Origin of the sequence: Streptomyces griseus subsp. griseus (assembly GCF_000720255.1) — a bacterium.
GTDB lineage: Bacteria > Actinomycetota > Actinomycetes > Streptomycetales > Streptomycetaceae > Streptomyces > Streptomyces griseus_I.
The window spans coordinates 1-114090 of record NZ_JOJE01000008.1 but is presented as its reverse complement, the minus strand read 5'-3'; the positions used below and the strand labels follow the sequence as shown (position 1 = coordinate 114090).

The 114090-nt window shown below is 71.6% G+C and carries 102 protein-coding genes and 4 pseudogenes; 61 read left to right on the top strand and 45 right to left on the bottom strand.

Going from position 1 to position 114090, the window contains the following annotated elements:
• Positions 1-133 precede the first annotated feature (133 nt).
• From IG99_RS14445 to IG99_RS14410, 8 genes are all read left to right on the top strand, one after another.
• Positions 134-1969 (top strand): gamma-glutamyltransferase family protein, encoded by a 1836-nt coding sequence (locus IG99_RS14445; protein ID WP_037673797.1) that lies wholly within the window; start codon positions 134-136, stop codon positions 1967-1969.
• 96 nt (positions 1970-2065) lie between these two features.
• The gene (locus IG99_RS14440; RefSeq protein ID WP_037673921.1) at positions 2066-2911 is read left to right on the top strand and encodes an inositol monophosphatase family protein; all 846 of its coding nucleotides are present in this window, start codon (positions 2066-2068) and stop codon (positions 2909-2911) included.
• Between the two features lie 140 nt (positions 2912-3051).
• Positions 3052-4464: a phytoene desaturase family protein gene (locus IG99_RS14435; protein WP_037673795.1), complete on the top strand. Its 1413-nt coding sequence runs from the start codon at positions 3052-3054 to the stop codon at positions 4462-4464.
• Positions 4465-4530: 66 nt separating this feature from the next.
• The gene (locus tag IG99_RS14430; RefSeq protein ID WP_037673792.1) at positions 4531-5040 is read left to right on the top strand and encodes an O-acetyl-ADP-ribose deacetylase; all 510 of its coding nucleotides are present in this window, start codon (positions 4531-4533) and stop codon (positions 5038-5040) included.
• Positions 5041-5242: 202 nt separating this feature from the next.
• Positions 5243-9361 carry a molybdopterin-dependent oxidoreductase gene (locus tag IG99_RS14425; protein WP_037673789.1) on the top strand — a complete coding sequence of 1373 codons (4119 nt, stop codon included), beginning with the start codon at positions 5243-5245 and terminating at the stop codon, positions 9359-9361.
• Positions 9362-9481: 120 nt separating this feature from the next.
• Positions 9482-10894 carry a dihydrolipoyl dehydrogenase gene (gene lpdA / locus IG99_RS14420; RefSeq protein ID WP_037673786.1) on the top strand — a complete coding sequence of 471 codons (1413 nt, stop codon included), beginning with the start codon at positions 9482-9484 and terminating at the stop codon, positions 10892-10894.
• A gap of 113 nt (positions 10895-11007) precedes the next feature.
• Positions 11008-12561 (top strand): AlkA N-terminal domain-containing protein, encoded by a 1554-nt coding sequence (locus IG99_RS14415; RefSeq protein WP_037673784.1) that lies wholly within the window; start codon positions 11008-11010, stop codon positions 12559-12561.
• 28 nt (positions 12562-12589) lie between these two features.
• Positions 12590-13075, top strand: a complete 486-nt coding sequence (locus IG99_RS14410; protein ID WP_037673781.1) for a methylated-DNA--[protein]-cysteine S-methyltransferase — start codon at positions 12590-12592, stop codon at positions 13073-13075.
• 144 nt (positions 13076-13219) lie between these two features.
• On the opposite strand, the gene IG99_RS14405 is transcribed toward IG99_RS14410, so the two are convergent.
• Positions 13220-14899 (bottom strand): DEAD/DEAH box helicase, encoded by a 1680-nt coding sequence (locus IG99_RS14405; protein ID WP_037673919.1) that lies wholly within the window; start codon positions 14897-14899, stop codon positions 13220-13222.
• 88 nt (positions 14900-14987) lie between these two features.
• Positions 14988-15191 (bottom strand): cold-shock protein, encoded by a 204-nt coding sequence (locus tag IG99_RS14400; RefSeq protein ID WP_031161015.1) that lies wholly within the window; start codon positions 15189-15191, stop codon positions 14988-14990.
• Positions 15192-15603: 412 nt separating this feature from the next.
• On the opposite strand from IG99_RS14400, the gene IG99_RS14395 reads away from it, so the two are divergent.
• Complete coding sequence (locus tag IG99_RS14395) at positions 15604-17184, top strand: carbohydrate-binding protein (RefSeq protein WP_037673777.1); 1581 nt, start codon at positions 15604-15606, stop codon at positions 17182-17184.
• 45 nt (positions 17185-17229) lie between these two features.
• Here the strand turns inward: IG99_RS14395 and IG99_RS14390 are convergent.
• Both IG99_RS14390 and IG99_RS14385 read right to left on the bottom strand, forming a co-directional pair.
• A pseudogene (locus tag IG99_RS14390) lies at positions 17230-17577 on the bottom strand (DUF1330 domain-containing protein).
• Between the two features lie 111 nt (positions 17578-17688).
• Positions 17689-18606 (bottom strand): alpha/beta fold hydrolase, encoded by a 918-nt coding sequence (locus tag IG99_RS14385; RefSeq protein WP_037673774.1) that lies wholly within the window; start codon positions 18604-18606, stop codon positions 17689-17691.
• Positions 18607-18737: 131 nt separating this feature from the next.
• Between IG99_RS14385 and IG99_RS14380 the strand changes: the two genes are divergently transcribed.
• Positions 18738-19346, top strand: coding sequence for a TetR/AcrR family transcriptional regulator (locus tag IG99_RS14380; protein ID WP_037673771.1), 609 nt, complete (start codon positions 18738-18740; stop codon positions 19344-19346).
• 95 nt (positions 19347-19441) lie between these two features.
• On the opposite strand, the gene IG99_RS14375 is transcribed toward IG99_RS14380, so the two are convergent.
• Complete coding sequence (locus IG99_RS14375) at positions 19442-20176, bottom strand: SIR2 family NAD-dependent protein deacylase (protein WP_037673770.1); 735 nt, start codon at positions 20174-20176, stop codon at positions 19442-19444.
• Between the two features lie 325 nt (positions 20177-20501).
• Between IG99_RS14375 and IG99_RS14370 the strand changes: the two genes are divergently transcribed.
• A complete protein-coding gene (locus IG99_RS14370; protein WP_037673768.1) occupies positions 20502-20699 on the top strand; it encodes a type II toxin-antitoxin system VapB family antitoxin in 198 nt (65 codons plus the stop codon).
• Between the two features lie 51 nt (positions 20700-20750).
• On the opposite strand, the gene IG99_RS14365 is transcribed toward IG99_RS14370, so the two are convergent.
• Both IG99_RS14365 and IG99_RS14360 read right to left on the bottom strand, forming a co-directional pair.
• Entirely contained in the window at positions 20751-21242 is a 492-nt protein-coding gene (locus tag IG99_RS14365; protein WP_037673767.1) for an NUDIX domain-containing protein, read from the bottom strand.
• A 98-nt stretch (positions 21243-21340) separates the two neighbouring features.
• Entirely contained in the window at positions 21341-22414 is a 1074-nt protein-coding gene (locus IG99_RS14360; RefSeq protein ID WP_037673765.1) for an ADP-ribosylglycohydrolase family protein, read from the bottom strand.
• A gap of 162 nt (positions 22415-22576) precedes the next feature.
• Here IG99_RS14360 and IG99_RS14355 point away from each other — a divergent pair, with 162 nt between their 5' ends.
• Entirely contained in the window at positions 22577-23725 is a 1149-nt protein-coding gene (locus IG99_RS14355; RefSeq protein WP_199815518.1) for a glycerate kinase, read from the top strand.
• 100 nt (positions 23726-23825) lie between these two features.
• On the opposite strand, the gene IG99_RS44175 is transcribed toward IG99_RS14355, so the two are convergent.
• Entirely contained in the window at positions 23826-24230 is a 405-nt protein-coding gene (locus tag IG99_RS44175; RefSeq protein ID WP_051865383.1) for a hypothetical protein, read from the bottom strand.
• A 645-nt stretch (positions 24231-24875) separates the two neighbouring features.
• Between IG99_RS44175 and IG99_RS14345 the strand changes: the two genes are divergently transcribed.
• The 3 genes from IG99_RS14345 (at position 24876) to IG99_RS14335 (ending at position 29495) form a co-directional block, all read left to right on the top strand.
• Positions 24876-25586, top strand: a complete 711-nt coding sequence (locus tag IG99_RS14345) for an ABC transporter ATP-binding protein (protein WP_051865380.1) — start codon at positions 24876-24878, stop codon at positions 25584-25586.
• Positions 25587-26038: 452 nt separating this feature from the next.
• Positions 26039-27814, top strand: coding sequence for a hypothetical protein (locus IG99_RS14340; protein WP_158973181.1), 1776 nt, complete (start codon positions 26039-26041; stop codon positions 27812-27814).
• 238 nt (positions 27815-28052) lie between these two features.
• Positions 28053-29495 (top strand): glycosyltransferase family 39 protein, encoded by a 1443-nt coding sequence (locus tag IG99_RS14335; protein WP_234311847.1) that lies wholly within the window; start codon positions 28053-28055, stop codon positions 29493-29495.
• An 86-nt stretch (positions 29496-29581) separates the two neighbouring features.
• On the opposite strand, the gene pssA is transcribed toward IG99_RS14335, so the two are convergent.
• The 9 genes from pssA to IG99_RS14290 all read right to left on the bottom strand — a co-directional run bounded on the left by pssA (position 29582) and on the right by IG99_RS14290 (position 40533).
• Entirely contained in the window at positions 29582-30445 is an 864-nt protein-coding gene (pssA, locus tag IG99_RS14330) for a CDP-diacylglycerol--serine O-phosphatidyltransferase (protein ID WP_078947700.1), read from the bottom strand.
• On the bottom strand, positions 30432-31088 hold the full coding sequence (locus IG99_RS14325; RefSeq protein ID WP_037673760.1) for a phosphatidylserine decarboxylase: 657 nt from the start codon (positions 31086-31088) through the stop codon (positions 30432-30434). The genes pssA and IG99_RS14325 overlap by 14 nt, the downstream gene beginning before the upstream one ends.
• A gap of 170 nt (positions 31089-31258) precedes the next feature.
• A complete protein-coding gene (locus tag IG99_RS14320; RefSeq protein WP_037673759.1) occupies positions 31259-32464 on the bottom strand; it encodes an acyl-CoA dehydrogenase family protein in 1206 nt (401 codons plus the stop codon).
• Positions 32465-32466: 2 nt separating this feature from the next.
• Positions 32467-32991, bottom strand: a complete 525-nt coding sequence (locus IG99_RS14315; RefSeq protein ID WP_037673757.1) for a MaoC family dehydratase — start codon at positions 32989-32991, stop codon at positions 32467-32469.
• 5 nt (positions 32992-32996) lie between these two features.
• Positions 32997-33956 (bottom strand): HpcH/HpaI aldolase/citrate lyase family protein, encoded by a 960-nt coding sequence (locus tag IG99_RS14310; RefSeq protein WP_037673755.1) that lies wholly within the window; start codon positions 33954-33956, stop codon positions 32997-32999.
• A complete protein-coding gene (locus IG99_RS14305; protein ID WP_037673752.1) occupies positions 33953-35980 on the bottom strand; it encodes a protein meaA in 2028 nt (675 codons plus the stop codon). Before IG99_RS14305 ends, IG99_RS14310 begins: the two co-directional genes overlap by 4 nt.
• A 16-nt stretch (positions 35981-35996) precedes the next feature.
• Positions 35997-37340: a crotonyl-CoA carboxylase/reductase gene (ccrA, locus tag IG99_RS14300; protein WP_037673905.1), complete on the bottom strand. Its 1344-nt coding sequence runs from the start codon at positions 37338-37340 to the stop codon at positions 35997-35999.
• A 438-nt stretch (positions 37341-37778) separates the two neighbouring features.
• A complete protein-coding gene (locus IG99_RS14295; protein ID WP_037673902.1) occupies positions 37779-38591 on the bottom strand; it encodes a TetR family transcriptional regulator in 813 nt (270 codons plus the stop codon).
• 136 nt (positions 38592-38727) lie between these two features.
• Positions 38728-40533: a 3-hydroxyacyl-CoA dehydrogenase family protein gene (locus IG99_RS14290; RefSeq protein ID WP_037673749.1), complete on the bottom strand. Its 1806-nt coding sequence runs from the start codon at positions 40531-40533 to the stop codon at positions 38728-38730.
• Between the two features lie 406 nt (positions 40534-40939).
• Between IG99_RS14290 and IG99_RS14285 the strand changes: the two genes are divergently transcribed.
• Positions 40940-41515: an adenylosuccinate lyase gene (locus tag IG99_RS14285; protein WP_037673748.1), complete on the top strand. Its 576-nt coding sequence runs from the start codon at positions 40940-40942 to the stop codon at positions 41513-41515.
• A 39-nt stretch (positions 41516-41554) separates the two neighbouring features.
• Here IG99_RS14285 and IG99_RS14280 read toward each other — a convergent pair whose 3' ends face one another.
• The 4 genes from IG99_RS14280 to IG99_RS14265 all read right to left on the bottom strand — a co-directional run bounded on the left by IG99_RS14280 (position 41555) and on the right by IG99_RS14265 (position 45289).
• Positions 41555-42055 carry a GNAT family N-acetyltransferase gene (locus IG99_RS14280; protein WP_078947712.1) on the bottom strand — a complete coding sequence of 167 codons (501 nt, stop codon included), beginning with the start codon at positions 42053-42055 and terminating at the stop codon, positions 41555-41557.
• A gap of 20 nt (positions 42056-42075) precedes the next feature.
• Positions 42076-42474 (bottom strand): RidA family protein, encoded by a 399-nt coding sequence (locus IG99_RS14275; protein WP_037673742.1) that lies wholly within the window; start codon positions 42472-42474, stop codon positions 42076-42078.
• 58 nt (positions 42475-42532) lie between these two features.
• Positions 42533-44083, bottom strand: coding sequence for an alpha/beta hydrolase (locus IG99_RS14270; protein WP_037673739.1), 1551 nt, complete (start codon positions 44081-44083; stop codon positions 42533-42535).
• Between the two features lie 165 nt (positions 44084-44248).
• The gene (locus IG99_RS14265) at positions 44249-45289 is read right to left on the bottom strand and encodes an Rv2578c family radical SAM protein (RefSeq protein ID WP_037673737.1); all 1041 of its coding nucleotides are present in this window, start codon (positions 45287-45289) and stop codon (positions 44249-44251) included.
• A 179-nt stretch (positions 45290-45468) separates the two neighbouring features.
• Here IG99_RS14265 and IG99_RS14260 point away from each other — a divergent pair, with 179 nt between their 5' ends.
• The 4 genes from IG99_RS14260 (at position 45469) to IG99_RS14245 (ending at position 52069) form a co-directional block, all read left to right on the top strand.
• The gene (locus IG99_RS14260; RefSeq protein WP_037673734.1) at positions 45469-45912 is read left to right on the top strand and encodes an SRPBCC family protein; all 444 of its coding nucleotides are present in this window, start codon (positions 45469-45471) and stop codon (positions 45910-45912) included.
• 155 nt (positions 45913-46067) lie between these two features.
• Positions 46068-48560 (top strand): MFS transporter, encoded by a 2493-nt coding sequence (locus IG99_RS14255; RefSeq protein ID WP_037673733.1) that lies wholly within the window; start codon positions 46068-46070, stop codon positions 48558-48560.
• A 142-nt stretch (positions 48561-48702) separates the two neighbouring features.
• Positions 48703-51153: an ATP-binding SpoIIE family protein phosphatase gene (locus tag IG99_RS14250; RefSeq protein WP_037673731.1), complete on the top strand. Its 2451-nt coding sequence runs from the start codon at positions 48703-48705 to the stop codon at positions 51151-51153.
• A 190-nt stretch (positions 51154-51343) separates the two neighbouring features.
• Positions 51344-52069, top strand: coding sequence for a class I SAM-dependent methyltransferase (locus IG99_RS14245; protein WP_037673730.1), 726 nt, complete (start codon positions 51344-51346; stop codon positions 52067-52069).
• A 50-nt stretch (positions 52070-52119) separates the two neighbouring features.
• Here the strand turns inward: IG99_RS14245 and IG99_RS14240 are convergent, their stop codons facing one another.
• A complete protein-coding gene (locus tag IG99_RS14240; RefSeq protein ID WP_199815517.1) occupies positions 52120-52422 on the bottom strand; it encodes a hypothetical protein in 303 nt (100 codons plus the stop codon).
• A 310-nt stretch (positions 52423-52732) separates the two neighbouring features.
• Positions 52733-54049: an ATP-binding protein gene (locus IG99_RS47590; protein WP_107055921.1), complete on the bottom strand. Its 1317-nt coding sequence runs from the start codon at positions 54047-54049 to the stop codon at positions 52733-52735.
• Between the two features lie 876 nt (positions 54050-54925).
• Between IG99_RS47590 and IG99_RS14230 the strand changes: the two genes are divergently transcribed.
• From IG99_RS14230 to IG99_RS14210, 5 genes are read left to right on the top strand one after another with little or no spacing between them, the layout of a single operon-like run.
• On the top strand, positions 54926-55759 hold the full coding sequence (locus IG99_RS14230) for a M55 family metallopeptidase (RefSeq protein ID WP_037673727.1): 834 nt from the start codon (positions 54926-54928) through the stop codon (positions 55757-55759).
• On the top strand, positions 55752-57056 hold the full coding sequence (locus tag IG99_RS14225) for a M20/M25/M40 family metallo-hydrolase (protein ID WP_037673726.1): 1305 nt from the start codon (positions 55752-55754) through the stop codon (positions 57054-57056). The genes IG99_RS14230 and IG99_RS14225 overlap by 8 nt, the downstream gene beginning before the upstream one ends.
• A 16-nt stretch (positions 57057-57072) precedes the next feature.
• Positions 57073-59028, top strand: coding sequence for a S9 family peptidase (locus IG99_RS14220; protein ID WP_037673723.1), 1956 nt, complete (start codon positions 57073-57075; stop codon positions 59026-59028).
• 11 nt (positions 59029-59039) lie between these two features.
• Positions 59040-59963: a S66 peptidase family protein gene (locus IG99_RS14215; RefSeq protein WP_037673721.1), complete on the top strand. Its 924-nt coding sequence runs from the start codon at positions 59040-59042 to the stop codon at positions 59961-59963.
• 50 nt (positions 59964-60013) lie between these two features.
• Positions 60014-60577, top strand: a complete 564-nt coding sequence (locus tag IG99_RS14210) for a GNAT family N-acetyltransferase (RefSeq protein ID WP_037673719.1) — start codon at positions 60014-60016, stop codon at positions 60575-60577.
• Here the strand turns inward: IG99_RS14210 and IG99_RS14205 are convergent.
• On the bottom strand, positions 60555-60902 hold the full coding sequence (locus IG99_RS14205) for a DUF6204 family protein (RefSeq protein WP_037673717.1): 348 nt from the start codon (positions 60900-60902) through the stop codon (positions 60555-60557). The genes IG99_RS14210 and IG99_RS14205 overlap by 23 nt on opposite strands.
• Before the next feature lie 69 nt (positions 60903-60971).
• On the opposite strand from IG99_RS14205, the pseudogene IG99_RS52000 reads away from it, so the two are divergent.
• Positions 60972-61095 (top strand): annotated as a pseudogene (locus IG99_RS52000) (arginase family protein); the annotation flags it as partial.
• Between the two features lie 66 nt (positions 61096-61161).
• Here the strand turns inward: IG99_RS52000 and IG99_RS14200 are convergent.
• The 3 genes from IG99_RS14200 to IG99_RS14190 all read right to left on the bottom strand — a co-directional run bounded on the left by IG99_RS14200 (position 61162) and on the right by IG99_RS14190 (position 63312).
• On the bottom strand, positions 61162-62313 hold the full coding sequence (locus IG99_RS14200) for an RNA polymerase sigma factor (protein WP_037673715.1): 1152 nt from the start codon (positions 62311-62313) through the stop codon (positions 61162-61164).
• Entirely contained in the window at positions 62313-62726 is a 414-nt protein-coding gene (locus IG99_RS14195) for a YciI family protein (RefSeq protein WP_037673712.1), read from the bottom strand. The genes IG99_RS14200 and IG99_RS14195 overlap by 1 nt, the downstream gene beginning before the upstream one ends.
• 235 nt (positions 62727-62961) lie before the next feature.
• The gene (locus IG99_RS14190) at positions 62962-63312 is read right to left on the bottom strand and encodes a VOC family protein (RefSeq protein WP_037673709.1); all 351 of its coding nucleotides are present in this window, start codon (positions 63310-63312) and stop codon (positions 62962-62964) included.
• A gap of 110 nt (positions 63313-63422) precedes the next feature.
• On the opposite strand from IG99_RS14190, the gene IG99_RS14185 reads away from it, so the two are divergent.
• Both IG99_RS14185 and IG99_RS14180 read left to right on the top strand, forming a co-directional pair.
• A complete protein-coding gene (locus tag IG99_RS14185; RefSeq protein WP_037673707.1) occupies positions 63423-63914 on the top strand; it encodes a phage holin family protein in 492 nt (163 codons plus the stop codon).
• A 6-nt stretch (positions 63915-63920) separates the two neighbouring features.
• Positions 63921-64976, top strand: a complete 1056-nt coding sequence (locus tag IG99_RS14180; protein ID WP_037673705.1) for an SDR family oxidoreductase — start codon at positions 63921-63923, stop codon at positions 64974-64976.
• Positions 64977-65098: 122 nt separating this feature from the next.
• Here the strand turns inward: IG99_RS14180 and IG99_RS14175 are convergent, their stop codons facing one another.
• Entirely contained in the window at positions 65099-66064 is a 966-nt protein-coding gene (locus IG99_RS14175) for an LLM class F420-dependent oxidoreductase (protein WP_037673704.1), read from the bottom strand.
• Positions 66065-66230: 166 nt separating this feature from the next.
• Between IG99_RS14175 and IG99_RS14170 the strand changes: the two genes are divergently transcribed.
• The 13 genes from IG99_RS14170 to IG99_RS14110 all read left to right on the top strand — a co-directional run bounded on the left by IG99_RS14170 (position 66231) and on the right by IG99_RS14110 (position 76243).
• A complete protein-coding gene (locus IG99_RS14170; RefSeq protein WP_037673702.1) occupies positions 66231-67970 on the top strand; it encodes an NAD(P)/FAD-dependent oxidoreductase in 1740 nt (579 codons plus the stop codon).
• Positions 67967-69826 (top strand): transketolase, encoded by a 1860-nt coding sequence (locus IG99_RS14165; RefSeq protein ID WP_037673700.1) that lies wholly within the window; start codon positions 67967-67969, stop codon positions 69824-69826. The genes IG99_RS14170 and IG99_RS14165 overlap by 4 nt, the downstream gene beginning before the upstream one ends.
• Positions 69823-70746, top strand: coding sequence for a non-homologous end-joining DNA ligase (ligD, locus tag IG99_RS14160; protein ID WP_037673699.1), 924 nt, complete (start codon positions 69823-69825; stop codon positions 70744-70746). Before IG99_RS14165 ends, ligD begins: the two co-directional genes overlap by 4 nt.
• A 106-nt stretch (positions 70747-70852) precedes the next feature.
• The gene (locus IG99_RS14155; RefSeq protein ID WP_078947698.1) at positions 70853-71227 is read left to right on the top strand and encodes a gas vesicle protein GvpO; all 375 of its coding nucleotides are present in this window, start codon (positions 70853-70855) and stop codon (positions 71225-71227) included.
• 58 nt (positions 71228-71285) lie between these two features.
• Complete coding sequence (locus tag IG99_RS14150) at positions 71286-71723, top strand: gas vesicle structural protein GvpA (protein ID WP_037673698.1); 438 nt, start codon at positions 71286-71288, stop codon at positions 71721-71723.
• On the top strand, positions 71720-72490 hold the full coding sequence (locus IG99_RS14145) for a GvpL/GvpF family gas vesicle protein (RefSeq protein ID WP_037673697.1): 771 nt from the start codon (positions 71720-71722) through the stop codon (positions 72488-72490). The genes IG99_RS14150 and IG99_RS14145 overlap by 4 nt, the downstream gene beginning before the upstream one ends.
• 6 nt (positions 72491-72496) lie before the next feature.
• Positions 72497-72760 (top strand): gas vesicle protein GvpG, encoded by a 264-nt coding sequence (locus tag IG99_RS14140; protein ID WP_037673695.1) that lies wholly within the window; start codon positions 72497-72499, stop codon positions 72758-72760.
• Positions 72757-73461 carry a hypothetical protein gene (locus IG99_RS14135; RefSeq protein WP_037673692.1) on the top strand — a complete coding sequence of 235 codons (705 nt, stop codon included), beginning with the start codon at positions 72757-72759 and terminating at the stop codon, positions 73459-73461. Before IG99_RS14140 ends, IG99_RS14135 begins: the two co-directional genes overlap by 4 nt.
• A complete protein-coding gene (locus tag IG99_RS14130) occupies positions 73461-74588 on the top strand; it encodes an SRPBCC family protein (protein ID WP_037673689.1) in 1128 nt (375 codons plus the stop codon). The genes IG99_RS14135 and IG99_RS14130 overlap by 1 nt, the downstream gene beginning before the upstream one ends.
• A complete protein-coding gene (locus IG99_RS14125) occupies positions 74585-74995 on the top strand; it encodes a gas vesicle protein (RefSeq protein ID WP_037673686.1) in 411 nt (136 codons plus the stop codon). The genes IG99_RS14130 and IG99_RS14125 overlap by 4 nt, the downstream gene beginning before the upstream one ends.
• Positions 74992-75777 (top strand): GvpL/GvpF family gas vesicle protein, encoded by a 786-nt coding sequence (locus tag IG99_RS14120; protein WP_037673682.1) that lies wholly within the window; start codon positions 74992-74994, stop codon positions 75775-75777. The genes IG99_RS14125 and IG99_RS14120 overlap by 4 nt, the downstream gene beginning before the upstream one ends.
• Positions 75774-75962, top strand: coding sequence for a gas vesicle protein (locus tag IG99_RS14115; RefSeq protein WP_016431705.1), 189 nt, complete (start codon positions 75774-75776; stop codon positions 75960-75962). Before IG99_RS14120 ends, IG99_RS14115 begins: the two co-directional genes overlap by 4 nt.
• Positions 75959-76243, top strand: coding sequence for a gas vesicle protein K (locus tag IG99_RS14110; protein WP_037673679.1), 285 nt, complete (start codon positions 75959-75961; stop codon positions 76241-76243). The genes IG99_RS14115 and IG99_RS14110 overlap by 4 nt, the downstream gene beginning before the upstream one ends.
• A 23-nt stretch (positions 76244-76266) precedes the next feature.
• Here IG99_RS14110 and IG99_RS14105 read toward each other — a convergent pair whose 3' ends face one another.
• Positions 76267-77082, bottom strand: a complete 816-nt coding sequence (locus tag IG99_RS14105) for a class I SAM-dependent methyltransferase (RefSeq protein WP_037673677.1) — start codon at positions 77080-77082, stop codon at positions 76267-76269.
• A 119-nt stretch (positions 77083-77201) separates the two neighbouring features.
• Positions 77202-77472 (bottom strand): annotated as a pseudogene (locus IG99_RS45350) (hypothetical protein); the annotation flags it as partial.
• A gap of 188 nt (positions 77473-77660) precedes the next feature.
• On the opposite strand from IG99_RS45350, the gene IG99_RS14100 reads away from it, so the two are divergent.
• Both IG99_RS14100 and IG99_RS14095 read left to right on the top strand, forming a co-directional pair.
• A complete protein-coding gene (locus IG99_RS14100) occupies positions 77661-78317 on the top strand; it encodes a histidine phosphatase family protein (RefSeq protein ID WP_037673675.1) in 657 nt (218 codons plus the stop codon).
• A gap of 60 nt (positions 78318-78377) precedes the next feature.
• Positions 78378-79997 (top strand): ATP-binding cassette domain-containing protein, encoded by a 1620-nt coding sequence (locus tag IG99_RS14095; protein ID WP_037673893.1) that lies wholly within the window; start codon positions 78378-78380, stop codon positions 79995-79997.
• A gap of 40 nt (positions 79998-80037) precedes the next feature.
• Here the strand turns inward: IG99_RS14095 and IG99_RS14090 are convergent, their stop codons facing one another.
• Positions 80038-81141 (bottom strand): baeRF2 domain-containing protein, encoded by a 1104-nt coding sequence (locus IG99_RS14090; protein ID WP_037673673.1) that lies wholly within the window; start codon positions 81139-81141, stop codon positions 80038-80040.
• Positions 81142-81197: 56 nt separating this feature from the next.
• Here IG99_RS14090 and IG99_RS14085 point away from each other — a divergent pair, with 56 nt between their 5' ends.
• Positions 81198-81527 carry a DUF6158 family protein gene (locus IG99_RS14085; RefSeq protein ID WP_078947711.1) on the top strand — a complete coding sequence of 110 codons (330 nt, stop codon included), beginning with the start codon at positions 81198-81200 and terminating at the stop codon, positions 81525-81527.
• Between the two features lie 55 nt (positions 81528-81582).
• Here IG99_RS14085 and IG99_RS14080 read toward each other — a convergent pair whose 3' ends face one another.
• The 6 genes from IG99_RS14080 to IG99_RS14055 form a co-directional block, all read right to left on the bottom strand.
• Positions 81583-83691: a catalase gene (locus tag IG99_RS14080; RefSeq protein WP_037673671.1), complete on the bottom strand. Its 2109-nt coding sequence runs from the start codon at positions 83689-83691 to the stop codon at positions 81583-81585.
• Positions 83691-84233, bottom strand: coding sequence for a type 1 glutamine amidotransferase domain-containing protein (locus tag IG99_RS14075; RefSeq protein WP_037673887.1), 543 nt, complete (start codon positions 84231-84233; stop codon positions 83691-83693). Before IG99_RS14075 ends, IG99_RS14080 begins: the two co-directional genes overlap by 1 nt.
• Positions 84234-84238: 5 nt before the next feature.
• Positions 84239-84910, bottom strand: coding sequence for a hypothetical protein (locus IG99_RS14070; protein ID WP_037673669.1), 672 nt, complete (start codon positions 84908-84910; stop codon positions 84239-84241).
• A complete protein-coding gene (locus IG99_RS14065) occupies positions 84907-85314 on the bottom strand; it encodes a CBS domain-containing protein (protein ID WP_037673886.1) in 408 nt (135 codons plus the stop codon). The genes IG99_RS14070 and IG99_RS14065 overlap by 4 nt, the downstream gene beginning before the upstream one ends.
• 23 nt (positions 85315-85337) lie before the next feature.
• Positions 85338-85733 carry a DUF2795 domain-containing protein gene (locus IG99_RS14060; RefSeq protein ID WP_037673665.1) on the bottom strand — a complete coding sequence of 132 codons (396 nt, stop codon included), beginning with the start codon at positions 85731-85733 and terminating at the stop codon, positions 85338-85340.
• 328 nt (positions 85734-86061) lie between these two features.
• Positions 86062-87864 carry a thiamine pyrophosphate-requiring protein gene (locus IG99_RS14055; protein ID WP_037673662.1) on the bottom strand — a complete coding sequence of 601 codons (1803 nt, stop codon included), beginning with the start codon at positions 87862-87864 and terminating at the stop codon, positions 86062-86064.
• Positions 87865-88120: 256 nt separating this feature from the next.
• Between IG99_RS14055 and IG99_RS14050 the strand changes: the two genes are divergently transcribed.
• Positions 88121-88915: an RNA polymerase sigma factor SigF gene (locus IG99_RS14050; protein WP_037673660.1), complete on the top strand. Its 795-nt coding sequence runs from the start codon at positions 88121-88123 to the stop codon at positions 88913-88915.
• Between the two features lie 137 nt (positions 88916-89052).
• On the opposite strand, the gene IG99_RS14045 is transcribed toward IG99_RS14050, so the two are convergent.
• A complete protein-coding gene (locus IG99_RS14045) occupies positions 89053-90171 on the bottom strand; it encodes a GAF domain-containing protein (RefSeq protein WP_037673658.1) in 1119 nt (372 codons plus the stop codon).
• 88 nt (positions 90172-90259) lie between these two features.
• Here IG99_RS14045 and IG99_RS14040 point away from each other — a divergent pair, with 88 nt between their 5' ends.
• The 5 genes from IG99_RS14040 to IG99_RS14020 all read left to right on the top strand — a co-directional run bounded on the left by IG99_RS14040 (position 90260) and on the right by IG99_RS14020 (position 96118).
• Complete coding sequence (locus tag IG99_RS14040) at positions 90260-90985, top strand: ANTAR domain-containing response regulator (RefSeq protein ID WP_037673656.1); 726 nt, start codon at positions 90260-90262, stop codon at positions 90983-90985.
• Between the two features lie 673 nt (positions 90986-91658).
• Positions 91659-92483, top strand: a complete 825-nt coding sequence (locus tag IG99_RS14035; protein ID WP_037673653.1) for a hypothetical protein — start codon at positions 91659-91661, stop codon at positions 92481-92483.
• Positions 92484-92746: 263 nt separating this feature from the next.
• Positions 92747-93994 carry an aminotransferase class I/II-fold pyridoxal phosphate-dependent enzyme gene (locus IG99_RS14030; protein ID WP_037673650.1) on the top strand — a complete coding sequence of 416 codons (1248 nt, stop codon included), beginning with the start codon at positions 92747-92749 and terminating at the stop codon, positions 93992-93994.
• Positions 93991-95049 (top strand): MBL fold metallo-hydrolase, encoded by a 1059-nt coding sequence (locus IG99_RS14025; protein ID WP_037673648.1) that lies wholly within the window; start codon positions 93991-93993, stop codon positions 95047-95049. The genes IG99_RS14030 and IG99_RS14025 overlap by 4 nt, the downstream gene beginning before the upstream one ends.
• A 235-nt stretch (positions 95050-95284) precedes the next feature.
• Positions 95285-96118, top strand: a complete 834-nt coding sequence (locus IG99_RS14020; protein WP_037673647.1) for an alpha/beta fold hydrolase — start codon at positions 95285-95287, stop codon at positions 96116-96118.
• Positions 96119-96137: 19 nt separating this feature from the next.
• Here the strand turns inward: IG99_RS14020 and IG99_RS14015 are convergent, their stop codons facing one another.
• Both IG99_RS14015 and IG99_RS14010 read right to left on the bottom strand, forming a co-directional pair.
• Positions 96138-96767: a DedA family protein gene (locus tag IG99_RS14015; protein WP_037673645.1), complete on the bottom strand. Its 630-nt coding sequence runs from the start codon at positions 96765-96767 to the stop codon at positions 96138-96140.
• The gene (locus tag IG99_RS14010) at positions 96764-97537 is read right to left on the bottom strand and encodes an MBL fold metallo-hydrolase (protein ID WP_037673643.1); all 774 of its coding nucleotides are present in this window, start codon (positions 97535-97537) and stop codon (positions 96764-96766) included. The genes IG99_RS14015 and IG99_RS14010 overlap by 4 nt, the downstream gene beginning before the upstream one ends.
• Positions 97538-97620: 83 nt before the next feature.
• Here IG99_RS14010 and IG99_RS14005 point away from each other — a divergent pair, with 83 nt between their 5' ends.
• The 6 genes from IG99_RS14005 (at position 97621) to dnaK (ending at position 105221) form a co-directional block, all read left to right on the top strand.
• Entirely contained in the window at positions 97621-98022 is a 402-nt protein-coding gene (locus tag IG99_RS14005) for a hypothetical protein (RefSeq protein ID WP_037673640.1), read from the top strand.
• Between the two features lie 180 nt (positions 98023-98202).
• On the top strand, positions 98203-100356 hold the full coding sequence (locus tag IG99_RS14000) for a phage holin family protein (RefSeq protein WP_078947710.1): 2154 nt from the start codon (positions 98203-98205) through the stop codon (positions 100354-100356).
• A 208-nt stretch (positions 100357-100564) separates the two neighbouring features.
• Complete coding sequence (locus IG99_RS13995) at positions 100565-100990, top strand: OsmC family protein (protein ID WP_037673638.1); 426 nt, start codon at positions 100565-100567, stop codon at positions 100988-100990.
• Positions 100991-101119: 129 nt separating this feature from the next.
• Positions 101120-102508: a magnesium transporter CorA family protein gene (locus IG99_RS13990; protein ID WP_037673636.1), complete on the top strand. Its 1389-nt coding sequence runs from the start codon at positions 101120-101122 to the stop codon at positions 102506-102508.
• A gap of 3 nt (positions 102509-102511) precedes the next feature.
• Positions 102512-103270, top strand: coding sequence for a glycerophosphodiester phosphodiesterase family protein (locus IG99_RS13985; RefSeq protein ID WP_037673634.1), 759 nt, complete (start codon positions 102512-102514; stop codon positions 103268-103270).
• Positions 103271-103328: 58 nt separating this feature from the next.
• Entirely contained in the window at positions 103329-105221 is a 1893-nt protein-coding gene (dnaK, locus tag IG99_RS13980) for a molecular chaperone DnaK (RefSeq protein ID WP_037673633.1), read from the top strand.
• A 67-nt stretch (positions 105222-105288) separates the two neighbouring features.
• On the opposite strand, the gene IG99_RS13975 is transcribed toward dnaK, so the two are convergent.
• The 4 genes from IG99_RS13975 to IG99_RS13960 form a co-directional block, all read right to left on the bottom strand.
• Positions 105289-107499 (bottom strand): M48 family metalloprotease, encoded by a 2211-nt coding sequence (locus IG99_RS13975; protein ID WP_158973180.1) that lies wholly within the window; start codon positions 107497-107499, stop codon positions 105289-105291.
• A 37-nt stretch (positions 107500-107536) separates the two neighbouring features.
• Positions 107537-108148 (bottom strand): hypothetical protein, encoded by a 612-nt coding sequence (locus IG99_RS48720; RefSeq protein ID WP_037673630.1) that lies wholly within the window; start codon positions 108146-108148, stop codon positions 107537-107539.
• 132 nt (positions 108149-108280) lie between these two features.
• On the bottom strand, positions 108281-109102 hold the full coding sequence (locus tag IG99_RS13965) for an SAM-dependent methyltransferase (protein WP_037673629.1): 822 nt from the start codon (positions 109100-109102) through the stop codon (positions 108281-108283).
• Positions 109103-109119: 17 nt separating this feature from the next.
• Positions 109120-109983, bottom strand: coding sequence for a helix-turn-helix domain-containing protein (locus IG99_RS13960; protein ID WP_037673628.1), 864 nt, complete (start codon positions 109981-109983; stop codon positions 109120-109122).
• A 216-nt stretch (positions 109984-110199) separates the two neighbouring features.
• Between IG99_RS13960 and IG99_RS13955 the strand changes: the two genes are divergently transcribed.
• On the top strand, positions 110200-110892 hold the full coding sequence (locus tag IG99_RS13955; RefSeq protein ID WP_037673627.1) for a GAF and ANTAR domain-containing protein: 693 nt from the start codon (positions 110200-110202) through the stop codon (positions 110890-110892).
• Positions 110893-110923: 31 nt separating this feature from the next.
• Here IG99_RS13955 and IG99_RS13950 read toward each other — a convergent pair whose 3' ends face one another.
• Positions 110924-111766 carry a helix-turn-helix domain-containing protein gene (locus IG99_RS13950; protein WP_037673626.1) on the bottom strand — a complete coding sequence of 281 codons (843 nt, stop codon included), beginning with the start codon at positions 111764-111766 and terminating at the stop codon, positions 110924-110926.
• Between the two features lie 121 nt (positions 111767-111887).
• On the opposite strand from IG99_RS13950, the gene IG99_RS13945 reads away from it, so the two are divergent.
• The 4 genes and pseudogenes from IG99_RS13945 to IG99_RS13930 all read left to right on the top strand — a co-directional run.
• Positions 111888-112193, top strand: coding sequence for a 4a-hydroxytetrahydrobiopterin dehydratase (locus IG99_RS13945; protein ID WP_037673623.1), 306 nt, complete (start codon positions 111888-111890; stop codon positions 112191-112193).
• Between the two features lie 54 nt (positions 112194-112247).
• Positions 112248-112994: a class I SAM-dependent methyltransferase gene (locus IG99_RS13940; protein WP_037673621.1), complete on the top strand. Its 747-nt coding sequence runs from the start codon at positions 112248-112250 to the stop codon at positions 112992-112994.
• A gap of 69 nt (positions 112995-113063) precedes the next feature.
• Positions 113064-113351 (top strand): annotated as a pseudogene (locus IG99_RS45340) (transcriptional regulator); the annotation flags it as partial.
• Between the two features lie 178 nt (positions 113352-113529).
• Positions 113530-114090: rhamnogalacturonan endolyase family protein (locus tag IG99_RS13930; RefSeq protein WP_037673616.1), on the top strand; the 561-nt coding region annotated here is incomplete at its 3' end.

The following is a 114090-nucleotide window of genomic DNA, read 5'->3' as shown; positions in this document are numbered from 1 at the left end:
GGGCGATCGATAGCCTTCCGGGGAAGCGGACGGAGGGGAAACCTGGCCCACCCTCCTCCGATCCCTCAGACCGATCCTGAGCGCTCGCGCCCGTCGTCCGGGCCGACGCACGTACACAGCGAGGTGAGAGGCCCTGTTCACGACCCGACCCACCCTCCAGGGCACCTTCGGCATGGTGTCCTCCACCCACTGGCTGGCCTCGCAGTCCGCCATGGCCGTTCTGGAGGACGGTGGAAACGCCTACGACGCGGCCGTGGCAGGCGCCTTCGTGCTGCACGTCGTCGAGCCGCACCTGAACGGGCCCGCCGGCGAGGTGCCGATCCTGCTCGCCCCGGCGGGCGGCGAGGTACGGGTGCTGTGCGGGCAGGGCGTTGCGCCGGCCGGGGCGACCGTCGCCCACTACCGCGGGCTCGGCCTCGACCTCGTGCCCGGCACCGGTCCCCTCGCCGCGGCCGTCCCGGGCGCCTTCGACGCCTGGATGCTCCTGCTGCGCGACCACGGCACCAAGTCCCTCGCCGACGTCCTGAAGTTCGCCGTCGGGTACGCCGAACACGGGCACGCGCCCGTGGAGAACGTGGGCGCGACCGTCGAGACGGTCCGGGAACTGTTCGAGAAGGAGTGGACCTCCTCCGCCGAGGTCTACCTGCCCGGCGGGACGGCACCCCGCCCGGGTGAGCTGCTGCGCAACCCCGCCCTCGCCGCGACCTGGAAGCGGCTGCTCGCGGAGGTCGCCGGGGCGGGGGACCGGGAGGCGCAGATCGAGGCCGCGCGGGAGGTGTGGCGCACCGGCTTCGTCGCCGAGGCCTTGGTCCGGCAGGCGGGGCGGCCCACCATGGACACCAGCGGCGAGCACCACACCGGCACGCTCACCGCCGCCGACCTCGCCGGCTGGTCCGCGACCTACGAGGCGCCGGCGACGTACGACTGGAACGGCTGGACCGTCTGCAAGGCCGGCCCCTGGAGTCAGGGCCCTGTCCTCCTCCAGCAGCTGGCGCTGCTGCCGCCCGAGATGCCGCCGTACGGCTCCGCGGACTACGTCCATCTCCTCGTCGAGGGCTGCAAGCTCGCCATGGCCGACCGGGAGGCCTGGTACGGGGACGCGGCCGAGGTGCCGCTTGCGGAGCTGCTGTCGGCGGAGTACAACGCGGCGCGGCGCGGGCTCGTCGGCGACACCGCCTCCCACGAGCTGCGGCCCGGCAGCCCCGGCGGCCGCACACCGCGCCTGAGCGCGCACGCGCGCGTGGTCATCCCGTTCGAGCCCGGCTCCGCCGCGCTGGGAGTGGGGGAGCCGACCGTCGCCAAGCATCCGGCGTCACCGGTGCCGGGGGAACCGGAGGGGCCCCTCGTGCGGGGCGACGGAAGCACCCGGGGCGACACCTGCCACCTGGACGTCGTCGACCGCTGGGGCAACATGGTCGCCGCCACGCCCAGCGGCGGCTGGCTCCAGTCCAACCCGGTCGTGCCCGAGCTCGGCTTTCCGCTCGGTACGCGGCTGCAGATGACCTGGCTGGAGGAGGGGTTGCCGAACACGCTGACTCCCGGCCGCCGCCCCCGCACCACCCTCACGCCCTCCCTCGCCCTGCGCGACGGCGCGCCGGTCATGGCGTTCGGCACGCCCGGCGGGGACCAGCAGGATCAGTGGCAGCTGCACTTCTTCCTGGCCGTCGCCCTGCGCTCGTCCGTGCGCGGCGGCCTCGACCTCCAGGGCGCGATCGACGCCCCGAACTGGCACAACGACAGCTTCCCCGGCTCCTTCTACCCCCGGGGCATGCGGCCGGGCAGCGTCACCCTGGAGGCGCGCACGGACCCCGGCGTCACCGCGGAGCTCGGGCGCCGGGGCCACCACGTGACCGTCGGACCGCCCTGGTCCGAGGGCCGGCTCTGCGCGGTCGCCCGCGACCCGCGCACCGGCATCCTGTCGGCGGCCGCGAACCCCCGCGGCATGCAGGGCTACGCCGTCGGACGATGATCCGCATGTACCGCTGCCCCCGGTATTCATGCGGATTCCACCCGCAGTGCACCGGGCGGGTGGGGGTTGTCAGTGGGGCGTGCTCTCATGGGGGGCATGATCGAAGAGATGGAAACCATCGACGAGTTTCTCGCCCACCACTCGGCCGACGTGGAGGAGGCCGTCCGCAAGGCGGCCGCTGCCGAGATCATGCCGCGCTTCCGCACGCTCGCCGCGCACGAGGTGGACGAGAAGGACGGCCCGCACGACCTGGTCACGGACGCCGACCGTAAAGCGGAGCTGTATCTCACCGAGGCGCTCGGCGCCCTGCTGCCCGGCTCGGTCGTGGTCGGCGAGGAGGCGGTGCACGCCAACCCCGCCACCTACGAGGCGATACAGGGCGACGCGCCCGTCTGGATCGTCGACCCCGTCGACGGGACCCGGCAGTTCGTGCGAGGCGAGGACGGCTTCTGCATGCTCGTCGCGCTCGCCCGACGCGGAGTCCTGCTGGCCTCGTGGACGTACGCGCCCGCCCTCGACCAACTGGCCACGGCCGTACGGGGCGGTGGCGCCTTCCTCGACGGTGAGCGGCTGTTCGCCGGAGCGCCCACCCCCGGCCGGGACCTCACGGTGGCCACCTCCCACCCCGACTACACCACCGACGAGCAGAAGCACGCCCTCCTCGGCCTCTGGACGGACGGCGTCGCACCCCGCCCCTGCGGCTCCGCGGGCCTGGAGTACCTGGCCGTGGCCCGGGGCGAGTCGGACGCCACGGCCTTCTCCTGGGAGGCCGCCTGGGACCACGCGGCGGGCATCCTCCTCGTGGAGGAGGCGGGTGGCGCCCACCTCACCCTCACCGGCGAGCCGTTCCGCATCACCGGCGGCAACTCCCTGCCCTTCACGGCGGCCCGGGACGCGGCCACGGCACGGCGGGTGGTGGGGTTGCTGTCGGCCGGAGCCTGATCGGCGGACGGGCGCCGTCCGGAGGCAAGCGCACGGTGACCACCCGGCCGACCCACCCGCGCCGCGAAGGTTGTCAGTGCCCCGGCATATCCTGATCCCCAGTGGCCATCGGCTGACGAAGGGGTCCGAAGGTGCCGTCGATGCTCGATGCTGTCGTGGTGGGTGCGGGGCCGAACGGACTGACCGCCGCGGTGGAGCTGGCCCGCCGCGGCTTCTCCGTGGCCCTCTTCGAGGCGCGGGAGACCGTGGGCGGGGGCGCCCGAACCGAGGAGCTCACCCTGCCGGGCTTCCACCACGACCCCTGTTCCGCGGCCCACCCGCTCGGCATCAACTCACCCGCGTTCCGCACCCTGCCCCTGGAGCGCTACGGCCTCGAGTGGCTGCACGCCGAGCTGCCCATGGCCCACCCGTTCCCCGACGGCACCGCCGCCGTGCTGTCGCGTTCGGTCGGTGAGACGGCGGCCTCCTTCGGGCCCCGGGACGCGGGCGCGTACCGCAGGCTGGTCGAGCCGTTCCTGCCCAGGTGGGACACCCTGGTCCGGGACTTCATGTCCCTGCCGCTGACCGCCCTGCCCCGCGACCCGGTGACCCTGGCCCGCTTCGGACTCGTGGGCCTGCCCCCGTCGACCTGGCTGATGCGCCGCTTCCGTGACGAGCGGGCGAAGGCGCTGTTCTCCGGGCTCGTCGCCCATGTCATGGCCCCGCTCTCCGGCGTGGCCACCGGCGCCATCGGCCTCGTCTTCGCCCTCGCCGCTCACGCCCGCGGCTGGCCCGTGGCCCGCGGCGGCTCCCAGTCCATCTCCGACGCCCTCGCCGCCTACCTGAAGGATCTCGGCGGCACCATCCACACCGACTACGAGGTCAAACGCCTCGACGACCTGCCGCCCGCCCGCGCCTACGTCTTCGACACCTCGCCCACCGCCCTGGCCCGGATCGCCGGCTTCGGCCGCTTCTACGAGGGCTACCGCTACGGCGCGGGTGTCTTCAAGGTCGACTACGCCCTCGACGGACCCGTGCCGTGGACCGCCGAGGAGGCACGCACCGCGGGCACCGTGCAGATCGGCGCCGACAGCCAGGAGATCGGCACCGCCCTGCGCGCCGCGTCCGTCGAGGGCCGCGCACCCGACCGGCCGTTCATGATCACGGTCCAGCCCAGCATCGCCGACCCCAGCCGAGCCCCGGAGGGCAAGCAGGTCTTCTGGGCGTACGGCCACGTCCCCAACGGCTGGACCGGCGACCTCACCGACGCCATAGAACGCCAACTGGAGCGCTTCGCCCCGGGATTCCGCGACCGCGTGCTCGCCCGCGCCACCGCCGGGCCACCCCAACTCGCCGCCCGCAACGCCAACTACGTCGGCGGCGACATCGGCACCGGCGCGGTACGCGGACTCCAGGTCATGCTGCGCCCCAGGCTGTCGCTGTCCCCGTACACCACCCCGCACCCGGCCGTCTTCATCTGCTCCTCGGCCACCCCGCCGGGCCCGGGGGTACACGGCATGTCGGGCCACAACGCGGCGAAGGCCGTCTGGCGGAGGCTGCGGCAGAGGCAGTAGAGGCGGTGCCCCGTTCGTCGGCCGTCGCGACGTGCGCGGCTCCGGACCGGCTGGTAGAGAAGCCCCATGACCACCATCACCCTCGTCCGGGGCGACATCACCCGGCAGTCCGTCGACGCCATCGTCAACGCGGCGAACTCCTCGCTGCTCGGCGGCGGAGGCGTCGACGGCGCCATCCACCGGCGCGGCGGTCCCGCGATCCTCGACGCGTGCCGCAAGCTCCGCGCCTCCCGGTACGGCAAGGGCCTCCCCACCGGGCAGGCGGTCGCCACGACCGCCGGGGAACTGGACGCGCAGTGGGTGATCCACACCGTCGGCCCGGTCTGGTCCGCCTCCGACGACCGCTCCGCGCAACTCGCCTCCTGCTACCGGGAGTCGCTGCGGATCGCCGACGAACTCGGCGCCCGTACGGTCGCGTTCCCCGCGATCTCCACCGGTATCTACGGCTGGCCGATGGACGACGGCGCCCGCATCGCCGTGGAGACGGTACGGGCCGCGCGGACAGCGGTCGAAGAGGTCAGGTTCGTGCTCTTCGACCAGCGGGCGTACGACGCGTTCGCCCAGCGGGTGGAGTGACGCCCGCACAAGGCCTGCAGGTGACGTTCCTCACAGCCGCCCCCGGAAGCCCTGCTCACACCGCCCGTCCCGGCCCTGTGCGGCGCGCTTAACCGCCCATGATCAGCCGAGGAGACACCGGCGTAATGAGCTGTCCGTAGGGTCATCAACGGTCGAACCATGCCGAACAGAACCCTGCCGAGCACAGCGAAGGGGGGCGCCCGTGGCCGCGCCGGACTCGCGGAACGACCGTACCTCGACGGTGCGGACGGTCTGCTCGTACTGCGGTGTGGGCTGCGGCCTGGTCCTCGACATCGGCATGGGCCCGGACGGCCGCCGCAGCGTCCTGAAGGCGTCCGGGGACAAGGAGCACCCGGCGAACTTCGGCCGGCTGTGCACCAAGGGCGCCACCACCGCCGACATGCTCAGCGCCCCAGGCCGGCTGACCACCGCCCTGGTGCGCCCCGACCGGGGCGAGGAGCCGGAGCCCGCCCCGGCCGACGCGGCGATCACCGAAACCGCCCGCCGGCTGCGCGCCGTCGTCGACGAGTACGGTCCTGACGCGGTCGCCCTCTACGTCTCCGGCCAGATGAGCCTCGAGGCGCAGTACCTGGCGAACAAGCTGGCCAAGGGCTATCTGCGCACCAACCAGATCGAGTCGAACTCCCGTCTGTGCATGGCCAGCGCCGGCACCGGATACAAGCTGTCCCTCGGCGCGGACGGCCCGCCCGGCTCGTACGAGGACCTCGACCACGCGGACGTCTTCCTGGTCATCGGCTCGAACATGGCCGACTGCCACCCGATCCTCTTCCTGCGGATGATGGACCGTGTGAAGTCGGCGGGCGCCAAGCTGATCGTCGTCGACCCGCGCCGCACCGCCACCGCGGAGAAGGCCGACCTGTTCCTCCAGGTCAGGCCCGGCACCGACCTGGCTCTCCTCAACGGCCTCCTGCACCTGCTGCACGAGAACGGCCACACCGACCCCGACTTCATCGCCGCCCATACCGAGGGCTGGGAGGCGATGCCGCAGTTCCTCGCCGAGTACCCGCCTGCCACCGTCGCCGAGATCACCGGCATCCCGGAGGACGACCTGCGCGAGGCCGCCCGGCTGATCGGCGAGGCGGGGGAGTGGACCAGCTGCTGGACCATGGGCCTCAACCAGTCCACACACGGCACCTGGAACACCAACGCCCTGGTCAACCTCCACCTGGCGACCGGCGCGATCTGCCGTCCCGGCAGCGGGCCCTTCTCCCTCACCGGCCAGCCCAACGCCATGGGCGGCCGCGAGATGGGCTACATGGGCCCCGGCCTGCCCGGCCAGCGCTCCGTCCTGGTCGACGCCGAACGCGCCTTCGTCGAGGAGCTGTGGGAGCTGCCCCCCGACACCCTCCGCGCCGACGGCGTCGGCAAGGGCACCGTCGAGATGTTCCAGAAGATGGCCGACGGCGAGATCAAGGCCTGCTGGATCATCTGCACCAACCCCGTCGCCTCCGTCGCCAACCGCAGGACGGTCATCGAGGGCCTGGAGGCCGCCGAGTTCGTCGTCACCCAGGACGTCTTCGCCGACACCGAGACCAACGCCTACGCCGACGTCGTCCTGCCCGCCGCCCTGTGGACCGAGACCGAGGGCGTCCTCATCAACAGCGAGCGCAACCTCACCCTCGCCCGGCCCGCCGCCGACCCACCCGGCGAGGCCATGGCCGACTGGCGGATCATCGCCGCCGTCGCCCGCGGGATGGGCTTCGAGAAGGGCTTCTCCTACGACACTGCCGAAGAAGTCTTCGAGGAGATCAAGGGCGCCTGGAACCCCAAGACCGGCTACGACCTGCGCGGCGTGACCTACGACCGCCTGCGCGCCACGCCCGTCCAGTGGCCCGCCCCCACCGCCGACGGCCCCGACCGCAACCCCATCCGGTACGTGGGCGACGACGGCTCGCTCACCTTCCCCACCGCCTCGGGCCGTGCCGCCTTCCATGCCCGCCCGCACCTGCCGCCCGCCGAGATGCCGGACGACGACTACCCGTACGTCCTGAACACCGGCCGCCTCCAGCACCAGTGGCACACCCTGACCAAGACCGCCCGGGTGGCCAAGCTGAACAAGCTCAACCCCGGCCCCTTCGTCGAGCTGCACCCGCAGGACGCGGCCGGCCTCGGCATCACCGACGGCGACTCGGTCGAGGTCGCCTCCCGGCGCGGCCGGGCCGTCCTGCCCGCCGTCGTCACCGACCGCGTCCGGCCCGGCGCCTGCTTCGCGCCCTTCCACTGGAACGACCTCTTCGGCGAGTACCTCAGCGTCAACGCGGTGACCAGCGACGCCGTCGACCCGCTGTCCTTCCAGCCCGAGCTGAAGGTGTGCGCCGTGTCGCTGACCAAGGTGGCGACACCGGTGACCGTCTCGACACCGGGGGCCGTCGAGGGCCCTGCCCGCCCCGCTGCCACCTCCTTGCCCGCGCCCGTGGGGGTGGTGGAGCCCGCCGCCGTGCTGCCCTCCGCGGCCGCCGCCTTCGGTATCGAGCCCGCCCCGCCGCCGGTCCTGACCGTGACCGAGCGCCAGTACCTCGTCGGCTTCCTCGCCGGCATCCCGGCCGGCGCCCCCGGCGTACCGGTCCTGCCGCCCGACGCCCCCTTCAGCCCCGAACACGCCACATGGGTCAACGGCACCCTCGCCGGCATGTACTCCCGTGCCGCCACCACGCCGGCGGCCGCGCACACGCCCCGCCGCGAGGTCGTGATCCTCTGGGCCTCCCAGACCGGCAACGCCGAGGAGTTCGCGGCCGCCACCGCCGAACGCCTCACCTCGGGCGGTCACACCGCCTCCCTCGTCGCCATGGACCAGGCCGACCCCACCACCCTGCCCTCCGACGCCGACCTGCTCCTCATCACCAGCACCTTCGGCGACGGCGACGCCCCGGACAACGGCAGCGGCTTCTGGGACACCCTGGCCGCCCCCGACGCCCAGCGCCTGGAGGGCCGCCGCTACGCCGTCCTCGCCTTCGGGGACTCCTCGTACGACGACTTCTGCGGCCACGGCCGCCGCCTCGACCAGCGTCTCGACGAGCTCGGCGCCGTGCGCCTGGCGCCCCGTACCGACTGCGAACCGGACTACGAGACCAGCGCCCACGCCTGGCTCGACGAGGTGCTCTCCGCCCTCCGGGCCGAGGGTGTCCTGACGCCCGCGCCGCCGCTCCCGGCCGCCCCGGCGGCGCCTCCGCGGCCCAAGCGGCCCGCCCCCGTCACCGCCCGTCTGACCGGCAACCGGCTGCTCAGCCTGCCCGGCGCGGACAAGGAGGTCCGGCGCTTCACCTTCGACACCCGCGACAGCGAACAACCCCTCGTCTACGAGGCCGGTGACGCCCTCGGCGTACGGCCCCTCAACGCGGTCGGTCTCGTCACGGAGTGGCTGGCCGTGACCGGCCTGGACGCGGACGCGTCGGTGCGGGTCGACGGCGTCGGCGAGACCTCGCTCGGCGAGGCCCTGCTGCGCCACCTCGACATCACCCGCGTCAGCCCCGACCTGCTGCGCTTCGTCGCCGACCGCGCCCGCGACCCCCGCGAGCTGCGCAAGCTGCTGCGCCCCGACAACAAGGGCGAGCTGGCGAAGTGGTCCTGGGGCCGCCAGGCCGTCGACGTCGTCACCGAGTTCGGCGTACGGGCCGACGCGCAGGAGTGGGCCGACACCCTGGGCCGGCTGCAACCGCGCCTGTACTCCATATCCTCCAGCCCGCTCACCGACCCCCACCTGGTGTCCCTGACGGTCTCCGTCGTCCGCTACGAGAACCTGGCCGGCCGCCCCCGCCAGGGCGTCTGCTCCCCCTTCCTCGCCGATGCCGAGCCGGGCACCGAGGTCGCGGTCCACGTCCAGCGCTCCCCGCACTTCCGCCCGCCCGCCGACCCCACCACCCCGATGGTCATGGTCGGCCCCGGCACCGGCGTGGCCCCCTTCGTCGGTTTCCTCGACGAACGCCGTGCCCGCGGCCACCGGGCCCCCAACTGGCTCTTCTTCGGCGAACAACACCGCGCCAGCGACTTCTACTACGAGGACGACCTCGCCGCCCACCTCACCGAGGGCACCCTCGCCCGCCTGGACACCGCCTTCTCCCGCGACCAGCGCGCCAAGGTCTACGTCCAGGACCGGATGCGCGAACACGGCTCCCACCTGTGGTCCTGGCTCCAGGACGGCGCCCACTTCTACGTCTGCGGCGACGCCTCCCGCATGGCCAAGGACGTCGACCGCGCCCTGCGCGACATCGCCGTCGTCCACGGCGGCCTCACCGAGCAGGACGCGGCGGCGTACGTGAAGCAGCTCGCGACGGAGAAGCGGTACGTGCGGGACGTCTACTGATCCGCTCGGGGTGATCGCTATGGCGTTCGTAACACATGGTGATCCGCGTGGCGGGCGACGGGCCGGAGCGAAAGAATCACCGGTACGGACTCATCGCGGCCCCAGGAAGAGGAACTCCCCATGGTGGAGCAGGACGAGCACTTCGACGTCGTCGTACTCGGTGCCGGCCCCGGCGGCTACGTCGCCGCGATCCGGGCCGCCCAACTGGGCAAGCGGGTCGCCGTCGTCGAGGAGAAGTACTGGGGAGGCGTCTGTCTCAACGTGGGCTGCATCCCCACCAAGGCCCTCCTGCGCAACGCCGAACTCGCGCACATCGTCACCCGCGAGGCGAAGACCTTCGGCATCAAGGTCGACGGACAGGTCTCCTTCGACTACGGGGAGGCCTACCGGCGCAGCCGCAAGGTCGCCGACGGCCGGGTCAAGGGCGTCCACTACCTGATGAAGAAGAACAAGATCACCGAGCTCGACGGCCGCGGCACCTTCCTCGACCCGCACACCCTCCAGGTGACGGACTACGACGGCAACACCCGCGCCATCGGCTTCGACCACTGCGTCATCGCCACCGGCGCCACGCCGAAGCTGCTGCCCGGCACCCGCCGCACCTCCCGCGTGGTGACCTACGAGGAGCAGATCCTCGCCGAGGACCTCCCGCAGTCGATCGTCATCGCGGGCGCCGGAGCGATCGGGATCGAGTTCGCCTACGTCCTGCACAACTACGGCGTGAAGGTCACCGTCGTCGAGTTCCTGGACCGCGTCGCCCCGCTGGAGGACGCCGACGTCTCCGCCGAACTCGCCAAGCAGTACCGCCGCCTGGGCATCGACGTGCTCACCTCCACCCGGGTCGACTCGATCGACGAGTCGGGCCCCGAGGTCCGCGTCACGGTCACCGCCAAGGACGGATCCCAGCAGGTCCTGGAGGCCGACAAGGTTCTCCAGGCCATCGGCTTCGCCCCCAACGTCACCGGCTACGGCCTGGAGAACACGGGCGTACGCGTCACCGAGCGGGGCGCGATCGACGTCGACGGCCGCTGCCGCACCTCCGTCCCGCACATCTACGCCATCGGCGACGTCACCGCGAAGCTGATGCTGGCGCACGCGGCGGAGGCGATGGGCGTGGTCGCCGCGGAGACGATCGCGGACGCGGAGACCATGGAGCTGGACTACGCGATGATCCCGCGCGCCACCTACTGCCAGCCGCAGATCGCCAGCTTCGGCTACACCGAGGCCCAGGCCCGCGAGCTGGGCTACGACGTGAAGGTGGCGAAGTTCCCGTTCACCGCCAACGGCAAGGCGCACGGCCTCGGCGACGTGACCGGTTTCGTGAAGCTGATCAGCGACGCCAAGTACGGCGAACTCATCGGCGGCCACATGATCGGCCCGGAGGTCACCGAGCTGCTGCCCGAGCTGACCCTGGCCCAGAAGTGGGACCTCACCGTCCACGAGGTGGCCCGCAACGTGCACGGCCACCCGACCCTCGGCGAGGCGATCCAGGAGGCGGTCCACGGCCTGGCCGGTCACATGATCAACATGTGAGGACGGCGGACGCACACCGCCGGGCGGGCGGTGATCCGCGCAGGCCCAGGACAGCCGAGGTCGATGTCGGATTCCCGCCAGCCCGGGCGGCGCGGGTGCACGATGCTGGATCCATGCAGAACGGGACGCACACCGACAGGGAGCACTGTGTACGCGCGGTCCAGTCCAAGGACGCGCGCTTCGACGGCTGGTTCTACACCGCCGTCCTGACCACTCGGATCTACTGCCGGCCCAGCTGCCCGGCCGTCCCGCCCAAGCCGGAGAACATGACGTTCCACCCGAGCGCTGCGGCCTGCCAGCAGGCCGGCTTCCGGGCTTGCAAGCGCTGCCGGCCGGACACCAGTCCGGGCTCCCCCGAGTGGAACCAGCGGGCCGACCTCGTGGCCCGCGCCATGCGGCTGATCGCCGACGGCGTCGTGGACCGCGACGGTGTCCCCGGCCTCGCCGGCCGCCTCGGCTACAGCACCCGGCAGGTCGAGCGCCAGCTCCTCGCCGAACTGGGCGCGGGCCCGCTCGCTCTCGCTCGCGCCCAGCGTGCCCAGACGGCCCGCCTGCTCATCGAGACCACCTCGCTGCCCATGGCGGAGATCGCCTTCGCGGCCGGCTTCTCCTCGATCCGCACCTTCAACGACACCGTGCGTGAGGTCTTCGCCCTGTCCCCGAGCGAGTTGCGCGACCGGAGCGTGAAGCGGAACGGCAGGACCCGGGGCTTCCAGAGCTCCCCGACCCCCCAGAACACGGCCCCCCGGAACCCGACCCCCGACAAGTCCCACGTCACCCCCGGTGTACTGAGCCTTCGCCTCCCCTTCCGCGCCCCCCTGAACCCCGACAACCTCTTCGGCCACCTCGCGGCGACCGCCGTACCCGGGGTGGAGGAGTGGCGGGACGGCGCGTACCGGCGCACGTTGCGGCTGCCGTACGGCCACGGCATCGTCGCCCTGACCCCGAACCCCGACCACATCGCCTGTCGTCTCACCCTGAGCGACCTGCGGGACCTGACCGTCGCCATCAGCCGCTGCCGGCGCATGCTCGACCTCGACGCCGACCCGGTCGCGATCGACGACCAGCTGCGCATGGACCCGCTCCTCGCACCCCTGGTGGACAAGGCCCCCGGCCGCCGAGTGCCGCGTACGGTCGACGAGGCGGAGTTCGCCGTGCGTGCGGTACTCGGCCAGCAGGTCTCCACCGCCGCCGCACGCACCCACGCGGCACGCCTGGTCACCGCTCACGGCGACCCGGTCGACGACCCCGAGGGCGGACTCACCCACCTCTTCCCGACGCCCGAGGCGCTGGCCGCGGTGGACCCGGAGACCCTGGCGATGCCACGCACCCGCCGCACCACGTTCACCACCCTGGTCGGACTGCTCGCGGACGGCAGCCTCCGCCTGGGCCCGGACAGCAACTGGTCGCAGACCCGCGCCGAGCTCCTCGCGCTGCCCGGCTTCGGCCCCTGGACGGTCGACGTCATCGCGATGCGCGCCCTCGGCGACCCCGACGCCTTCCTCCCCACCGACCTCGGTATCCGCCGCGCCGCACAGGAACTGGGCCTGCCCTCCACCCCCGCGGCCCTCACCGCCCGCGCCGAGGCGTGGCGCCCCTGGCGGGCGTACGCCGTCCAGTACCTCTGGGCGACGGACAGCCACCCCATCAACTTCCTGCCCGTCTAAGGCCCGTAAAGGAAACTCAGGGACCACCATGAAGCAGCACACCGTCATCGACAGCCCGTACGGCCCCCTCACCCTCGTCGCGGACGACGGCGTCCTGTGCGGCCTCTACATGACCGAACAGCGCCACCGCCCGACGGAGGAGAGCTTCGGCGCCCGAGCCGACACCGCCCTCTTCGCGGAGGCGGAGGAACAACTCGAGGCGTACTTCGCGGGCGGGTTGAAGGAGTTCACCGTCGAACTGCGCCTGGCCGGAACCCCGTTCCAGCGCAGCGTCTGGGACCAACTGCGCAGGATCCCCTACGGCGAGACCCGCTCCTACGGCGAACTCGCCGACGCCCTGGGCAATCCCAAGGCCTCCCGCGCCGTCGGTCTCGCCAACGGCCGCAACCCCATCGGCATCATCGTCCCCTGCCACCGCGTCATCGGAGCGAGCGGCAGCCTCACCGGCTACGGCGGCGGACTGACCCGCAAGCAACGCCTGCTGGACTTCGAAAAGGGCACGGCCCTGTTCTAGCGTGGCCCGCCCGCCCGCCCGCGCCGCCGGCGGGCCGGACGGAGTGGACCGGGGCCCGCCGTCACCGTCCGGCGGCCCGCCGTCGGCCGGGGGCCGTGGCCGCTTCACCGTCCGGCGGCCCGCCGGAGCGGACCGGGACCCGCTTCAGCGCCCTGCGGACCGCCGGCCCGAGCCTCGGGCCGCCTTGCCGGAGGCGGTGCCGGTCGCTGCCCCGGACGCGGACCGGCGGTCGGAGCCGCGGCCGCCGGCTCCGGTGGCACCGCCCGTGGCGCCGCCGGATCCCGTCCGGCGGGCGGAGCCGCGGCCGTTGGTCGCAGACCCGCGGCCGCCGGTCGCGGAGGTGTTGCCCGCCGCCGTCGTGCCGGCCGAGGCGCGGCGGTCGGTGTTCCGGCCTCCCGTCCTGGTGGCAGCACCCGTCGTCGTCGCATTGGCCGCGCCGCCGTTGCGGCGTCGGCGGCCGGAGCGCCCGGCGGACTCGGTGGCGGACCCCCGCTTCGGGCGGGACGCCGTCGGCGCGGCCTGCTGGGGGACCTCGATGGTGACGGCCACGCCGGAGGGCTCGCGGGCGCCGGTGATGGTGGCCAGTTCCGTGTCGCTCGACGTGACACGGGCCGTCCGCGGGCGGATGCCCGCGTCCGACATGAGCCGGGTGACCTCCCGTTTCTGCTCGGGCAGGACCAGCGTGACCACGCTGCCGGAGCCGCCGGCGCGGGCCGTGCGGCCGCCCCGGTGGAGGTAGTCCTTGTGGTCGGTGGGGGGATCGACGTTCACGACGAGGTCGAGGTCGTCGATGTGTATGCCCCGGGCCGCCACGTTCGTCGCCACCAGCGCGGTGACCTGACCGTTCTTGAACTGTTCCAGGGTGCGGTTGCGCTGCGGCTGGGAGCGGCCGCCGTGCAGCGCCGCCGCGCGGACCCCGACGGCCAGGAGCCGCTTGGCGAGCCGGTCGGCGGACCTCTTGGTGTCGAGGAAGAGAATGACCCGGCCGTCCCGCGCCGCGATACGCGTGGTCACGGCCTTCTTGTCGGTCTCGTCCTGGATGTGGAACACATGGTGCTCCATCGTGGTCACCGCCCCCGCCGACGGATCCACGGAGTGCACCACGGGGTCGGTCAGGAACTGCTGCACCAGGCGGTCGATGTTGCGGTCCAGGGTGGCGGAGAAGAGCATGCGCTGCCCGTCGGGCCGCACGTGCCGGATCAGCTTGGTGATCTGCGGCAGGAAGCCCATGTCGGTCATCTGGTCGGCTTCGTCCAGCACCGTGATGCGTACGTCGTCGAGCACGCAGTCCCCGCGGTCCACGAGGTCGTTGAGCCTGCCGGGGGTCGCCACGAGCACCTCGGCGCCGCGCCGGATCACGGCGGCCTGCTTGGTGATGGACAGTCCGCCGACCACGGTGGTCAGCCGGAGGTTCACCGCCGTCGCGTAGGGGGTCAGCGCGTCCGTCACCTGCTGGGCCAGTTCACGGGTGGGCACCAGCACCAGGGCGAGGGGCGCCTTGGGCTCCGCACGCAGTCCGGCCGTACGGGCGAGGAGCGCCAGCCCGAACGCGAGGGTCTTTCCGGATCCGGTGCGTCCCCGTCCCAGCAGGTCACGGCCGGCCAGCGAGTTGGGCAGCGTGGCGGCCTGGATGGGGAAGGGAGTGGTGACGCCCTGCGCGGTGAGGGTCTTCAGCAGCCCCGCGGGCATCTCCAGATCGGCGAAGTCCTCGACGGCGGGAAGCGCGGGTGTCGTGCCTTCCGGCAGCCGGAACTCCCTCGTCGACGAAGCGGGCGGCGGGGGAGACGAGGCGCGCCGGTTCGCCTTCTGGGGCCTGCGGGACATGTAGGTGTCTGCCTTCCTGGGAACAGCACAAACCGGGGTCCGCACCATGACGGTGGGGACCCCGGTGAGCGGAATACGCGTCCGGTGATCAGGCGGGGACGATGTTCTCCGCCTGCGGGCCCTTCTGGCCCTGCGTGACGTCGAACGAGACCCGCTGGCCCTCCTGGAGCTCACGGAAGCCCTGGGTCGCGATGTTCGAGTAGTGGGCGAAGACGTCCGGACCGCCGCCGTCCTGCGCGATGAAGCCGAAACCCTTTTCAGCGTTGAACCACTTCACGGTTCCCTGTGCCATGACTTTCTCCTTCAGTAGGCAGAGGCCCCATCCGGAGATGCCGGAAAAAACGAAGAGCGCCTGAAGGAGCATTCCCGTCAGGCGCACATAGGTTCATGGGTACCACAACTGCAACTCAGAGACCTTAGCACAGCTCGGCGGCCCACTGCGTGGGGTTTCCGGCGTCCCGCGCGCAGGCGTCGCCTGACGAACCATCAGCATTCATGTGGATGAACGTCAATCACATACACACGTATTGACGCGTACACACCAAGCATCTACGGTCCGAGAAAGCGCTTTCCCCCTCCGGTTGCGGGGTCTGCTCGCCGGCTCCGTTCACACTGTCGAACCAGCCGATCGTCGCACCCGGAGCCGTCGCAGTGAAGGGCCCAGCACCGAATCCTGGTCAGACGAGTCACCCACTGGAGAAACGATGCAACGGAGATCCGTCGTCGCCTGTGTCAGCCTGCTCGCCGGCACACTCGTCGCGCTGTCCGGCACCACCGCGCAGGCCGCGCCCACCCGCTACGAGGCCGAGAGCTCCCCGGCGGTCTGCACCGGCACCATCGACTCCGACTGGTCCGGCTACTCGGGCAGCGGATTCTGCAACGGCGACAACGCGGTCAGCGGCTATGCGCAGTTCACCGTGAACGCCTCCGCCGCGGGCACCGCGACCGTGCAGGTCCGCTTCGCCAACGGCACCACCACCGCCCGGCCCGCCAACATCGTCGTCAACGGCTCCACCGTCACGACGGCGTCGTTCGACGGCACCGGAGCGTGGGGCACCTGGACGACCAAGACGCTGACGGTGCCGGTGAATTCGGGCAGCAACACCATCCGGCTCACCCCCACGACCTCCGCCGGTCTGCCCAACGTCGACCATCTGGACGTCGAGGTGAGCGGCACCACCACACCGCCGCCGTCGAGCTCCGCGCTGTACGTCGCACCGGGCGGCACGGACGGCGCGGCCGGCACCCAGTCGGCGCCCACCACGCTGACCTCGGCGATCAGCCGCATCACCCCCGGCGGCACGATCTACCTGCGCGGCGGGAGGTACGCCTACTCATCGACCGTCACCATCCCGCAGGGCAACGACGGCACGTCCGCCGCCCGCACCACGCTGGCCGCCTACCCGGGTGAGACGCCGGTGCTGAACTTCTCGGCGCAGAGCGAGAGTCCCGCCAACCGTGGCCTCCAGCTCAACGCCTCGTACTGGCACGTCAAGGGCCTGGTCGTCGAACGCGCCGGGGACAACGGGATCTACGTAGGCGGCAGCAACAACGTCATCGAGCGTACGGTGACCCGCTTCAACCGCGACACCGGCCTTCAGCTCGGCCGCATCGCCTCCAGCACCCCGAGCAGCCAGTGGCCGTCCAACAACCTGATCCTGAGTGCGGAGTCGCACGACAACGCCGACTCCGACGGTGAGGACGCCGACGGCTTCGCCGCGAAACTCACCACCGGCACCGGGAACGTGTTCCGCTACGCCGTCTCCCACAACAACATCGACGACGGCTGGGACTTGTACACCAAGACCGACACCGGTGCCATCGGCCCGGTGACCATCGAGTACTCGCTCTCCTACAACAACGGCACCCTCTCCGACGGCACCGTGAACTCCAACGGCGACCGCAACGGCTACAAGCTCGGCGGCGACGACATCGCGGTCAACCACGTCGTCCAGCACAGCATCGCCTACCGCAACGGCAAGCACGGGTTCACCTACAACAGCAACCCCGGCAAGATGGCCGTGGCGTCCAATGTGAGCGTCGACAACGCTCAGCGCAACTACTCCTGGGACGCGGGGACTTCGGTGTTCCGCGGCAACACCTCCTGCCGGTTCGCCGTCAGCGGCTCCAATGACAAGACCGTGGGTGACGCCGACAGCACCAACCAGTTCTGGACCGGCACGAACGGCTCCCGCTGCTCCTCGTACTCCGGCGCCATGACCTGGTCCTTCGCTTCCGACGGCCGCCTGGTGGTGTCCTTCGGGGGCAGTCCGGTGACGCCGTAGCGGTCGGGCACAGCACGCACCCTGCCCGCCGAGCAGGCCCCGGGCCTACTCGGCGGGCAGGGCTTCCCGAACGGCTCGTGCGGTGGTGGTCGGGTCGTAGTCCGCGGGGACACCGTCGACCAGGATGATGTCGCCCTTGATGTGACGTGAGCGCAGTGGGGCGATCTACTGGTAGGCGGGCGAATCCCACCAGGCCCGCGCCTCGACGATGCCGGGGAAGCCGATCAGGACCACCGCACCGGGCCAGTCGCCCTCCTTCACCTCGTGCCGGGCGCCGTGCACGAGGAAGCGGCCGCCGTACGGCTCGAACGTGGCGGTGATGCGTTCGATGTACTCGGCGATCTCCGGGTGGGGAGTGGCGTCCTGCAGGTGCGCGATGGCGTAGGCGGTCATGGCGTCCTTCCGGGCGGTCTAGGGCCGGGCTCCGAACGCTGTTGATCCTGGCAGGGCGGTGCGGCGGAGTCGATGACGTGACAGGTAAGGGACTCGGTTGGACGGTGGCGGTCAGTCCACGGAGGCCATGAAGCCCAGCATCCGGCGGTTGATCTCGTCCGCGTGGTCGATCTGGGGGCCGTGGCCGGTGCTCATGACGATCTCGGCCCGGGCGCCCGGTACCAGGCGCGGAACCCGCTCCAGCTGTCGGCGCGGGTGCACGAGGAGGCTTCGCTCGCCGAGTACCAGGTAGAGCGGGGTGTGGACGGTGGCCAGGTCGGCCTCGGACAGGGGGAGCGGCGCCGGGCGGCGTATGCGATAAGCGCGCCTGGCCCGATGGATCATCGTGCGCAACTGCGGCACGACGAGAACCGGCTGCTCCAGCCAGGCCGCCAGTCGTGGGCGCAGCGCCTTGGGGGCGAAGGACGCGAAGAGGCTGGCGAAGATCCACACGAAGAAGCGCAGACCCACCTTCTCCAGTCCGCCGGGGTCGAGCAGGGTGACCGAGGCGAGCCGGTCCGGCCTGCGGTGCGCCTGATTCAGGGCGAGCCATCCCCCGTAGGAGGTGCCGACCAGGTGGAACCGGTCGAGCCCGAGACCGGCGAGCGTCTCGTCCAGCCACTGTGCGGCGTGCTCGGGGTCGTGCAGTGGCTCGCGCTGCACGCTGCGCCCGGGATCGCCCGGCGTGTCGATCGCGTAGACCGGGCGGTCGGCGCTGAGCGCGGGGGTGTTGGGGTACCACATCGCCGAGCAGCTGCCGGCGCCGTGCACCAGCACGACCGGGGTGCGGGACTCGCCGGCCGGGTCGTCGGGGCCGTACCGGTAGACGTGCGTCGTGCCGAAGCGGCTCTCCACCTCCGCCTCCGCGACAGCCTGCGCTCCCAGGGCGTGGACGGCGTCGCACGCGGCGAAATAGCGCTCGCGCAGGGTGTCGTTCACATAGCGCCCGACGTCCGGACGGGCGTGATCGCGGGTCGTGGTCTCGGGCACGGGTGGCCACCTCCGGAGGTGATCGACTCTTTGTGATACGACCGTACCATCAAGTTGATACCGCTGTACCATAACGGCGCTGCCGCCCGGTGCGGGCAGCCGGGCGGAACCAGGAACGGGAGGCGGGACCCATGCCGAAGCGTGTGGACCACGGGGAACGGCGTACCGAGATCGCCGAGGCACTCCTCAGGGTCGCGGGACGACGCGGACTGCATGCCGTGGGGATGCGGGACGTGGCCGCCGAGGCGGGTGTGTCGCTGCGCCTCGTGCAGTACTACTTCGAGACCAAGGAGAAGCTGCTGCTTCACGGCCTCGAGCACCTGGCCGAGAGGTTCGGCGAGCGGGTCGCCGCCCGGGTCCGCGCCGCCGGGGACGCCCCCGGCCCCCGCGCGGTGATCGAGGCACTTCTGATGGCGTCACTGCCCAGCGACGAGGAGAGCCGCACCTTCCACCTCGTCTACACCTCGTACGCCGTACTGGCCGTGACCGACCCCGCCCTGGCCGCTCAGCCCTTCATCCGCAACCCCGACGCCGCCGAGGACACCCTGACGGAACTCCTCCGCCAGGCACGCGAAGCCGGCCTCACCCAGGCCGACCTGGAGCCACGCGTGGAAGCGATCAGTCTGCTCGCCATGTCAGCGGGCCTGGGCACCGGCGTCCTGGTCGGCCAGCGCGACACGAGGTCCGCCGCGGCGCTCCTGCGCCATCACGTCGACCGGATCTTCACGGGAGGGGAGTGAGGCGGACGGTGCGGACGGTGAGGTCGCTGTCCGCTCACCGATCCGGGAGAGGCACCCGACGTACCGCGCGCATCGCCCCGACTGGTCGTCCGGCTTCACTCGGGGCTGAGGCTCAGCTCTCGCAGCAACCGGGGGAGTGCTGTGCCGATCGGTTCGCGGACGACCTCGTCGGCGATCTCGTCGTACGGTGTCGGCTCGGCGTTGATGATGGTCAGGCGTGCGCCGTGGTCGGCGGCGATGCCGGCCAGGCCGGCGGCGGGCTGGACCTGGAGGGTGGTGCCGACGGCGAAGAAGAGCCGGCAGGCCTTGGTGATGGCGACGGCCTCGGCGAGGACCTGTGGGTCGAGGCGTTCGCCGAACATGACGGTGGCCGACTTGAGGATGCCTCCGCACTCCCGGCACGGCGGATCCTCCTCACCGGCCTCGACCCGCGCCAGCGCCTCCTCCATGGGGCCGCGCGCATGGCACGCCGTGCACACGACCTCCCGCGCGGTGCCGTGGAGTTCCAGCACCTTGCGGGCGGGCATCCCGGCGAGCTGATGCAGCCCGTCCACGTTCTGCGTGATCACCCGCACCGGCACCCCGGACCGCTCCAGCTCCGCCACGGCCCGGTGCGCGGCGTTCGGCTCCGCCTTCAGCGTGCGGTTCTTGCGCCGCATCTGCCAGGAACGGCGCCGGATCTCCGGGTCCCCCATGTAGTACTCGTACGTCACCAGTTTCTCGGCCTCCGGGTCCCGCCGCCACAGCCCGTTGGGCCCGCGGTAGTCGGGGATGCCGGAGTCGGTGGAGATACCGGCCCCACTGAGGATGGCTACGAGTGGCCTGTTCATGGGGCCGAGGGTAGGACGCCCGGCTGCTCGGGGCGAACGGATATCGGGGCGTCGCAGGTAGCCGAGAGCGGCGGCGAAGCGGGTCCTGATGATTTCGTGAAATACCAGGTATCGCGCACCTGCATACCCACTCATCGGCCGGTGAATTGAATTCATGCACCCTTTGGCGAGGCACAATCCGTTCGGGAGGGCGACCAACTCTCAGGAGTGTCGCCACGATCGACCCGGCAATGAGCGCGGCCAATCGCCTCCGCACATGTCACTTGCGATTTCACCTCGCCCGAACGGACATCCGCGTCGGCGGCTCGGTGCTAGCCTCCCGGCCATGGCCAAGGTGACCGTCTCCCTCGATGCCCAGCTCGTCGTGGAAGTCATGGTGTTGTCGGGGGTGGGCAACCCGCAGGACGCCGTCGAGCTCGTCGTGCGTGACTACATCGAGCGGGGGCACCGCACGGAGGCGCGCGCCGCCACGCGGGACGAGGCGTTGCGCGAGGTGGACATCAAGCCCCGCGAGGACGGGTAGCGCGGCCGACGACGTGCGGGGCGAGGGCGGTGACGGACAGCGTGAGCCGCGTCAGCCCACCCGGTGGCCGTTCTCCAGCTCCGCTGTTCCCGAGCCGTCCGCGAGCACCTCGAGCGCGGTCAGTACGCGGCGGCCCGTCGCGCCCGGGAGGAAGCCGGCGAGGTCCTCGCGCGGGACCAGGCGCCAGGAGAGCAGCTCCTCCTCCTGGAGGCGGATCGACTTGAAGTCGTCCTCGCCGAGGACTCCACCGTCGTACAGGTACGCGACCAAGGGCGGTCGGCCCGTGCCGTGCACCCAGTCGACCGCGAGGAGCCGGCCGAGCTCCCGGTCGAGGCCGATCTCCTCCTCGGTCTCCCGGCGCGCCCCCTGCCGCGGGGTCTCCCCGTCGTCGGACTCGACCGTTCCGCCCGGCAGCGCCCACCCCTCCCGGTAGTTGGGCTCGACGAGCAGCACCCGCCCCTCCGCGTCACGGAAGAGCGCGGCGGCCCCGGCGAGCACACGGGGGAGGGAGGCGATGTACGTGGCGAAGTCAGGAGTGGTCATTCAGGCAGGGTAACCAGGCGAACGGGCACGCCGTGACCTCGCCGGCCGCGCCGACAACAGTGTTCGATTTTGTAGGGCAGCCGCGCCGCGTCGCCGCCTCAGCTCTCCGTCAGCGCCAGCCGCAGCGTCCGTGCCGCCAGTTCGGTGATGTGTACGCCGTCGAAGCCGAAGACCGCGCTGCGCACGGTGTCCTCCAGGGGGTCCTTCCACTGGGCCGGGATGGCGTCCGCGCCGGTCAGTACGCCGGCGACGGAACCGGCCGTCGCGCCGTTGGAGTCGGTGTCCAGTCCGCCGCGGACGGTGAGCGCGAGCGTCCGCGTGAAGTCGCCGTCGCCGTAGAGGAGCCCCGCGGTGAGGACGGCGGCGTTGGGGACGGTGTGGATCCAGCCGAGCCCCGCGGTCTCCTCGGCGACCGTGGTGAGGGTCTCCTCCCAGGTCACCCGGGCGTCGTGGAGGGAGGCGACCCGGCGCACGGTCCGGGCGAGTCGGCTGCTCGCCGGGATCACCGTCAGCGCCTCGTCCACCGCCTGCCGGACCGAGGACGCCGTGAACGCCGCAGCGACCAGCGCCGCCGCCCACATCGCGCCGTACACGCCGTTGCCGGTGTGGGACAGCACCGCGTCCCGGCGGGCGAGCGAGGCGGCACGACGCGGCACGCCGGGGGAGGTCCAGCCGAAGATGTCGGCGCGGATCAGGGCACCGATCCACTCCTGGTACGGGTTGTCGTACGTCGCCGTCAGCGGCGGCTTCAGCCCGTTGGCGAGGTTGCGGTACGTGGCCCGCTCCGCGGTGAACGTCTGGAGGTACGGCAGCCGCAACAGCCACAGGTCGCCGACCTGCTCGGTGCTGAAGCCGAAGCCGTGCGTCTCCAGCAGGTCCAGGCCGAGGATTGCGTAGTCGATGTCGTCGTCGCGGCAGCTGCCGTGGATGCGGCCGCGCACGCACTGGCGCCACTCGGGCCGCAGCTCGAAGCCGTCGTCCTCGCCGATCGGCTCCGGCAGGTAGTCGTTGAGGGGCAGGGCGGCGGCCTGCCGCAGATAGCGGTCGATGAGGTCCCGCGTCCACAGGTCGCCCTGCTCGACCGGTTTGCCGAGCATGTTGCCCGCGATCCGGCCCAGCCAGCCCCCGAGGATGCGGTCGGCGAGTTCGGGCTCAGTCTCCACAGGGGTCATAGGTGAGGTGTACCCGATTCCGGGGCGGCCGCGCGGGTGCGGCGGGCGGGCTTTCCACAGTGCGGGCACGGCATGACGGCGGGGGCGTCCGCCGGTTAAGGTCGCAGCGGCGCGACTGGCCCTGACGTGCGACGGGCCCGGAGAGCAAGGGGATGGAACGTGATGGACGCAGCAGTGCACGGCACCCGGAGGGTGCTCGTTGCCGCGGACAAGTTCAAGGGGTCGCTGACGGCCGTACAGGTCGCCGAGCGGGTGACGGCGGGGCTGCGCCGGGTCGTGCCGGACGTCGAGGTCGAGGCGCTGCCCGTCGCGGACGGCGGCGACGGCACCGTGGCCGCGGCGGTCGCGGCCGGGTTCGAACGGCGGGTGATACGGGTCGCCGGCCCCCTCGGACACGAGGTCACGGCGGCCTACGCGCTGCGCGGCGACACGGCCGTCGTCGAGATGGCGGAGGCGAGCGGGCTGCAGCGGCTGCCCGCGGGCGTCTTCGCACCGCTGACGGCGTCGACGTACGGCTCGGGCGAGCTGCTGCGAGCCGCGCTGGACGCCGGGGCGCGGACGATCGTGTTCGGGGTCGGCGGCAGCGCCACCACGGACGGCGGCGCGGGCATGCTGTCCGCGCTGGGGGCGCGCTTCCTGGACGCGGACGGGGAGCCGGTGGCGCCGGGCGGCGGGGGCCTCGCGGAGCTGGCACGGGCCGACCTGTCCGGACTCGACCCACGGCTGTCCGCCGTGGAACTGATCCTCGCGAGCGACGTCGACAACCCACTGACCGGCCCGAAGGGCGCGCCCGCGGTGTACGGGCCGCAGAAGGGCGCCTTCCCGGACGACGTGGAGGCGCTGGACGCGGCACTCGCGCACTACGCGGAGGTCCTGGAGGCCGCCATCGGCCCGCGGGCGGCGGAGTACGCGGCCGCCCCGGGCGCGGGGGCCGCGGGCGGCATCGGGTACGGCGCCCTGCTGCTGGGCGCCCGTTTCCGCGCGGGCATCGAGGTCATGCTCGACGTACTCGGTTTCGCCCCTGCCCTGGAGCGGGCCGGTCTGGTGATCACCGGCGAGGGTTCACTGGACGAGCAGACGCTGCACGGCAAGGCCCCCGTCGGGGTCGCCGCGGCGGCGCGGGCGGCCGGCAAGGAGGTCGTCGCCGTGTGCGGACGCCTGGCCCTCCCCGAAGAGGCCCTGGTTTCCGCGGGCATCCGCCGCGCGTACGCCTTGTCGGCGCTCGAACCGGACCCGGCGAAGTCCATGGCCCAGGCGGGTCCTCTCCTGGAACGCGTGGCGGAGTCGATCGCGCGGGACTTCCTGACCTGACCGTCGGCGGGGGCACGGCCGCGGAGGCTGCCGCCGCACGGTGTGTTTCGTGCGGACGCCCTGTGCGGCAGACGCGGCATCTGCCGCACAGGGCATGGGGTCAGCGTCCGTCGCCGGGCCGGTCGTCCGGACCGCACTTGTCCGGGCTTCCGTCGAAGTGCACGCAGGCGGTGACCTTCACGACGTAGTTGCTGGTGGAGTTGTCGCTGTACGTGGTCTTCCCCACGCCCTGGTTGTTCAGGAGGCGGAGGCCCTTGGTGTTCTTGCGGTCGAACTCGGAGTAGACCCCGTTGCCGTCCTCCTGCTGGTCCTTGACGGCGACGTTCTTGTTGCCGTTCGACTGCAGGCTGTACGCGTAAGCGATGTGGATGTTCGGGTTCGTGTGGTGGTTCAGCTGGGACGTGACGTCTTCGCCGGCGTCGGCGTAGGCCGGCGATGCCCCCGCAATGGCGCCGAGCATGACAACGGCCATCGCGGCCTTCTTGGCGCTCTTCGATATCTGCATGGTTCTCCCCTTTGACGCAGCGACTCAACGGCTGCGATTGGCGGTCATCACGACGAAGACCCTCGGATATGACGCACCCATGGGAAGGGAAACGCCAGGCAGGTCACGCCTGGCGGCTTGCGTTGCAGAGCCCCCCATGGAAGCGAGAAGAAGGCCTTCCTCGCGACCGGTGCAAGATCATAGGCCAAAACCAGACGCAGGCAAGCACGATTCCGGCGGGGGCAATCCCTGCGCTCTCTCAATTGCGTTGTGGTATATGCGACGTCCCGCGTATCGACGTGTCGCAGCTCACAAGCGCGAGGGTCCATGTACGCACTGTTCCGATCGGCTCAACTCTGATTCGTGTTGCCAGGGCCATAGGAACCCCATCGAGATCGTTAGGGCCGATTTGTCTTTGTGACGCAACGTGAACGCGCCAAGGGCATGTTGGGCTCTTTCTTTTGCCTGGTGATCGCCTTGGCCTAATATCGGCACCGATCGCGAGGGGCTGACCTCTCTCGCGCAACGGGGGACTATTCACGGGGGCGCTGTTTCATGCTCGCCGGAAGAGCCCGCCATCCGCGGGACAGGGGGGTCGCCTCTGCCCTGCGGCGCCACCGCGACGTCGCACGGTGACGCGGCAACAGCTACCCGAGGGCACATCACGTGAGCAACTCCGACACCGGGCCCGCGCCCGACCACGTACTCCACATTCAGGATCTGGACTACTCGGTCCGGGACCGGACCCTGTTCAAGGGCCTGCAGCTGAGTGTCGGTGCCGGCGAGTCAGTGGCGATCACGGGTCCGAGCGGCTCGGGCAAGAGCACGCTGCTCTCGTCGATCCTCGGTCTGGTCAAGCCGCATGGCGGAAGCATCAGGGTGACCGGCGCGGACGTAACGAAACTGCGGGGTAAGCAAATCGCCAAGCTGCGCAGCGAAACAATCGGCACCGTCTTCCAGTTCGGGGAGCTGCTGCCCGAACTCAGCCCGCTGGACAACGTGGCGCTGGCCGCGCTGTTGTCGCGGTCCGACCGCGCCGGCGGGTACCGCCAGGCACAGGAACTGCTGGACGAACTACGCGTACCGCGGGCTGAGACCACGGAGGAACTCTCCGGGGGCGAGCACCAGCGCACAGCTGTGGCTCGTGCGCTGATCAACTCGCCCGAGCTGATTCTGGCCGATGAGCCCACTGGCTCCCTCGACCCCGACGCCACCGCTCGCATCGCGGAGCTGCTCTTCGATCTCCCTCGACGGCGCCGGTGCGGGCTGGTGCTGGTGACGCACGATGTCGAGGTCGCCGCACGAGCGGACCGGGTGCTGCGTCTTGAGGCCGGTTCGCTGGTTCCTGCCCGGGTGCGGGAGGCGGTGGAAGCGTGAGCGGGGCCGGACACGGCAACTTGTCACTTCGGCTGCTGCGCATAGGACGCGACGCGGGTCGACGCTCGGAGGCGGCCGGAACCAGGGCCGCGGCCCTGGCGCTTTCGGCCTTCGCTGTCGCACTGTGCCTGGGCCTGCTGGCGATGGTGCACGCCTCCTATGTCGGCAAGGAGCTGCGGCGTGACGCGAGGACTCCGGTTGCGCAGACAGAGCGATCACAGGCAACCGGGGCCACTTTGTGGCTGGTCGGTTCGGACGCGCTGAAGGGGCAGCGGATCTTCAGCGTCGTATTCATCGCGCCGCACACGTCGAACGCCCCACTTCCCCCAGGGGTGGATCGGTGGCCGGGGCCGGGTGAGGCCGTTCTCTCTCCCGGTCTGCTGAAAGCCGGCGCCGGGGAGGGAATCGCCGGCCGTTACGGAAGGCTCTCGGGCACGATCGGGCAGGAGGGGTTGGACGACCCCGGAGAGTGGCTCGCCTACGTCCGGCCCGCCAAGGACATGAAGGCACAGGCGCCGATCGAGACCGTGGTCGGTTTCGGGCCCGAGGCAGGCAGGCCGGCTGAAGGCCTGCAGCCCGGAACGGGGATCGACAACGACAAGCCCGAGTGGATGTTCCAGGGCCTCGTCATCGGCCTGCTGCTCGTGCCGAGTCTCGTGCTCCTGTTCACCGCACTCCATGCCGGGGCACACGGCCGTGACCGCAGAGGCGCCCTGGTCGATGCCCTGGGAGGGCTGAGGCGCGACCGCGCCCTGATCGCCGTGGGTGAGGCGATGCGACCGGTGACGTGGGGAGCCTTCGCGTCGATTCCGTTCTTCGCCCCGGCCGCGTTCGTCGACGTCCGGGTCCCGTTCGTCGGCTACGTGACGTCATCAGCCGATGTGCGTCAGCATGGCTGGCCGGTACTGCTGGCCCCCGTGGCCGCCCTGGTGACGGCACTGGCCCTTGCCGTCATCAGCGATCAGCTGGCCGGCCGGGTCAAGGGGACCCGACCCGCCAACGCGAGCAGGGCACGCCGACAGCGGTACCTCGCGGTTCTCTGCGCGCCGGCGATCCTGCTCGCCAGCCGCGGTCCGGAACTCGCCGGCGAGAGTTCGCAGTACCGGACGTGGATCAGCTGGACCGGCCTCGCCCTCGTCGTACTCACCCTGCCGGCCGGAGTGGCAGTCGTCGTGGCCAAGCTCGGGGGAGCTCTGGAGCGGACCGGGCGACAGCGGGGGTGGGCCGGTGCGCTGATCGCCGGCCGGCGCATCAGCCACTACCCGACGGTTACGGCCCGCCTGGTCACCGGTGTGACGGTCGCGCTGATCGTCTTCATGCAGGCCCTCGCCTGGCAGGCGATGTTCGGGACCTACAACGCCAAGATTGAGGAGATCCTCAGCACTGCCGACCGGAACGTGGCGGAGATCGGCCCCAGGGGAACGGTCTCCACCAAGGAGGCCGCCGCCTATCTCGAGCACATCCCCGGGGGCAATGTGCCTGTCGTCCTCGCGCCTCCCCCCACCGCCGGTGACGGCCCCATCACGATCAGCGGAGGATGTGCCGCTCTGGAGAGCCTTCGGCTGCCGTGTTCGCCCACACCGGCCCGCGTCGATGTCGCTCTCGATCGGCGCTTGCAGGAGCTGCTGCACTGGGACACGCAGGGCGGCACCTATCTGAAGGTGGTCCGAGCCGACCACGCCGAGCTGGCCAGGCAATCCGTGCCGAGCACCAACACCCTGGCGGTGGTGAGGGCTGATGGCGGCGTCCCTGCCGTCGCGGCTCTCAAGGAAGCCTCCTACCGGGCCTATCCCCGCGGGGCCCAGGTCCGTTTTCCCGGGGAGGAGTGGCTGGCGGACGGCATTCCGGACCGGGACCAGGGCCGGTGGATCCGGCTCTTCGGTGTGCTGGGGGTGGGAATCCTCGTGCTCGCGATCGGCCTGAGCGGCAAGGCCGAGTTCCTGCGCCAAGGCCGGGCACTGGCGCCGCTGACCGTGTTGACCGGCGGATACCGCGTCTTTCGCAGCAGCGCGGCCTGGGCGATCGTCGCGCCGCTCGCGCTCGCCGCACTGGCGGGGTGCGTCGTCGCCGCCTGGACCGCACGACCGGTCGCCCGGCCAGGAATGGCCTATTTCGTCCCCGGAGACCTCATGGCGACCGCCGTCGCCGTGGTGATCGCCGTGTCTGTCGTGATGGGGCTGTGGGCTGCTCGGATCGCCGGGCGACAGGCACGCGGCTGGCGAGCCTAGTCGCCACGTCCAGCTCGGCCTGAATGTCCGGTTTCACCCCCGGAGTGCCACCAACTGAGGCACTCCCGACGTGAGTGCCCGCAGGCGTCGGTGATCCAGCCGACCCTCACACCCGCCTGCCAGGGCGCTCTTCCCGCACGCCGCCATCGGCCCGCCTCGGGCGTCTCGTCGGACGCCCGGGGCCGACTTCGGCCGGCTCCGCCATGCCAAGGACCTGAACCACTCCATGAACTGCCACATGACCATCCTGCGCCGCCGCCCGCCCCTCTGGTTGATACCGCTGCTGTGGACCCTCGCCCTGGGCCTGTGGGGGCTGTCCCGGCAGCACAGCGTGTGGCGGGACGAAGCCGCGACCTGGCAGGTGGCCCGGCGGTCCGTCGCCGACATCTGGCACATGCTGGGGCAGGTCGACGCCGTGCACGGCCTCTACTACCTGCTGATGCACGGGCTCTTCGCATGCTTCGGGCCCAGCACCACGACACTGCGCCTGCCCTCCGTCCTGGCCACGGCGGTGGCGGCGGCGTGTGTGACGGTCATCGGCCACCGGCTGGCCGGTGGCCGGGCGGGTCTGGGAGGAGGGCTGGTCCTCGGGCTGCTTCCCGCTGTGCAGTTCTACCTCCAGGAGGGACGCCCGTACGCACTGGTCGCGGCAGGAGCCGGCATCTCCACACTGCTGCTGGTCACCGCGTTGCAAGGACGCGCTCGGAACGCGCACTGGGCGGCTTACGGCGGCACGGTCCTGCTGTGCGCGCTGCTCAACTGGCTGTCGTTGCTGATACTGCCCGCTCACGCGGCGACCCTGGTCTGGACGAGAACCGGGCGCGGGACATGGATCCGCTGGGTGGCGGCCGTCACGGCCGCCACGGCAGCCGCCCTGCCGATGATCCTTTTCACCCTGACCCAGTCCCGGCAAGTGTCCTGGATCCCGCCGCTGACCTGGCACATGCTGATCGGCCCGGCGATCGTGCTGGCCATCGGCGCTCTCGGGGCGCTGCTGGACCGGCCACGGGCGGGCCGGCTGTCGCTGGCAGCCGTCGCCCTGCCCCTGCTGGCCGTGCCGCAGATCGGCCTGATCGGCCTCTCCCTGGCCAAGCCACTCTTCCTGGACCGTTACGTCCTGTTCAGCATGCTGGGCCTGGCCCTGCTGATCGGTGCGGCGCTGGGTGCGGTGGGACGGATGATCAAGCCGCGGTTCCCCCGCGTGTCACGATGGCTGGTGCCGGCCATGGTCGCCGTGGCCGTGATCGCACTGTGGCCGCAATCGCTGGCCAAACGGTCCCCGGCCAGCCGCGTGGACGATGTCCTCGCGGTGGCGGCGGACGTGCGACAGCTCAAGAAGGAGGGCGACGCGGTCGTCTTCGTTCCGGCGGCCCGCCGCGACACCGCGCTGGTTTCCCCCGCCGCGTTCGCCGGTCTGCAGGACATCGCGCTGGTGGAGAGTCCTGTGGCGTCCGGGACGCTGAAGGGTGAGGAGGCGAGTCCGGAGCGCGTACGCAGCGCGATGCTGGCGCAGCGGCGGATCATGCTGATCACCGATGCGCCCGAGGTGGCCCGGCCGGTGTCGGCGGAAAGGGACAAGGAGAAGATCGCCGTCCTGAAGAAGTGCTTCACAGTGGTGGCGGACAAGCAGGTCCGCGGGCGCCGGGTGACGGTGTACGAGCGGCTCCGGACGGACCGGTAGGGCATCGAGGACGTCGCCGCGGGAAAACCCGAGGGGCCCGGACCGAATCGCGATTCGGTCCGGGCCCCTCGGGCAAACGAGCCGGGCTACGGGAGCTGCGCAGCCCGCGCCTCGCGGCTCTCGCGCCGGTTGCCACGGAAGGTGTTCACCCGGCGCGCCGTGGCGAAGAGCGGGATCGTCGCCCCCATCACGATCTGCAGCGCGCAACCCGTCTGCAGCAGCACTTGACCGCCCGGCGCGTCGAACGCCCATGCCGCCAGCATGCCCATGGCCGACACGATCCAGCCGAGCATCGCCACCGCGAGGACGCCCCGCGGCTTCGGGTACTCGACCCGGCTCACCATCAGCCACGCGGTACCGACGACCGCCAGCAGTGTCGCCTCGAACGGCAGCTCGAGCAGGACGATCGAGACGACCGTGAGTGCACCGAACGGCGAGGGCATGCCCTGGAACGTGCCGTCCTTCACGGTGACGCACGAGAAGCGGGCAAGCCGCAGCACCACCGCCAACAGCACGACGATCGCGCCCACCGCCGCGACCCGCTCGTGCGCGTCCCTCGCGACCATGCCGTACACGAGCACGAAGTACGCGGGCGCCAGACCGAAGCTGATCAGGTCGGAGAGATTGTCCAGCTCGGCGCCCATCGGCGACGACCGCAGCTTGCGGGCTACGAGGCCGTCGAACAGGTCGAAGACAGCCGCGCACAGCATGAGTATCACGGCCGTGGCCGCGCTGTTGCGGGCCATGCCCGAATTGTCGCCGCCCGAGAGGTGCGGGATCAGGATGCCGGTGGTGGTGAAGTACACCGCCATGAAGCCGCACGTCGCGTTACCGAGCGTGAGCGTGTCCGCTATCGACAGCCGGAGGGACAGCGGCAGTTCCTCCGCGTCGTCGTCCCCGTCCTCGGCGACCCAGTTCGTCGCCTGTGTGTCCGGATCAATCACGGTCAATGCGAGTCACCCCAGCCACGGTCTTCTGTCCGACCTCGACCGCGACCTCCACGCCCTCGGGCAGGTAGATGTCGACGCGCGAGCCGAAGCGGATCAGTCCGATACGGTCGCCCTGCTCGACCTTCGTGCCCTCCGGGATGTAGGGAACGATGCGGCGGGCCACGGCACCGGCGATCTGGATCATCTCGATGTCACCGAGCTCGGTGTCGAAGTGCCAGACGACGCGCTCGTTGTTCTCGCTCTCCTTGTTGAACGCGGGAACGAAGCCGCCGGGGATGTGCTCGACCGAGGTCACCGTGCCGGACAGCGGGGCGCGGTTGACGTGCACGTTGAGCGGGCTCATGAAGATCGCCACCCGGGTGCGTCCGTCCTTCCACGGCATGATGCTCTGCACCACTCCGTCGGCGGGGGAGATGACCCGGCCCGGCGCGATCTCGCGCTCGGGGTCGCGGAAGAACCACAGCATGCCCGCCGCCAGAGCGGTGGCGGGAACGGCGACGGCCTTGGCGACGCCCGAGCGGCGGGCGCGGACCAGGCTGACGGCTGCGGTGGCGACGGTCGGCAGAAGCCACGGCGATGCTCCGCGCGCGAGGCGTGCGCCTACCAGGCGGTCGCGGTGTGCAGAGGTTTGGCTGTGGGGCATGGATGACCTTCGTAGCGGATGATGCCGCGCTCTGACGGGGGACGGCGGCTTTAAGCGATCGTAGCGGTTCAGGGCCGCAACTGGGTAAGTCAGGAAGCCGAGTCGGCTGCGGAACGCCGCTGACGGGGTGTGATCTTCTTCTCGAAGAAAACACCCCGAACTCGGACAACCTACCCCTGGAACCGATACTCTTCGAGCAGCCTGCGTCCGATGATCATTTTCTGGATCTCGGCGGTACCTTCACCGATCAGCAGCATCGGAGCCTCGCGGTAGAGGCGCTCGATCTCGTACTCCTTGGAGAAGCCGTAGCCGCCGTGGATCCGGAAGGCATCCTCCACGACCTCCTTGCAGTACTCGGAGGCGAGGTACTTCGCCATCCCAGCCTCGAGGTCGTTTCGTTCTCCGGAGTCCTTTTTGCGTGCCGCGTTCACCATCATCGCATGCGCAGCCTCGACCTTGGTAGCCATCTCGGCGAGCTTGAACTGGATCGCCTGGTGCTGGGCGATCGGCTTGCCGAAAGTGTGACGCTGCTGGGCGTACTGGACACCCAGCTCGAACGCGCGCTGAGCGACACCGCAACCACGGGCGGCCACGTTCACGCGGCCGACTTCCACTCCGTCCATCATTTGGTAAAAACCGCGGCCGGTCACCCCTCCGAGCACGCGGTTCTCGGGAATCCGCAGGCCGTCCATGATCAGCTCGGTGGTGTCGACACCCTTGTATCCCATCTTGTCGATCTTGCCCGGGATGGTGAGACCGGGGCGGACCTCACCGAAGCCGGGCTCCTTCTCGACGAGGAAGGTCGTCATCGACTTGTGGGGTGCGCTGCCCTCGGGGTGTCCTTCGTCACTTCGGACCAGAACGGCCACGAGCGACGACGTTCCGCCGTTCGTCAGCCACATCTTCTGGCCGTTCAGGACGTACTCGTCGCCGTCCTTCACGGCCTTCGACGAGATGGCCGACACGTCCGAGCCCAGCGCCGGCTCCGACATCGAGAACGCGCCGCGGATGTCACCCGCCGCCATCCTCGGCAGGAAGTGCTCCTTCTGCTCCTGCGTGCCGTGCTGCTTGAGCATGTACGCCACGATGAAGTGCGTGTTGATGATGCCGGAGACGGACATCCAGCCGCGGGCGATCTCCTCCACGCACAGGGCGTACGTCAGGAGCGACTCGCCCAGCCCCCCGTACTCCTCGGGGATCATCAGGCCGAACAGGCCCAGCTCCTTGAGGCCGTCGACGATCGCTTGCGGGTACTCGTCGCGGTGCTCCAGCTCCGTCGCGACCGGGATGATCTCCTTGTCCACGAAGTCACGGACGGTGGAGAGGATCTCCTGCTGGATGTCCGTCAGACCTGCGGTCTGGGCGAGACGGGCCATGGCTACTTCTCCGTCTTTTCCGAAGGGGCGTTCAGCTCCGGGCGGCCGGGCTGCTCGCCGCCGCGCTCCTTGATGTACGTCTCGGTCGGCACCATCACCTTGCGGCGGAACACGCAGACGAGCGTGCCGTCCTGCTTGTAGCCCTTGGTCTCGACGTGCACGATCCCGCGGTCGTTCTTCGACTTCGACGGCCACTTGTCGAGCACGGTCGTCTCACCGTAGATCGTGTCGCCGTGGAAGGTCGGCGCCACGTGCTTGAGCGACTCGATCTCCAGGTTGGCGATCGCCTTGCCGGAGACGTCCGGCACGGACATGCCGAGCAGCAGGGAGTAGATGTAGTTCCCGACCACCACGTTCTTGCCGAAGTCCGTCGTGTTCTCGGCGTAGTTGGCGTCCATGTGGAGCGGGTGGTGGTTCATCGTGAGGAGACAGAACAGGTGGTCGTCGTACTCCGTGACCGTCTTGCCCGGCCAGTGCTTGTACGTCGCCCCGACCTCGAACTCCTCGTAGGTGCGTCCGAACTGCATCGCGCTCAGGCCTCCGGGATCTCGAACTTGGACGTGCGCCGCATGCCGGCGGCGCGGCCCTTGCCGGAGACGACCAGCGCCATCTTGCGGCTGGCCTCGTCGATCATCTCGTCGCCGAGCATCGCGGAGCCCTTCTTGCCGCCCGCCTCGGACGTGTAGTAGTCGTACGCGTCCAGGATCAGCTCGGCGTGGTCGTAGTCCTCCTGCGAGGGCGAGAAGATCTCGTTGGACGCCTCGACCTGGCCCGGGTGCAGCACCCACTTGCCGTCGAAGCCGAGCGCGGCGGCGCGCTGTGCGACCTCGCGGTAGCCGTCGACGTTGCGGATCTGCAGGTAGGGGCCGTCGATCGCCTGGAGGTTGTTGGCGCGCGCGGCCATCAGGATCTTCATCAGGATGTAGTGGTAGGCGTCCGCCGGGTAGCCGGGCGGCTGCTCGCCCACGACCAGCGTCTTCATGTTGATCGACGCCATGAAGTCGGCCGGGCCGAAGATGATCGTCTCGACGCGGGGGGAGGCCTGCGCGATCTCGTTGACGTTGTTCAGGCCCCGCGCGTTCTCGATCTGCGCCTCGATGCCGATCCGGCCCACCTCGAAGCCCATCGTCTTCTCGATCTGGGTCAGCAGCAGGTCCAGCGCCACGACCTGCTGGGCGTCCTGGACCTTCGGCAGCATGATGCAGTCGAGGTTCGGGCCGGCACCCTCGACCACGGTGACGACATCGCGGTACGTCCACTCGGTCGTCCAGTCGTTGACGCGCACGACCCGTGTCTTGCCCGTCCAGTCGCCCTCGTTGAGGAACTTGACGATGGTGTGCCGCGCCTCCGGCTTGGCGAGCGGCGCGCACGCGTCCTCCAGGTCGAGGAAGACCTGGTCCGCCGGGAGACCCTGCGCCTTCTCCAGGAAGCGGGGGTTCGAGCCCGGTACAGCCAGGCAGGAGCGCCGCGGGCGGAGACGGTTGACAGTCATGCGGGGACCTCCAGGGGGTCGAGCTTGTTCGCTGTCCGGATCTCATCGACGATGCGGCCGATGATGCCGGTGATGTCGAAGTCCTTCGGGGTGAAGACGGCGGCCACTCCGGCGGCCCTGAGCTGTTCGGCGTCACCGTTGGGGATGATGCCACCGGCGATCACCGGTATATCTGTGGCACCGGCCACACGCAGCCGCTCCAGCACGTCCGGCACCAGCTGGGCGTGGGATCCGGACAGGATCGACAGGCCCACCGCGTGCACGTCCTCGGCCAGGGCCGCGTCCACGATCTGCTCCGGGGTGAGCCGGATGCCCTGGTAGACGACCTCGAACCCGGCGTCCCGGGCGCGCACGGCGATCTGCTCGGCGCCGTTGGAGTGCCCGTCCAGGCCGGGCTTGCCGACCAGGAAGCGCAGCTTGCCGACGCCCAGGTCCTTGGCCGTCAGATCCACCTTTCGGCGCACCTCGGACAGCGCCGAGCCCTCCGCGGCGGGGACCGCGACCGGAGCCGACGACACCCCGGTCGGCGCCCGGAACTCCCCGAACACCTCGCGCAGCGCCCCGGCCCACTCGCCGGTCGTGGCCCCGGCGCGGGCGCACTCCAGGGTCGCCTCCATCAGGTTGCCGGTGCCCTTGGCGGCCTCCTTCAGCTTCTCCAGCGCCTTGCAGGGGCGCGGGTGGTTGAAGGGCGGCTGGTAGCGGGAATCGCGCCAGTTCTGCAGGGAGGCGATGACCCGCGCCTCGACCGCCGGGTCGACGGTCTGGATGGCCGTGTCCAGATCGGCCGTCAGCGGGTTCGGCTCGGTGCCCTCGAAGGCGTTGACGCCGATGATCTTCTCCTGGCCGGACTCGATACGGGCCCGGCGTTCGGCGTGCGAGGCGACCAGCTGCGACTTGAGGTAGCCGGACTCGACGGCGGCCATCGCGCCGCCCATCTCCTGGATGTGGTCGATCTCGGCGAACGCCGCCTCGACCAGCTCGTCCACCTTCGCCTCGATCACCTTCGACCCCTCGAAGATGTCGTCGTACTCCAGCAGGTCGCTCTCGTACGCCAGGACCTGCTGGATGCGCAGCGACCATTGCTGGTCCCAGGGCCGGGGCAGGCCCAGGGCCTCGTTCCAGGCCGGCAGCTGCACGGCACGCGCGCGGGCGTCCTTGGAGAGGGTCACGGCCAGCATCTCAAGGACGATCCGCTGGACGTTGTTCTCCGGCTGCGCCTCCGTCAGGCCCAGGGAGTTGACCTGGACGCCGTAGCGGAAGCGGCGGTGCTTGGGGTCCTGGATGCCGTACCGCTCACGCGTGACCTTGTCCCAGATGCGGCCGAACGCCCGCATCTTGCACATCTCCTCGACGAAGCGGACGCCCGCGTTCACGAAGAAGGAGATACGGCCGACGACGTCGCCCATGCGCTCCTGCGGCACCTGGCCGCTGTCGCGCACCGCGTCGAGGACGGCGATCGCGGTGGACATCGCGTACGCGATCTCCTGGACCGGCGTGGCGCCCGCCTCCTGCAGGTGGTAGCTGCAGATGTTGATCGGGTTCCACTTAGGGAGGTGGGAGACCGTGTACGCGATCATGTCCGTCGTCAGACGGAGGCTCGGCCCCGGCGGGAAGACGTGCGTGCCCCGGGACAGGTACTCCTTGACGATGTCGTTCTGGGTGGTGCCCTGGAGCTTGGTGATGTCCGCGCCCTGCTCCTCCGCGACCACCTGGTAGAGCGCCAGCAGCCACATGGCGGTGGCGTTGATGGTCATCGAGGTGTTCATCTGCTCCAGGGGGATGTCCTGGAACAGCCGCCGCATGTCACCGAGGTGCGCGATCGGCACGCCGACCCGGCCGACCTCGCCGCGGGCGAGGATGTGGTCGGAGTCGTAGCCGGTCTGCGTCGGCAGGTCGAACGCGACCGACAGACCTGTCTGACCCTTGGCGAGATTGCGCCGGTACAGCTCGTTGGACGCCTCGGCCGTGGAGTGACCGGCGTACGTGCGCATGAGCCACGGCCGGTCCTTCTGACGCTCAGTCATCTGTGCCCCCGGTGTCTCAGATGTTGCGGAAGCGGTTGATGGCGTCGATGTGCCGCGCGCGCTTGTCCTGGTCGCGCACGCCCAGGCCCTCCTCGGGGGCGAGGCAGAGCACGCCGACCTTGCCCTGGTGCACGTTGCGGTGCACGTCGTGGGCGGCCTGGCCGGTGTCCTGAAGGGAGTAGACCTTGGAGAGCGTCGGGTGGATCTTGCCCTTCGCGATGAGCCGGTTGGCCTCCCAGGCCTCGCGGTAGTTGGCGAAGTGCGAGCCGATGATCCGCTTCAGGGACATCCACAGGTAGCGGTTGTCGTACTCGTGCATGTAACCCGAGGTCGAGGCGCAGGTGGTGATGGTGCCGCCCTTGCGGGTGACGAACACGGAGGCGCCGAAGGTCTCGCGGCCGGGGTGCTCGAAGACGATGTCGATGTCCTCGCCGCCGGTGAGTTCGCGGATGCGCTTGCCGAAGCGCTTCCACTCCTTGGGGTCCTGGGTGGTCTCGTCCTTCCAGAACTTGTAGTCCTCGGCGGTGCGGTCGATGATCGCCTCCGCGCCCATGGACCGGCAGATGCCGGCCTTCTGCTCGCTGGAGACGACACAGATCGGGTTGGCGCCGCCCGCCAGCGCGAACTGCGTGGCGTAACTGCCGAGGCCGCCGCTCGCGCCCCAGATGAGCACGTTGTCGCCCTGCTTCATGCCGGCGCCGTTGCGGGAGACGAGCTGGCGGTACGCGGTGGAGTTGACCAGGCCCGGGGCCGCGGCCTCCTCCCAGCTCAGGTGGTCTGGCTTCGGCATCAGCTGGTTGGACTTGACGAGCGCGATCTCGGCGAGACCGCCGAAGTTCGTCTCGAAGCCCCAGATGCGCTGCTCCGGGTCGAGCATCGTGTCGTTGTGGCCGTCGGACGACTCCATCTCGACGGAGAGGCAGTGTGCGACGACCTCGTCGCCCGGCTTCCAGGCGTTGACGCCGGGGCCGGTGCGCAGGACGACGCCCGCGAGGTCGGAGCCGATGATGTGGTACGGCAGGTCGTGGCGCTTGGCCAGCTCGTTGGTGCGGCCGTAGCGCTCCAGGAAGCCGAAGGTCGACAGCGGCTCGAAGATCGACGTCCACACCGAGTTGTAGTTGACCGAGGAGGCCATGACGGCCACCAGGGCCTCGCCCGGACCCAGCTCGGGCAGCGGAACCTCGTCGAGGTGCAGCGACTTGCGCGGGTCCTTGTCGCGGGTCTGCATGCCCGCGAACATCTCCGTCTCGTCCTTGTGCACGGTGATCGCCCGGTACGACTCGGGGAGCGGCAGGGCGGCGAAGTCGGCCTGCGTGGAGTCGGGCGACTGGATCGCGTCCAGGATGTGGTTCACGGTCACGGTGTTGCCTCCGGCGGTACGCACCCTGAGGGAGGGGTGCTGAGGGTTACGTCGGTGCTGCTGAGGGGTGGGGAAGTGCCGTCGGTTCGGCGGTGGTGCTGTTCGGCAGCGCTTTGTGGCGCGGGAGGTTGCCTGTGACGCAGGCGTCCGGGCACGCAGGCCCTTCAGGGGCTTGCGGGGACAGCCGGCGTACGAAAGGTCTCTGCACGCCGGCCGCCCGGACACCTTCAACGTATGGCACGCCGTGTCACCTCGCAAGGCACTGGGTGCCAGAAATTGCTCTCAGGTGAAATCTTTACGTAACAAATGAGCGATGATCGATCAAAGCTACCGCTGAGTAATCGTTGATCGGGTCAACAGAAACGCGCCGACGGCGGCACTGGGTGCCACCGTCGGCGCGTTCTTGTGGATCGCCGTACGGAATGTCGTACTAAATGTCTACGAGTGTTCCTTGAGGGCCTGCTCGATGGTGCGCATGACTTCGTCGAGCGGGGCGTCGGTCCGCGCGACCGTCACCAGGACCTCCCCGTGCGCCGTCGCGGCCGCGGGCGCCGGCCGGGCCGTGGTGTCCCGCCCGGCACCGATCCCCGTGCCGAACGTCTTCCGTACGATCGCGAAGGCGTGGTCCAGCTGTGCCTCCACGTCCCCCTGGCCGCCCGCGCGCAGCCAGCGGCGCAGGACGTGGTTGTGGGCGGTGACCACGGCGGAAGCGGCGACCTCGGCCAGCAGCGGGTCGTCGTTGGCGTCGTCGTCGTGCGCGTGCTCGTCGAAGTGGCCGAGCAGGTAGCGGGTGAAGAGCCGCTCGTAGCGGGCCACCGACGCGATCTCCGCCTCGCGCAGGGTGGGCACCTCACGCGTGAGCTTGTAGCGGGCGACCGAGATGTCCGGTCGCGCCGCGTACATCTTCATGACCTCCTTGATGCCCCGGCACACGGTGTCGAGCGGATGCTCGTGCGCGGGCGCCGCGTTGAGCACGGCCTCGGCCCGGATCAGCGTGTCGTCGTGGTCGGGGAAGATCGCCTCTTCCTTGGAGCGGAAGTGACGGAAGAAGGTGCGGCGCGCGACCCCCGCCGCCGCGGCGATCTCGTCGACCGTGGTCGCCTCGTAGCCCTTGGTCGCGAACAACTCCATCGCGGCGGCCGCCAGTTCCCGGCGCATCCTGAGCCGCTGGGCGGCCGCGCGACCGCCCGGGACGCTCTCCGACGTGTCGGGCGTGGCGGGTGTACGTGAGGACTTCGCGGGCTGGGACATGACCTGAACGTACTGCATGTGCGCAGCTCGATGTGCAGGTCGGGGGTTTCCCCGGACCTCCGCGGGCCGGGGTCCGCCGACCGGGCCGAGCAGCCCGCCCCAGTCCGCCGTGCCCGCGGATCGGTCCGCCGGAGGCTCAGCGCCGGGCATATTCGCGGAAGCCGCGGCCCGTCTTGCGGCCGAGGCAGCCCGCGGCCACCAGGTGCTCCAGGAGCGGTGCCGGGGCGAGACCGGGGTCCCTGAACTCGCGGTGCAGGACCTTCTCGATGGCGAGGGAGACGTCGAGGCCGACGACGTCCAGGAGTTCGAACGGCCCCATCGGGTAGCCGCCGCCCAGCTTCATCGCCGCGTCGATGTCGTCGAGCGAGGCGTAGTGCTCCTGCACCATCTTGATCGCGTTGTTGAGGTACGGGAACAGCAGCGCGTTCACGATGAAGCCGGCGCGGTCACCGCAGTCGACCGCGTGCTTCCTGATCCGGACGCACACCTCGCGGACCGTCGCGTGGACGTCGTCGCCGGTCAGCACCGTGCGGACCACCTCGACCAGCTTCATCGCCGGGGCGGGGTTGAAGAAGTGCATGCCGATGACGTCCTGCGGGCGGGACGTCGCGCGGGCGCAGGCGACGACGGGCAGCGAGGACGTCGTGGTGGCGAGCACCGCGCCCGGCTTGCAGACCTTGTCCAGGGTCGCGAAGAGCTGCCGCTTGACCTCCAGGTCCTCGGCGACGGCCTCGACGGCCAGGTCCACGTCGGCGAAGGCGTCGTAGGAGCCCGCCGCGGTGATCCGGTCCAGGGTCTGCGCGGCCGCCTCGGCGGTCAGCCGGCCCTTGTCGACGGAGCGGGACAGGGACTTGCCGATCCGGGCCTTGGCGGCCTGCGCCTTCTCCTCGCTGCGGGCGGCAAGGACGACGTCGTACCCGGCCTTGGCGAACACCTCGGCGATGCCCGACGCCATGGTGCCCGAACCCGCGACACCGACCGAGCGCACGACGCGGCCCGGGGTGAGGTCGGCGCCGTCGAGCGGGGTCAGCGCGTCCCGCACGACCGTCGCGCTGCCGGGGGCCTCGTAGGTGTAGAAGCCGCGGCCCGACTTGCGGCCGGTCAGGCCGGCCTCGCTGAGCTGCTTGAGGATCGGCGCGGGGGCGTGCAGCCGGTCGCGGGACTCGGCGTACATGGCCTCCAGGACCGTACGGGCCGTGTCGACACCGATCAGGTCCAGCAGCGCGAGCGGCCCCATGGGCAGCCCGCAGCCGAGCCGCATCGCGGCGTCGATGTCCTCGCGGGAGGCGTACTTCGCCTCGTACATCGCGGCGGCCTGATTGAGGTAGCCGAACAGCAGCCCGTCGGCGACGAAGCCGGGACGGTCGCCGACCGCGACGGGCTCCTTGCCGAGTTCGACGGCGAGGTCCGTGACCGCGGCGACGGCCGAGGGCGCGGTCAGCACGGACGAGACGACCTCGACCAGCCTCATCGCGGGCGCCGGGTTGAAGAAGTGCAGCCCGAGGACCCGCTCCGGACGCGCCGACTCGGCCGCCAGGCGCGTGACGGACAGCGCGTTGGTGCCGGTCGCCAGGATCGTCTCGGGGCGCACGATCCCGTCCAGCTCACGGAAGACCTGCTGCTTGATCTCGTACGACTCCGGGGTCACCTCGATGACCAGGTCGGCGTCGGCCGCCGTCCGCAGGTCGGTGAAGGTGCGCAGGCGGGCCAGGAGGTCCGTGCGCTCCTGCTCCGTCAGCCGGCCGCGCTCCACGGCACGGGCGGTGGCGGCCTCGACGGCGGCGACGGACCTGGCGGCCTGGGCCTGGCTGACGTCGATGCCGATGACCTCGCGGCCGGCCCGGGCGAGGACCTCGGCTATGCCGGTGCCCATCGTGCCGAGGCCGACGACGGCAATGGTCTTGAACGGGGACAGAGAGGTGTCGTGCTGGGGAGTGGCCATCGCGGGACTCCAGAGAATGGGGGTGACGACTGGGAACGCGCCCGGGTGCGCCGAGGCGATGACCGGCTGAGGGGGCCGGAACCAAGGGGCGCACCGGGGTGCGGAAGGAGTGCGGGTGTGATGCCGGGCTGCAAGCGCACACGCCCGGTGCCGTCGCCGTGGGACGTGCACACGTCCCAGCGGAACGGCGGAACCGACCGGCCCTGTCCCGTGGCCGGGTCGAACTGAGGTACACGAGGTACCGAACCGACTGCTCTCGCGGCGGCTGCGTCACCAGGCCACTGCGAGGGGGCTGCGAGTGGGTAACTCGCTCGAATGAGCTTAACCGGTGGGTAACGAGCGCGCCACCCCTCGACTTTGTGATGTAAGTCCCGCGCACCCGGCCACCGCGCCTAGGCTCGCCTTCATGGACGAAGAGTTGCGATCGCTCACGGAGCGCTTACGGCGGGAGTCCGGCGGGGGCGCCGTGTACGAGCGGCTGGTGGCCACCGGGGATCAGGACGAGCTGGCGGGAGTGCTCACCGAGCCGGGGCAGCCGCTGTGGGCCAGGGAGCTGGCCGCGTTCCGGCTCGGGCTCGCGGGCGACCGGCGGGCCTTCGAGGCCCTGGTGCTGCTGCTCAACCACCGCGACCCGCCGCGCTGTGCCTCCGCCGCGCACGCCCTCGCCGGTCTCGGCGACCCCCGCACCGCCCGCGCTGCCGCCGCCCTCGCCACCAACGAACTGCGGGTCGCCTACGCCCTGCACCCGGTCCGGCTCCTGGCCCGGCTGCGGGCACCCGAGTCGGTACCCGCGCTGATCACCACCCTGGAACGGCGGCTGCGCCCGCACGACCCCTACCGGAAGGTGGCACTGGCGTGCGTGGAGGGGCTGGGCGCACTGGGCGACGAGCGTGCCCGTCCGGTACTCGACGAGGCGCTCGCCCACCCCGCCCTGGCCGAGGCGGCCGTCCACGCGCTGGCGCGGATCCCGCGTCAGCGGTGAGGGTGTATCAGTCCTTCAGCGTCTCAGTCCTCCAGTGCCTCAGTCCGCCAGCCGCTTCACGTACCGCACCTCGGGCACCAGGGCACCGTCCACCTCGAAGGGCTCCTCGGCGCCGTCCGCCGAGAACCCCGCCCGCTCGTAGAAACGGCGGGCACGGGCGTTGTCCCTGAGCACCCACAGATACATCCGCTCGTGTCCGAGGGCCGCGCACTGGCGTACCGACTCCGTGAGGAGGCGCCGGCCCAGACCGCCGCCCAGGCGGTCGACGTCCACGTAGAGGGCGTACAACTCGGCGTCCGCGGCGCGCACGTCACCGTCCCGGTACGGCCCGTGTGCGGCCCAGCCGACGATCTCGTCCGCCTCCTCCGCGACGAGGTTCACCACACTGCCGTCGCCCTGCCCGAATCGGCCCCGCCGCCGCTCGGCGTCCTCCTTCTCACTGAGACCGTCGAGGTACGACTGGGGCACGAGGCCCCGGTAGGCGGTCTGCCAGCCCCGGACGCGGATCTCGGAGACGCGGCCGCAGTCCGTGAATGCCATCGCGCGCACGCGCGGGTCGCTCACTCCGCCACCACGGCGAACGCCTCGATCTCCATCAAGGCGTCCGGCCGGACCAGCGCGGCGACCTGTACGGCCGAGGCGGCCGGCAGGCGGTCGTCGGGTATGTGCGCGGCGCGGGCGGCGCGGATGGCCGGCATGTGCGCCATGTCCGTGACGAAGTAGGTGAGTTTGACGATGTCGTCGAAGCCGGCGCCGGCGGCCGCCAGGCAGCGTCCGAGGTTGGCGAAGACCTGCCGGGCCTGTGCCTCCGGGTCACCCGCGCCGATCAGCCGACGCTGTTCGTCCAGGGGGAGTTGGCCCGATATCGCCACGAAGCGGCCCGAGCCGATGACGACGTGGCTGTACTGCGCGGCGGCGGCGACGCCGTCGGGGGCGGCGATCCTGGTCAGCTCACTCATGCGTCCATGGTGGACCATGGGTCCGACATCGCCCCCGACGGGCCGTCAGAGGAGCGCCTCAGACCCGGAAGCCGAGCAGCCCGTGCAGCGTCGAGCCACGCGACGACGGCGACGCGGCCTTCGTTTCCAGCGGCGTGGGGCCGGGCAGCGCCGGGCACACCGCGTCGGCCTCGCCGCTGCCACGCGGCACGGTGCCGTCGGACAGGTACGCCACCAGGTGCTTGTCGAGGCAGCTGTTCCCGCTCAGCGTGATGCCGTGGTTGCCACCGCCGTCCTCGATCACGAGGCTGGAGCCGCCCAGCAGGGCGTGCACCGCCGTACCGCCCTCGAACGGCGTGGCCGCGTCGTTCGTCGCCTGGAACAGCAGGGCCGGCGACGACAGCCTGCCGTTGGCGACGTCCACCGGGCGTCGGGAGCCCGTCGGCCAGAACGCGCACGAGGCGTTGTACCAGGCGTTGTTCCAGGTCATGAACGGTGCCTTCTCGTGCACCGCCCAGTTGTCCGAGCGCCACCGGTCCCAGGAGCGCGGCCAGTCGGAGTCCCGGCACTGCACCGAGGTGTAGACGCTGAAGCCGTTGTCCCCGGAGGAGTCGACCGCGCCGAAGTTCTCGTACGCCTCCACGAGCGGGTCGGTGTCCCTGTCGTTGGCGTACGCGGCGAACGCCTCGGCCAGATAGGGCCAGTAGCCGTCGTAGTAGCCGCCGGGCACGAAGGTGTCCTCCAGCTCGGCCGCGCCCACTCGGCCGTCCGCGGGCTGCTTCGCGAGGGCCGATCGCATCGCGTACCACCTGGCCTCGACCTGAACCGGATCGGTGCCGAGCCCGTAGGCCGCGTCGTGCCGGGCGATCCATGCCATCAGCGCGCGGTGGCGTTCGTCGAAGGCGAGGTCCTGGGCGAGGTTGTCCTCGTACCAGACACCGGCCGGGTCGACGATCGAGTCCAGGACGAGACGGCGCACCCGCTCCGGGTACAGCTTGGCGTAGACCGCGCCGAGGTAGGTGCCGTACGAGTAGCCGAGGTAGTTGATCCGCGGTGCGTCGAGGGCGGCTCGGACGGCGTCCATGTCCCGTACGGCGCTCACCGTGTCGATGTAGGGCAGCAGGTCCGCGTACTTCCGGGCGCAGGCGTCGGCGAAGGACTTCGCGCGCGTGAGGTTGGCCCGCTCGATCGCGGGGGTGCTCGGCACGGAGTCGGGGCGCGCCGGGCCGAAGTGGCCGGGGGCGCAGTCCAGGGCGGGCTTGCTGGCGCCCACACCGCGCGGGTCGAAGCCGATGACGTCGTACTGCGCGGCCACCGCCTCGGGCAGTGAGGAGGCGACGAAACCGGCGAGTGTGAGACCGCTGCCCCCGGGGCCGCCGGGGTTGACCAGCAGTGGGCCCTGGTACGTCTTCGCGGTGTGCGGGACGCGGGACAGCGCCAGGGTGATCTGCTTCCCGAGCGGGTCGTCGTGGTCGAGCGGCACCTTCACCGACGCGCACTGGAGCTTCGGATAGGCGGTGGTGGCGCAGTTCTTCCAGCTGGGTTTCGCGGCGGGCGCCGCGTGTGCGGACGTGAGAGTTCCGGCCACGACCACGGCGGCACCGCACAGCGCGGCTGCGCGTTTCCTCATGCAGTCCTCCCAGGACGGAAGATGTCGGACCGTGAAAGTCACGGTCCTCGCCGCATCGTCCCGGGAACCACGTTTCGAAGAACGTATTATGTCAATAATTGACCCAATTGGTCCGCCGGATGCGCTCGAACGCCCCTACCCTCGAACGCTCTCGGCTCGGCGCTCTCAGATCAGCGACAGTTGGGTCGCTTCGGGGGCGGCGGGCCGCTCCGGCTCCGGCGGCCTGATCCGTCGCGTCATCCCCGCGCGCGCGGGCCCGATGCCGTACTCCTGGGCCAGGTCGTGCACCTGACGGGTGATCCGGCGCTGGTACCACTTCGGGGCGTAGGCGCCCTCCGCGTAGAGCCGCTCGTAGCGCCGTACCAGGTGGGGGTGGTGCTGCCCGAGCCAGGCCATGAACCACTCGCGGGCCCCGGGGCGCAGGTGCAGCACGAGCGGTGTGACCGAGGTGGCCCCGGAGGCGGCGATCGCCCGCACGGTCTCGCGCAGTTGGGCAGGCTGGTCGCTCAGGAACGGGATCACCGGCGCCATCAGGACTCCGCAGCCGATGCCGTGCTCGCCGAGGGTCCGTACGACGTCAAGGCGCCGCTCCGGGGCGGGTGTGCCCGGCTCGACGGTGCGCCACAGCTCGGCGTCGGTGAAGCCCACCGAGACGGAGATGCCCACGTCCGTCACCTCGGCGGCCTGGGTCAGCAGGTCCAGGTCGCGCAGGATCAGCGTGCCCTTGGTCAGGATCGAGAAGGGGTTCGCGTGGTCGCGCAGGGCCGCCAGGATGCCCGGCATCAGCCGGTAGCGGCCCTCGGCGCGCTGGTAGCAGTCGACGTTGGTGCCCATCGCGATGTGGTCGCCCCGCCAGCGGTGGGAGGCGAGCTGACGGCGCAGCACCTCGGGCGCGTTCACCTTGACCACGATCTGGGTGTCGAAGCCGATCCCCGTGTCGAGGTCGAGGTAGCTGTGCGTCTTGCGGGCGAAGCAGTACACGCACGCGTGCGTGCAGCCGCGATACGGGTTCACGGTCCACTCGAACGGCATGCGCGAGGCGCCCGGCACCCGGTTGATGATCGAGCGGGCCCGGATCTCGTGGAACGTGATGCCACGGAACTCCGGGGTGTCGAACGTGCGGGTGGTGACCGCGTCCGCGCCGAACAGCGCGGCGTCGGCCCGGCCGTGCTCGCCCGGCTCCACTGTGAGGTTCTCCCAGCGCATGACGCCTCCTCGGTAGCGCTGCCCCCACAATAGAACATCTGTTCCCATGATCGTGCGGGCGTCATTCCCGGTCGCCGTTCGGAACCCGATCGGTCACATCCGGGACCCCGATTTGGCCGCCGGGGAGCGGGGTGGTTGGCTTGCCCCAACCCCGAGAATTCAGGTCCTGGAGGAATCCGATGGCGCAGGTCGAGGCCACTACCGAGCGGGTCGTCGCCGCGGACCCGGAGAAGGTGTTCGACACCCTCGCCGACTACAGCGACGCGCGCGCGAGGCTGCTGCCCGAGCACTTCAGCGAGTACGAGGTGCGCGAGGGTGGCGACGGCGAGGGCACCCTCGTCCACTGGAAGCTCCAGGCCACCAGCAAGCGCGTGCGCGACTGCCTCCTGGAGGTCTCCGAGCCCACCGACGGCGAGCTCGTCGAGAAGGACCGCAACTCCTCCATGGTCACCACCTGGCGCGTCACCCCGGCCGGCGAGGGCGCCTCCCGGGTCGTCGTGACCACCACCTGGAAGGGTGCCGGCGGCATCGGCGGCTTCTTCGAGAAGACCTTCGCGCCCAAGGGCCTCGGCCGGATCTACGACGCGGTCCTCGCCAACCTCGCCACCGAGGTCGAGAAGTAGCTCCCAAGCGACGGAAGCCCCCCGGGTGTTGATCCCCTCACTGGTTCGAGTGGATCTACCGGGGGGCTTTCCGACATGCCGTAACCCGGAGCCCTCACTCGTGGTTGTCGCCTTAAGCGGGACTTGTGCGGCAGGCGCGACGAGGGGAGCGGCACATGCGCGGGACCACTCTGGTGCACGACGGGCTGCGGGAGGAGATCGGGGACGAACCGGCGTCGACGGGTTCTTCCCCAGGCCCGCCTCCGGGGCCGGCCGCCGCACCGCGACCGAGTCCACGGCGGGTGCGGGTGATCTTCGTCGCGCTGCTGCTCGCGCTGCTCCTGGCCGCCCTGGAGCAGATGAGCGTCGCCACCGCGCTGCCGCGGATCGTCGGTGAACTGCACGGCCTGGACAGGATGTCCTGGGCGATCACCGCCTACCTCGTCACGGCCACCGTGGGACTGCCGGTCTACGGCAAACTCGGTGACCTCCTCGGCCGCAAGGGCGTCTTCCAGTTCGCGATCGTCGTCTTCGTCATCGGCTCCGCGCTCGCGGGCCGCGCACAGACCATGGACCAGCTGATCGCCTTCCGCGCGGTCCAGGGCGTAGGCGCGGGCGGGCTCATCACCGGCGTGCAGGCGATCAGCGCCGACATCGTGCCGTCCCACCGGCGCGGCCGCTTCCTGGGCCTCATCGGCGCCGCGTTCGGCGTCGCCTCGGTGGCCGGGCCCCTCCTCGGCGGGTACTTCACTGACCACCTCTCCTGGCGGTGGTGCTTCTACGTCAACGTCCCCTTCGGCCTGCTGACCCTGGTCGTCGTCGCGCTCGCCCTCAAGCTCCCCAAGCCGAGCGGCCGGGCCCGGATCGACATGCTCGGCGCGCTGTTGCTCACGGCGTCCTCCACCTGCCTGGTGCTGCTGGCCAGTTGGGGCGGCACCGAGTACGCCTGGGACTCCCGTGTCGTTCTCGGACTGGGCGCCGGCGCGTTCCTCGCCACCGCCTCCTTCCTCGTCGCCGAGCACCGCGTCGCCGAACCCCTCATCCCACTCCGGCTGTTCAGGGACTCCGTCTTCAACGTCACCGCATTGGTGGGCCTGGTGACCGGCGTCGCGCTGTTCGGCGCCGCGAGCTACCTGCCGACCTTCCTCCAGATGGTCGACGGGGCGAGCGCCACCGAGTCCGGACTGCTGATGCTGCCCATGACGGGCGGCATCGTCGGCGCCTCCATCGTCTGCGGCCGGCTCATCAGCCACACCGGCCGCTACCGGATCTACCCGGTCCTCGGCAGCGCCCTCTCCGTCCTCGGGATGTGTCTGCTGTCCCGTCTCGAGGCCGACACGCCACGGGTGCAGTACAGCGTCTGGACGGCCGTCCTCGGCGCCGGTCTCGGCATGGTGATGCCGGTGCTGATCCTCGCCGTGCAGAACTCCGTGCGCGCCGCCGACCTCTCCACCGCCACCAGCGCCACCAACTACTTCCGGCAGATCGGCGGCAGCGTCGGAGCGGCGGCCTTCGGCACCCTCTTCGCCGGACGCCTCGCCGACGCCCTGGAGGAGCGGCTGCCCCCACGCGCGGGCGCCGGACTGCCCGACCCCGAGGCGCTCACCCCGCAGCTCGTGCACGCGCTGCCCCCGCGGCTGCGCGACGCCTATGTCGACGCCTACGTCGACGTGATGCCCCGGATCTTCCTCTACCTCGTGCCGCTGCTCGTCGCCGGACTGCTCATCGCCTGCTTCCTCAAGGAGAAGCCACTGGTGCCCCACGACGCCCCCGCCGCCGACGAGGAGGAGGTGAACGCCGCAGTGCCGCCGCCCCTTCCCCACCCTTCGGACGGTGGGACCCCCATCTCGCTCCGCTCGCCGTACGCCGCCGCCGTCCCCGTCCTCGGCATGGTCCGGCACTCCGACGGGACCGTCGTGCCCCGCGCCGCCCTCACCCTCATCGACGTCGCCGGACAGCAGATCGGGCGGGCCGCGAGCGGCGACGACGGGCGGTACGCGCTGCCCACGCCCGGACCGGGCGCGTACGTACTCATCGCCGCCGCGGGCGGCCACCAGCCGCAGGCGATCTCGGTGACCCTCGGCGAACGCCCCGTCGAACTCGACATCGTCCTCGGCGGCGGCGCCGGAGGGCTCAGCGGCCGGGTGCGGACCAGGGAGGGCACTCCGATGCCGGACGCCACCATCACCCTCACCGACGTCCACGGCGAGGTCGTGGCCACCACCCGCACCGGCCGCGAGGGCGGCTACGCCGTTCCGGATCTGGTCGCGGGCGAGTACACCCTCGCCGCGAGCGCGCCCGGGTTCCGCCCGGCCGCGCTCCCCGTCACCGTGCGGGCCTCCCGGGAGACCCGCCAGGACGTCGAACTCGCCGGCGGAGCCGTGCTGCGCGGCACCGTGCGCGCCGGCGGCGAGCGAAGCGAGATGGGGGTCCCCCCGCCCGGAGGGTGGGGGAGGCCCGTCGAGGACGCGCGCGTGACGCTGCTCGACCTGACCGGGAACGTCGTGGACACGCTCACCACCGGGCCCGACGGAACATTCCGGTTCGCCGACCTCGCCTCCGGCGAGTACACCGTCATCGCGACCGGCTACCCACCCGTGGCCACCGTGCTCCAGGTGGCCGGCGCAGGGGCCACGGAACGCGACCTCCATCTGGGGCACGAGGACTGAGCCCACGCCCCGCGCGCGGTCCCGTGCGCCGGAGCACACCCGGTGGAACCAATTACAGAAATGCCGCACATCGTGAACCGGCCCGGTCGTAACGTGGTCGCGCGGGGGCAGATCTTGCGCAGCTCTGGGGAGGGCCTGGGCCATGGACCGTGGCATCGAGAGGGACACGCCTCCCGATCCCGGCGCGGCCCCGGACCGCGCCGGGGCCGGGCGCGTCCCACTGGCCGTGGTCGTCGTCGACCGTGAGGGCCTCGTATCCCACTGGAGCACGGGAGCGCGCCGCCTCTTCGGCGTCGCCAAGGAGGCGGCCGTCGGGCGGCCCGCCCTCGACCTGCTGCCCGTCTCCGGCGCACTCCCCGACGAGGACGACGAACGACCCCGTTACGGCTCCTTCGCGGCGTACGACGACCCCGGCCCCGGCCTCGGGCCCTCCCTGGACGGCGGATCGTCCTACCCGGCGGCCGGCCGCGCCCGTCTCACCGCACCCGACCGTGACCGTGCCGACGTCCTGTGGTGGGCCTACCCGCTGGTCGGCCCCGGCCCGGAGCGGCTCCTCGTCCTGGCGGCGGACGCGGCGGGGCTGCGTGCCGATGAGCCCCAGGGCGTGACCGCCGAGCGGATCGCGCCCGGCTTCGCCCTGCACACCGACTTCCCCGGAGCCGAGGAACTGGCCCGCGGGCTGCCCGAGATCCTGCCCAGCATGAGCGTCGAGGAGAGCGCCCGCATCGTCGCCCAGGTCCTCGAACTCGGCTACCCCGTATTGGAGTTCAGTCAGAACGACCGGGTCCCCGTCACCCCCGACTGGGGCGTGGCCCGGCGCACCGAGCGCAGGGCGCGCCGCGAGCGCGCCGCCCGTGCCGCCGCCGAGGGGCTGCCTGTACCCGACGACCTCGCGGACGAGGCGCAGGACCTCGAGTACGCGGCGGTCCGCGAACGACTGGAGTTCCTCAACGAGGTCAGCGGCAGGATCGGCACCTCGCTCGACCTCTCCCGGACGATCGTCGAGGTCAGCAGGGCCGTCGTACCGCGCTTCACCGACGTCGCCGGCACGTATCTGCGCGAACAGGTCGTCGCGGGGGAGGGCTTCCCGGAGGGCGTGCCGGACACGACCACGATGTGGCACCGGGTCGCCCTGGAGCACACCGACGAACCCGGCCGCTGGGACGACGTCGTACCCGTCGGCGAGGCCATGCCGTTCCCGGCGCACACCCCGTTCTTCCAGTGCATGACCACCGGCGAGCCCGTCCTCGTGCCGCGCATCAGCGAACAGATGGGGCACGCCATCGCCTCGCAGTTCGACAAGCGCGACATCCGGCCGCTCATCACGGGCCGCTCCATGCTCGTCGTGCCGCTGAAGGCCCGCGACGTCGTCCTCGGCTTCATGATCCTGCTGCGCCACCCCGACCGCGCCGAGTTCAACGACATGGACCGCGTCACGGGTGCCGAACTCGCCGCCCGCGCGGGCCTCGTACTCGACAACGCCCGCATGTACACCCACCAGGAGAGCGTCGCCGAGACCCTCCAGGACAGCATGCTGCCGCGGATCCCGCCGCGCATGGCGGGCTGCGACATCGCCACCCGCTACCTGCCGGGTACGTTGCTGGGACGCGTCGGCGGCGACTGGTTCGACTCCGTCAAGCTGCCCGGCGCCCGCACCGCGCTCGTCGTCGGCGACGTCATGGGCCACGGCCTCAACTCGGCCGCCATGATGGGCCAGTTGCGTACGGCCGTACAGACCATGGCCGCCCTCGACCTGCCGCCCGCCCAGCTGCTGCGCAATCTCGACGACCTCGCCCAGCGCCTCGGCGACACCTACCTCGCGACCTGCCTGTACGCCGTCTACGACCCGATCGCGAGCGAGCTGCACCTCGCCAACGCGGGTCACATCCCACCGGTGCTGGTCCGCGCCGAGGACGGCCGCAGCGAACTCCTCGACCTGCCGACCGGCGCGCCCATCGGCGTCGGCGGGGTGCCCTTCGAGGCGGTGCGCGTGCGCGTGGAGCCCGGTGACCGGCTGGTGATGTGCACCGACGGACTCGTGGAGGTGCGCGGCGAGGACATCGGCGTGGGCCTGGCCACCCTGTGCGAGTCCGCCGCGCACCCGGCCGCCTCCATGGACGACGCCTGCGACACCATCATCCGCGCCCTCAACCCCCGGGGCGGCCGCAAGGACGACGTGGCCCTGCTGATGGCCCGCCTGGGCGGCATCGAACCCGACGACGTGGCGGAATGGCGGCTCCCCCTCGACCCCGCCGAGGTGGGCCGGGCCCGCGCCGCGGTCCGGGAGCAGCTGCACGACTGGGGCCTCGCCCGCATCGCCGACACCGCCGCGCTCCTCGTCGGCGAACTGGTCACCAACGCCGTACGGCATTCCCACGGCCGCCCCGTCGAACTGCGCCTGGTGCGCGGCGACACGCTGCTGTGCGAGGTGGACGACGACGACCACGAGCTGCCGACGCTGCTCAGCGCCGGGCCGGGTGACGAGTTCGGGCGGGGGCTGCGCGTGGTGAGCACCCTGGCCCGCGAGTGGGGCGCCAGCCGCAGGGGCGCGGGCAAGACGGTGTGGTTCGAACTCACGCTACCGCGCCGCTGAACCGCACGACAGGGGGCGGGAGTCTGCTCCGTACGCGGCTGAACAGGGCACGCACAGTGGGTGTTTTCGGGTACGCGGCTCGTACGCGGCGTGAAGGATCGCGCACCACGCTTGTCGTCGTCCCCAGGTGGCGGTAGACCGTACTGGCCCGTCACTCACGACGGATCGCCGCCGTACCCGGGGAGTGGTCATGAGCGTGTCGAGCCGGTACCGCCAGGCCTGGGAAGGCTTCTGGAGTGAGGCCACCGACGAACCGGGCGCCGTGTTCTGGGACGCGGAGCCCGCCCTGACCGCCGGCCCGCACCTCGCGCTCTTCGAACCCCTGCTGACCGAGCCCGGGCTGCCGTTGGTGGATCTCGGCTGCGGCAGCGGCACACAGACGCGCTTCCTCGCCGACCGCTTCCCGCACGTGGTCGGCACCGACCTGGTCGCCGCCGCCGTGGACCGCGCCCGCCGCGCCGATCCCGCGGGGCAGGCGAGGTACCGGCTGCTGGACGCGGCCGAGAAGACCGAGACGGAGACGCTGCACGCCGAACTGGGCGACACCAACGTGTACATGCGGGGTGTGCTGCACCAGTGCGAGCCCGACGACCGGCAGCCGCTGGTCGACGGGCTCGCCACGCTCGTCGGTGAGCGCGGCCGTGCCTTCGTCGTGGAACCGTCCGAGACAGCCCGCCCCGTCCTGCTGGAGCTGGCACAGCGCCCGGACGGCCCGCCGGCCAAGCTCGCGCCCGTCCTTCGGCACGGCATCGTGCCCGGTGACGTCGCCGACGACGTGCTGCCCGAGCTGGTGCGGGCGGCCGGGCTCACCGTCCTGGCGAGCGGTGAACTCCCGCTGACCACCACCGAGTACCGACCGGACGGCACCCGGATCGTGCTGCCGTCGGCCTGGCTGGTGGCGGCGCGCGCCGTGTGAGCCGCGGTCACGCCGCCGGTTTAGGGGGCGTCGGGCGGCTCTCGTGCGCGTCACTCCGCGAGCGCCGCGATCTCCATCCACTCCATGCGTTCCCGGTCCGCGACGACGTCGGTCTCCGTGATGTCGGCGGGTGTGATCGTGAAGGCCACGACCAGCCGCAGCCGGCCCCGCGGGGCCATCGCCAGGCCGACCCGCCCGTCGAGCAGTGCCATGCCGGTGCGGCGTGCCCGGTCCGTGGCCGCCATCGCGCCCCTGGCGACCGGCTGGGCGCCGCTGACGGTGATCGGTGCGGGCGAGGGGACGGCGAACCGGTCGGCGGTGAGGACGACGTCCGGATGCAGCAGCGAGACCAACGCCTCGAAGTCCCCGCCCCGCGTCGCCGCCAGGAACGCCCCGAGGACCTCGCGCTGCCGGGCCAGGTCGGGGGCGGCCGGCGCGGGGGCGGTGCCCCTGCCCCGGCGGCGGGCCCGGCCGGCCAGCTGTCTCGTCGCGGCCGATGTCTTCAGGATGGCTGCCCAGCACCGCTTTGAAGCGACTCACCACGTCAAGGGGGTCGTCGGCGGATGGCCCACTCGCGCTTGACGCCCGCCGGTGTCCGTGCAGCGGCCTCCATCGCTCGGGCGCTTCGGGCCCGGATCCCGGACGGCGTCGAAGTGGGGCCATTTAGGCGACCGGTGGTGAGTAATTCGCTCTGGCGTAGGCCACAAGCCATCCGGTAGCTGTCATCGCGGCAATCTTGCGACGCTTGTTCAGCTCATCCGGCTCGTAGGTGATCAGGTTGGCTTCTTTCAGTGCTTTGATGGGGGAACGCATTGGTTCGGATGATTTATAGTCAAAATCCTGATAGTCGTCGCACGGGCGACATGTGCCTCCGTATGATGTCAGCGTGTCAAATACCTTCCACTCCTTCTCTCCGAGCCATTCGTCCGCAGTGTCGTGGAACTGGTCGGCATTCTCCGCCAACCAGGCCTCAAGCAAATCAAGATCTTCACTCTTGGCGTGCGACGTGCCGAATTGCCCGCGCAGGTATATGGAGAATTCCTCCGCGAATCTCAGGGCGGTTCGGAGGTTTCGGTTGAAGACGTCGTAGAGGTACCAGAAACCGCCGGGGCCTACAGGTATTACCGGGTTGGTCGTGATCTTGTATGCGTCGATTCTACGGCTTATCACCTCCGACATGAGAGCGTCCGGGATGGGCTTGATGTCGATTGGGTGCGCCAAGCGGTCAGCCAATCTTGGCGTTGCGGCGGCCGAGCGGATTACTCCTTGGGCGCCGCATAGAATCCAGCGGATGCCCAATTGCGCCAGCACGTTGTCGCGCATCAGGTCCAGCAGCATTCGGACGTTCTGGGAAGTCCGCATGAGCTCCAGATTGTCGATAACCGCGATGAAACCGCCGTGTGCTCGGGAGGGGAAGCAGCTCTCCAGTGAAGTTTTCATTGCTCGCGGAAAGCCAAATTCAGAGTATGCGCTACTGCCAGTAGGTGACCTCCCGCGGCCCGCTGAGACTCCGAGGACGGGGGTGTTGAGACCCATCGTGCGGGTGTGGGAGACGGGCTCATGGATCCAGCGCTCAATGTCTCTTTGCTTTGGTACCCTTCGGCCCGTGGATTCCAAACTGGCGCGATGAACTTTAAATGCATCTGCTACTTTGTAAAATAGTTTTCGCTGGAAAGTGTCCAAGCTCGTTTCCGGAGCGAGCTCTATGAACCCTTCCAGTGGAATAAGAGAGTTGGTGCTGGATTCGCCCCTCTTGAATGCCCTCTCGAGTCTGTAGCAAGCCACGGAAATCAGGCTCGTCTTTCCCACTCCATATGGTCCCTCGACAGTTGCATGCCGAGTCGAGGACTGGAGCCGCGTCATCAGCTGCTCTATTTCATTTTCCCGTCCGACCAACAGGCCAGCACCTTCGGTAGTTGCTGCGATGGGCTCGGTGTCGTACGGGCAGCCTACGAATCCGAAATCAGTCCAGATCGACATGAGATCCCCAAAGGAAGGAGAACGCTTGGGGTGCTTTCCATGGTACCTCCATTGAGTTCAGCTGGCGCGCCGACCTTCGAGGATGTAGCGGATCGAATCGCTGCTGCCGCACTGGCCCGAACGATCGCCGGGGCCGCAACCTCCGGCGGCGTCGCCCAGGCTCTCGTCCTGTTCGACGGCGTTTCATCGGTGGCTGGACACCCGGGCGTTTGCGCAGGCGGACCCGAGGTCCCGTGCGGGGCGACACAGTGTATGAGTCGCGGATGCTGCGGCTTGAGCGCGGCGCCGCCGGATCCTGCCGTTGATCTCCTGCAAGGGCTCCCCGAGCATCAAGGGAACGACGACCGTGATCGTGGTACGGCCTCATAGGTCGCTGGCCCCGCCTGAAGTCATATCCAGGTCGGCGCCGGCCAGATGGTTTCGGCCGCTGCGAGAATGAGCGCGAGGTAGAAGGCGATCCGTCGGTCTCCGCGGCTCAGGTGAACCGGGTCGCCCCGTTCTGCAGAATCACGAACCCGATGGCCGCGGCACCGCCTCTGGCAGTCGTACTGGCCGCTCGTCCCTCCAGACCGCGATCGTCGCCTACCCCGACTGATCGCCTCTCGCGGCCCCTCGGCACGGCCGGCACCATCGTCAAACCGTGCACGACCATCGGTCTCGATCCGCAAGATCGTGTCACAGGATCTCGATGAAGATCGTCAGCGCTGAGACCTGCATTTTCACCGCGTCTGACAGCGCCGCTCCGCCTCGTAGGCAGCTCCCGCGCCGCCGCGTAACGTGAAGCCGCATGGGAATCCCTGTCACCACCGCATGCTGTCAAGAACTGATGCCACTGGAGGGGCGACACATCTGTGACCTGCGAGAGGATGGGGCCACATGAAGATCCTCATCAGCGCCGACATGGAGGGCGCCACCGGTGTCACCTGGCCGGCCGACGTCCTGCCGGGGACGCCGCAGTGGGAGCGGTGCCGGGGGATGTTCACGTCGGACGTGAACGCGGCGGTGCTCGGATTCCTCGACGGCGGGGCGGACGAGGTGCTCGTCAACGAGGCGCACTGGACGATGCGCAACCTGCTGCTGGAGCGGCTGGACGAGCGGGCGCAGCTGCTCACCGGGCGGCACAAGTCGCTGTCCATGGTGGAGGGCGTGCAGTACGGGGACGTGGACGGAGTCGCGTTCGTCGGCTATCACGCGGGCGCCGGTATGGAGGGCGTTCTCGCGCACACCTACCTCGCCAACTCCATCACCGGGGTGTGGCTGGACGACGTTCGGGCGAGCGAGGGGCTGCTGAACGCGCGGGTCGTCGCCGAGTACGGGGTGCCGGTCGTGCTGGTCACCGGGGACGACGTGGCCTGCGAGGACGCGCTCGGGTACGCCCCGGAGGCGCTGAAGGTCGCGGTGAAGGACCATGTGTCGCGGTACGCGGCAGTGTGCCGTACGCCGGCCCGGACCGCCGCCGACATCAGGGCGGCGGCGAAGGAGGCGGCGCGGCTGGCGGTGCCGCGGGAACCGGTGCGGGCCGGACCGTTCACGGTCGCCGTGGAATTCGACGCTGAGCATCTGGCCCTGGCCGCCACCGTCGTGCCGGGCGTGGGCCGGGTCGGGGAACGGAAGGTGGCGTACACCAGCGGCACCATGTACGAGGCGATCCGCACGTTCAAGGCGGTCACCACGATCGTGGCGGCGGCGGTGGAGGAGCAGTATGGCTGACGCACAGGCGAGGGACGAGGTCGTCCGGTTCACCTCGGAGCTCATCCGCCTCGACACCACCAACCGGGGCGGCGGGGACTGCCGGGAGCGGCCCGCCGCCGAGTACGCGGCCGAGCGGCTGGCCGCGGCCGGTCTCGAGCCGACGCTCCTCGAACGCGCCCCGGGGCGGACCAACGTCGTCGCCCGGATCGAGGGCACCGATCCCTCGGCCGACGCGCTGCTCGTCCACGGTCACCTCGACGTCGTGCCCGCCGAGGCGCGGGACTGGAGCGTGCACCCGTTCTCCGGGGAGGTCCGCGACGGGGTCGTGTGGGGCCGGGGCGCGGTCGACATGAAGAACATGGACGCGATGATCCTGGCCGTGGTGCGCGCCTGGGCGCGGCAGGGCGTGCGGCCCCGGCGCGACCTCGTCCTCGCCTTCACCGCCGATGAGGAGGCCAGCGCCGAGGACGGCGCCGGATTCCTCGCCGAGCGGCACGCGGGACTCTTCGAGGGCTGCACGGAGGCGATCGGCGAGTCCGGCGCGTTCACCTTCCACGACGGTGCCGGGCGCGAGATCTACCCGATCGCGGCGGGGGAGCGCGGCACCGGCTGGCTGAAGCTCACCGCGCGCGGACGCGCCGGACACGGCTCGAAGGTCAACCGGGAGAACGCCGTCACACGCCTCGCCGCCGCCGTCACCCGGATCGGCGAGCACGAGTGGCCGCTGCGGCTCACCCCCACCGTCCGCGCCGCACTCTCCGAGCTCGCCGCGCTCTACGGCATCGAGACCGCACTCGACGACGTCGACGCCCTGCTGCGCAAGCTCGGCCCGGCGGCGTCCCTGGTCGAGGCGACCGTCCGCAACAGCGCCAACCCGACCATGCTGGAAGCCGGCTACAAGCTCAATGTGATCCCGGGGGAGGCTGTCGCGTACGTCGACGGACGGTATCTCTGGGGCGCCGAGGACGAGTTCAGGGCGACCCTCGACGAACTCACAGGGCCCGACGTCGACTGGGAGTTCCGCCATCACTCGGTCGCCCTCCAGGCGCCGGTGGACGCACCCATCTACGCCGAAATGCGGGCCGCTGTCCAGGAGTTCGCCCCCGAGGGGCACGTCGTCCCGTACTGCATGTCCGGCGGCACCGACGCCAAGCAGTTCTCCCGACTCGGCATCAGGGGCTACGGGTTCGCCCCACTGAAGCTCCCGGAGGGGTACGACTACCAGGCCCTCTTCCACGGCGTCGACGAGTGCGTCCCCGTCGAGGCGCTGCACTTCGGCGTCGACGTCCTCGACCGTTTCCTGCGGACGGCCTGAGGGGAGCGGGGCAGACATGCGGGCCCTGGCACACGGATCGTGGCCCTCGCCGATCGACGCGGCCCTCGCCGCGGCGCACGGCGGGCAGCCCGACGCGGTCGGTTTCGTCGGCGACGAGACCTGGTGGATCGAACCGCGGCCGACGGAGGGCGGTCGCCGCACGCTCGTACGGCGACGTGCGGACGGCGGCGAGGAGTCGGTGCTGCCCGCCCCGTGGAACGTGCGCAGCCGCGTCCTGGAGTACGGCGGGCACCCCTGGGCCGGGATCCGACGGGCCGAAGGCGAACCGCTGGTGGTGTTCGTGAACTTCGCCGACCAGCGGCTCTACCGGTACGAGCCCGGCGGCGAGCCGCAACCCCTCACCCCCGTCTCCCCGGTGGGCGGCGGACTGCGCTGGGCCGAGCCGCTGCTCCTGCCCGAACGGGGCGAAGTCTGGTGCGCCCTTGAGGAGTTCACCGGCGAAGGCCCCACCGACGTACGCCGGGTGATCGCGGCGGTACCGCTGGACGGCTCGGCAGCGCGGGACCGTGACGCCGTACGCGAACTCACCGACGGCCGGCACCGGTTCGTCACCGGCGTGCGCCTCTCGCCCGACGGGCGGCGTGCCGCGTGGCTGGCCTGGGACCATCCGCGGATGCCGTGGGACGGCACGGAGTTGATCGTGGCCGAGGTGGGAGAGGACGGCCTGCTGCGTGCGCCACGTACGGTGGCCGGCGGCCCGGAGGAGTCCGTCGCGCAGGTCGACTGGTCCACGGACGGCCGTCTGCTGTACGTGAGTGACCGGACGGGCTGGTGGAACCTCTACCGCGACCACGAGCCGGTGTGCCCCCGCGAGGAGGAGTTCGGCGGCCCGTTGTGGAAGCTCGGTTTCCGCTGGTTCGCGCCCCTGGAGGGCGGCCTCGTCGCCGTCGTGCACGGACGCGGCGCCACCGCGCTCGGCGTCCTCGACCCGGAGACCGGTGAGGTCGTCGACGCGGCGGGCCCCTGGACCGAGTACGCGCCCACCCTCGCGGCCCACGGGGAGCGGGTGGTCGCCGTCGGCGCGGGTCCGCGCAGCGGGTACGAGGTGGTGGAGCTGGACGCCCGCACCGGCCACGCCCGCGTCATCGGCGCCGCCCACCAGGACGCCGTCGACCCGGCGTACTACCCCGAACCGCAAAGCCGCACCTTCACCGGACCCGCCGGACGCGAGATCCACGCCCACGTCCACCCGCCCCACCACCCCGACTGCACGGCTCCGAGCGGTGAGCTGCCGCCGTACGTCGTGTGGGCCCACGGCGGTCCCACCAGCCGCGCCCCGCTCGTCCTGGACCTGGAGATCGCCTACTTCACCTCGCGCGGGATCGGCGTCGTGGAGGTCGACTACGGCGGCTCCACCGGGCACGGCCGCGCCTACCGAGACCGGCTGCGGGAGCGGTGGGGCGTCGTCGACGTCGAGGACTGCGCGGCCGTCGCGCTCGCCCTCGCCGACGAGGGCGCCGCCGACCGGGCCCGGCTCGCGATCCGGGGCGGCAGCGCCGGCGGCTGGACCGCGGCCGCCTCCCTCGTCACCACCGACGTCTACGCCTGCGGCACGATCAGCTACCCGGTCCTGGACCTGGCCGGCTGGGCCGCGGGCGGCACCCACGACTTCGAGTCGCGGTACCTGGACACCCTGATCGGGCCGCCCGACGAGGTGCCCGGACGGTACGCGGAGCGCTCGCCCGTCGAGCACGCCGACCGCGTCACCGTGCCCTTCCTGCTGCTCCAGGGCCTGGACGACGTCATCTGCCCGCCCGAGCAGTGCGAACGGTTCCTGGAGTGCATGGCCGGCCGCAACGTGCCGCACGCCTACCTCGCCTTCCCCGGGGAGGGGCACGGTTTCCGGCGCGCCGAGACCATGGTGCGCGCACTGGAGGCCGAACTCTCGCTGTACGCCCAGGTGTTCGCGCTCCGGCCGCCCGGCGTCCCGACCTTGGAGCTGACCACATGAACCATCCACGGGTGACGGAACTCGTCCGCCCCTCCCGGCTCGCACCCGGCGCCCGGGTCGCCGTCGTCGCGCCCAGCGGGCCCGTGCCCGAGGAGCGGCTGCAGGCTGGTCTCGACCTGCTGCGCGGCTGGGGCCTGGACCCGGTGGTGGCCCCGCATGTCCTCGACCGGCACGCGGATTTCCCGTATCTGGCCGGCACGGACGCCGACCGGGCCGCCGACCTCCAGGACGCCTGGTGCGACCCGTCCGTCGACGCGGTGCTGTGCGCACGGGGCGGATACGGCGCGCAGCGGATCGTCGACCTGCTCGACTGGGACGCGATGCGGGCGGCCGGACCGAAGGTGCTGGTCGGCTTCAGCGACGTCACCGCGCTGCACGAGGCGTTCGCCGTACGACTCGGCCTGGTCACGCTGCACGGGCCGATGGCGGCGGGCATCGACTTCCTGAAGAACGCGCGGGCCCAGGAGCAGCTGCGGGCCACGCTCCTCGCTCCCGAGACGGTACGGGTGATCTCCTCGGCCGGGCGTGCCCTGGTGCCAGGCCGGGCCCGAGGCGTCCTCCTCGGCGGCTGTCTGTGCCTGCTCGCCGCCGAGCGGGGCACCCCGCACGCCCGTACCTCGGCGGCCGGCGGGCTGCTCTGCCTGGAGGACGTGGGGGAGGAGACGTACCGCCTGGACCGCTACCTCACCCAGCTCCTGCGCGCGGGCTGGCTGGAGGGGGTGCGCGGGGTGCTGCTCGGCTCGTGGGAGCAGTGCGGCCCCTACGAGCGGGTGCGCGCCCTGCTGGCCGAGCGGCTCGGCGGACTCGGGGTGCCCGTCGTGGAGGATTTCGGGTTCGGGCACTGCGATGGGGCGCTGACGATCCCGTTCGGTGTCGCGGCCGAGCTGGACGCGGAGGCGGGCACGGTGACGCTCGACGAACCGGCGCTGCGCTGAGCGGCCGTAGGAGCCCGAGGGGCGGCGCCGGCTCGTCGTAGGGTGGCCGGATGCCGCACATCGCCTCCCGTTATCTCGCCGAGGGCCCTCGCGTGGGCATACGCCCCTTCACCTACGAGGACGGCGCCGAGTTCATCGCCCGCGTCCACGAGAGCAGGGAGTTGCACCGGCCGTGGCTCTTCCCGCCGGACACCGCCTCCGCGTACGCCGCCTACGCGGGACGGCTGATCGAGGACCCTACGAAGGCGGGGTTCCTCGTGTGCGAGAAGGACGCCGGTGACGGTGACGGCGGCGGGGCCATCGCCGGGTTCGTCAACATCAACAACATCGTCCAGGGCGCCTTCCTCAGCGGGGCGCTCGGCTACGGCGCCTTCGCGCACGCGGCCGGGCGCGGGCTGATGCGGGAGGGGCTCCACCTCGTGGTGGGCCACGCGTTCGGGCCGATGCGGCTGCACCGCCTGGAGATCAACGTGCAGCCCGGCAACGCCGGCTCGATCGCCCTCGCCCGCTCGTGCGGCTTCCGGCTGGAGGGCTACTCCCCGAACATGCTGTGGATCGACGGCGCCTGGCGGGACCACGAGCGGTGGGCCCTCACCGCCGAGATGCGGGCTTGAAGTTGATCTTCATGGTGTCGAGGTCGGTGACGGTCGACCTGAGCTCCCCGTAGCCGTACCCGAGGCCCCTCAGGGTGGTCTCGGCCCGGTCCTCCGCGATCGCGGCGGCCATCTCCTCGCCGTCCGCCGCGTCCGAGACGACGACATACCGCATCGAGAAGTGCTTCAGCGGCGCCGGCTCGTACGTAAGCGAGCCCTCCTCGGTGAACCGCATACTGGCCAGCCCGTGGTCACCGGCCTCGGCGAGCAGCCGTGCCCGGGCCTCCTCGGTGAGGCCGTCCCAGCTCCCCCGGACGATCACCCGGTAGGTGTGTTGCTCGCTCACTCGTCTTTCCTCCCCGCATGCCGACATTCCTGTTGAAGGCCCGACTTTACGTCGACGAGGGTGATCCGCATGCCGAATTCGGTCGTGCTCGACGCCCCCTCCAACCTGGGCCTGCGCCCACCCGCACCGGGCGCCGTGGTGCGGGTGGGCCGCCGCGCTACGACCGGGGGAATGGCAGGAGGGCGACGGCATCGAATCCGTCCTCGAGACGGACTGACCGGACGTGCGGGCGGACTGATCGGAACGAAGTCCTGTCGGCTCAATCCTGAGTGTGGCGGCGGGCGTTGAGCCGGGCGGCCTGGCGTGTCAGGTGGTCGCGTTCGGCGAGGTTGGGCGCCTTGCGGGCCGCCTCGGCGTACAGGCGTGCCGCCGTCGCGAGGTCGTCGTCGCGTTCGTGGAGGTACGCCGCCACCGCGGCGTGGCGGGGCAGCGAGGCGTCCAGCGCCGCGAGCGCCGCCAGGCCGGCGCGCGGACCGTCGGCCTCCCCGACGGCGACCGCGCGGTTGAGCCGTACGACGGGGCTGTCGGTCAGGCGGGTGAGCTCGTCGTACCACTCGACGATCTGGACCCAGTCGGTCTCCTCGGCGGCGGGTGCGTCGGCGTGGAGGGCGGCGATGGCGGCCTGGGCCTGGAACTCGCCCAGCCGGTCGCGGGCGAGGGCGGCCTGGAGGACGGCGACGCCCTCGGCGATGAACGCGGTGTCCCACCGCCCGCGGTCCTGCTCGGCGAGCGGCACGAGGCTGCCGTCGGGCGCGGTCCGGGCGGGGCGCCGGGCGTGGTGGAGCAGCATGAGGGCGAGCAGCCCGGCCACCTCGGGGTGGTCGATCGCGGCCGCGAGCTGCCGGGTGAGCCGGATGGCCTCGGCGGCGAGGTCGACGTCGCCGGAGTAGCCCTCGTTGAAGACGAGGTAGAGGACGCGCAGCACGGTGGCCACGTCGCCGGCCCGGTCGAGGCGCACGCCGGAGACCGTGCGCTTGGCCCGGCTGATGCGCTGCGCCATGGTCGCCTCGGGCACCAGGTAGGCCTGGGCGATCTGGCGGGTGGTGAGCCCGCCCACGGCGCGCAGCGTCAGCGCGACTGCCGATGCCGGGGTCAGCGACGGGTGGGCGCACAGGAAGTAGAGCTGGAGCGTGTCGTCCACCGCGGGCGCGGGCTCGGGTGTCGGCTCCTCGTCGAGGCGGTCCTCGCGTCGGCGGCGGGCGGCGTCCGAGCGGGCCGCGTCGAGGAACTTGCGCCAGGCCACGGTGACCAGCCAGCCCTTGGCATCGCGCGGCGGGTCGGCCGCCCAGACGCGGAGCGCCTCGACCAGGGCGTCCTGCACGGCGTCCTCGGCCGCCGCGAAGTCGGCTCCGCGGCGGACGAGGATGGTGAGCACGCTCGGTGTGAGGCTCCTCAGCAGGGCCTCGTTCATCAATGGCACTCGGTGATGGTGGGCGTCGCGGTCAGGAACGGGCGCACCTCCAGCCACTCGTGGATCGGCTTGCCGCCCGCTCCGGGGGCGGCCGAAAGCTCCCCGGCCAGCTCGACGGCACGCTCGTAGCTGTCGACGTCGATGATCATCCAGCCGGCGATGAGGTCCTTGGTCTCCGCGAACGGTCCGTCGGTGACCGGCGGGCGCCCTTCACCGTCGTAGCGGACCCACGCCCCCTCGGGGGCGAGCGCCTGGCCGTCGACGAACTCGCCGGTCTTCTCCAGACGGCCCGCGAAGTCGTTCATGTACTGCATGTGCGCCGAGATCTCCTCCGGCGTCCACTGGTCCATCGGCACGTTGTTGACCGGAGCCGGGGCGCCGCGGTAGTGCTTCAGCAGCAGGTACTTGGCCATCGTGGGTTCTCCTCGGTGCTCGTGCGACCCATTGTGGTCGCGTTCACCCCGGGGACGGAGCCGGACGCGGATTCTCGACATCACCGTCCGATTTTTTTTCGGGCTCATGTGGAGGCCCGGGTGAGCCGTCTCGGCCGTGGCGTTCCCGGCCTCCCTTCCGACCTCGAACGCCGACGTGGCCGCCCGTGTCAGGGCGGCGATCACCGAGGCGCATTCCCGAGGGCGGCGGACACCCTCAGGGGCGGCGTCTGTCGACGTACTCGTAGATCGTGCCGTCCGGGTGGCGGGCGATCAGATTGCGGCCCGCCGGGGTGGGAACCGGGCCCGCGATGACGTCGGCGCCCAGCTCGGTGAGGGTCTTGTGCGCCTCGTCCACGTCCGACACCGCGATCGTCGCGGAGACCTTGCGCAACACCTCCAGCTCGGCCTCGGGGCCGCTCATCAGCAGGAAGAAGCCGAGCGCGGCGACCTGGACGCCGCCGCGCTCGAAGCGGAGGGCCTGGCCGCCCACGAGCCGTTCGTAGAAGGGGATCGCGGACTCGAGGTCGTCGACGCAGATGCGCAGCGTGGCTCCCAGAATGTCCATGGGAAAAGCCTAGTTGGTCCGTCCCGGCAGGAGATCCTTTACGGCGTTTCCGGGCGCAGCGTTCCTCTTCACAGGCGTTACGGGACCGTCACCCCGGGTACCCGGCGGCCATGGACCGCATGGATCACCTGGAGCATCTGGACAAGCACCTGGTCGACGAACTGGCACAGGTGGCGCGCGAGACGATCCGCGAGGAACTGCGCGAGCAGACCCGCAGGCAGCGCCGCAAGGCCATGCTGTACGCGGCGTCCGGAGCAGTCGCCCTGTACGCGGGCGCGGCCCTCGCGCTCGCCGTCGGACTCGCCCTGGCCATCGGCCTGCCGGACTGGGCGGCCGCGCTGATCACCGCAGTGGTACTCGGCGTGGCGGCCTACGCCCTGCGCGGCGCGGCCCGCCCGCACGGCTCCCGGTCGGCGCCGCAGCACGCCGCCGGGCACGGGCGTCCCCTCGGCGGTACCCCGCCGGGCGCCCCGCCCAGCGGACTGGGCATGCCGTACCCGCCGATGCCGTCCGGCGCGCCCGGCAGCTTGCCCGGCACGACCGGGCCCGCGGCGCCCCGTCAGGACGACATCAACCCCGAGTCGCGGCCCTACGGGGCGTGATGCCGTATGCGCACCTCCTGGACGGGACCACTGACGAAGCGGCGCAGGGCCGTCGTGGTGACCGGTGCCAGCGGCGGCGTGGGCCGGGCGACGGCGCTGGCCTTCGCCGCGCGGGGCGACCGGGTCGCCCTGCTGGCCCGGGGACGCGAGGGCCTCGCCGCCGCTGCCGACGAGGTGGAGCGGGCCGGCGGTGAGGCGCTCGTCGTCACCGTCGACATGTCCGACGCGAAGGCGGTCGACGACGCGGCGCAGAAGGTGGCCGACGCGTTCGGCCACATCGACGTGTGGGTCAACAACGCCTTCTCCGGCGTCTTCGCGCCGTTCACCGAGATCAACCCGGACGAGTTCCGCCGGGTGACCGAAGTGACGTACCTGGGCTACGTCTTCGGCACCAGGGCCGCACTGCGGCACATGCTGCCGCGCGACAAGGGCACGATCGTGCAGGTCGGCTCCGCGCTGGCGTATCGCGGGGTGCCGTTGCAGTCGGCGTACTGCGGGGCGAAGCACGCGATCCAGGGCTTCAACGAGTCGCTGCGCTGCGAGTTGCTGCACAGCCGCAGCGGAGTCCGTACGACGATGGTGCAGCTGCCGGCGGTCAACACCCCGCAGTTCGAGTGGGTGTTGAACCGGATGCCGGGCCGGGCGCGGCCGGTGGCTCCGGTGTACCAGCCGGAGGTCGCGGCCCGGGCGATCGTGCACGCCGCCGCGCACGGGCGGCGGCGGGAGTACTGGGTCGGGGGCTCCACGGCGGCGACGCTCATCGCCAACGCGGTGATGCCGGGGATCCTGGACCGGTATCTCGGGCGGACCGGGTTCGACGCGCAGCAGGACGAGGGAAGCCACCAAGGGCCCGGCAACCTGTGGAGCCCTGCCGACGGGCCGCACGGGCACGACTTCGGGGCGCACGGGCGTTTCGACGGGGAGGCGGCGTCCGGGAGCGCGCAGGAGTGGGCCTCGCGGAACCGGGGGAGGGTCGGCATGGGGCTGCTCGTCGGCGGGCTGGGTGCCGTGGCGACCGTCGGTCTGCGCCGTCGCGGCTGGGCGGCGTTGCAACGGACCTAGCTCGAAGAGCCCGAAGAGAGCAAGGCCCGAAGAGAGCACGGCCCGAAGAGAGCACGGAGAGCACGGAAGGAAGCAGCGGGCCCCGGACGGGGCCCGCTGTCATGCCGTGGTGGCCTCAGTGCTCAGCGGTCGTCGTGCTGGAGTTGCGGCAGCACCTTCGTACGGTAGAAGTCGAAGAACGCGCGCTGGTCGGGGCCGATCTGGTTCACGTAGACCCGGTCGAAGCCCGCCTCGGCGAAGGCGTTCAGTGCGCCGACGTGCTCGTCGACGTCGTCCCCGCACACCGCCTTCTCGCGCACCATCTCCTCGGTGACCAGCGGCCCGAGCTGCTCGAAGTGCTTCGGCGAGGGCAGGATCTGGCCCATCTCACCGGGCAGGAACTGGTTGAACCACAGGCGCCGGACGGTGCGCACGGCCTCGTCGCGGTCGGTGCCGTAGCAGACCTTCGTGCCGCCGATCACGGGCTTGGTGCCCCCGCCGCCCTTGCGGAACTGCTCCACCATCGACTCCTCGGGCATCATCGTGATGTAGCCGTCGCCGACGCGGGCCGCGAGCGAGGTCGCCGCCGGGCCGAAACCGGAGATGTCGATCGGGACGGGCTCGTCGGGGACCGTGTACAGGCGGGCGTTCTCCACCGTGTAGTGGGTGCCGTGGTGGGTGACCTCCTCGCCGGTGAACAGCCGGCGCATGATCTGGATCGACTCCTCCAGCATCTCCAGGCGGACCGTCGCCGGCGGCCACACATGACCGAGGATGTGCTCGTTCAGCGCCTCGCCCGAGCCGACACCGAGCCGGAACCGGCCGTTGGTCATCACCGCGCTGGTCGCGGCGGCCTGCGCCACCACCGCCGGGTGGATCCGGACCGTCGGGCAGGTGACCGCCGTCTCGATCGGCAGTGACACCGCCTCCGAGATCGCGCCGATCACCGACCACACGAAGGGGCTTTGCCCCTGGGCGTCGTTCCACGGGTGGTAGTGGTCGGAGATCCACAACGACTGGAATCCGGCCTGCTCGGCCATCCTCGCCTGCTCGACGAGATCCGCGGGGCCGAACTCCTCGCAGGACAGGAAGTAGCCGTATTCGGGCATGGGGGGTACCTCCGCGACGGGGCGGGTCAGTGGGACGCCGACCGAGTACCCGGCGGCCGGGCCGGAAACCGGCGGACGTTTGGGCGCCCCGGCCAGGGGGACGCGGAAAACCTCGTACGCGCCAACGCCGTACGCCCTCGTACGCGCCCATCGCCGGAGGCGAACCGTGAGTCGACCCCGCATCCTGATCGTCGGTGCCGGCTTCGCCGGGTACCGCACGGCCCGCACGCTGTCGCGGATGTCCCGGGGCAAGGCCGACATCACCCTGCTCAACCCGACGGACTACTTCCTGTACCTGCCCCTGTTGCCCCAGGTGGCCTCCGGCATCCTCGAACCCCGCCGGGTCACCGTGTCGATCTCCGGCACCCTGCCCCGCGTACGGCTGGTGCTCGGCGAGGCCGACGGCATCGACCTCGACGCGCGCAGCGTGCACTACACCGACCCCGAGGGCGGCGAGGGCACGCTGGAGTACGACCGGCTCGTGATCGCCGTCGGCAGCGCCAACAAGCTGCTGCCGATCCCCGGGGTCGCCGAGCACGCGCACGGCTTCCGCGGGCTGCCCGAGGCGCTGTACCTGCGCGACCACGTGACCCGGCAGGTGGAGCTCGCGGCCGCCTCCGACGACCCGGGGAACTGCGCCGCGCGGTGCACCTTCGTCGTGGTCGGCGCGGGCTACACCGGGACCGAGGTGGCCGCGCACGGGCAGCTGTTCACCGACGCGCAGGTCCGCAAACATCCCCTGCGGGAGGGCATGCGGCCGCGCTGGATGCTGCTGGACATCGCACCCCGCGTGCTGCCGGAGCTGGACGAGAGGCTCTCGCGCACCGCCGACGAGGTACTGCGACAGCGGGGCGTCGACGTGCGGATGGGGACCTCCGTGAAGGAGGCCACGCCGGACGGGGTGCTGCTGACCGACGGCGAGTTCGTCCCGACCCGCACGGTGGTGTGGTGCGTGGGCGTACGGCCCGATCCGCTCGCCGAGTCCCTCGGGCTGCCCCTGGAACGCGGTCGGCTGCTCGTCGACCCCTACCTCCAGGTGCCGGGGCGGCCGGAGGTGTTCGCGTGCGGGGACGCGGCCGCCGTCCCCGACCTGAGCCGGCCGGGCCAGTACACGCCGATGACCGCGCAGCACGCGTGGCGGCACGGCAAGGTCTGCGCCCACAACGTCGCCGCGTCCCTCGGGGTGGGGGAGCGGAAGCCCTACCGCCACAGCGACATGGGGTTCGTCGTGGACCTCGGCGGGGCGAAGGCCGCCGCCAACCCGCTCGGCGTTTCCCTCTCCGGTCCGGCGGCCGGCCTGGTCACCCGCGGCTACCACCTGGCGGCGATGCCCGGCAACCGCGTCCGGGTCGCCGCCGACTGGCTCCTGGACGCGGCCCTGCCCCGCCAGGCCGTCCAGCTGGGCCTCGTACGGTCCTGGTCGGTCCCCCTGGACACGTCCTCACCGGAACTGGCCCGGGTCCCGGGCGGCCCGGAGGGCGGGGAACGCCGCGAGGGACAGGAGCAGCGGAAGCAGCCGCGGAAGCAGCCGCAGAAGCAGGGCAAGCAGGAGAAGCAGGAGAAGCAGGAGAAGCACGGCAAGCAGGCGAAGCAACGGCAGCGGAAGACGCGGACGGGACCGGGCGCGGCGACGGAGGCAGACACGCACCCGCCGGACGACAACGGTGAGCCCGCGAAGGCGCAGCCGGACGGCGAGCCCGCGAGGAATCAGCGCGGCGGCGAGCCGGGGAAGAACCAGCCCGGCGGCGAGCCCGCGAGGAATCAGCCCGGCGGCGAGCCGGCGAAGAACCAGCCCGGCGGCGAGCCCGCGAAGAACCAGCCCGGCCCCGAGTCCGCCCAGGAGCAGCCCGCCCCGGGGCCAGTGAAGCGAAACGACACCCCCGCGCAAGCGGAAGGAGACTCATGAACACCGGTGAACTCGTCGAACTCGGCCAGCAGCTGCGCGTGGACAGCGTCCGGGCCGCGGCCGCCGCCGGCTCGGGGCATCCGACCTCCTCGATGTCCGCCGCGGACCTGATGGCCGTACTGCTCGCCAACCACTTCCGCTACGACTTCGACCGCCCCGCCCACCCCGCCAACGACCGCTTCGTCCTGTCCAAGGGCCACGCCTCGCCGTTGCTGTACTCCGCCTACAAGGCGGCCGGAGCCATCGACGAGGACGAGCTGCTGACCACGTACCGCAAGCTCGGCAGCCGTCTGGAGGGGCACCCCACGCCCCAGCGGCTGCCGTGGGTGGAGACGGCCACCGGCTCGCTCGGCCAGGGGCTGCCCGTCGGGGTCGGTATCGCGCTGGCCGGCAAGCGGCTGGACCGGACCGAGTACCGGGTGTGGGTGCTGTGCGGTGACAGCGAGCTCGCCGAGGGCTCCGTCTGGGAGGCCGCCGAGCACGCGGGCCACGAGCACCTCGACAACCTCACCGTGATCGTCGACGTGAACCGGCTCGGCCAGCGGGGCCCGACCCGGCACGGCCACGACCTCGACGCCTATGCGCGCCGCTTCCAGGCGTTCGGCTGGCACACCGTCGAGATCGACGGCCACGACGTGGACGCCGTCGACCGCGCCTACGGCGAGGCCGCCTCCACCAAGGGCCAGCCGACCGCCATCCTCGCCCGCACACTCAAGGGCAAGGGCGTGGCCGACACCGAGGACCGCGAGGGCCTGCACGGCAAGCCGCTGAAGAACGCCGACGATGCCATCGAGGAGCTCGGCGGGGTCCGCGACATCCGCGTCGAGGTGCAGGAGCCGCCGGCCGCCCGCCTGCTGCACGCGGTGAGCGCCGGGCACGTGGAACTGCCCCGCTTCGACCAGGGGGACTCCGAGAAGGGCGTCGCCACCCGCGACGCCTTCGGCCAGGCGCTCGCCGCTCTCGGCAGCGGACGCGGCGACGTCGTCGCCCTGGACGGTGAGGTCGGCGACTCCACCCGCGCGGAGTTCTTCGCCAAGGAGCACCCAGAGCGCTACTTCGAGTGCTACATCGCCGAGCAGCAGCTCGTCGCCACCGCGGTGGGGCTGTCGACGCGCGGCTGGGTGCCGTATGCCTCGACGTTCGCGGCGTTCCTGACGCGCGCGTACGACTTCGTGCGCATGGCCTCGATCAGCGGTGCCGGCATCAACCTGGTCGGCTCCCACGCGGGTGTCGCCATCGGACAGGACGGGCCCTCGCAGATGGGCCTGGAGGACCTGGCGATGTTCCGCGCGGTGCACGGCTCGACCGTGCTGTACCCGTGCGACGCCAACCAGACCGCGCGTCTGGTCGAGGCGATGGCCGACCTGGACGGCATCCGCTATCTGCGGACCTCCCGCGGTGAGAGCCCGGTGATCTACGGCCCCGACGAGGAGTTCCCGGTCGGCGGCAGCAAGGTGCTGCGCTCCTCCGACGAGGACCGGCTGACCGTGGTCGCCGCGGGCGTCACGCTCCACGAGGCGCTGGCCGCCGCCGACACGCTGGAGCGCGAGGGCATCCGCGTCCGGGTCGTCGACCTGTACTCGGTCAAGCCGGTCGACCGGGCCACCCTGCGCCAGGCGGCCGAGGACACGGGCTGCCTGCTCACGGTGGAGGACCACCACGAGGAGGGCGGGCTCGGAGACGCTGTTCTCGACGCCTTCCTCGACGGACGCCCCGTACCGCGCCTGGTACGGCTCGCCGTCCGTACGATGCCGGGCTCGGCGTCCCCGGACGAGCAGCTGCACGCGGCGGGCATCGACGCCGAGTCGATCGCGGCGGCCGCCCGGCTCCTGGTGGAGCAGGCGATCGTGTCGTGAGCGACGACTCGCGGACCGTACGGGCCGGGCGGCGCTCGGTGCGGGTGCACCGGCCCGACAAGGTGCTCTTCCCCGGCGGCGGGTGCACCAAGGAGTACACCAAGGGCGATCTCGTCGACTACCACCGGGCCGTCGCCCCGTTCATGCTGCCGCACCTGCGGGGCCGCCCGCTGATGGTGGAGCGGCACCCGGACGGCATCGACGGCCCCGGATTCATGCAGAAGAACACCCCGGAGAGCTACCCGGAGTGGATCACCCGCGTCGAGGTGGCCAAGGAGGGCGGCACGGTCTGTCACACCGTCTGCGACGACACCGCCACCCTCGTCCACCTCGCCGACCAGGCCGGCCTCACCCTGCACCGCTGGCTGTCCCGCGTCGACAGCCTCGACCGGCCGGACCGCATGGTCTTCGACCTCGACCCCGCCGGGGACGACTTCCCCGCGGTGCGGGAGGCGGCCCGGCTGCTGCACGCGCTGCTCGACGAGCTGGAACTGCCCTCCGCGCCGATGACCACCGGCTCGCGCGGGCTGCACATCGTCGTGCCCCTCGACGGCCGCCACGACTTCGACGAGGTGCGCGCGTTCGCCCGGGACACGGCCGACACGCTCGCCGCCGCCCACCCCGACCGGCTCACCACGGCCGCCCGCAAGAAGGAGCGCGGCGAGCGGCTCTACCTCGACGTGCAGCGCAACGGCTACGCGCAGACGGCGGTCGCGCCCTTCACGGTGCGGGCCCGGCCCGGCGCGCCCGTCGCCACCCCCATCGCCTGGTCCCAGCTGGACGCCCCGGACCTCGACGCCCGCCGCTGGACCATCGCCGACGCTGTCGATCAGGCCCGCCGCAAGCCCTGGGCCGACGTGCTGCGGGCCGGCCGGGCCCTGGGACCGGCGCGCCGCAGGCTTGACAAGTTGCGTGGCTGAACCACCTACCGGACGGGAGGTGGCCGTCGACCACCTCCCGTCCTGACCCATGCCCTTCTGGATGTTTGGCCAATGCCCAAGCGGCCACCCGAAGGAAGAGGTGGCCATGTCGAACACAAAGAACACATCGCAGTCACAAGCTGCACGGCCTCACGACAGACAGCATCACGACAGTCACGACAGTAAGGACGGCAACGTGGCGGACGACCGGCCCAGCCCCATGGAGGTGCTGCGCAACGCGCGCGGCCAGCTCGAGGAGCTGACCGGCATGGCCGCCGAGAGCGTCTCGTCCTTCGAGCAGACGGAGGACGGCTGGTCGCTGGAGGTCGAGGTCCTGGAGCTGGAGCGTGTCCCCGACACGATGAGCCTGATGGCCAGCTACCAGGTCGAACTCGACGGCGCCGGACAGCTCACCGGTTACCGGCGCGTTCGCCGCTACGAACGCGGGCGGGCAGACGCACATCGCCCCGGCGGCCGCTAGGCCGCCCGCCCGCGACACCAACCGTTCACGAATCCACGGACAAGGAGGCAGGGTCGGCATGACCGTTGTCCCGGCACAGCAGACCGGCGGCGGAGGCGGCAGTAGCGGTCTCTACGACGTACTGGAGCTCGTTCTCGACAGGGGGCTCGTGATCGACGCGTTCGTGCGCGTGTCGCTGGTCGGCATCGAGATCCTGAAGATCGACGTACGGGTCGTGGTGGCCAGCGTGGACACCTACCTGCGCTTCGCCGAGGCGTGCAACCGCCTCGACCTGGAGGCCGGTCCGCGCAAGGACCCCGGCCTGCCCGACCTCGTCGGCGAGATCACCGAGTCCGGCGCGCGTGGCAAGTCCAAGGGGGCGCTGTCCGGCGCCGCCGAGACGATATCCGGTGCCTTCAAGCAGGCACGTGAGGAGGGCCAGACGGAGTCCCGGTCGGAGTCCAGGCCTCGTCCCCGGAAGTCCACGGCGTCCCGCCGGAAGGAGGAAGAGGAGTGAGTACGTACGTCTACGGCATCACGGCCGCCTCCCACCCCTCGTTGCCCGAGGACATGGGCGGAGTCGGCCAACCGCCGCGCCCGGTACGCATCCTGAAGGAGGGCGAGCTGGCGGCCGTCGTCAGCGACGCCCCCGAGGACCTGCGGCCCAAGCGCAGGGAACTGCTCGCCCATCAGAGCGTGCTCGCCGAGGCGGGCGGGGGCGGCTGTGTGCTGCCCATGCGGTTCGGCAGCGTCGCCCCGGACGACGACACCATCAGTGGGGTCCTCGCCGAACGCGCCGAGCACTACCTGGAGCGCCTGCGCACGTTGGACGGCAAGGTCGAGTACAACGTCAAGGCCACGCACGACGAGCAGGCCGTGCTGCACCGCGTGATGTCCGAGAGCCCGGAGCTGCGGGCTCTGGCGGAGGCCAACCGCGAGGCGGGCGGTGGCACCTACGAGCAGCGGCTGCAGCTCGGCGAGATGGTGGCGAACGCCGTCAAGGCCCGGGAATCCGAGGACGCGGTCGACGTGCAGCACACCCTGGAGCCGACCGCCGCCGCGGTGAGCGTCGGCCCCGAGTCCACGGGCTGGCTCGCCAACGTGTCCTTCCTGGTGGACCGCGACTCGTCCGAGAACTTCCTCGCCGCGGTGGAGCAGCTCCGCAAGGGCCACCCCCACCTCGACGTGCGGGTCAACGGCCCGCTGCCGCCGTACAGCTTCGTCGAGCCCGGCCCCGCCGAGCCCGCGGGCAGCACGGCGGGCACCGACACCGCGGAGGAGTGATGAGCCGTGGGACTCATCTCGGAGGTGCTGCTGCTGCCGTTCGCACCGGTACGTGGCAGCGCGTGGGCGATCAGACAGGTACTGAACGAGGCGGAACGGATCTACTACGACCCCGCCACGGTCCGGGCTGAACTCCGCCGGCTGGAAGAGCGGTTGGAGGCAGGCGAGATCGACGAGGACGAGTTCGACCGCCAGGAGGACGAGCTCCTCGACCGGCTGGAGACCGGCATGGGCGGGAGTACCGGAACAGGCGAGGGGACAGCACGATGAACAGAATGGGACTGGGCCTGGCGATAGGGGCCGGATACGTCCTCGGACGTACCAAGAAGATGAAATTCGCCATGGCGGTGGGTTCCCTCGTGGCCGGCAAGAAGATGAACCTGACCCCGAAGGGGATCGCGAGCCTGCTCTCCGAGCAACTGCAGAACAACCCGCAGTTCAAGGAGATCGGCGACCAGCTGCGCCAGGACCTGAGCGGGGTAGGCAAGGCGGCCTCGGGTGCCATGGTCGAACGCCAGATGAACTCGCTGGCCGACCGGCTGCACGGCCGTACCGACCAGGTCCGCGACCAGCTGGCGGGCGTGGTGCCGGGCGAGTCGGACGCGGAGGGCGATGAGGAGCCGGAGGAGGCGACGGCCGAGGACGAGAGCGCCGAGGACGAGGGCGCCGAGGAGGACGAGAGCGCCGAGGAGGAAGCCTCCGCGGAGGAGGACGAGACCGGTGAGGAGGAGGAACCCCGTGAGGAGGCCGAGGAGGAGCCTGAGCCGCCGCGCAAACAGGCGGTGAAGAAGACAGCCAAGAAGGCGCCCACCAAGAAGGCACCCGCGAAGAAGACGGCGGCGGGCAAGGCCCCGGCCAAAAAGGCGACGGCCAAGACCGCCGCGAAGAAGACAGCCGGCAGGAAGCCGGCGGCGGCACGCGGCGGAGCCCGCCGGGCCGGCGGCCGACTGCCGAAGGGCGGCGGTGAATGATGACCGAGACCCTCGGAAGCGCACAGAACGGGGCAGGCAAGGCGACCGGCAAGGCGACGAACAACCCGCTCACCGGCCTCGCCCAGAGCGAGGCCGCCGACCGGCTCAAGGCCGAGCTGCAGGAGTACCTCGCGGCCCAGGCACAGCGGGTGCTGGTCGGCGCCGGCCGCAAACTCGGCCAGACCACGGGCAAGCTCAACGACATCGCCGAGGGCAAGAGCCCCGGCTTCGCCAAGCTCGCCCTCGACGGCGGGCGCAAGCTCGCGGAGGGCAAGGGTCCCCTGCGCGGCGCGTTGGAAACCGGCGCCTCCCACATGAAGGACAAGGCGATGGGCGCGCTCAAGGATCTCGGGGGCGGCGGCAAGGGCAAGAAGAAGGGCGGCGGAGGCCAGAAGCCGACCGTCATCATGGAGTCCGTCGACGTCGGTGTGGACCTGCGCACCGCCTACGACCAGTGGACCCAGTTCCAGGACTTCAGCACCTTCGCCAAGGGCGTCAAGAGCGTGAGCCGCGCCGACGACGTCGACTCCGACTGGAACCTCAAGGTGCTCTGGTCCAGCCGCAGCTGGAAGGGCCACACCACCGACCAGATCCCGGACGACCGGATCGCCTGGACGTCGGAGGGAGCCAAGGGCACCACCCGCGGCGTGGTCTCCTTCCACCGGATCGCCGACCACCTCACCCGCGTCCTGCTGGTGATCGAGTACTACCCCTCCGGCTTCTTCGAGAAGACCGGCAACATCTGGCGCGCCCAGGGCCGCCGGGCCCGGCTCGACCTGAAGCACTTCGCCCGCCACATCACGCTCAAGGGCGAGGCGGAGGACGGCTGGCGCGGCGAGATCCGCGACGGCGAGGTCGTCACGAGCCACGAGGACGCCCTCGAGGAGGAGGAGCAGGAGGAGCAGGAGGACTCGGAGGCGCGGGACGAGGAGGCGCCGGAAGAGGACGAGGAGGGCTACGAGAGCGAGGACGAGGAAGAGGAAGGCCCCTCCGCCGAGGACGAGAGCGAGGAGTACGACGAGGAAGAGGAGCCGGAGGAGGAAGAAGAGGAAGAAGAGGGCGAGCCGGAGGGCGAGTACGAGTCCGAGGATGAGGACGAGTACGCCGAAGCCGGGGGCCGGCGATGAGCGTACCCAGCAGAATGCCCGATCCCTACGGCCCGAGCAGCAGCGCCAACCTCGCCGACATCCTGGAGCGCGTGCTCGACAAGGGGATCGTCATCGCTGGTGACATCCGCATCAACCTGCTCGACATCGAACTCCTCACCATCAAGCTCCGACTCATCGTGGCCTCCGTCGACAAGGCGAAGGAAATGGGCATCGACTGGTGGGAGGACGACCCCGCGTTGTCCTCCCGCGCCCGGCGCGACGAACTCGCCCGGGAGAACGCCGAACTGCGTGAACGGCTCGCCCGGCTGGACCAGCTGGAGACCGGCCGCACCGAGCGGGCCGAGAGGATCGAGAGGGCCGAGAGGCCCGAGGGGTCCGAGAAGACCCAGAGGTCCGAGAAGGCGGACAAGAAGGAGGCCCCATGACGGGACTGCGGTACGTGTACGCCGTCTGCCGCCCCCTCGGCGCGCCGCTCCAGGCGGAACTGACGGGTGTGGCCGGCGCCCCCGCCAAGCTGCTTCCCCATCACGGACTGATCGCCGTGGTCAGCCATGTGCCGGAGTACGACTTCGCGGAGGAGCCGCTCCACGCCCATCTGGAGGACCTCGACTGGCTGTCCGCGACGGCCAGGGCCCACCAGGGCGTGATCGACGCGCTCACCGTCGTCACCACGCCGCTTCCGCTGCGGCTCGGCACCGTCTTCCGTGACGACAGCGGTGTCCGCGTGATGATCGAGGCGCGCGAGGAGGAGTTCCGGCGCACCCTCGACCGGCTGGAGGGGCGCGTCGAGTGGGGCGTCAAGGTGTACGCGGAGCCGGAGTCCGAACAGCCCGAGCAGCCGGCCGGGAAGGCCGCCTCGGGCCGGGACTACCTGCGCCAGCGCAGGCAGCGGGCCCGGGCGCACGAGGACATGTGGCAGAAGGCGGAGGAGTTCGCGACCCGCCTGCACGAGACGCTGTCCGGGTACGCCGAGGCCGCCAAGCTGCACGCACCGCAGAACGCCGCCCTCTCCGGGGCCGCCGGACGGAACGTGCTGAACGCCGCATACCTGGTACCGAGGCGGGATTCCGAGGAATTCGTGGAACTCGTGGACCGCACCAAGGACGACACGAGGGCCGACCTCTCCGGGGTGCGCGTGGAACTCACCGGTCCTTGGGCCGCGTACTCGTTCGCCGGAGAACTCACGGAGGAAGGCGTACAGGAGTGACCGTCGTCGAACGCCGTGAGATCGCCCTCGTCGACCTGCTGGACCGGCTGCTGGCCGGCGGCGTCGTCATCAAGGGGGACATCACGCTGCGCATCGCGGACGTCGATCTCGTCCGCATCGACCTGAACGCGCTGATCAGCTCGGTGAACGAGCAGGTTCCCTCACCGTGGGGGGAGTTGACATGACCGAACGCCCCAACCGACTGGACCTCGAACCCGACACGGTGGAGCGCGACCTTGTCAAACTCGTCCTCACCGTCGTGGAGTTGCTGCGCCAGCTGATGGAACGGCAGGCGCTGCGCCGGTTCGACTCCGGCGACCTGTCCGAGGAGCAGGAGGAGCGGATCGGGCTCACCCTGATGCTGCTCGACGACCGCATGACCGAGCTGCGCGAGCGCTACGGTCTGCGGCCCGAGGACCTGAACCTGGACCTCGGGCCGCTCGGGCCGCTGCTGCCCCGGGAATGACCTCTGGGGATCTTCCCCGGAGGCTACTTACGGCACAGGATCTCCGCGTGCAGGACGCCGAACCAGGCGTCCTCGCGCTCTCCCCACTCCCGCCACGCCCGTGACACGGCCCGCAGCTGCTCCTCGGTCGCGTGTCCGCCCTCGGTGGCCCGCCGCGCGTACTCGGACGCGAGCGTGCGGTCGGCCCACAGCCCGCTCCACCACGCCCGTTCCTCGGGGGTGGCGAACGTCCAGGTGCTGGACGTGGCCGTGACGTCCGTGAACCCCGCCGCCAGCGCCCACGACTTCAGCCGGCGCCCGGCGTCCGGTTCACCGCCGTTGGCGCGAGCCACCCGGCGGTACAGGCCCAGCCAGTCGTCCAGGCCCGCGGACTCGGGGTACCAGGTCATCGCCGCGTAGTCCGAGTCCCGGACCGCGACGGTCCCGCCGGGTTTCGTGACCCGCCGCATCTCGCGCAGCGCCTGGACCGGGTCGCCGACGTGCTGGAGCACCTGGTGGGCGTGGACCACGCAGAACGTGTCGTCGGGGTAGTGCAGGGCGTGGACGTCGGCGACCGCGAAGTCCATGTTCGTCAGGCCCCGCTCGGCGGCCGTGGCCCGTGCCCGGCCGAGGATCCCCTCCGCGTGGTCGACGCCCGTGACGTGCCCCTGGGGCACCAGGGCGGCCAGGTCGGCGGTGATGGTGCCCGGGCCGCAGCCCACGTCCAGGATCCTCATGTGGGGCTTGAGCGAGCCGAGGAGGTAGGCAGCCGAGTTCTCGGCGGTCCGCCAGGTGTGCGAACGCAGTACGGACTCGTGATGGCCGTGCGTGTAGACGGCCGTCTCCCGCGCTTTCGGCATGGCTGTGCCTCTTCTCCTCGTACCGTCTCGTGACCGTGCGGCATGTCTCACGCTACGCGGCTACTCGAATGTTGAGACATTTCGTTTCACCATGCGGACAGGCAGACTAGGTGTCGTTTCTACGGCGGCGGCCGGTACACCGTCAGCGCCGGCGTCAGCCTCTCCAGCGTCACCTCGCCCTCCACCTCGGTCACTTCACCGTCGTGCGCGAGGAGCGTGCCGGGTGCCACGGCGTCCAGCCGGAGCCGGCCCACCTGGACCGCCGCATGGGCGGGATGGGGGTAACGCCCGCTCGAGCGAAGCCGAGAGTGGGGGAGGGGCAGCGGTCCCACCGACGGCGGCCGCGAGCAGCCGCAACGCCGGCCGACGGCCGCCGCGCACCACCCGGACGCGGCGCTCGGCGGCGAACTCGAACACCCGGCGGTCCAGCGCGAGCAGCCGGTCACAAAGGGGATGCGGTCCGGGCTTCGAGCCGGTGAGGTCGACGTCTGGGCTCGTAACGGTGGCGGGTACCCTGAAGTGGCTGTTTCTTGTCCGGACGTCAGGTTCGGGGCGTCCACCGCACGGAGGATCACCGTATGCGCCTGCTGCTCGTCCGCCATGGCCAGACCCCCACGAACGTGGACTACCTTCTGGACACCGCCGTGCCCGGGCCGGGCCTGACCGCGCTCGGCGAACAGCAGGCGGCGAAGCTCCCCGAGGCCCTCGCCGGCGAGCACATCGACACCCTCTACGCCTCCACCCTGATCCGCACGCAGCTCACCGCCGCCCCACTGGCCGCCGCCCGCGGCCTCGACGTCCTCGTCCGGGACGGCATCCGGGAGATCTCCGCGGGCGACCTGGAGATGATGCCCGGAGACTCGGAGCAGGGCGAGCTCTACATGCGGACCGCGTTCGCCTGGGCGGCCGGCGACACCGCGCTGCGGATGCCGGGCGGCGAGAGCGGCACCGAGGTCCTCGCCCGGTACGACGCGGTGGTCGAGGAGGCCTCGGCGAGCGGGGCCGGGACGGTCGCCCTGGTCAGCCACGGCGCGGTGATCCGCATGTGGTCCGCCGCCCGCGCGGTCAACGTCGACGTGCCGTTCGCCGCAACCCACCGCCTCGACAACACCGGCGTCGTGGTCCTGGAGGGCTCACCGTCCGACGGCTTCAAGGCCCTGTCGTGGGCGGGTGCGACGGTGGCGGCCACGGGCGAGGGCGGCCCGGCCGGACGGCCGCTGGACACGACCCGATAGCAGGCGGGCGGCCGGATAAGAGTTTGCCCGGCCGGTCCGGGCGCCCGCAGAATGCGCCTCATGGGACATCTGGAAGCCGCGCACCTCGAGTACTACCTCCCCGACGGGAGGGCCCTGCTCGGCGATGTGTCGTTCCGGGTGGGCGAAGGCGCCGTCGTGGCGCTCGTCGGACCCAACGGCGCCGGCAAGACGACCCTGCTGCGGCTGATCTCCGGTGAACTGAAACCGCACGGCGGCACCGTCACCGTCGGCGGCGGACTCGGCGTGATGCGCCAGTTCGTTGGCTCCGTACGGGACGAGACGACCGTACGCGACCTGCTCGTGTCCGTCGCGCCGCCCCGCATCCGCGAGGCGGCGAAGGCGGTCGACAAGGCCGAGCACGCCATCATGACCGTCGACGACGAGGCCGCCCAGATGCAGTACGCGCAGGCCCTCGCCGACTGGGCGGAGGCGCGCGGGTACGAGGCGGAGACGCTGTGGGACATGTGCACGACGGCCGCGCTCGGGGTGCCGTACGACAAGGCGCAGTTCCGGGAGGTCCGCACCCTCTCCGGCGGCGAGCAGAAGCGGCTCGTCCTGGAGGCGCTGCTGCGCGGCACCGACGAGGTGCTGCTGCTCGACGAGCCCGACAACTACCTCGACGTGCCCGGCAAGCGGTGGCTGGAGGAGCGGCTGAAGGAGACCCGCAAGACGGTCCTGTTCGTCTCCCACGACCGTGAACTCCTCGCCCGAGCGGCCGAGAAGATCGTCTCCGTGGAGCCCGGTCCGGCCGGCGCCGACGCCTGGGTGCACGGCGGCGGCTTCGCCACCTACCACGACGCCCGCCGTGAACGCTTCGCCCGCTTCGAGGAGTTGCGCAGGCGGTGGGACGAGAAGCACGCCCAGCTGAAGAAACTGGTGCTGAGCCTCCGTCAGGCCGCCTCCATCAGCCATGAGCTGGCCTCCCGCTACCAGGCCGCCCAGACCCGGCTGCGCAAGTTCGAGGAGGCCGGCCCGCCGCCCGAGCCGCCGCGCGAGCAGGACATCACCATGCGCCTCAAGGGCGGCCGCACCGGCGTACGGGCCGTCACCTGCGCGGGACTCGAGCTGACCGGCTTGATGAAGCCGTTCGACCTGGAGGTGTTCTACGGCGAACGCGTCGCCGTCCTCGGCTCCAACGGCTCCGGCAAGTCGCACTTCCTGCGGCTGCTCGCCGGCGACGACGTGGCGCACTCGGGGCAGTGGAAGCTCGGCGCGCGGGTGGTCCCCGGCCACTTCGCCCAGACCCACGCCCACCCCGAGCTCCAGGGCCGCACCCTGCTGGACATCCTGTGGAAGGAGCACGCCCAGGACCGCGGTGCGGCCATGTCCCGGCTGCGACGCTACGAGCTGACCCAGCAGGCCGAGCAGAGCTTCGACCGCCTCTCCGGCGGCCAGCAGGCCCGCTTCCAGATCCTGCTGCTGGAACTCCAGGGGGTCACCGCCCTGCTCCTCGACGAGCCGACCGACAACCTCGACCTGGAGTCCGCCGAGGCCCTCCAGGAGGGCCTGGAGGCCTTCGAGGGCACGGTCCTGGCCGTCACCCACGACCGCTGGTTCGCCCGCTCCTTCGACCGCTACCTCGTCTTCGGCACCGACGGCCGGGTCCGTGAGACCCCGGAGCCGGTCTGGGACGAGCGAAGGGTGGAACGGGCCCGCTAGGCCCGCTCCACCCCTTCGGCCGTCCGGCCGGTCACCCGGGTCACTTCCAGCGCAGCAGCGCCCCCAGGCCGCCCACCGGCGCCTCCTCGGCCGCCGCGGGAACCGCGAGGGCCGTCGCGTCCGTGGCCACCGCGGAACGCACCAGGGCGTCGTCGGCGCGGGCCGCCCAGGAGTTCTGCTCGCCGAGGGCCTTCAGCTCCGTACGGCGCACGGCGACCTGGTCCGGGTCCTCGCCGATCCACACCTCGCGGTGCGCGTCCGGGCCGTCCGTGCGGATCAGCAACTCGTCGATACGGTGCTCACGGGCCGCCTCGACCAGCGCGGGCACACCTTCCACCGCTCCGGCCTGCCCCTCGGCGTCCGGGGCGCGGGCGGCCAGGAAACGCTCCAGCTCGGCCTCCGTCCGCCGGCGCACGTGCTCGGCGCGGGCCTGCTCCACCTCCTCGTCGAGAAGCCTGCTGCCGGTGCCGTGGGTCAGCTCGACCACACGGTCGTGCAGCCGTTGCGGCAACCGGTCGTGCACCGACCGTCGCTCACGGTCGTCACCGACCAGGATCAGCAGGTCGGCACGGGTCTCCTCCTGGCAGACGGTGAGCGCGTCGGCGATCTCCGCCGCGTTGTGCTCCCAGGTGTTCTCCACCTTCAGCTGGAAGTGCCGCTCCGACCAGTCGGTCGTGGACGTGCGGTGCATCGGCCACTGCCGACCGGTGACCGACCCGGCCTTCCGGCTGCCCAGCGCGCCGCGCAGCTCGAAGTCGGCGCCCCTGCGGTCGACGTACGCCACCACGCAGACCGGCTCCTGGTCCGCCAGGTCCAGCAGCGGGGTGACCCTGGGCAGCGGCGCCCATTCGGCCCAGCTGCCTTGCGGTGCCTTGGCCAGCGGTGGATCAAGGACCACCTGGCCGCCGCGCGCGAACAGGGCCCGCCCATGTGGCTCGGGGGAGTGCCGCAGATCCTCCACGGCGCTCTCCACGGCCCGGCAGGTGGCCTCGTCGGCGCCCTGCGCGGACAGCTCCCTGGCCAGCGCGGCGGCCGTCAGATGTCGTTCATGGGGGGTGTTCTCTGTTTGTCGGGAGGTGTCGACGTATGCGGAGGCCCAAGGGCCGGATTGTTCGTACAGTGGATGCAGGAAAGCGAGATCCATGGCTCCCTCCCGGATGCCGCTCGTGGGTAGTGCTCCCGGGCGGGTACCCGAACCGCATGAACGAACACGACGAGCGGGACATCACGATGACCGGAGTCGATCCCGACCGGCTGGACGACCAGCAGCTGATGAAAGAGCTGGAGACGATCCACCGCACGCGCCACGACACCCTGCTGCACGGCTCCAACGACGCGCTGCGGGCCCACAACGAGCGCATGGCGCAGCTGGAGGGCGAATACCTGCGCCGCAATCCGCGCCGCTACGTCGCCCAGGGCCGCACCCGCGAGGGCGCCCGCGAACGGGACAGGGAGCAGCAGCAACTCGTGGGCAAGTGGGGCCGCGGCACCGGCGGCCCGGCAACGACGAACGACCCCGGCGGGAAGTGAATCCCGCCGGGGCCGCATCGCCGTACGAGCCCCTGTCGGCCCCGGTGGCGGAGCCTCAGCCGCGCACCGGCGGCCGGTTCCAGTGGCGGTGCTGACCGACCGCGTCCACGAACGCCTGGATGAACTCGGCGCTCGCGGCCCCCGGCGAGGTGTCCGTCACGACACCCCGGTCACTCACCGCCCGGTGGAACTCGGTCGACACCGCGAGCCCCTCGGGCTCCAGCGCCGCCACCACCCGCACGCCGGAGCCGAGCGCGCCCACGGGCTTGCCGTGCCGGTAGGCGTCCCGCACGAAACGCATCACGTCCGGATCGGCCGCCACCGGCGCGGTGTCCACCGGCCCGCCCGGGATCAGGACGGCGTCGTACAGCACCGAGGCCACGGTCGGCAGCGCGCGGTCGACCGCGTACTTCTCACCGTCGGCCCCCGTCACCGTGCCGTCCGTGTCCGCCAGGGCCTCCACGATCGCGCCCTCCGCGGCCAGCGCCTCCCGTACCGCGGTCACCTGTTCGGCGTCCACGCCGTCACTGACCAGCACCGCGATCTGCCGGGTGCGGATCGAGCCGTCGCCGCGCAGTGACTCCGCGTCCAGGCTGAGGGCGGGGGAGGCGAGCTTGTGGACCGCCCCGTGGCCGGAAGGCTCCGGTACGCCCACACCCCGCGCCACCGCGGCCGCCAACCCGCCGTCCACCTTGGCGAGTTCCTCCACCGTACGGGCCCGCACCGTCCGCGCGTCGACCTTGCCGAGCTCGAACCGGAACGCCTCGACGATGTGCTGCTTCTCCCAGTCGGCCATGCTGTTCCAGAACAGCGCCGCCTGACTGTGGTGGTCCTTGAAGCTCTCGCTGCGCCGCCTGATCTTGTGCCCGTCCACCCGCTCGGCGTAATGCCGGTAGGCCTCCGGGTCGCCACCCGCGTGCGCCGGGCAGCCGCCGCCGAGGGAGTTCGGGAAGTAGTTCGTGCCCCGGTGGACGGTGCTCTGGTGGTAGCCGTCGCGCTGGTTGGTGCGCACCGGCGCCACCGGCCGGTTCACCGGCAGTTGCGCGAAGTTGGGGCCGCCCAGCCGGATCAACTGCGTATCCAGATAGGAGAAGTTGCGGGCCTGGAGCAGCGGGTCGTTGGTGAAGTCGATGCCCGGCACCACGTTCGCCGTATGGAAGGCGACCTGCTCGGTCTCCGCGAAGAAGTTCTCCGGGTTGCGGTTCAGCACCATCCGGCCGATCGGCCGCACCGGCACCTGCTCCTCCGGGATGATCTTCGTCGCGTCCAGCAGGTCGAAGTCGAAGGACAACTCGTCCTCTTCCGGCACCAGTTGGACGCCGAGCTCCCACTCCGGGTACTCGCCCGCCTCGATCGCGTCCCACAGATCGCGCCGGTTGAAGTCCGGGTCGCGGCCCTGGCACTCCTGCGCCTCGTCCCACACCAGCGAGTGCACGCCCAGCTTCGGCTTCCAGTGGAACTTCACGAACGTGCCCTTCCCCTCCGCGTTCACGAAGCGGAAGGTGTGCACGCCGAACCCCTGCATCATGCGGTAACTGCGCGGGATCGCCCGGTCCGACATCAGCCACATGATCGCGTGCAACGTCTCCGGCTGGAGCGACACGAAGTCCCACAGCGAGTCGTGCGCGGACGCGCCGGTCGGGATGTCGTTGTGCGGCTCCGGCTTCACCGCGTGCACGAAGTCGGGGAACTTGATCCCGTCCTGGATGAAGAAAACCGGGAAGTTGTTCCCGACCAGGTCGTAGTTGCCCTCCGACGTGTAGAACTTCGTCGCGAAGCCGCGCACGTCCCGCACGGTGTCCGCCGAACCCTTCGGCCCCTGCACGGTCGAGAACCGCACGAACACCGGCGTGCGCACCGACGGGTCCTGGAGGAAGGCCGCGCGGGTGAACTCCGCGCAGGACGCGTACGGTTCGAAATAGCCGTACGCGCCCGCGCCCCGTGCGTGCACCACCCGTTCGGGGATCCGCTCGTGGTCGAAGCGGGTGAGTTTCTCCCGGAAGTGGAAGTCCTCCATCAGGGTCGGACCGCGTTCGCCGGCGCTCAGAGAGTCGTCGGTGTGGTCCACGATCACACCCTGGTCGGTGGTCAGCGGTCCGCCCGCCGGGTCGGGCGCCCGGAAGGCCTCGCGCTGCTCCTGCTTGTCGTCGTCGGGCGAGCTCATCAAGCGGCCTCCTGGCCGAACACGTCGAGGAACGCCTCGCAGAACGCCTTCAGGTCGTCCGGCTTGCGGCTGGTGACCAGCTTGGCCGGGGCGTGGTCGCAGACTTGCACCTGCTCGTCCACCCAGGTGCCGCCCGCGTTGCGGATGTCGGTCTGCAGACTCGGCCACGAGGTCAGCACCCGGCCCCGTACGACATCCGCCTCGACCAGCGTCCACGGCGCGTGGCAGATCGCGGCGACCGGGCGGCCCTGCTCGAAGAAGTCCCGCACGAACGCCACGGCCTTCTCATCCATCCGCAGGAAGTCCGGGTTCGCCACTCCGCCCGGCAGCACCAGTCCGCCGAACGACTCGGCCCGCGCCTCGCCGACGACCTCGTCCACGGGGAAGGTGTCCGCCTTGTCGAGGTGGTTGAAGGCCTGGATCTCGCCGGCCTCCGTGGACACCAGCACCGGTTCGTGGCCCGCGTCCTTCGCGGCCTGCCAGGGATCGGTGAGCTCGATCTGTTCGACACCCTCCGGGGCCACCAGGAATGCGATGCGCATGTTCTTCACGTCCTTTCGGTCATCGGCGTTCGCGGGGCGCGCCAACGGGCGGCGTCACCCCTCGCGTTCTTCTTTTTCTTCCGGCCGGCGCGCAGGCAGCGCAGCAGCTCCTCGCCGTACGGCAGGGCCACACAGGTGCCGATCGCGACGGCGATCCCCGCGAGATAGCCGGGGGACAGCGGGCGCCGGCGCGGCACCAGCCGCCACGCGTGCGGATCGCCCCGTCCCCCGCGCGCCAGCGACTTCACCTGGTCGGCGTGCAGGCACATCAGCGACGCCAGCGCGGCGAACGGCAGCGACTCCAGGAAGCTGTGGATGTGCTGCTCGACCGGCTTGACCTCGCGGTCGCTGTCCACGGCCGTGCGCACGTCCCACAGCGCGGTCGCCTCGTGCGCCGCGGTTCCCGCCAGCTGCACGGACAGCAGCAGCGGGTTGACCTCGTAGCGCAGGGTGAGCGCGATCGGCAGGCCGACCTCGGCCATCATGAGCGAGTGGATGAGGGACTCCTTCGTCCCCGCCGTCTCCTCGATCCGGGTGCGCCGGTGCATCACCCAGTCGGCGAGCCCCGGCACGAACCAGCCGGGCAGCAGCCCGTACAACAGGTAGCGGGTCGTGACGTCACTCACGTCGACCTCGGCGCCGGTCGCGGCGATCTCGGCGGCCTGGTCACGGCTCATGCGCGGCCCCGGGCGTCCGGGTCGGACCGGCTGATGTCGGCGAGCGCCGAGTCCGGGTCCCGCGCCAGCGCCAGGTCGCCCAGGCTCACGACTCCGACGGGCCGGCCGTCCTCGACGACCGGCAGCCGCCGTACCGCGTGCTCGCGCATCAGCTCCACCGCCGTTGCCGCCGAATCGTCGGGACCGACCACGACGGGGCGCGGGCTGCACACGGCCTCGGCGGCCACCGTCATCGGGTCGTAGCCCTCGGCCACCGCGCGCACCGCGATGTCACGGTCGGTGAGCACCCCCACGACCCGCCAGTCGTCGGCGACGATGACGTCCCCGATGTCCTGCGTGCGCATCAGCCGGGCCGCCTCCACGAGGGAGGCGTCCGGGCGCACGGCGACCACGCCCGGTGTCATGACGTCGCGCACGCACTGAGTCCTCACCGCGAGCCCTCCTGCCCACCGGGCGAGGTGAGCGCCTCCGCCAGGGCCTGGACGTTGGGGTAGCGCGTCGAACGCGGCAGGTCCCGCACCGCGTCGACCAGGTCCTCGGGTGCGTTCTTGCGGCGCAGGGCGCCGGTCAGCTCACTCGGACTCGCGGGGAAGGAGCCGCGGCCCAGGATGCGGGCCAGCTCCAGACGCACCGTCTCCAGGGAGGCGTGCGCGCCGCCCGGGGCCACCGCGCCGCGCCAGATCTCCGGGTCGTCGTCGGCGGTCGGCTCCGGATCGTGCCACTCCTCGGTGCGTGTGGGGTGTCCGGACCGGAGCAACCCCTGCAGTTCGTGCTTCATCTCTTCGTCCCGGTGGACGCTCAGCCGGTCACTGCCTCGCTGCATGTCTCCCTCCAGATCTTCCGGGGTGGGCCACCGCGTACCCGAGGAGCGGCCGCCGACACGGGGATTGCCGGCCGGATCGGTGCAGGGTCCCCCGATCGGATCAGCGGGGGGTTTGCCGGCCGGATCGGGGGAGACCCGGCCCGGACCCCCCACGGTCCCACCTGGGGAAGGACGGACATGGAACTGTTCGCTGTGGTCATTCCGGTCCTGATGCTGGGCGTCCTGCTGGCACTGGGCCGCTACGAGGAGATGCTGCTTCCCGCCGAGGAACCGGCCGAAAAGGGGGCGACGCGTCCCGCGCCGCCCCTCGCTCCGCCCCTCACGCGGGCTACTTCTCCTTCTTCTCCCGCCCCGGCAGGAACTCCCGCACCTTCGCCTTGAGTCCCTGCCTCACCATGGAGGCCCCGTCCGCGTCGCCCTTCAGGATCGACGCGGCCGTGGCCTCCATCTGCTCCCAGGTCGCGTGCGGCGGGATCGGCGGCACGGCCGGGTCGGTGAGGAACTCCACCACCGCGGGGCCGTCCGCCTCCAGCGCGGTACGCCAGCCCGCCTCGACGTCCTCCGGCTTCTCCACCCGCACTCCGGTCAGCCCCAGGGAACGGGCGAACGCCGCGTACTGCACGTCGGGGAGCTCCTGCGAGGGCAGGAACGACGGGGCGCCCTCCATGGCCCGCATCTCCCAGGTGACCTGGTTGAGGTCGTGGTTGTTCCACACGGCGAACACCAGCCGCGGATCCTCCCAGAGGTCCCGGTACTTCGCCGCCGTGATCAGCTCCGCCAGCCCGTTCATCTGCATCGCGCCGTCCCCGACCAGCGCGATCACCGGCCGGTCCGGATGGGCGAACTTCGCCCCGATGGCGTACGGCACCCCGCAGCCCATCGTCGCCAGCGTCCCCGACAACGAGCCGCGCATACCGGGCCGCATGGTCAGGTGCCGCGCGTACCAGTTCGCCACCGAGCCCGAGTCCGAGGTGACGATCGCGTTCCCCGGCAGCAGCGGATCCAGCGCGTGCGCCACGTACTCCGGGTTGATCGGGTCGGCCGACTGCTGCGCCCGCCCCTCCATCACCTCGCGCCAGCGCCGCGCGTTGTCGCACACGGTGTCGTACCACTCTCGGCCACGCTCCTCGCCATGGATCAGCGGGATCAGCCGCTTCAGGGTCGCCTGCGCGTCGCCGACGAGATTCACCTCGTACGGATAGCGCATCCCGACCATGTGCGGATCGATGTCGATCTGCACACCCCGCGCCTTGCCGAACTCCGGCAGGAACTGCGTGTACGGGAAGGACGAACCGATCGTCAGCAGGGTGTCGCAGTCGCGCATCAGCTCGTACGACGGGCGGGTGCCCAACAGGCCGATCGAGCCGGTGACGTACGGCAGTTCGTCGCTCAGGACGTCCTTGCCGAGCAGCGCCTTCGCGACGCCCGCGCCGAGCAGTTCGGCGAGCTGCTCCACCTCCTGCCGCGCGCCGGCCGCCCCCTGGCCCACCAGGATCGCCACCTTGTCACCGGAGTTGAGGATCTCCGCGGCCCGCTGGATGGACTCCTCGTCCGGCACCGCGGTCCACCTGCTGCTGTTCAGGCTGGACGGCACCATCTTGAACTCATGGGTGGGCGGCGAGTAGTCCAGCTCCTGCACGTCCCCGGGGATGATGACGGCCGTGGGGGCGCGGCGCGCGTACGCGGTGCGGATCGCCCGGTCGAGGACGTTCGGCAGCTGCTCGGGGACCGTCACCGTCTCCACGAAGTCGGACGCGACGTCCTTGAACAGCGTGTGCAGGTCCACCTCCTGCTGGTACGAGCCGCCCATCGCCGTGCGGTGCGTCTGACCGACGATCGCGACCACGGGGACGTGGTCCAGCTTCGCGTCGTACAGGCCGTTGAGGAGATGGATCGCGCCGGGTCCGGACGTCGCCGCGCACACCCCGAGACGGCCGCTGAACTTGGCGTATCCGACGGCCTCGAACGCGGACATCTCCTCGTGGCGGGACTGGATGAAACGCGGCTTGTTCTCGGCCCGACCCCAGGCGGCGAGCAGACCGTTGATGCCGTCACCCGGATAGCCGAAGACACACTCCACTCCCCACTCGCGCAGTCGTTCGAGGATGTGGTCGGACACCTTCGTGCTCATGCGGACCTCCCGGTCGTGACGTACGTCCTGGCACGGTGCCGAGTCACCCCCGCCGCGAACAGAAAACCTGTGGGGGTGTTTGCGGGCAGGGGCGGGGGGCAGGCGCGGAATCAGTGCTTCGGACAGGAGGCACGTCCGTGGGAAAGCGGCGTTTTCCGCAGCGCTTTCTGCATCCCCGGCCCGTCTGTCCGGGCTGCGCGCGCTCCCACGCTGAACGTCCACCCAGAGCACCCTTCATAGGGAGATGCGACGCACCATGCGAAACCGAGCGAGCGTGAAGCAGCACCCCCACGACGACGCCCCCGACACCTCGGAGGCGTTCCGCAAGCTCGCCACGCTCCCCGCTGGCCCGGAGCGCGACACCCTCCGGGACCGGATCATCGAAGCCTGGCTGCCCATGGCCGAACGGCTCGCCGGCCGCTTCCGCAGCCGCGGCGAGAGCTACGAGGACCTCCGCCAGGTCGCCTTCCTGGGCCTGGTCAAGGCCGTCGACCGCTACGACCCCGAGCTTGGCAACGCGTTCGAGAGCTACGCCGTCCCCACCGTCACCGGTGAGATCAAGCGGCACTTCCGTGACCACATGTGGACCCTGCACGTGCCCCGCCGCGTCCAGGACCTGCGCAACCGCGTGCGGTTCGCGTGCCAGGAACTGTCCCAGTCCGTCTCCGACCGGCGCCCCAGCGTCGCCGAGATCGCCGCGCACGCGAACATGAGCGAGGAGGACGTCAAGGCCGGCCTGGAGGCGCTGGAGAGCTTCACCGCGCTGTCCCTGGACGCGGAGCTGCCGGGCAGCGAGGACGGATACTCCCTCAGCGACGCGCTCGGCTCGCCCGATCCGGCGCTGGACACGGTCGTGGACCGGGAGGCCGTCAAGCCGCGACTGGCCGCGCTGCCGGAGCGGGAACGGACGATCCTGTACATGCGGTTCTTCGGAGACATGACGCAGAGCAAGATCGCTGAACAGCTGGGTATCTCGCAGATGCACGTGTCCCGGCTGATCAGCCGGTGCTGTGACCGGCTGCGCGACCAGGTCATGCACGACGTGGCCTGAGAGCCGGGCCCTGTCAGGGGGTTCTGGTTTCAGACCTTGGTTCCAGGACCTTTGGTTTCTGGGCCTCCTGGTTTCTGGGCCTCCTGGTTTCTGGGCCTCCTGGTTTCAGGGCCTCCTGGTTTCAGGGCCTCCTGGTTTCAGGGTCTCCTGGTGAGCGTCAGCGCGATGTGACGGGCGATGGTGTCCACCGCCTGGGCCTCCGCCAGTGAGAACGGGGGGCGGGGGCCGCACCGGAACAGGGTGAGCACCCCCAGTACGGCCTCCTCGGTCTTCAGCGGTAGGCACACGAGGGACGTCACGTTGGCCCTGACCAGGAACGGGACACCCGTCGCGTCCAGACCGAAGGCCTCCGGGTCCTCGGGGCGGATCTGCAGGGATGTGACACCGCTGCGGGCCGTCTCGACGACCAGGGGGCCTTCGGCGGGGTCCTGTGCCGACAACGCGGCGGCCTCCTCCTCGGAGGGCGCGAACGTGGCCGTGCGGGTGAGTCTGAGTCGTCCCGCGTCGGCGATCACCCAGTCGGCGAAACGGCGGTGCAGGACGCCGGCGGCCGCTCCCAGGATCGCCGCGGAGTCACCGGACGGAGCGGTCAGAAGGGCCGTGGTCATCGCGTCCAGGAGGTCCATGACCGCCGCGTGGCCCGTCGCCTCGGCGAGATCGGGGACCGGGACCGAGGGTGCCACGGGCGCGGCCGGTGCCTGCCGGCCGGCGGGCTGGAGCACCACCACGACCGTCGGACGGGGCTCACCGGGCGGGTGCACGGCCGCGAGAGTCGCGTGGACCGGCACGGACGGGCGTTGCTGGAGATGGACGGTGAGACTGCGGTCGCCCTCGCCACGGGCCACCGCGGCCGCCTGCGAGCGGAACGCCGCCCGGTCGGCGTGGGCCAACAGGCCCGTCAGCGGGCGGCCCGTCGCATAGCCGGCGCGGGCTCCGGTGAGGGCCGTCGCCGCGAGGTTCAGCCGGCGCACCACCGTCTCCCGGTCCATCAGCGCGACCGGCACCGGCACGCGCTGGAACACCGCGCGCAGCAGATGCTGCTCCTGCCGGTCGGCGGGCGCGGCGTGACGCGTGCCCGTCGTGGACAGCCGCTCGTACCACGGCCACAACTGGCCCGCCACGTGGTCGAGTTCGAAAATCGCCGCGTCGAGTACGGTCGGCAGGTCGCCCCTCGGCACGGACCGTGCCGTCTTGAGTTCCGCGACCCGCCGCACGAAGTCCGCGAGCTCCTCACCGAATTCGTCCGTCTGCGTCATACGACGAACCTAACCCGGTTTCCGTCGTGAGGTGTCGGGAAGGCGCGGGGAGAGACGGAGGGCGGTGGAGTGGAGAGGAGGGTGCGGCATGCTGGGGACGGAAAGTCCTGGCCGGTGGGAGACCGAGGGGACCGCATCACCCGAAGCGGCCCTCCCGGGGCGGCGGTTGTCGGAGCTCGTCGAACGGGCCGTGCGCTGCACCGCCGACTGCTGCGGGGCGAGCAGCATGGTGGCCGAGGGCAGTCCCGAGCGGCACACGACCGTCACCCACCCTGACCTCGGCGCGCTCGTCGCCGTGCAACTGCGCAGCGGTGAGGGGCCCATTCCGGCCGCGCTGGACCGCGGGGCGCCCGTGGACAGCGCGGATCTGCTGCGCGACGAACGCTGGCCGGCGTACCGCGCCGTGGCGCTCGACTCGGGGGTGCGCTCCAGTGTGACGCTGCCCTTTCGGCGCCGGGGCCTCACGATCACCCTCAGCCTCTACAGCTTCCGGCCCGGCGCGCTCGCGGACGTGCCGCACGGGCCCGCCCGGGCGCTCGGCGAGGTCACCGCGACCGGCCTGGTCCGCGACCGCTCCTACCGCGCAGCCCTCACCGAGGTCGACCAGCTCGGCACCGCCCTGCGCTCCCGCCCCGTCGTCGACCAGGCCTGCGGCATCGTCATGCACGCCCTCGGCTGCGACCCCGACACCGCCTTCGGCGTCCTGCGCCGCGTCTCCCAGGACTCCAACCGCAAACTCTTCGACGTCGCGTCAGCGGTGGTGGGCCGCCGCGGCCAAGGCCTGGAACACGACCTGGCCGCACTACTGAACTGACGCCGGGGGCCGTCCGGCCGGGGCGCGGGGCCGCGGCACGGGAGTGGCAGGGGCGGTACCGGCATGGGCGGTGCGGTACCAGTGACCCGTATCGGCGGCGCGGTACCGGTATCGGGGCGCGGTACGCAGTGATGCGCACCGGCGGCGCGGTACCGGTATCGGTGGCGCGGTACCAGTGACCCGTACCGGCGGCGCGGTACCGGTATCGGGGCGCGGTACGCAGTGATGCGCACCGGCGGCGCGGCACCGGTATCGGTGGCGCGGTACCAGTGACCCGCACCGGCGGCGCGGTACCGGCGGGGGCGCCACCGGTGACCGGCCCGTTCTCGCCCTGGAGCGCCGCGCCGCCGAGGCCGGCGTCGCCGGCCGTGTGCACGGCGTCCGCGGCGGCCGTGGCCTGACGACCGGCCACCCGCACGGCTGTCCTGTTTCGGGGCTCCACCTGCGCCGGCGGGCCGACGTCGGCACACGAGGCGTTTCAACGGCCCCGCCCCGCCGGTAGGCCCGCCCGCACCCCTGCCCGGCACACCCCGCTCCCCGAAAGTCACCCGCTCGGCCGTCCGTGGTCCCGCGAATGGGGTCCGGCCGCGCGCGGGGTGAGGGCCGGCGGGCTGTGATGGCTGGGGGGCGCGAGCGTCGTGCCCCCTGATCGTCGGCCGAAGGAGTTCGTCCCATGCGCCGCACCTCCCGTGCCCTGTCCGTCGCCGCCCTCGTGGCGGCGGCGCTGGTCACCGCCGCGCCGGCCGTGTCCGCGGACCCGGACGTGGAGGTCAGCCCGAGCAGGGCCTCGGCCGGAGGCGACGTCACCGTCTCGCTCTCGTGCGACCCCTTGGGCGGCCCCGCTCCCGAGACCCTGGAGGCCACCTCGGAGGCCTTCGACGGGGGCAAGCTCACCCTCACGCACGTCCCCGGCGACGACGACGAGCTGTCCGGACCCGCCTACTCCGGCACCGGCCGCATCGCCCCCGCCGATGGCGGCGAGGGAGCCGAGGACACCGGAGACGGCGAGGAAGCCACGGACGGTGCGCCCGTCCCCGACGCCGCCGTCGGCGACTCCGCGGGGCGCGTCGACGGCGCCTGCCCCGCACCGCCCGGCGGACAGGGCCAGCCCTGGAGCGCGACCTTCGACGTCTCCCGTGGCTCCACCAGCGGCCCCGCTCCCGACCCCGTCAAGCCCTGTACCTCCTCCCACGGCGGCGGGCCCACCGACGACGGCTGCACCACCCCCACCGCCAAGCCCTGTACCTCCTCCTACGGCGGTGACTCCACCCACGACTGCGCCCCGGCGACCGTCACGCCCTGCACCCCGTCTCCCCACGGCCGGCAGGCATCCCACGACTGCGCCGGCGCCGCCGCCGTGCAGCGCGGGGTGCGGGCCGGGGAAGGCGGGTCCTACGAAGGTTCCGTGCCCGCCCTGGTGATCGGGGGACTGCTGATCGCCGGTGCGGTCGGCGCCGCCGTGCACCGGGTGCGTCACCGCGACCCCGAGGGCCGCTGAGCGGACACCTGAACGGCGCCCGAGGACACCACCGGCGGCCGACCGCGAACCCGAGCGCCGCCCGCCGGCCGGCCCGCCGCCCCGGCCCTGTGATCAGCGCAACCCGCGCGGGCGGCCATGGGGCGGGGGAACCGTGGGTACTCGGAGGCCGAAGGCACGTCGGCGTCGTACGCGACAGACGACGACCGGCGGCACAGCAGGCGGCACAAGAGCACACGCCCGACGCCCACGGCACCGGGCCCAGCGACTGCGCGGAGGTACGCATGCGGCGGACGGACCCGGAAGGGCACGGCCCCGTCCGCTACGGCCCGCCCCTCTCCGAGGACGGACTGCCGGTCCTGCCCGAACTCTCCGTGGTCCTCGCCGCGGCCGCCGGCCTGCCCGACAGCGAGCCCGTCGGCGGCGGCCGCGCGCTGCGGGAGGCCGCCTGCGGCTACTGGGAGCGCCGCGGCCTGACCTGCGGTCCCGACCGCGCCGCCGCCGCGCCCGGCGCCCCCGCTCTGCTGGTCGCGCTGACCGCCGCGCTGGGCGGCGACGTCCTGGTGCCCAGGCCCTGCGCCGCCTGGTGGGCCCCGTACGCGCGACTGCTGGGCAGACCCGTCTTCCACGTGGCCACGCCCGCCGAGTGCGGTGGCGTCCCCGATCCTTTCGCCCTGCTGGAGACCGTGCGCCGGGTACGCGACGAGGGCGGTGACCCGCGGCTGCTCGTGCTGTCCGTCGCCGACGACCCCACGGGCACCGTGGCGCCCCCCGAGGTGCTGCACGAGGCCGTGGAGGCCGCCGCGGGGGCGGGGCTGCACCTGGTCAGCGACGAGACCTGGCGGGACACCGCGCACGCCCCCCACGACACCGTGCTGCTCAGCCCGGCGGAGATGCTGCCCGACCGGGTCACCGTCGTCACCGACCTGGCGGGCGCTCTGCTGCCCACCGGCTGGCCCGCCGCCGTGGCCCGCTTCCCCACCGGACCCGACGGCGAGGGGCTCCACGCGCGCGTGCTGGACGTGCTCACCGCACTGGGCGCCCGGGTCGCCGCCCCCGTGGCCGTGGCGGCCGGACACGTCCTCGCCGAGCCCGAGGCGGTCACCGCGCGCGTCGCCGCCGCCGTACGCCTGCACGCGCGCGTCGCGGACGCCGCGCACCACGCCGTCGTCGCGGCCGGTGCCCTGTCGCTGCCCCCGCAGGCCGGCCGCCACCTCTACGTCGACCTCGGCCCGCTGCGCTCGGCGCTCTTCGCACGGGGTGTCGGCGACGCGCAGGACCTGGAGGACTTCCTGGCCGCCCGGCTCGGCATGCCCACCCCGGGCGGCCACCGCTTCGGCGACGACCTCGCGGCGCTGCGAGTCCGGCTGTCCACCGGCCCGCTGCTGGGCGCCACGGCCGAGGAACGAGCGCAATGCCTCACCTCACCCACACCGTTGGAACTGCCACAGGTGCAACGCGCGTTGATCACCTTGAGGTCGGTCTTCGACGATCTCCGCGACGACGCTCAGCGACGGGAGCCTCCTCGATGACGCAGCAGTCCGAGTCGACCACCACGAGTCCGAGCACCCACGAAGCCGACCCCCGCCCGGCCACGCCCCCCTTCGAGCCCGCTTCCCCGTCCGTCGCCGCCCCCCGACCGCTCGGCGAACGCCGGGTGTGGCCGCGGTCGTTCCACGACCGCCTGACCGCCCCGCTGCCGGGCCTCAAGGCCATGGCCCGTTTCGCCCGCGAGGGCGCCGTGCGGCCCGGCAAGGAGGGCCTCGCCGACATCCCGCGGCTGCCGGTCGCGCCCGCCCCGGTGCCGCGCGTCGACGCGACCGCCCTCGCCGTCAGCTGGGCAGGGCACGCCAGTTGGGTGGTGCAGATCGGCGGGCTGACCGTGCTGACCGACCCGGTGTGGTCGCGCCGCATCCTCGGCACCCCGGCCCGCATCACCCCCGTCGGCATCCCCTGGGGCGGGTTGCCCCGGGTCGACGCGGTCGTCATCAGCCACAACCACTACGACCACCTGGACGCGCCCACGCTGCGCCGACTCCCGCGTGACACCCCGGTGTTCGTGCCGGCCGGGCTCGGATGCTGGTTCAAGCGGCGCCGGTTCACCCGGGTGACCGAGCTGGACTGGTGGGAGGCGGCCGAACTGGACGGTGTCCGTTTCGACTTCGTCCCCGCACACCACTGGTCCAAGCGCACCCTGACCGACACCTGTCGCTCCCTGTGGGGCGGCTGGGTGCTCACGGCCCCCGACGGCCGCCGCGTCCACTTCGCGGGCGACACGGGCTACGGCCACTGGTTCTCCCGTATCGGCAGCCGCTACCCCGGCATCGACCTCGCCCTGCTCCCCATCGGCGCCTACGACCCCCGCTGGTGGCTCAGTGACGTGCACTGCGACCCGGAGGAGGCCGTCCGCGCCGCCCAGGACCTGGGCGCCCGCCGCATGGCCCCCATGCACTGGGGCACGTTCGTCCTGTCCGCAGAGCCCGTCCTGGAGCCGCTCACCCGCGTCCGCGCGGCCTGGGAGAAGGCGGGCCTGCCCCGCGAAAGCCTCTGGGACCTGCCGGTGGGAGGCTCCCGCGTCCTGGAGTAGCTCGGCACGCACGAGGCCCCGCCCCGGACATCCGGGGCGGGGCCTTCTTGGAGCGCTGGGCAGGCCTTGCACCTGCATTTCCCCGCAGGAAGCGGGGCGTCTTTCCTTGGACCACCAACGCGCGGCGCTTTCACAGCAGTTCTGCGGTGCGCTCAAGATCGAGTATAGAGGCCCGGAGCCGACGCGCCAAACCGGCGGTCAGTGCTCCCGGGGAGAACCGAGAGGAACCGCATCCATGAGTGCATGGCAGTTGCCTGAGACGTTCCCCAGCACGTCGGGAGGTGTCCGCTGGGGCAGCCTCGGAGACCCCGGCCAGGATCCGGTCGTACTCCTTCACGGCACACCCTTCTCGTCGTACGTCTGGCGCTCCGTCGCTCGCGCGCTCGCCCGACGCCACCAGGTGTTCGTGTGGGACATGCCCGGCTACGGGGCATCCGAGAAGTTCGCCGGCCAGGATGTCTCCCTCGCTGCCCAGGGCAGGGTTTTCACCGAGCTCTTGTCGCACTGGGGCCTTGAAGAACCCTTGGTGGTCGCCCACGACTTCGGTGGTGCCGTCTCCTTGCGGGCCCATCTGCTGCACGGAGCTCGCTACCGCGCGCTCGCTCTGGTCGACCCGGTCGCGTTGGCCCCGTGGGGTTCCCCGTTCTTCCGGCTCGTCGGTGAGCACTCCGAAGTCTTCGAGCAGCTGCCGCCCGCACTGCACCACGCCCTGGTGCGCGAGTACGTGAGCTCGGCCAGCGGCCAGGGCCTCCACCCCGCCGTCCTCGACCGGCTCATCCAGCCCTGGCTCGGCGACGTCGGCCAACCGGCCTTCTACCGTCAGATCGCCCAGGCCGACCAGCTCCACACGGATGAAGTACAAGATCGCTACGGGGAGATCGGCTTCCCGACGCTGGTGTGCTGGGGCGAGGACGACACCTGGATCCCCGTGGCGAAGGGACGGGAACTGTCCGCCCGGATCCCGGGCGCGGCGTTCGAACCCATCGCCGGAGCCGGGCACCTCGTCCAGGAAGACGCACCCGCCGAACTCACAGCCGCGCTTGTCGCCTTCCTCCAGCAACCGAGCTGACCCGGGCAACACCCCTGGCCTAGGCGGCCCGCGTCCCGCGCACCCGGCGCCACACGCTCGGGACCGCGCTGATGAGGAGCGTCAGGCCGATCGCGGCGAGTACGCCCTCCCACGGCTCGCTGAACAGTGAGCCGCCGAGGATGCCGATCACCTGGTAGGTCACGGCCCAGGCCAGGCAGGCCGGAAGGTTGCCGCGGGCGAACCGGCGCAGCGGCCACTTCGCCATCAGGCAGGCCAGCATCACCGGGATCCGGCCCGCCGGGATCAGCCGGGACAGCACCAGCACCGCCACGCCGTGACCCGCCAGCTTCTCCTGGGCCTGGTCGAGCTTGTCCTCGGGGGCCCGCGAGCGGATCGCCTCCAGCCACCGCGAGCCGTTCTTCGAGCCCATTCCGCGCCGCCCCAGCCAGTACAGCGCCGCGTCCCCGAGGAACGCGGCCAGCGACGACGTCAGGAACACCAGCGCCAGCGAGAACGGCGCCGTCTGATGGAAGGCGACCACGGCCGCCGAGCTCACCAGCGCGCCCGTCGGGATCACCGGCACCAGCGCCCCGGCCAGCACCAGCAGGAACAGGGTCGGATAGCCGAACGCCTGCTGCGTCGACTCCGTGGGTACGACCGCCGGGACGGCGGCGACCAGCCAGGTCACCGCGCGCCCCCCAGTCGTACGCTCTCTCCGTGCCCGAGCCGGTGCACCTCGACCCGCGGCGCGCGTTCCGCCGCCAGGCGCACGAACTCCTCACCCGGCGCGTGGAACTCGTGAGGGCGCACGGCGTCCATCCCGATCGGCCAGTACGTGCCGTAGTGCACCGGCACCGCACTGCGCGGCGCCAGCCGGGCCAGCGCCTGCGCCGCGCGCCCCGCGTCGAGATGCCCCTCACCGAGGTAGGGCCCCCAGCCGCCCACCGGCAGCAGCGCCGCGTCGACCGGGCCGACCTCCTTGGCCATGTCGTCGAACAGGCCCGTGTCCCCGGCGAAGTAGGTGCGCGCCTCACCCTCGATCACGTAACCGAGGGCGGGGGAGCGGTGCGGCCCGACGGGCAGGCGCCGCCCGTCGTGCAGCGCGGGCACGGCCCGTACGGCCAGATCGCCGACCCGGATCACGTCCCCGGGAGCCACCTCGGTCACCCGCAGCCGGGTGAGGCGGCGCAGCCCCGGCACGGCGCGCGGTGCGCCCCGGGGCACGAGGAGGCGCGTGCCCGGCGCAAGGCGCGCAAGGGAGGGCACATGGAGGTGATCGGCGTGCAGGTGCGAAACGAGCGCCACGTCCGCGTTCCAGGCATGGGGCGGGGGCAGCGCGCCCCGGCGCCGCCGCAGATGGGCCAGCCTGCGCACGAACAGAGGATCGGTGAGCACGCGTATGTTCGAATCCTGAACCGTGCAGGTGGCGTGACCCCACCACGTGACCTCCACCGGCACCCCTTTGCCTCCTTCGCGCGACTCCCCGAAGCCTACGGGCAGGAGTAGGGTCGGCGGCGAAACCCGGAGGTGAGGGGGACGCCATGGGACCGGTCCGAGTCACGACGATCGCGAGTCTGACGCCGCTCGAGGAGCTGGACGCCGATCCCTTCCTGGTCGACTCCCGCAGCCAGCACGCGATGTGCGCCCGCTGGGCCGCCGAGCGGGGCTACGTCGTCAGCCGGGAACTGCTCGTGCGGAGCCTGCGCCCCGACCACTGCGTGCTGTGGGACGGCATCCGGCCCGGTGTCGACCTCTTCGTCGCCCCCAGCCGCCGGGTCCTGGAGAGCGCCCTGTCCTCCGTGGATGAGTTCACCGCCGAGTGCGCCCGGCGCGGGGTGCGCGTCGAGACCGTGGGCCGGGCGGAACCGTCGTACGACGCCCAGATGAAGGCCAGGGTGCACCGCAGACTGTCGATGCCGACGGCCGGCTACGACGGGCGATAGGCCGTACGCCCCCTCGCCGGGACGCCGACGCGTGACCCGGGCGAGGCCGTGCACCACGCCGTGCACCACGCCGTGCACCGCACCGTGTGCCGAGTGCGCCGCCGGGCCGGGGACGCCGTATGACAGGGTGGAGATCGAGCCCCCGCGGGCGGCGGGGCCGGGACGTGAGGTGTGCTGGGCGTGCGTGAGGGGCGTTGGCGGCGGGCCGTCAGTCAGGTGGGGCGAAGCATCGCCGTTTGGGCGGTCTCCACCGTCACCATGCTCGTGCTCGCGGGCCTCCTGCCCGACTTCCAGCTCCAGTCCGCCGACGACCACAGCACCACGCAACTCGCCGTGACCGCCGGTATCGGCGCCGGTGTCTTCGGTCTGCTGTCCGCTCTGGTCTGGCCCCTCCTCGTACGGCTCCTGCTGCTCGTCCCGGCGCTCGTGCTGGGACTGCTGGTCTTCTTCCTCAACGGCTCGCTGCTCCTGCTCGCGCTCAGACTCAACCCCTCCGGCGACAGCGAGGCCGCACCCGAGACGGCCGTCATCGTCGCCGCCGTGATGTCCGCCGTCGCCTCCGCCACCGGCGCCGCCCTGGCCGTGCGTGACGACGACGCCTACCGCCGTCGCCTCTACCGCCTCGCCGACCGCCGCCGCAGAGGCGGGCCGCCCTGTCCGGCCTGCCCCGGAATCGTCTTCATGCAGCTCGACGGCGTCGGCCACGACGTCCTGGAGGACGCCGTCCGCAAGGGCGTCATGCCCACCGTCGCCCGCTGGCTCGGCGACGGCACGTCGAGCGTCCCCACCCATCGGCTCGCCCCCTGGCGCACCGACTGGTCCAGCCAGACCGGCGCGAGCCAGCTCGGCATACTGCACGGCAGCAACCACGACGTCCCCGCCTTCCGCTGGTACGAGAAGGAGACCGGCGAGGTGATGGTCAGCAACCGCCCGACCAGCGCCGCCGAGCTCCAGCGCCGCGCCGTGGAACGCAGCGGCGACGACGGACTGCTCGCCCTCGACGGCGCCAGCCGCGGCAACCTCTTCAGCGGCGGCGCCGGCGAACAGGCCCTCGTGCTGTCCATAGCCACGCGCCGGCGCAGCCGGGAGAACCGCTCCCGGGCGGGCTACTTCGCCTACTTCAGCGACCCTGCCAACGCCGTGCGCACCGCCCTGTCCTTCGTCGCCGAGGTCGGCCGCGAGACGGGTCAGTCCGTACGGGCCCGGCTGCGCCGACAGCGCCCACGCGTCGGACGCGGCGGCCTCTACCCCCTCGTCCGAGCCTTCGCGACCGTCGTCGAACGCGACGTCGTCGTCGCCGCGGTCATGGGCGACCTGCTCGCCGGACGCACCGCCGTCTACGCCGACCTCGTCGCCTACGACGAGGTCGCCCACCACTCCGGGCCGCGCAGCCGGGACGCCGAGAAGGTCCTCGAACGACTCGACCGCTCCCTCGCCCTCATCGAGAACGTCGCCGAGCACGCCCCCCGCAGATACCGCATCGTCGTCCTCTCCGACCACGGCCAGAGCCCCGGCGAGACCTTCCGCGCCCGCTACGGCCTCACCCTCGGCGACCTGGTGCGGGCCGGCTGCGGCCTGCCCGTGCCCCGCACCGCCGAGCGCACCCGCAGCGGCACCGAGGCCCGCGCCGCCGTACGCGCGGCGCTGCGCCGGCCCGTCGAGGAGGGACGCGCCCACCACCGTCCCGTGGGCCGCGACTCCGAGCCGGTCGTGCTGGCCTCCGGCAACCTGGGCCTGGTCTCCTTCCCGGACGTGCCGCACCGGATGAGCAAGGAGGAGATCGACGCCCGTCACCCCGCGCTGCTGACCACGCTCGCCAACCACCCCGGCATCGGCTTCCTGCTGGTGCGCAGCGAGGAGCACGGCGGGCTCGTGCTCGGCGCGCGCGGCGCGGAGACACCGCTGCACGAACTCACCGACGACATGCCCGGGGTGCTCGCCGACTTCGGCCCCGGCGCCGCCGACGCGGTGCGCCGCACCCACTCCTTCCCGCACACCGCCGACATCATGGTCAACTCATTCCACGACCCGGCCGACGGCGAGGTCCTCGCCTTCGAGGAGCAGATCGGCTCCCACGGCGGCCTCGGTGGCGCCCAGGCCAAGCCGTTCCTGCTGTCCCCGCTCGTCCTCTCGTCACCCGTCGCGGACGACGAGCACCTCGTCGGCGCGGAACAGGTGCACCAGGTCCTGCGCCGCTGGCTGGAGGAGTCCAACAGCCCCCAGGTGCCCCTCCAGACCGGAGATGGCCGCGAGGATCGCGAGGGCCGCGAAGGCCGTGCGGAGAGCGGAGGCCGGGAAGACCGCGAGGACCGCGAGGACCGCAGCGTCGCCTGACCGGCACCGACCGGCACCGACCGGCACCGATCGGCACCGACCGGCCCCGACTGCTCCGAATCAGCCCCCGCCGGGGCCCAAGCCGGCGGCCGCCGTGCCCCCTCCGCCACACCCCCATGCGCAGGCCCTCCGCGTGCGCCGAGCGGGAGTGTGATCGGATGGGGCACAGAAACCCGTCCAACGGGAAAACCACGCGAAAGGAAGCACCGTGGCAACCACGCGCACCGCACACACCGTCTGGGAAGGCAACCTGCTCGAGGGCAACGGCGTCGTCACCTTCGACTCCTCCGGCATCGGCCAGCAGCCGGTGTCGTGGCCGTCGCGCGCCGAGCAGGCGAACGGCAAGACCAGCCCCGAGGAGCTGATCGCCGCCGCCCACTCCAGCTGCTTCTCCATGGCCCTCTCCCACGGCCTCGCCGGCGCCGGCACCCCGCCCACCAAGCTGGTCACCAACGCCGACGTCACCTTCCAGCCGGGTGAGGGCATCACCGGCATCCACCTCACCGTGGAGGGCACGGTCCCCGGCCTCGACAACGACGCGTTCGTCGCCGCCGCCGAGGACGCCAAGAAGAACTGCCCGGTCAGCCAGGCCCTCACCGGCACGACGATCACCCTGTCGGCCAAGCTCGCCTGACCCGGCAGCCCACCGCACGGCACTGTGGGCCGCCCTACGGGGTGGCCCACGGGCCCGCCGGTTCGGCCACGGAGGGCGGGGTATAACGCCCTGCGCCGGTACGGCGGAAAGGGCGTCGGAAGGATGAGGATGCTGCCGGGAACCTCGGACCACGGCCGGGTGCTGGACTCCGCCGTCCGCGAACACACCCGGATCCTGCTGCTGTTCAGCCTGGCCGGCCGGGTCTTACCGGAGCTGGGGGAGCCGCGACGCCTCGTCGACTGCTTCGACTTCGGCCGCTTCACGCCCCATCTGCGTTCCAGCGAACCGCTGTTGCCCGTGACGATCCTGTCCGAACGTGTCGCGCCCGAGGAGTTGCGGCTGCCGTCCGGGGCCCGCGGACTCGCCCTCGCCGGGGCGCGCGTCCTGGTCGTCACCACCCCGCGCGGCGACGCGACCCTCCTGGTGGACTGCGACTTCGCCGACGAGACCCCGTCCGGCGCCCTCGCCCCGTGGCTCGCGGCCACCTGCTTCGACCGCGCCGGCCTCACCCTCGCGGACCGGCCGCTGCTCGACGCGCTGACCGAGCGGCTCGGTCTGCCGGAGCCGCTCGCGTTCGGCCAGAACGTCCACCAACTCGTCTTCCCCGGTGGCCGGCTCGCGCGCGACCTGCTCGCCACGGTCGACCACGAGGACCCCCGGCTGTCCACCCCGCTCAGCGAGATGATCTACCGCGGCAGACTCCCCAGCCTCGGCACCGCCCACGCCGGGGTCATCGTGCCGCCGCACATGAGGAACCCCGGTGTGACCGTCTCCGCGCACGGCAGAGGCGTCTCCGTCCAGGCGGGCTGGGCCCCGCACGTCGAGAACGGCCTGGCCCTGGTCGCCCTGGGCATGGTCTCCGCCCAGGCCGTCCTGCAGCGCACCCGGCTCGCCGCGTTCGGGATGATGCGCGCCAACGAACAGGCATCCGCCGACTCCCCGTCCGGGATCCGTGCACTGATCTCCCGGCTGTCGGCAGGCGTCAACGAACTCCAACTCGATCTCGCCTTCGGTGTGGAGGCCTACGTCGACAGCCTGCTGATCCCCGAGATGGTCATGGAGGGCTTCCAATCCTCCCTGCGCGACGCGCTCGGCGTCCGCGACACCCTCGACAACTCCGCCCGCATGGTCGAGCGGCTCACCTCCGTGATCAACGCCCGCTCGGCGGCCCTCGACGCCGCGCTCGCCGAGCGGGACGACCGCCGCGACCGTACGATCTCCGGACTCGTCGCCGCCGCCACGCTGATCGCGCTGCCGCCGACGCTCCTGCTGGCGTTCTTCGGGGTCAACGGCACCAACGTCGACGAGCACCGCTCCATCCTCGACCTGCGAGAATACGGCGCGGCCTACGCGGTGGCCTGGCTGCCCTTCATCATGCTGGTCCTGATCGGCTACGTGCTGCTCAGGCGGGCCGGCGGGCGCTCCAGCACCCTCCTGGCCGCCCCCGACGACCCCCGGGCACACGTGCCCGCCCCACGCCCCTCATCCGGGAGGTGACCCGTGCCGCGACGCCCCGCGGTCTCCGCCCACCGCGGCGGCTCCGAGCGCTTCGGCCCGGCCACCCGGGAGGCGTACGAGGACGCGGTCGCCTCCGGAGCGGAGTACGTCGAGTTCGACATCCGGCGGACCGCGGACGGCGTCTACGTCGTCCACCACGACCCGCGCGTCAACGGCACCGGGCCCGAGCTGGCCCGGATCACCCACGCCGAGCTCAGCGACCGCGCCGGGTTCCCCGTGCCCACCGTGGACGAGGTCATGGAGCTGATCGCCGGCAGGCTCATCGGGCACCTCGACCTGAAGGAGGTCGGCCACGAGCGGGAGCTGATCGACCGGGCGATCGCCCGGCTCGGCCCCGACGGGTTCGTCGCGACCACCCTGGAGGACCGGTCGATCGCCGAGATCACCGGCGCCTTCCCCCAGGTGCGCACCGCGCTGTCGCTGGGCCGCGACGGCAAGGAGGTGGGGACGGCACGATTGGCCCGCACCCGGGCGAGCGAACTGTTCCCCATGCGGCGCCTGCGGGCCTGCGGGGCCCACGGGGTCGCGGTACACCAGCGGCTCGCCCGGGCCAACGTACTGCGTGAAGCGGCCCGGCACGGGCTGTTCACCATGGTGTGGACGGTCAACGACGACACCGCTATGCGGGCCTTCCTCACCGACCCGCGCGTGGACGTCCTGGTCACCGACCGGCCCCGGCGGGCCGTGCAGCTGCGCGGGGAGCCGCATCGAACCCCCGCGGCGGGGAACGTGTCCCATTGACAGGAGCGCACTCAGGTTCTGAGCTGGAGTGGAGGCTTCCTGGCGGAAGGGGACAGCGATGGGACGTCCGGTCGGGATCGATCTCGGGACCACCAACTCCGTGGTGGCCGTCCTGGAAGGCGGCGAACCCACGGTCATCGCGAACGCGGAGGGAGCCAGGACCACACCATCGGTCGTGGCGTTCGCCAAGAACGGCGAGGTGCTCGTCGGTGAGGTGGCCAAGCGGCAGGCGGTCACCAACGTCGACCGTACCGCCCGCTCGGTCAAGCGCCACATGGGCGACGCGCACTGGCGCTTCCCCGACCAGGGCGACGTGGACGGCACCCGCTACCGCGCCCAGGAGCTGTCCGCGCGGGTCCTGCAGAAGCTGAAGCGGGACGCCGAGTCCTACCTCGGCGAGGACGTCACCGACGCCGTGATCACGGTGCCCGCCTACTTCGACGACACCCAGCGGCAGGCCACCAAGGAGGCCGGTGAGATCGCCGGCCTGAAGGTCCTCAGGATCATCAATGAGCCCACCGCCGCCGCCCTCGCCTACGGCCTCGACCGGGGCGAGGAGCAGACCGTCCTCGTCTTCGACCTCGGCGGCGGCACCTTCGACGTCTCCCTGCTGGAGATCGGCGACGGCGTCATCGAGGTCAAGGCCACCAACGGCGACACCCACCTCGGCGGCGACGACTGGGACCAGCGGATCGTCGAATACCTGGTCAAGAAGTTCAAGGGCCAGAACGGCATCGACCTCGGCAACGACAAGATGGCGCTGCAGCGGCTGCGCGAGGGCGCCGAGAAGGCGAAGATCGAGCTGTCGTCGTCCTCCGAGACCACGATCAACCTCCCCTACATCACCGCCTCCGCCGAGGGCCCCCTGCACCTGGACGAGAAGATGACGCGCGCGCAGTTCCAGGAGCTCACCGAGGATCTGCTCGACCGCTGCAAGAAGCCCTTCCACCAGGCCGTCAAGGACGCGGGCGTGAAGCTGTCCGCGATCGACCACGTGATCCTCGTCGGCGGCTCGACCAGGATGCCCGCGGTCACCGCGCTGGTACGGGAGCTGACCGGCAAGGACCCGCACAAGGGCGTCAACCCGGACGAGGTCGTCGCGGTCGGCGCGGCCCTCCAGGCGGGCGTCATCCGCGGCGACGTCAAGGACGTCCTCCTCCTCGACGTCACCCCGCTGTCCCTCGGCATCGAGACCAAGGGCGGCATCATGACGAAGCTCATCGAACGCAACACCACGATCCCCACCCGGCGTTCGGAGATCTTCACCACGGCCGACGACAACCAGCCCTCCGTCGGCATCCAGGTCTACCAGGGCGAACGCGAGATCGCCGCCTACAACAAGAAGCTCGGCGTCTTCGACCTCACCGGCCTGCCGCCCGCCCCACGGGGCGTCCCGCAGATCGAGGTCGCCTTCGACATCGACGCCAACGGCATCATGCACGTCTCCGCGAAGGACCTCGCCACGGGCCGCGAACAGAAGATGACCGTCACCGGCGGCTCCGCGCTGCCCAAGGACGACATCGACCGCATGATGCGGGAGGCCGAGCAGTACGCCGAGGAGGACCGCAAACGCCGCGAGGCCGCCGAGACCCGCAACCAGGCCGAGCAACTCGTCTACCAGACCGAGAAGTTCCTCCGCGACAACGCCGACAAGATCCCCGCCGACACCACCTCGGAGGTGGAGTCCGCGGTCACCGAGCTCAAGCAGCTGCTGGAGCAGAACGCCGACACGGCCGCCCTGCGCGACGGCGTCGAGAAGCTCGCCGGCGTCAGCCAGAAGATGGGCCAGGCCATGTACGCCCAGGCCCAGCAGGAGACACCGGCGGAGGGCACCCCTGGCCAGGATCAGCGGGACGAGCACGGCCGGCAGGACCGGCAGGACGACGACGCGGTGGTGGACGCGGAGATCGTCGACGACGAGGACCGGGACGCGAAGGGCGGGGCCGCCTAAACCGGCTCTCCTCCGTGGGTGCCGGTCCGTGGGTGCCGGTCCGTGTGTACAGGTCCGGGTGCGCCGGTCAGCGGTGCTGTCCCGTGGTGCGCCGGTGCCGGTGCCCGGGCTCACCTCGCGGACCGGCCGGGCGCGGCTGCGGGGCGACGTCGGACGAGGTGGCCGGGGCAGGCACCGGGGAAGCCGGAGCGGGCGCCGGCGAGTCCATCGCCGAGCCGCGGCGGTGGCGGTGGCGGAAGGCGTAGACGGCGGCCGCCGAGATCCGGCCGGCCGCCGCGACGCCGGTCGCGGCCACGCCGATCAGCAGGCCCGGCAGTACGCCCTGCAAGGCGGTCCCCGCTGACTGGAGAAAGCCCGCGCCCGCGCCCACGGCAAGGCAGACCACGGCGTACCTGGTGCGACGCCGGAACTCGGCGTCGTGAGGGGCGGCTGCCGCACCGGCCAGGACGCCGACGCAGCAGACCAGGCCCAAGGCGGCCACCAGGGCGAACGGCGCGTCGGGAGTCTTCACCAGGAGGCCGGCCGCCACGGTGACGGCGCCGACCGCCGCGGCGGCGGTGACGGCATGCGCCAGCAGGAGTCGCGGCCCCGTCACGTCCGGAGCCTCGGTCCGTGTCACCGGCTCGTCCGGGACCAGCGGCACGGGAGCGGGCGGCTGTCCCGGCCGTCGGCGAAGCAACGCCGACAGCCCGCCGCTGAGCAGTGCCACTCCGACCACCACGGCGCGGAGGTACGGGGCAGTTCCGTCGGGAAGAGCCGTGGGGAACCAGGCGGCCGTGACGACCACGCCGTACGCGCCCGCCCACCAGGACACCACCCGTGGTCCGCACACGGCGTCGCACGCGAGGGCGAACAGGGAGAGCGCCAGGACCGACAGCGCCGCCGTCAGCGCGAGGCCGAGCCCGAGACTGTCGGTGATCGGGCTCCACCACATCGTGCGGAGCTGCACGGACCGGTCCCCGAACGCCTGGCCCGGCTGGAGCGCGCACCCGGCGCACAGCCCTGCGAACAGCCCCAGAGCGAGCAGCGCCAGCCGCCCCACCATGGCGCGCCCACCGCGCACACCGCCCCACGCGGCGACCGTGTGCCGGATCCCGGCGCCCAGGACGGCACCGGCGGGCAGGAGCAGGGGGAGCGCCAGCCAGGTGTAGACGGGCCGCAGCGTGGCGGGCTTCAGAAGGTCCAGGCGCAGCCCGCTCAGCATGATGTCGAAACTGTTCCCCATCAGTATGTTGACGGCCAGCAGGGCGACACAGCCGGTCAAGGCGGCGTCCCAGACGGTGAGTTCACCGGCCAGGGAGGAGTGGCGCAGGGCCGCCCTGCGGCGCCGGAGGGCGGGGTGGGTGGCGAACGGCAGACCGGTACCGCCGCGTGCCTCGGCCAGATCGGCGAAGAAGGTGTCCAGCTTCCGTCGCCGTTCCTTGCCCGCGTCCGTCCCGAGGGGGCCGCCACGTACGGCGAAGGCGTCGGCGTGCAGTTCCCGGGACTGAAGGAAAGTGTTGCGGGCCGCGTACAACAGGCAGGCGAGCAGGGCCAGATGGAAGGAGAGCCGCAGCAGGTACGGGCCGTCGCCGGCGTCGCCGGACACGGCGAAGCAGAAGGCGGCGGCAAGCAGCACGGTGAAGGCTCCCCACAGCGCGGTGACGCCGTGGGTGACGTCGAGGTCGCGGTGGCGGATGTGGCCGAGTTCGTGGCGGACGACGACCTCGAAGGTGCCCGGGTCCTCGTCGAACAGCGTCGCCATGCCGCTCGCGAGCTCGATGTGACGACGCCCCCAGTGCCCGAACGCCACAGCGTTCTTGGTGTACTCGTCGGCGTTCAGCCACACCCCGTGCACGGTCACCCCGGCGTCGTCAGCCAGCCGGAACACGGCGTCGGCGAGGTCCGGTCGGTAACCGAGGGCTGCGCCGACGCGCGGTGTGGGGCGCAGGCGGAGCAGGCGGCGGAAGAGGATCTGCTGGTACGGGCTGAGCCAGTACAGGACGAAGCCCCCCACCCCCAGGACGCCCAGCGCGAGCCCCACCCGTGACTCACGTGGGTTCACCGCCTGCGGGCAGTGCTCCTCCAAGTACCGTTTCAGGGCCGGTTCGTACTTCTTCGCCACCCGTTGCGGGGGCCAGACCGGAACCTGGCGAAGGATCTCGCGTTCCACCGGGGACATCGGCAGGGTCAGCTGGAACTCCCTGAGCGCACCCGGCCAACACAGACCGCTGGCCTCGAGGTTGGCTTCCTGACGGCTGGTGGTGGCCGGAAGGGCGATCGTGACTGCGGCGGCCATCAGGGCGACACAGAAGAGGAAAGCGCGTACGAGCACGTCAGCGCCCGGTCGCCGCTGAGTCTCCGTCTTCGGGTGGGGTTCCGGGTGGGCTCTGGTCCGCTGTGGGTTCGGGCTGGGGGTTCGTCGCCAGCATCTGGACCAGTTCCGCCAGCACCGAGTCGGCCACCCGTTCGGCCCGTTGCGCGGAGACATGGCGCAGGGCGCCCGACAGCGCGGCCGCACGCCAGCGGGCCAGCTCCGCGGCGGTCGGCGCGGGCGCTGCGGCGACCGGCGGCGCAGCGGGTGCGGTGGGCTCGGCCGGTTCGACCTCCGCCCGCCGCCGGCGGCGCGCCACCCGGTCCACGAGGCGCGAGGTCAACCGGCTCACCAGCTCGGCCGACATCACTCCCAGCACCCCGACCGCCGCCGACAGCGCCGCGGGTGTCACCACGTCGGCCGCCAGTCCGACGACGTCGAGCGACAAGGGCCGGCGCCTCCACAGCCGGGGGCGGAAGTAGCTCCGGGCGCGCCGCTCGAAGAGCGGGAGCTCCTCCGGGGCGACCTCGGTCACCACCGGCTCGGCCAGTGCCCGCGCGAGCAGACGGCGTTCCGCGTCGAGCCGCCACGGGCTCGTGGACGGGGCGGTGCCGGATGGTGTCGGAGTCCTCATGAGTGTGCGTCAGCCCCCCGCCGCGTCGTTACTCCCGCCGCGACTCCATGCATTCCGGACATCGGCGCATGTGTCGCAGCGTGTCGCAAGTATGGACCCGAATTGCTCGGCCTGTCCGGTGGTCGGCGGGAGTCAGGCCTTGCGGGCCACCCCCGCGTACACCGGCACTATGCCCTCCGCCTGCAGGGCCACGTCCTGCGGCTCCGGCCGCCACCCGGACACCGGGATCAGGCCCGGCCCGAGCAGCTCCAGGCCCTCGAAGAAGCGCGCGAACCCGGCCAGGGAGCGCGGATGGAAGGGCGTGCCGCCGCGCCGGAAGTGCTCGGCCGCCTTCCCGACGGCCTCCGGGTTCAGGTCCGGGGTGACCTGGGACAGGATCAGATGGCTGCCCGGCGCGAGCGCGTCGACGTACCTCTTCAGCAGGCCGTACACGTCGTCGCCGTCGGGCTCGTCGTCCAGATAGTGGGTCAGTGCCACCAGCGACAGCGCCACCGGCCGGGTGAAGTCCAGGGATTCGGCGGCCCGGGCCAGCAGGGTGTCGACGTCGCGTACGTCGGCGTGCGCATAGGTCGTGCCGCCCTCGGCGGAGCCGCGCAGCAACGCCTGCGCCTGTCTGAGGACGATCGGGTCGTTGTCCGCGTAGACGACCCTCGACTCCGGCGCGACCTGTTGCGCCACCTGATGCAGGTTGGGCTCCGTGGGGATGCCGGTGCCGATGTCCAGGAACTGGCGGATCCCCGCCTCGGCGACGGTCCGGACGGCCCGCTGCATGAACCGGCGGTTGGCCCGCGCCCCGCGCAGCACGCTCCCGTCCACGGCGAGGATCCGGCGGGCCAGCTCCTCGTCCACCGGGTAGTTGTCCTTGCCGCCCAGCCACCAGTCGTACACCCGGGCAGGATGCGGTCGGCTGGTGTCGATGCGCGGGGGCGGGGCGTCGGTGTCGGATCCGGCCATGGGTCGGCTTCTCCCGCTCAGAAGTTCTCGCGGCACTCGCGCAGCAGCTTGCTGGTGCGCTCGGCGGACGCGGCGTGTGTCGTCATGTGGTCCAGGACCTCCAGGTGCGCGGAGACCTCCGCGCGGGAGTCCAGGTACAGGGCACCGGTCAGATACTCGGTGACCACCAGGTCCGGCAGTTCCGGCTCGGCGAAGCGGAACAGGGAGAAGGGCGCGTACGTCCCCGGGTGCGGCCCGTCCGCGAACTCGGCGACCTGGAGGGTCACCCGGTCGCGCTCGGTGTACTCCAGCAGTTTGTCCAGCTGGTCGCGCATCACCTCGGGCCGGATGCTCACCGGGCGGCGCAGCACCGTCTCGTCCATGATCACCCACAGGTGGGGCGGGTTCGGGCCGTCCAGCAGCCGCTGCCGGGCGACGCGCAGCGACACGTGCCGCTCGATCGCCTCCGGCGTGGTCTGGCCGATGGTGCCGGAGTCGAGGACGGCGCGCGCGTACTCCTCGGTCTGGAGCAGTCCGGGCACGAAGTGCGGCTCGTACGAGCGGATCATCCGCGCCGCGCCCTCCAGGCTCACGAACAGGCTGAACCAGTCCGGCAGCACATCGTGGAACCGCTGCCACCAGCCCGGCTTGTTCGCGTCCTCGGCCAGCGCCACGAAGGCGGTCGCCTCGTCCGGGGGCACCCCGTACGCCTCCAGCAGCACCTGGAGGTACGGGATCTTCAGGGATACCTCGGCCATCTCCATCCGCCGCACGGTCGCGGGCGCCACGTGCAGGACGCGAGCCGCCTCCTCACGCTTGAGGCCGGCCGCCTCGCGCAGCTCCTGAAGCCGTTTGCCGAGCACCACCTGGCCCACCGTGGGCGCCGGCCGCCGCTCACTCACGCCACGTCTCCCCTGCGCGCCGAAGGATCCGAGCCAGTGTGTCATGTTCCGGCCGCCATCTCACGGGGGCGGCGGGACGAACTTGTCACGTGGGACGCGGGAGACACGATCAGGCAAGCCGTCGAAGTACTTTCCGAATGCCGGGGAAGGAGCGCCCTCGTAGGGCTTCCCCGTGTGCAAGGCCGGGGAAGGGGTGATCGAGGCGGGTGGTGGCGGATGGAGTGGCGTGAGTACGCCGAGCAGATGGCGCTGCTCGCGCGGGATCTGCTGGCGCAGGACTCGGTTCAGGCGACGCTGGACGAGGTGGCGGCCTCCGCGGTGAAGCTGGTGGAGGGCTGTGACGCGGCCGGGATACTGGCGGTGCGCAAGGGCCGGGCGGTGACCCTGGCCGCCTGCGGCAACAACGTGGAGGAATGCGACCGCTTGCAGGGTGAGTTGGGCGAGGGACCCTGTTTTGATCTGGCCCGCCGCAAGGACGGCGACCGCGTGTACCGGATCGCTGACCTGACCCGGCCCCAGCCCACCTGGGAGCGGTTCGCGGCCCGGGCCCGCGCGCTGGACATCGGGAGCATGACCGGCGTGCTGCTCTACACCGACAACGAGGACTTCGGCGCGCTGAATCTGTATGCCCGCCGACCCGGCGCCTTCGGCGAGGACATCGAGACGGCCGGCTGGCTGCTGGCCTCCCACGCCGCCGTCGCCCTGGCCGACGCCCGCACCATCGATCAGCTCGAGCACGCGGTGGAGACCCGGCACGCCATAGGCGAGGCCATGGGCATCCTCATGGAACGCCACCACTTGAGCGAGGACGACGCCTTCAGCGTGCTGCGCCGCATTTCCCAGCACCACAACATCAAGCTGCGCGACGTCGCCCAGCGGGTCCGGGCGGAACGCACCGGCCCGGCCTGATCACCCGGACCCTGGCGAGCGCGGGTGCGTGTCAGGCCGTCAGCGAGTGAAGGTACTTGACCGTCGCCGGGTCGGCCGGGAGGAACGTCTCGATGGCCAGCTCGGCGACCGTCACGTCCATCGGCGTGTTGAAGGTGGAGATCGACGAGATGAAGGACAGCGTGCGGCCCTCGTGGTCGATCCGCATCGGCAGCGCGAAATACGGCACCGGCTCGGCGGGTTCGTCCCCGGGCGCCGCAGCCCCGGGCTCCGGCTCGGGCAGCGGGTAGGCCGCCACCTCCTCGTACAGCGCCCGTAGCGGCTCCGACCGGTACAGGGCGATCTGACGTTCCATCTGGGCGAGGAGATGGCCGCGCCACTCCCGCAGGTTGCGGATGCGCGGCGCCAGCCCCTGGGGGTGCAGCGTCAGCCGCATCGCGTTCAGTGGGGGCGTGAGCAGGGACTCCGGTACGCCCTCCAGCAGCATCGTGATGCCCCGGTTGGCGGCGACCACGGTGTACGTCGCGTCGACCACCAGCGCCGGGTAGGGCTCGTAGCCCTGGATCAGCCGCTCCATACCGGCGCGCAGCGCGTCCAGCGCCGGGTCGTCGAGCGGGGTCTGCCGGTAGTGCGGGGCGTAACCGGCCGCCAGCAGCAGCGCGTTGCGCTCCCGGACGGGTACGTCCAGGTGCTCGGCCAGCCGCAGCACCATCTCTTCGCTGGGCCGGGAGCGTCCCGTCTCGACGAAGCTGATGTGCCGGGCGGAGGAGTCCGCGCGCAGCGCCAGCTCCAGCTGACTCACCCGCCGTCGCTCCCGCCACGCCCGCAGCAACGGGCCCACGCCCTTGTCGACGGGAACGGCGGAGGCGGCGGGACCGGACGCGACAGTGGTCATGGGCACGACCGTACACAAGGCAGGCCCGTGGGCGCCCCGGCCGGACGCCTGACCAGGGCCGGGGCGCCGCTCCTGTGGCAGGCTGGACAGGTACGTGCCACCCAGGAAGGGAGCGACCGTCATGCCCCCCGAGCCGCTGTCGCAGAAGGAGATCGAGGAGCGCCTGGCCGAGCTGCCCGGCTGGTCCCTCGACGGGGACCGCATCACCCGCGTCTACCGGCTCGCCGACCACTTCGCGGCGACCGCCCTGGTCATCCACATCGCCCAGGTCCAGGAGGAGCTCGGCCACCACTCCGACCTGACCCTCGGCTACAACACGGTCGCCCTCGCGGTGAACACCCACAGCGCGGGCGGAGCCGTCACCGAACAGGATTTCGAGCTGGCGCGCCGCGTGGAAGCGCTGGCTCCAGGGCACGGGGTGCGGTGACGGAGGCCGAAGGAGCACCGGAAAGCGGCCGGCTACGGCGACGGGGGAGCGGACGTGCTGGACTACGACGAGGAAGCCGAGCGCTACGACGTCTCCCGCGGGGGTGAGCCCAGGGCGGCGGCCGCCGCCGAGGCCGTCCTGAGCCTCGTACCGCCCGGGGCGCGCAGTCTGCTCGACGTCGCCTGCGGAACGGGCATCGTCACCCGGCGCCTCGCGGCCCGGGACGGTCTGCGGGTGACCGGTGTCGACCTCGCCCGGACCATGGCGCGGCATGCTGCCGCGCGGCTGCCGGGTGCCGTCGTGCGCGCCGACAGCCGGCGACTGCCGTTCCGGGACGGGGAGTTCGACGCCGTCAGCAGTGTGTGGCTGCTGCACCTCGTGGAGCCGGCCGAGGAGGTGCGGCGGGTCGTCGCCGAGTGCGCCCGGGTGCTGCGGCCGGGCGGGGTGTACATCACCACGGTCGACAAGGGCGCCTCGCACAATGTGGGCAGCGACATCGACGCCGTGCTCGCCTCCCGCCCGCGCCGCGCGGCCTCCGACGCCGTCGCGCTCGTCGAGTCGTACGCCCTCGCGAGCGGTCTGGTCCCGGCCGGCCGGGCCGGCTTCCGCGGCCGGGGCCAGGGGCGCAGCCCGCGCCGGGCCGTGGCGGACCTGCGGCGGGGCTGGTTCGTCACGCTGCCGCCCGGTGAGCCGCTCGCCGACCGGTTCGCCGCCCGGCTCGAGGCCCTGCCCGACCAGGACCGGCCGCGCCCCGACCCCGAGTTCACCCTGCGGGCGTTCCGGCGGCCGTCGGACGCGTGAATTCCATGACCCAGTTGGTCAGCCAGGCCTCCCCGCCGTCCAGCGAGAACGCCTGCTCCCGACGGACTGGTGCCGAAGGCAGGCCGCTGGTACCTCGTGGCCGGCCCCGGCCCGCGCACCTTCCGCGTCGATCAGATCCTCGAACTCGCCGACATGGACAAGACGTTCACCCGCCCGGACGATTTCGCGCCGGCCGCCTACTGGACGGCGTACCAGCGCCGCTTCCAGCAACGCCTGTACCGCGACGAGGTGTTGGTGCGCCTGGCGCCGGGTGCGAAGCTCGCCGGGGCGGTGAGGGCCGACGGTGACGCGGACGCGGATGGCTGGATCCTGGCCACCGTCCCCATCGAGTCCGTCGACCACGCCCACGCCGAATTCCTGCGTCTGGGCGCCGACATCGAGGTTCTAGGACCCCCGGGCTCCGCGAACGCATCGCCCGGACGGTCGCAGAACTGGCCGGAAGGTACGGCAACGCGCGGGTGGCCCGCGACGACTGAGAGAGCGGAACCCGTCCGTCCTCCAGGAGGTTCGTCCCGTGCAGCACCCGCACCCCCACAAGCACCGCAGACGACCGACCGCCGTGGCCGCCGCCCTGACCGCCGCGACGGCTCTGACCGGCGCCGGACTCACCGCGCTCGACGCCGGCACGTCCCCCACGCTCGAACTCACTCGCGCGGGCGGTACCCCCATGGCAGCCACCGCCCGCCAGGTGGAGAAGCTCGACCGCGGAGTCGTCAGCGTCCACACCGACAGCGGCAACCTGATCAGCTGGCGCTGGCTCGGCACCGACCCCGACAGCGTGTCCTTCAACGTCTACCGAGCCGGTACGAAGGTCAACTCCGCCCCGATCACCGGCTCCACGAACTACTTCCACTCCGGCGCGCCCAACTCCGCCGACTACACCGTCCGCCCGATCGTGAACGGCGTCGAGCAGGCCGACTCCGTCCACGCGATCCAGTTCCGCACCGGCTACAAGGACGTCCCGATCAGCCCGCCCGCCGGGGGCACGACCCCCGACGGCGTCGCCTACACCTACGAGGCCAACGACGCCTCGGTGGGCGACCTCGACGGCGACGGCGCGCTGGACTTCGTGCTG

Excerpts from the sequence above, each read along its gene's own strand:
- IG99_RS14060 (WP_037673665.1), bottom strand. The coding sequence starts at position 85,733 with ATGCAGCGAGGCAGTGACCGGCTGAGCGTCCACCGGGACGAAGAGATG.
- IG99_RS14230 (WP_037673727.1), top strand. The coding sequence starts at position 54,926 with ATGAAGATCCTCATCAGCGCCGACATGGAGGGCGCCACCGGTGTCACC.
- IG99_RS14130 (WP_037673689.1), top strand. The coding sequence starts at position 73,461 with ATGACCGAGACCCTCGGAAGCGCACAGAACGGGGCAGGCAAGGCGACC.
- IG99_RS14430 (WP_037673792.1), top strand. The coding sequence starts at position 4,531 with ATGACCACCATCACCCTCGTCCGGGGCGACATCACCCGGCAGTCCGTC.
- IG99_RS14135 (WP_037673692.1), top strand. The coding sequence starts at position 72,757 with ATGAACAGAATGGGACTGGGCCTGGCGATAGGGGCCGGATACGTCCTC.
- IG99_RS13975 (WP_158973180.1), bottom strand. The coding sequence starts at position 107,499 with ATGGCCGCCGCAGTCACGATCGCCCTTCCGGCCACCACCAGCCGTCAG.
- IG99_RS14365 (WP_037673767.1), bottom strand. The coding sequence starts at position 21,242 with ATGACCACTCCTGACTTCGCCACGTACATCGCCTCCCTCCCCCGTGTG.
- IG99_RS14200 (WP_037673715.1), bottom strand. The coding sequence starts at position 62,313 with ATGAACGAGGCCCTGCTGAGGAGCCTCACACCGAGCGTGCTCACCATC.
- IG99_RS14355 (WP_199815518.1), top strand. The coding sequence starts at position 22,577 with ATGGACGCAGCAGTGCACGGCACCCGGAGGGTGCTCGTTGCCGCGGAC.
- IG99_RS14265 (WP_037673737.1), bottom strand. The coding sequence starts at position 45,289 with ATGCGCTGGGAGAACCTCACAGTGGAGCCGGGCGAGCACGGCCGGGCC.
- IG99_RS14050 (WP_037673660.1), top strand. The coding sequence starts at position 88,121 with ATGCGAAACCGAGCGAGCGTGAAGCAGCACCCCCACGACGACGCCCCC.
- IG99_RS14270 (WP_037673739.1), bottom strand. The coding sequence starts at position 44,083 with ATGAGGAAACGCGCAGCCGCGCTGTGCGGTGCCGCCGTGGTCGTGGCC.
- IG99_RS14005 (WP_037673640.1), top strand. The coding sequence starts at position 97,621 with ATGGGACCGGTCCGAGTCACGACGATCGCGAGTCTGACGCCGCTCGAG.
- IG99_RS14175 (WP_037673704.1), bottom strand. The coding sequence starts at position 66,064 with ATGCCCGAATACGGCTACTTCCTGTCCTGCGAGGAGTTCGGCCCCGCG.
- IG99_RS14150 (WP_037673698.1), top strand. The coding sequence starts at position 71,286 with ATGACCGTTGTCCCGGCACAGCAGACCGGCGGCGGAGGCGGCAGTAGC.
- IG99_RS14040 (WP_037673656.1), top strand. The coding sequence starts at position 90,260 with ATGCTGGGGACGGAAAGTCCTGGCCGGTGGGAGACCGAGGGGACCGCA.
- IG99_RS14120 (WP_037673682.1), top strand. The coding sequence starts at position 74,992 with ATGACGGGACTGCGGTACGTGTACGCCGTCTGCCGCCCCCTCGGCGCG.
- IG99_RS14295 (WP_037673902.1), bottom strand. The coding sequence starts at position 38,591 with ATGTCCCAGCCCGCGAAGTCCTCACGTACACCCGCCACGCCCGACACG.
- IG99_RS44175 (WP_051865383.1), bottom strand. The coding sequence starts at position 24,230 with ATGCAGATATCGAAGAGCGCCAAGAAGGCCGCGATGGCCGTTGTCATG.
- IG99_RS14380 (WP_037673771.1), top strand. The coding sequence starts at position 18,738 with ATGCCGAAGCGTGTGGACCACGGGGAACGGCGTACCGAGATCGCCGAG.
- IG99_RS47590 (WP_107055921.1), bottom strand. The coding sequence starts at position 54,049 with ATGTCGATCTGGACTGATTTCGGATTCGTAGGCTGCCCGTACGACACC.
- IG99_RS14075 (WP_037673887.1), bottom strand. The coding sequence starts at position 84,233 with ATGCGCATCGCATTCCTGGTGGCCCCGGAGGGTGTCGAACAGATCGAG.
- IG99_RS13965 (WP_037673629.1), bottom strand. The coding sequence starts at position 109,102 with ATGGCCGGATCCGACACCGACGCCCCGCCCCCGCGCATCGACACCAGC.
- IG99_RS14065 (WP_037673886.1), bottom strand. The coding sequence starts at position 85,314 with ATGACACCGGGCGTGGTCGCCGTGCGCCCGGACGCCTCCCTCGTGGAG.
- IG99_RS14250 (WP_037673731.1), top strand. The coding sequence starts at position 48,703 with ATGGACCGTGGCATCGAGAGGGACACGCCTCCCGATCCCGGCGCGGCC.
- IG99_RS13955 (WP_037673627.1), top strand. The coding sequence starts at position 110,200 with ATGGAGTGGCGTGAGTACGCCGAGCAGATGGCGCTGCTCGCGCGGGAT.
- IG99_RS14105 (WP_037673677.1), bottom strand. The coding sequence starts at position 77,082 with ATGCCGAAAGCGCGGGAGACGGCCGTCTACACGCACGGCCATCACGAG.
- IG99_RS14155 (WP_078947698.1), top strand. The coding sequence starts at position 70,853 with ATGTCGAACACAAAGAACACATCGCAGTCACAAGCTGCACGGCCTCAC.
- IG99_RS48720 (WP_037673630.1), bottom strand. The coding sequence starts at position 108,148 with ATGAGGACTCCGACACCATCCGGCACCGCCCCGTCCACGAGCCCGTGG.
- IG99_RS14195 (WP_037673712.1), bottom strand. The coding sequence starts at position 62,726 with ATGGCCAAGTACCTGCTGCTGAAGCACTACCGCGGCGCCCCGGCTCCG.
- IG99_RS14080 (WP_037673671.1), bottom strand. The coding sequence starts at position 83,691 with ATGAGCTCGCCCGACGACGACAAGCAGGAGCAGCGCGAGGCCTTCCGG.
- IG99_RS14125 (WP_037673686.1), top strand. The coding sequence starts at position 74,585 with ATGAGCGTACCCAGCAGAATGCCCGATCCCTACGGCCCGAGCAGCAGC.
- IG99_RS14335 (WP_234311847.1), top strand. The coding sequence starts at position 28,053 with ATGACCATCCTGCGCCGCCGCCCGCCCCTCTGGTTGATACCGCTGCTG.
- IG99_RS14405 (WP_037673919.1), bottom strand. The coding sequence starts at position 14,899 with ATGTCCCGCAGGCCCCAGAAGGCGAACCGGCGCGCCTCGTCTCCCCCG.
- IG99_RS14070 (WP_037673669.1), bottom strand. The coding sequence starts at position 84,910 with ATGAGCCGTGACCAGGCCGCCGAGATCGCCGCGACCGGCGCCGAGGTC.
- IG99_RS14255 (WP_037673733.1), top strand. The coding sequence starts at position 46,068 with ATGCGCGGGACCACTCTGGTGCACGACGGGCTGCGGGAGGAGATCGGG.
- IG99_RS14025 (WP_037673648.1), top strand. The coding sequence starts at position 93,991 with ATGACGCAGCAGTCCGAGTCGACCACCACGAGTCCGAGCACCCACGAA.
- IG99_RS13950 (WP_037673626.1), bottom strand. The coding sequence starts at position 111,766 with ATGACCACTGTCGCGTCCGGTCCCGCCGCCTCCGCCGTTCCCGTCGAC.
- IG99_RS14375 (WP_037673770.1), bottom strand. The coding sequence starts at position 20,176 with ATGAACAGGCCACTCGTAGCCATCCTCAGTGGGGCCGGTATCTCCACC.
- IG99_RS14435 (WP_037673795.1), top strand. The coding sequence starts at position 3,052 with ATGCTCGATGCTGTCGTGGTGGGTGCGGGGCCGAACGGACTGACCGCC.
- IG99_RS14320 (WP_037673759.1), bottom strand. The coding sequence starts at position 32,464 with ATGGCCCGTCTCGCCCAGACCGCAGGTCTGACGGACATCCAGCAGGAG.
- IG99_RS13990 (WP_037673636.1), top strand. The coding sequence starts at position 101,120 with ATGCTGCCGGGAACCTCGGACCACGGCCGGGTGCTGGACTCCGCCGTC.
- IG99_RS14315 (WP_037673757.1), bottom strand. The coding sequence starts at position 32,991 with ATGCAGTTCGGACGCACCTACGAGGAGTTCGAGGTCGGGGCGACGTAC.
- IG99_RS14245 (WP_037673730.1), top strand. The coding sequence starts at position 51,344 with ATGAGCGTGTCGAGCCGGTACCGCCAGGCCTGGGAAGGCTTCTGGAGT.
- IG99_RS14280 (WP_078947712.1), bottom strand. The coding sequence starts at position 42,055 with ATGGCATTCACGGACTGCGGCCGCGTCTCCGAGATCCGCGTCCGGGGC.
- IG99_RS14220 (WP_037673723.1), top strand. The coding sequence starts at position 57,073 with ATGCGGGCCCTGGCACACGGATCGTGGCCCTCGCCGATCGACGCGGCC.
- IG99_RS14415 (WP_037673784.1), top strand. The coding sequence starts at position 11,008 with ATGCAGAACGGGACGCACACCGACAGGGAGCACTGTGTACGCGCGGTC.
- IG99_RS14090 (WP_037673673.1), bottom strand. The coding sequence starts at position 81,141 with ATGGATCTCGCTTTCCTGCATCCACTGTACGAACAATCCGGCCCTTGG.
- IG99_RS14285 (WP_037673748.1), top strand. The coding sequence starts at position 40,940 with ATGGACGAAGAGTTGCGATCGCTCACGGAGCGCTTACGGCGGGAGTCC.
- IG99_RS14360 (WP_037673765.1), bottom strand. The coding sequence starts at position 22,414 with ATGACCCCTGTGGAGACTGAGCCCGAACTCGCCGACCGCATCCTCGGG.
- IG99_RS14325 (WP_037673760.1), bottom strand. The coding sequence starts at position 31,088 with ATGCCCCACAGCCAAACCTCTGCACACCGCGACCGCCTGGTAGGCGCA.
- IG99_RS14370 (WP_037673768.1), top strand. The coding sequence starts at position 20,502 with ATGGCCAAGGTGACCGTCTCCCTCGATGCCCAGCTCGTCGTGGAAGTC.
- dnaK (WP_037673633.1), top strand. The coding sequence starts at position 103,329 with ATGGGACGTCCGGTCGGGATCGATCTCGGGACCACCAACTCCGTGGTG.
- IG99_RS14095 (WP_037673893.1), top strand. The coding sequence starts at position 78,378 with ATGGGACATCTGGAAGCCGCGCACCTCGAGTACTACCTCCCCGACGGG.
- IG99_RS14100 (WP_037673675.1), top strand. The coding sequence starts at position 77,661 with ATGCGCCTGCTGCTCGTCCGCCATGGCCAGACCCCCACGAACGTGGAC.
- IG99_RS14210 (WP_037673719.1), top strand. The coding sequence starts at position 60,014 with ATGCCGCACATCGCCTCCCGTTATCTCGCCGAGGGCCCTCGCGTGGGC.
- IG99_RS14400 (WP_031161015.1), bottom strand. The coding sequence starts at position 15,191 with ATGGCACAGGGAACCGTGAAGTGGTTCAACGCTGAAAAGGGTTTCGGC.
- IG99_RS14035 (WP_037673653.1), top strand. The coding sequence starts at position 91,659 with ATGCGCCGCACCTCCCGTGCCCTGTCCGTCGCCGCCCTCGTGGCGGCG.
- IG99_RS14180 (WP_037673705.1), top strand. The coding sequence starts at position 63,921 with ATGCGCACCTCCTGGACGGGACCACTGACGAAGCGGCGCAGGGCCGTC.
- IG99_RS14275 (WP_037673742.1), bottom strand. The coding sequence starts at position 42,474 with ATGAGTGAGCTGACCAGGATCGCCGCCCCCGACGGCGTCGCCGCCGCC.
- IG99_RS14305 (WP_037673752.1), bottom strand. The coding sequence starts at position 35,980 with ATGACTGAGCGTCAGAAGGACCGGCCGTGGCTCATGCGCACGTACGCC.
- IG99_RS14030 (WP_037673650.1), top strand. The coding sequence starts at position 92,747 with ATGCGGCGGACGGACCCGGAAGGGCACGGCCCCGTCCGCTACGGCCCG.
- IG99_RS14185 (WP_037673707.1), top strand. The coding sequence starts at position 63,423 with ATGGACCGCATGGATCACCTGGAGCATCTGGACAAGCACCTGGTCGAC.
- IG99_RS14260 (WP_037673734.1), top strand. The coding sequence starts at position 45,469 with ATGGCGCAGGTCGAGGCCACTACCGAGCGGGTCGTCGCCGCGGACCCG.
- IG99_RS14395 (WP_037673777.1), top strand. The coding sequence starts at position 15,604 with ATGCAACGGAGATCCGTCGTCGCCTGTGTCAGCCTGCTCGCCGGCACA.
- IG99_RS14055 (WP_037673662.1), bottom strand. The coding sequence starts at position 87,864 with ATGAGCACGAAGGTGTCCGACCACATCCTCGAACGACTGCGCGAGTGG.
- IG99_RS14085 (WP_078947711.1), top strand. The coding sequence starts at position 81,198 with ATGAACGAACACGACGAGCGGGACATCACGATGACCGGAGTCGATCCC.
- IG99_RS14440 (WP_037673921.1), top strand. The coding sequence starts at position 2,066 with ATGATCGAAGAGATGGAAACCATCGACGAGTTTCTCGCCCACCACTCG.
- IG99_RS13945 (WP_037673623.1), top strand. The coding sequence starts at position 111,888 with ATGCCCCCCGAGCCGCTGTCGCAGAAGGAGATCGAGGAGCGCCTGGCC.
- IG99_RS14410 (WP_037673781.1), top strand. The coding sequence starts at position 12,590 with ATGAAGCAGCACACCGTCATCGACAGCCCGTACGGCCCCCTCACCCTC.
- IG99_RS14225 (WP_037673726.1), top strand. The coding sequence starts at position 55,752 with ATGGCTGACGCACAGGCGAGGGACGAGGTCGTCCGGTTCACCTCGGAG.
- IG99_RS14045 (WP_037673658.1), bottom strand. The coding sequence starts at position 90,171 with ATGACGCAGACGGACGAATTCGGTGAGGAGCTCGCGGACTTCGTGCGG.
- IG99_RS14165 (WP_037673700.1), top strand. The coding sequence starts at position 67,967 with ATGAACACCGGTGAACTCGTCGAACTCGGCCAGCAGCTGCGCGTGGAC.
- IG99_RS14190 (WP_037673709.1), bottom strand. The coding sequence starts at position 63,312 with ATGGACATTCTGGGAGCCACGCTGCGCATCTGCGTCGACGACCTCGAG.
- IG99_RS14290 (WP_037673749.1), bottom strand. The coding sequence starts at position 40,533 with ATGGCCACTCCCCAGCACGACACCTCTCTGTCCCCGTTCAAGACCATT.
- IG99_RS14110 (WP_037673679.1), top strand. The coding sequence starts at position 75,959 with ATGACCGAACGCCCCAACCGACTGGACCTCGAACCCGACACGGTGGAG.
- lpdA (WP_037673786.1), top strand. The coding sequence starts at position 9,482 with ATGGTGGAGCAGGACGAGCACTTCGACGTCGTCGTACTCGGTGCCGGC.
- IG99_RS14310 (WP_037673755.1), bottom strand. The coding sequence starts at position 33,956 with ATGACTGTCAACCGTCTCCGCCCGCGGCGCTCCTGCCTGGCTGTACCG.
- IG99_RS14020 (WP_037673647.1), top strand. The coding sequence starts at position 95,285 with ATGAGTGCATGGCAGTTGCCTGAGACGTTCCCCAGCACGTCGGGAGGT.